This is a genomic window from Geodermatophilus africanus (genome assembly GCF_900107105.1).
GTDB lineage: Bacteria > Actinomycetota > Actinomycetes > Mycobacteriales > Geodermatophilaceae > Geodermatophilus > Geodermatophilus africanus.
On the sequence record NZ_FNOT01000001.1, the window covers coordinates 1 to 115,343 of the forward strand.

General features: G+C 73.8%; 95 protein-coding genes, 2 pseudogenes and 1 riboswitch (1 of these 98 running past the window's edge). Of the genes and pseudogenes, 43 read left to right on the forward strand and 54 right to left on the reverse strand.

Going from position 1 to position 115,343, the window contains the following annotated elements:
* From BLW63_RS00005 to BLW63_RS00040, 8 genes are all read left to right on the forward strand, one after another.
* Positions 1-325: transposase (locus BLW63_RS00005; RefSeq protein WP_139263434.1), on the forward strand; the 325-nt coding region annotated here is incomplete at its 5' end.
* Positions 326-475: 150 nt separating this feature from the next.
* Positions 476-706: a heavy-metal-associated domain-containing protein gene (locus BLW63_RS00010; protein WP_244522248.1), complete on the forward strand. Its 231-nt coding sequence runs from the start codon at positions 476-478 to the stop codon at positions 704-706.
* A 12-nt stretch (positions 707-718) separates the two neighbouring features.
* Positions 719-2,173, forward strand: a complete 1,455-nt coding sequence (locus BLW63_RS00015) for an MFS transporter (RefSeq protein WP_091150190.1) — start codon at positions 719-721, stop codon at positions 2,171-2,173.
* Positions 2,174-2,292: 119 nt separating this feature from the next.
* A complete protein-coding gene (locus tag BLW63_RS28405; RefSeq protein WP_091151104.1) occupies positions 2,293-2,643 on the forward strand; it encodes a WhiB family transcriptional regulator in 351 nt (116 codons plus the stop codon).
* Positions 2,644-2,991: 348 nt separating this feature from the next.
* Positions 2,992-3,783: a phosphotransferase gene (locus tag BLW63_RS00025; protein ID WP_091150193.1), complete on the forward strand. Its 792-nt coding sequence runs from the start codon at positions 2,992-2,994 to the stop codon at positions 3,781-3,783.
* Positions 3,784-4,067: 284 nt separating this feature from the next.
* Positions 4,068-4,718, forward strand: a complete 651-nt coding sequence (locus BLW63_RS00030; RefSeq protein ID WP_211516935.1) for a DedA family protein — start codon at positions 4,068-4,070, stop codon at positions 4,716-4,718.
* Positions 4,715-5,107 (forward strand): RidA family protein, encoded by a 393-nt coding sequence (locus BLW63_RS00035; protein ID WP_091150197.1) that lies wholly within the window; start codon positions 4,715-4,717, stop codon positions 5,105-5,107. Before BLW63_RS00030 ends, BLW63_RS00035 begins: the two co-directional genes overlap by 4 nt.
* A gap of 59 nt (positions 5,108-5,166) precedes the next feature.
* The gene (locus BLW63_RS00040) at positions 5,167-5,622 is read left to right on the forward strand and encodes a DUF1697 domain-containing protein (protein WP_091150200.1); all 456 of its coding nucleotides are present in this window, start codon (positions 5,167-5,169) and stop codon (positions 5,620-5,622) included.
* A gap of 202 nt (positions 5,623-5,824) precedes the next feature.
* Here BLW63_RS00040 and BLW63_RS26515 read toward each other — a convergent pair whose 3' ends face one another.
* Together BLW63_RS26515 and BLW63_RS00045 are read right to left on the reverse strand one after the other, a co-directional pair.
* On the reverse strand, positions 5,825-5,965 hold the full coding sequence (locus tag BLW63_RS26515) for a hypothetical protein (RefSeq protein ID WP_170856559.1): 141 nt from the start codon (positions 5,963-5,965) through the stop codon (positions 5,825-5,827).
* A 214-nt stretch (positions 5,966-6,179) separates the two neighbouring features.
* The gene (locus BLW63_RS00045) at positions 6,180-11,027 is read right to left on the reverse strand and encodes an NAD-glutamate dehydrogenase (RefSeq protein WP_091150202.1); all 4,848 of its coding nucleotides are present in this window, start codon (positions 11,025-11,027) and stop codon (positions 6,180-6,182) included.
* A 58-nt stretch (positions 11,028-11,085) separates the two neighbouring features.
* On the opposite strand from BLW63_RS00045, the gene BLW63_RS28410 reads away from it, so the two are divergent.
* Positions 11,086-11,271, forward strand: a complete 186-nt coding sequence (locus tag BLW63_RS28410; RefSeq protein ID WP_280140471.1) for a type II toxin-antitoxin system RelE family toxin — start codon at positions 11,086-11,088, stop codon at positions 11,269-11,271.
* Between the two features lie 305 nt (positions 11,272-11,576).
* On the opposite strand, the gene BLW63_RS00055 is transcribed toward BLW63_RS28410, so the two are convergent.
* A complete protein-coding gene (locus BLW63_RS00055) occupies positions 11,577-12,464 on the reverse strand; it encodes a helix-turn-helix transcriptional regulator (RefSeq protein ID WP_091150206.1) in 888 nt (295 codons plus the stop codon).
* A 220-nt stretch (positions 12,465-12,684) separates the two neighbouring features.
* Between BLW63_RS00055 and BLW63_RS00060 the strand changes: the two genes are divergently transcribed.
* Together BLW63_RS00060 and BLW63_RS27640 are read left to right on the forward strand one after the other, a co-directional pair.
* Positions 12,685-13,674 (forward strand): SDR family oxidoreductase, encoded by a 990-nt coding sequence (locus tag BLW63_RS00060; RefSeq protein ID WP_091150208.1) that lies wholly within the window; start codon positions 12,685-12,687, stop codon positions 13,672-13,674.
* A 324-nt stretch (positions 13,675-13,998) separates the two neighbouring features.
* Positions 13,999-14,100: pseudogene (locus BLW63_RS27640) on the forward strand (type II toxin-antitoxin system RelE family toxin); the annotation flags it as partial.
* Positions 14,101-14,293: 193 nt separating this feature from the next.
* Here BLW63_RS27640 and BLW63_RS00070 read toward each other — a convergent pair.
* Both BLW63_RS00070 and BLW63_RS00075 read right to left on the reverse strand, forming a co-directional pair.
* The gene (locus BLW63_RS00070; protein WP_211516936.1) at positions 14,294-14,932 is read right to left on the reverse strand and encodes a trimeric intracellular cation channel family protein; all 639 of its coding nucleotides are present in this window, start codon (positions 14,930-14,932) and stop codon (positions 14,294-14,296) included.
* 80 nt (positions 14,933-15,012) lie between these two features.
* Complete coding sequence (locus BLW63_RS00075) at positions 15,013-15,756, reverse strand: alpha/beta fold hydrolase (RefSeq protein ID WP_091150210.1); 744 nt, start codon at positions 15,754-15,756, stop codon at positions 15,013-15,015.
* Positions 15,757-15,937: 181 nt separating this feature from the next.
* Between BLW63_RS00075 and BLW63_RS00080 the strand changes: the two genes are divergently transcribed.
* Positions 15,938-16,588 carry a GntR family transcriptional regulator gene (locus BLW63_RS00080; RefSeq protein ID WP_091150212.1) on the forward strand — a complete coding sequence of 217 codons (651 nt, stop codon included), beginning with the start codon at positions 15,938-15,940 and terminating at the stop codon, positions 16,586-16,588.
* Between the two features lie 17 nt (positions 16,589-16,605).
* On the opposite strand, the gene BLW63_RS00085 is transcribed toward BLW63_RS00080, so the two are convergent.
* Complete coding sequence (locus BLW63_RS00085; protein ID WP_091150214.1) at positions 16,606-16,959, reverse strand: nuclear transport factor 2 family protein; 354 nt, start codon at positions 16,957-16,959, stop codon at positions 16,606-16,608.
* Between the two features lie 78 nt (positions 16,960-17,037).
* Between BLW63_RS00085 and BLW63_RS00090 the strand changes: the two genes are divergently transcribed.
* Positions 17,038-17,838, forward strand: a complete 801-nt coding sequence (locus BLW63_RS00090; RefSeq protein WP_091150216.1) for a MerR family transcriptional regulator — start codon at positions 17,038-17,040, stop codon at positions 17,836-17,838.
* A gap of 40 nt (positions 17,839-17,878) precedes the next feature.
* Here BLW63_RS00090 and BLW63_RS00095 read toward each other — a convergent pair whose 3' ends face one another.
* The 5 genes from BLW63_RS00095 to BLW63_RS00115 form a co-directional block, all read right to left on the reverse strand.
* Positions 17,879-18,412 carry a hypothetical protein gene (locus BLW63_RS00095; RefSeq protein WP_091150218.1) on the reverse strand — a complete coding sequence of 178 codons (534 nt, stop codon included), beginning with the start codon at positions 18,410-18,412 and terminating at the stop codon, positions 17,879-17,881.
* An 814-nt stretch (positions 18,413-19,226) separates the two neighbouring features.
* Positions 19,227-19,610: a DoxX family protein gene (locus tag BLW63_RS00100; RefSeq protein WP_091150220.1), complete on the reverse strand. Its 384-nt coding sequence runs from the start codon at positions 19,608-19,610 to the stop codon at positions 19,227-19,229.
* A 253-nt stretch (positions 19,611-19,863) separates the two neighbouring features.
* Entirely contained in the window at positions 19,864-21,000 is a 1,137-nt protein-coding gene (locus tag BLW63_RS00105) for a glycosyltransferase (RefSeq protein ID WP_091150222.1), read from the reverse strand.
* 54 nt (positions 21,001-21,054) lie between these two features.
* On the reverse strand, positions 21,055-22,026 hold the full coding sequence (locus BLW63_RS00110; protein ID WP_342028678.1) for an RNA polymerase sigma-70 factor: 972 nt from the start codon (positions 22,024-22,026) through the stop codon (positions 21,055-21,057).
* The gene (locus BLW63_RS00115; RefSeq protein ID WP_091150226.1) at positions 21,993-22,907 is read right to left on the reverse strand and encodes an NAD-dependent epimerase/dehydratase family protein; all 915 of its coding nucleotides are present in this window, start codon (positions 22,905-22,907) and stop codon (positions 21,993-21,995) included. Before BLW63_RS00115 ends, BLW63_RS00110 begins: the two co-directional genes overlap by 34 nt.
* A 785-nt stretch (positions 22,908-23,692) precedes the next feature.
* Here BLW63_RS00115 and BLW63_RS27190 point away from each other — a divergent pair.
* Both BLW63_RS27190 and BLW63_RS00125 read left to right on the forward strand, forming a co-directional pair.
* Positions 23,693-23,878, forward strand: a complete 186-nt coding sequence (locus tag BLW63_RS27190; protein ID WP_211516939.1) for a hypothetical protein — start codon at positions 23,693-23,695, stop codon at positions 23,876-23,878.
* 81 nt (positions 23,879-23,959) lie between these two features.
* A complete protein-coding gene (locus BLW63_RS00125) occupies positions 23,960-25,021 on the forward strand; it encodes an SAM-dependent methyltransferase (protein ID WP_211516940.1) in 1,062 nt (353 codons plus the stop codon).
* A 383-nt stretch (positions 25,022-25,404) separates the two neighbouring features.
* Here BLW63_RS00125 and BLW63_RS00130 read toward each other — a convergent pair whose 3' ends face one another.
* From BLW63_RS00130 to BLW63_RS00155, 6 genes are all read right to left on the reverse strand, one after another.
* Complete coding sequence (locus BLW63_RS00130; RefSeq protein WP_091150231.1) at positions 25,405-26,205, reverse strand: alpha/beta fold hydrolase; 801 nt, start codon at positions 26,203-26,205, stop codon at positions 25,405-25,407.
* A 787-nt stretch (positions 26,206-26,992) separates the two neighbouring features.
* A complete protein-coding gene (locus BLW63_RS00135; protein WP_091150233.1) occupies positions 26,993-27,232 on the reverse strand; it encodes a hypothetical protein in 240 nt (79 codons plus the stop codon).
* A gap of 71 nt (positions 27,233-27,303) precedes the next feature.
* On the reverse strand, positions 27,304-28,638 hold the full coding sequence (locus tag BLW63_RS00140) for a S8 family serine peptidase (RefSeq protein ID WP_091150235.1): 1,335 nt from the start codon (positions 28,636-28,638) through the stop codon (positions 27,304-27,306).
* A gap of 625 nt (positions 28,639-29,263) precedes the next feature.
* Positions 29,264-30,958 (reverse strand): alpha/beta hydrolase, encoded by a 1,695-nt coding sequence (locus BLW63_RS00145; RefSeq protein ID WP_170856560.1) that lies wholly within the window; start codon positions 30,956-30,958, stop codon positions 29,264-29,266.
* 700 nt (positions 30,959-31,658) lie between these two features.
* Complete coding sequence (locus BLW63_RS00150; RefSeq protein ID WP_091150238.1) at positions 31,659-32,306, reverse strand: response regulator transcription factor; 648 nt, start codon at positions 32,304-32,306, stop codon at positions 31,659-31,661.
* Entirely contained in the window at positions 32,294-34,033 is a 1,740-nt protein-coding gene (locus BLW63_RS00155) for a sensor histidine kinase (protein WP_244522251.1), read from the reverse strand. The genes BLW63_RS00150 and BLW63_RS00155 overlap by 13 nt, the downstream gene beginning before the upstream one ends.
* Before the next feature lie 160 nt (positions 34,034-34,193).
* Between BLW63_RS00155 and dacB the strand changes: the two genes are divergently transcribed.
* From dacB to BLW63_RS00170, 3 genes are all read left to right on the forward strand, one after another.
* The gene (dacB, locus tag BLW63_RS00160) at positions 34,194-35,798 is read left to right on the forward strand and encodes a D-alanyl-D-alanine carboxypeptidase/D-alanyl-D-alanine endopeptidase (RefSeq protein ID WP_244522252.1); all 1,605 of its coding nucleotides are present in this window, start codon (positions 34,194-34,196) and stop codon (positions 35,796-35,798) included.
* An 85-nt stretch (positions 35,799-35,883) separates the two neighbouring features.
* Positions 35,884-37,134, forward strand: coding sequence for a serine hydrolase domain-containing protein (locus BLW63_RS00165; protein ID WP_091150242.1), 1,251 nt, complete (start codon positions 35,884-35,886; stop codon positions 37,132-37,134).
* Between the two features lie 89 nt (positions 37,135-37,223).
* Complete coding sequence (locus BLW63_RS00170; RefSeq protein ID WP_091150243.1) at positions 37,224-38,405, forward strand: serine hydrolase domain-containing protein; 1,182 nt, start codon at positions 37,224-37,226, stop codon at positions 38,403-38,405.
* Positions 38,406-38,573: 168 nt separating this feature from the next.
* On the opposite strand, the gene BLW63_RS00175 is transcribed toward BLW63_RS00170, so the two are convergent.
* The 3 genes from BLW63_RS00175 to BLW63_RS00185 all read right to left on the reverse strand — a co-directional run bounded on the left by BLW63_RS00175 (position 38,574) and on the right by BLW63_RS00185 (position 43,068).
* Positions 38,574-39,221 carry a polysaccharide deacetylase family protein gene (locus BLW63_RS00175; RefSeq protein ID WP_091150244.1) on the reverse strand — a complete coding sequence of 216 codons (648 nt, stop codon included), beginning with the start codon at positions 39,219-39,221 and terminating at the stop codon, positions 38,574-38,576.
* Positions 39,222-39,494: 273 nt separating this feature from the next.
* Positions 39,495-39,989 (reverse strand): transglycosylase SLT domain-containing protein, encoded by a 495-nt coding sequence (locus tag BLW63_RS00180; protein WP_139263435.1) that lies wholly within the window; start codon positions 39,987-39,989, stop codon positions 39,495-39,497.
* A riboswitch (cyclic di-AMP (ydaO/yuaA leader) is annotated at positions 39,990-40,176 on the reverse strand.
* Between the two features lie 696 nt (positions 40,177-40,872).
* Positions 40,873-43,068 (reverse strand): FUSC family protein, encoded by a 2,196-nt coding sequence (locus tag BLW63_RS00185; RefSeq protein ID WP_139263436.1) that lies wholly within the window; start codon positions 43,066-43,068, stop codon positions 40,873-40,875.
* 645 nt (positions 43,069-43,713) lie between these two features.
* Here BLW63_RS00185 and BLW63_RS00190 point away from each other — a divergent pair.
* Both BLW63_RS00190 and BLW63_RS00200 read left to right on the forward strand, forming a co-directional pair.
* Entirely contained in the window at positions 43,714-44,337 is a 624-nt protein-coding gene (locus tag BLW63_RS00190; protein ID WP_091150250.1) for a hypothetical protein, read from the forward strand.
* Between the two features lie 745 nt (positions 44,338-45,082).
* The gene (locus BLW63_RS00200; RefSeq protein WP_139263437.1) at positions 45,083-45,415 is read left to right on the forward strand and encodes a hypothetical protein; all 333 of its coding nucleotides are present in this window, start codon (positions 45,083-45,085) and stop codon (positions 45,413-45,415) included.
* 186 nt (positions 45,416-45,601) lie between these two features.
* Here BLW63_RS00200 and BLW63_RS26520 read toward each other — a convergent pair whose 3' ends face one another.
* Both BLW63_RS26520 and BLW63_RS26525 read right to left on the reverse strand, forming a co-directional pair.
* Positions 45,602-46,195, reverse strand: coding sequence for a universal stress protein (locus tag BLW63_RS26520; protein ID WP_170856561.1), 594 nt, complete (start codon positions 46,193-46,195; stop codon positions 45,602-45,604).
* A gap of 121 nt (positions 46,196-46,316) precedes the next feature.
* Positions 46,317-46,706, reverse strand: coding sequence for a hypothetical protein (locus BLW63_RS26525; protein ID WP_170856562.1), 390 nt, complete (start codon positions 46,704-46,706; stop codon positions 46,317-46,319).
* Positions 46,707-46,828: 122 nt separating this feature from the next.
* Here BLW63_RS26525 and BLW63_RS00210 point away from each other — a divergent pair, with 122 nt between their 5' ends.
* Complete coding sequence (locus BLW63_RS00210; RefSeq protein ID WP_091150254.1) at positions 46,829-48,058, forward strand: PucR family transcriptional regulator; 1,230 nt, start codon at positions 46,829-46,831, stop codon at positions 48,056-48,058.
* Between the two features lie 311 nt (positions 48,059-48,369).
* On the opposite strand, the gene BLW63_RS00215 is transcribed toward BLW63_RS00210, so the two are convergent.
* From BLW63_RS00215 to BLW63_RS00230, 4 genes are all read right to left on the reverse strand, one after another.
* Positions 48,370-48,642, reverse strand: coding sequence for a DUF7455 domain-containing protein (locus BLW63_RS00215; protein WP_091150256.1), 273 nt, complete (start codon positions 48,640-48,642; stop codon positions 48,370-48,372).
* A gap of 320 nt (positions 48,643-48,962) precedes the next feature.
* Positions 48,963-49,667: an RraA family protein gene (locus tag BLW63_RS00220; RefSeq protein ID WP_091150258.1), complete on the reverse strand. Its 705-nt coding sequence runs from the start codon at positions 49,665-49,667 to the stop codon at positions 48,963-48,965.
* A 175-nt stretch (positions 49,668-49,842) separates the two neighbouring features.
* Positions 49,843-50,751 (reverse strand): beta-keto acid cleavage family enzyme, encoded by a 909-nt coding sequence (locus BLW63_RS00225; RefSeq protein WP_091150260.1) that lies wholly within the window; start codon positions 50,749-50,751, stop codon positions 49,843-49,845.
* Between the two features lie 7 nt (positions 50,752-50,758).
* The gene (locus BLW63_RS00230) at positions 50,759-51,925 is read right to left on the reverse strand and encodes a DUF3500 domain-containing protein (protein ID WP_211516941.1); all 1,167 of its coding nucleotides are present in this window, start codon (positions 51,923-51,925) and stop codon (positions 50,759-50,761) included.
* 139 nt (positions 51,926-52,064) lie between these two features.
* Between BLW63_RS00230 and BLW63_RS00235 the strand changes: the two genes are divergently transcribed.
* The 4 genes from BLW63_RS00235 to BLW63_RS26535 all read left to right on the forward strand — a co-directional run bounded on the left by BLW63_RS00235 (position 52,065) and on the right by BLW63_RS26535 (position 54,451).
* Positions 52,065-52,385: a putative quinol monooxygenase gene (locus BLW63_RS00235; RefSeq protein ID WP_091150262.1), complete on the forward strand. Its 321-nt coding sequence runs from the start codon at positions 52,065-52,067 to the stop codon at positions 52,383-52,385.
* A gap of 141 nt (positions 52,386-52,526) precedes the next feature.
* Positions 52,527-53,432 (forward strand): SCO6745 family protein, encoded by a 906-nt coding sequence (locus BLW63_RS00240; protein ID WP_139263438.1) that lies wholly within the window; start codon positions 52,527-52,529, stop codon positions 53,430-53,432.
* 542 nt (positions 53,433-53,974) lie between these two features.
* Positions 53,975-54,124 carry a hypothetical protein gene (locus tag BLW63_RS26530; protein ID WP_170856563.1) on the forward strand — a complete coding sequence of 50 codons (150 nt, stop codon included), beginning with the start codon at positions 53,975-53,977 and terminating at the stop codon, positions 54,122-54,124.
* 159 nt (positions 54,125-54,283) lie between these two features.
* Positions 54,284-54,451, forward strand: a complete 168-nt coding sequence (locus tag BLW63_RS26535; RefSeq protein ID WP_170856564.1) for a hypothetical protein — start codon at positions 54,284-54,286, stop codon at positions 54,449-54,451.
* Between the two features lie 718 nt (positions 54,452-55,169).
* Here the strand turns inward: BLW63_RS26535 and BLW63_RS27645 are convergent.
* Positions 55,170-55,859 carry a DUF5994 family protein gene (locus BLW63_RS27645; protein WP_244522253.1) on the reverse strand — a complete coding sequence of 230 codons (690 nt, stop codon included), beginning with the start codon at positions 55,857-55,859 and terminating at the stop codon, positions 55,170-55,172.
* 315 nt (positions 55,860-56,174) lie between these two features.
* On the opposite strand from BLW63_RS27645, the gene BLW63_RS00255 reads away from it, so the two are divergent.
* Both BLW63_RS00255 and BLW63_RS00260 read left to right on the forward strand, forming a co-directional pair.
* Positions 56,175-56,414 (forward strand): hypothetical protein, encoded by a 240-nt coding sequence (locus tag BLW63_RS00255; protein ID WP_139263439.1) that lies wholly within the window; start codon positions 56,175-56,177, stop codon positions 56,412-56,414.
* A 407-nt stretch (positions 56,415-56,821) separates the two neighbouring features.
* Entirely contained in the window at positions 56,822-57,682 is an 861-nt protein-coding gene (locus tag BLW63_RS00260; protein ID WP_244522254.1) for a YihY/virulence factor BrkB family protein, read from the forward strand.
* A 273-nt stretch (positions 57,683-57,955) separates the two neighbouring features.
* Here BLW63_RS00260 and BLW63_RS00265 read toward each other — a convergent pair whose 3' ends face one another.
* On the reverse strand, positions 57,956-59,014 hold the full coding sequence (locus tag BLW63_RS00265) for a site-specific integrase (protein ID WP_091150276.1): 1,059 nt from the start codon (positions 59,012-59,014) through the stop codon (positions 57,956-57,958).
* Between the two features lie 104 nt (positions 59,015-59,118).
* On the opposite strand from BLW63_RS00265, the gene BLW63_RS00270 reads away from it, so the two are divergent.
* From BLW63_RS00270 to BLW63_RS00280, 3 genes are all read left to right on the forward strand, one after another.
* Positions 59,119-60,303, forward strand: coding sequence for a hypothetical protein (locus tag BLW63_RS00270; RefSeq protein WP_091150278.1), 1,185 nt, complete (start codon positions 59,119-59,121; stop codon positions 60,301-60,303).
* A gap of 432 nt (positions 60,304-60,735) precedes the next feature.
* Positions 60,736-63,993 carry an ATP-binding protein gene (locus BLW63_RS00275; RefSeq protein ID WP_170856565.1) on the forward strand — a complete coding sequence of 1,086 codons (3,258 nt, stop codon included), beginning with the start codon at positions 60,736-60,738 and terminating at the stop codon, positions 63,991-63,993.
* Positions 63,994-64,340: 347 nt separating this feature from the next.
* Positions 64,341-67,595: an ATP-binding protein gene (locus BLW63_RS00280; protein ID WP_091150282.1), complete on the forward strand. Its 3,255-nt coding sequence runs from the start codon at positions 64,341-64,343 to the stop codon at positions 67,593-67,595.
* Positions 67,596-67,602: 7 nt separating this feature from the next.
* Here BLW63_RS00280 and BLW63_RS00285 read toward each other — a convergent pair whose 3' ends face one another.
* The 4 genes from BLW63_RS00285 to BLW63_RS00300 all read right to left on the reverse strand — a co-directional run bounded on the left by BLW63_RS00285 (position 67,603) and on the right by BLW63_RS00300 (position 73,903).
* Complete coding sequence (locus BLW63_RS00285) at positions 67,603-68,949, reverse strand: sensor histidine kinase (protein WP_091150284.1); 1,347 nt, start codon at positions 68,947-68,949, stop codon at positions 67,603-67,605.
* Positions 68,946-70,586, reverse strand: coding sequence for an FAD-dependent oxidoreductase (locus BLW63_RS00290; RefSeq protein WP_091150286.1), 1,641 nt, complete (start codon positions 70,584-70,586; stop codon positions 68,946-68,948). The genes BLW63_RS00285 and BLW63_RS00290 overlap by 4 nt, the downstream gene beginning before the upstream one ends.
* Positions 70,587-71,068: 482 nt before the next feature.
* A complete protein-coding gene (locus tag BLW63_RS00295) occupies positions 71,069-71,842 on the reverse strand; it encodes an enoyl-CoA hydratase/isomerase family protein (RefSeq protein WP_170856566.1) in 774 nt (257 codons plus the stop codon).
* A gap of 108 nt (positions 71,843-71,950) precedes the next feature.
* Positions 71,951-73,903, reverse strand: coding sequence for an acyl-CoA dehydrogenase family protein (locus BLW63_RS00300; RefSeq protein WP_211516942.1), 1,953 nt, complete (start codon positions 73,901-73,903; stop codon positions 71,951-71,953).
* Between the two features lie 357 nt (positions 73,904-74,260).
* Between BLW63_RS00300 and BLW63_RS00305 the strand changes: the two genes are divergently transcribed.
* The 6 genes and pseudogenes from BLW63_RS00305 (at position 74,261) to BLW63_RS00330 (ending at position 79,057) form a co-directional block, all read left to right on the forward strand.
* On the forward strand, positions 74,261-74,947 hold the full coding sequence (locus BLW63_RS00305) for an NRDE family protein (RefSeq protein WP_244522255.1): 687 nt from the start codon (positions 74,261-74,263) through the stop codon (positions 74,945-74,947).
* 163 nt (positions 74,948-75,110) lie between these two features.
* Positions 75,111-75,731, forward strand: coding sequence for an antibiotic biosynthesis monooxygenase (locus BLW63_RS00310; protein WP_091150292.1), 621 nt, complete (start codon positions 75,111-75,113; stop codon positions 75,729-75,731).
* Positions 75,732-76,087: 356 nt separating this feature from the next.
* Positions 76,088-76,396, forward strand: coding sequence for an antibiotic biosynthesis monooxygenase family protein (locus BLW63_RS00315; protein WP_211516943.1), 309 nt, complete (start codon positions 76,088-76,090; stop codon positions 76,394-76,396).
* A gap of 475 nt (positions 76,397-76,871) precedes the next feature.
* Positions 76,872-78,209 (forward strand): FAD-dependent oxidoreductase, encoded by a 1,338-nt coding sequence (locus BLW63_RS00320; RefSeq protein ID WP_091150295.1) that lies wholly within the window; start codon positions 76,872-76,874, stop codon positions 78,207-78,209.
* A gap of 102 nt (positions 78,210-78,311) precedes the next feature.
* Positions 78,312-78,509, forward strand: a pseudogene (locus tag BLW63_RS28815) (SDR family NAD(P)-dependent oxidoreductase); the annotation flags it as partial.
* Positions 78,510-78,520: 11 nt separating this feature from the next.
* Positions 78,521-79,057: a hypothetical protein gene (locus BLW63_RS00330; protein ID WP_091150298.1), complete on the forward strand. Its 537-nt coding sequence runs from the start codon at positions 78,521-78,523 to the stop codon at positions 79,055-79,057.
* A 41-nt stretch (positions 79,058-79,098) separates the two neighbouring features.
* Here the strand turns inward: BLW63_RS00330 and BLW63_RS00335 are convergent, their stop codons facing one another.
* The 4 genes from BLW63_RS00335 to recD2 form a co-directional block, all read right to left on the reverse strand.
* A complete protein-coding gene (locus tag BLW63_RS00335; protein ID WP_091150301.1) occupies positions 79,099-79,371 on the reverse strand; it encodes a hypothetical protein in 273 nt (90 codons plus the stop codon).
* Positions 79,372-79,454: 83 nt separating this feature from the next.
* A complete protein-coding gene (locus BLW63_RS00340) occupies positions 79,455-80,504 on the reverse strand; it encodes a PD-(D/E)XK nuclease family protein (protein ID WP_091150302.1) in 1,050 nt (349 codons plus the stop codon).
* Positions 80,501-81,949 (reverse strand): DEAD/DEAH box helicase family protein, encoded by a 1,449-nt coding sequence (locus tag BLW63_RS00345; protein ID WP_211516944.1) that lies wholly within the window; start codon positions 81,947-81,949, stop codon positions 80,501-80,503. The genes BLW63_RS00340 and BLW63_RS00345 overlap by 4 nt, the downstream gene beginning before the upstream one ends.
* 113 nt (positions 81,950-82,062) lie before the next feature.
* Positions 82,063-84,360 carry an SF1B family DNA helicase RecD2 gene (gene recD2 / locus BLW63_RS00350; RefSeq protein WP_091150304.1) on the reverse strand — a complete coding sequence of 766 codons (2,298 nt, stop codon included), beginning with the start codon at positions 84,358-84,360 and terminating at the stop codon, positions 82,063-82,065.
* A gap of 144 nt (positions 84,361-84,504) precedes the next feature.
* On the opposite strand from recD2, the gene BLW63_RS00355 reads away from it, so the two are divergent.
* The gene (locus BLW63_RS00355; RefSeq protein WP_091150307.1) at positions 84,505-85,008 is read left to right on the forward strand and encodes a single-stranded DNA-binding protein; all 504 of its coding nucleotides are present in this window, start codon (positions 84,505-84,507) and stop codon (positions 85,006-85,008) included.
* A gap of 500 nt (positions 85,009-85,508) precedes the next feature.
* On the opposite strand, the gene BLW63_RS00360 is transcribed toward BLW63_RS00355, so the two are convergent.
* Both BLW63_RS00360 and BLW63_RS00370 read right to left on the reverse strand, forming a co-directional pair.
* The gene (locus tag BLW63_RS00360; RefSeq protein ID WP_091150309.1) at positions 85,509-85,793 is read right to left on the reverse strand and encodes a hypothetical protein; all 285 of its coding nucleotides are present in this window, start codon (positions 85,791-85,793) and stop codon (positions 85,509-85,511) included.
* Positions 85,794-86,551: 758 nt separating this feature from the next.
* Positions 86,552-87,109 carry a hypothetical protein gene (locus tag BLW63_RS00370; protein ID WP_091150313.1) on the reverse strand — a complete coding sequence of 186 codons (558 nt, stop codon included), beginning with the start codon at positions 87,107-87,109 and terminating at the stop codon, positions 86,552-86,554.
* Between the two features lie 834 nt (positions 87,110-87,943).
* On the opposite strand from BLW63_RS00370, the gene BLW63_RS00375 reads away from it, so the two are divergent.
* Positions 87,944-88,363 (forward strand): hypothetical protein, encoded by a 420-nt coding sequence (locus BLW63_RS00375; RefSeq protein ID WP_091150315.1) that lies wholly within the window; start codon positions 87,944-87,946, stop codon positions 88,361-88,363.
* Positions 88,364-88,666: 303 nt separating this feature from the next.
* Here BLW63_RS00375 and BLW63_RS00380 read toward each other — a convergent pair whose 3' ends face one another.
* The 8 genes from BLW63_RS00380 to BLW63_RS00415 form a co-directional block, all read right to left on the reverse strand.
* Positions 88,667-90,364 (reverse strand): acetate--CoA ligase, encoded by a 1,698-nt coding sequence (locus tag BLW63_RS00380; protein ID WP_091150318.1) that lies wholly within the window; start codon positions 90,362-90,364, stop codon positions 88,667-88,669.
* Positions 90,361-93,570, reverse strand: a complete 3,210-nt coding sequence (locus BLW63_RS00385; protein WP_211516945.1) for an FAD/NAD(P)-binding protein — start codon at positions 93,568-93,570, stop codon at positions 90,361-90,363. The genes BLW63_RS00380 and BLW63_RS00385 overlap by 4 nt, the downstream gene beginning before the upstream one ends.
* Complete coding sequence (locus BLW63_RS00390) at positions 93,567-94,031, reverse strand: cobalamin B12-binding domain-containing protein (protein ID WP_170856567.1); 465 nt, start codon at positions 94,029-94,031, stop codon at positions 93,567-93,569. The genes BLW63_RS00385 and BLW63_RS00390 overlap by 4 nt, the downstream gene beginning before the upstream one ends.
* An 18-nt stretch (positions 94,032-94,049) precedes the next feature.
* A complete protein-coding gene (locus BLW63_RS00395; RefSeq protein ID WP_091150320.1) occupies positions 94,050-94,466 on the reverse strand; it encodes a cupin domain-containing protein in 417 nt (138 codons plus the stop codon).
* Positions 94,467-94,556: 90 nt separating this feature from the next.
* Positions 94,557-95,102, reverse strand: coding sequence for a hypothetical protein (locus BLW63_RS00400; protein WP_091150322.1), 546 nt, complete (start codon positions 95,100-95,102; stop codon positions 94,557-94,559).
* Positions 95,103-95,276: 174 nt separating this feature from the next.
* Positions 95,277-95,936 (reverse strand): spondin domain-containing protein, encoded by a 660-nt coding sequence (locus BLW63_RS00405; protein WP_091150324.1) that lies wholly within the window; start codon positions 95,934-95,936, stop codon positions 95,277-95,279.
* 84 nt (positions 95,937-96,020) lie between these two features.
* The gene (locus BLW63_RS00410; RefSeq protein ID WP_091150326.1) at positions 96,021-97,448 is read right to left on the reverse strand and encodes a vanadium-dependent haloperoxidase; all 1,428 of its coding nucleotides are present in this window, start codon (positions 97,446-97,448) and stop codon (positions 96,021-96,023) included.
* A 470-nt stretch (positions 97,449-97,918) separates the two neighbouring features.
* Positions 97,919-98,947, reverse strand: coding sequence for an ABC transporter permease (locus tag BLW63_RS00415; protein ID WP_139263440.1), 1,029 nt, complete (start codon positions 98,945-98,947; stop codon positions 97,919-97,921).
* Between the two features lie 790 nt (positions 98,948-99,737).
* On the opposite strand from BLW63_RS00415, the gene BLW63_RS00420 reads away from it, so the two are divergent.
* Positions 99,738-100,151 (forward strand): hypothetical protein, encoded by a 414-nt coding sequence (locus tag BLW63_RS00420; RefSeq protein WP_091150331.1) that lies wholly within the window; start codon positions 99,738-99,740, stop codon positions 100,149-100,151.
* Between the two features lie 369 nt (positions 100,152-100,520).
* Here the strand turns inward: BLW63_RS00420 and BLW63_RS00425 are convergent, their stop codons facing one another.
* Positions 100,521-102,668 carry a DEAD/DEAH box helicase gene (locus BLW63_RS00425; protein WP_091150333.1) on the reverse strand — a complete coding sequence of 716 codons (2,148 nt, stop codon included), beginning with the start codon at positions 102,666-102,668 and terminating at the stop codon, positions 100,521-100,523.
* Between the two features lie 442 nt (positions 102,669-103,110).
* Between BLW63_RS00425 and BLW63_RS00435 the strand changes: the two genes are divergently transcribed.
* Together BLW63_RS00435 and BLW63_RS00440 are read left to right on the forward strand one after the other, a co-directional pair.
* A complete protein-coding gene (locus tag BLW63_RS00435; protein WP_244522256.1) occupies positions 103,111-104,484 on the forward strand; it encodes a cytochrome P450 in 1,374 nt (457 codons plus the stop codon).
* Between the two features lie 152 nt (positions 104,485-104,636).
* Positions 104,637-104,840, forward strand: coding sequence for a hypothetical protein (locus BLW63_RS00440; protein WP_091150340.1), 204 nt, complete (start codon positions 104,637-104,639; stop codon positions 104,838-104,840).
* Positions 104,841-105,400: 560 nt separating this feature from the next.
* Here the strand turns inward: BLW63_RS00440 and BLW63_RS00445 are convergent.
* Positions 105,401-106,249 carry a cytochrome b5-like heme/steroid binding domain-containing protein gene (locus BLW63_RS00445; RefSeq protein ID WP_091150342.1) on the reverse strand — a complete coding sequence of 283 codons (849 nt, stop codon included), beginning with the start codon at positions 106,247-106,249 and terminating at the stop codon, positions 105,401-105,403.
* A gap of 272 nt (positions 106,250-106,521) precedes the next feature.
* Between BLW63_RS00445 and BLW63_RS00450 the strand changes: the two genes are divergently transcribed.
* Positions 106,522-108,501 carry a tetratricopeptide repeat-containing protein gene (locus tag BLW63_RS00450; RefSeq protein ID WP_091150344.1) on the forward strand — a complete coding sequence of 660 codons (1,980 nt, stop codon included), beginning with the start codon at positions 106,522-106,524 and terminating at the stop codon, positions 108,499-108,501.
* 33 nt (positions 108,502-108,534) lie between these two features.
* Here the strand turns inward: BLW63_RS00450 and BLW63_RS00455 are convergent, their stop codons facing one another.
* From BLW63_RS00455 to BLW63_RS00480, 6 genes are all read right to left on the reverse strand, one after another.
* Entirely contained in the window at positions 108,535-109,485 is a 951-nt protein-coding gene (locus BLW63_RS00455; RefSeq protein ID WP_091150346.1) for a DUF4231 domain-containing protein, read from the reverse strand.
* Between the two features lie 117 nt (positions 109,486-109,602).
* On the reverse strand, positions 109,603-110,607 hold the full coding sequence (locus BLW63_RS00460; protein WP_091150348.1) for a TIR domain-containing protein: 1,005 nt from the start codon (positions 110,605-110,607) through the stop codon (positions 109,603-109,605).
* A gap of 81 nt (positions 110,608-110,688) precedes the next feature.
* A complete protein-coding gene (locus BLW63_RS00465; RefSeq protein WP_091150350.1) occupies positions 110,689-111,207 on the reverse strand; it encodes a hypothetical protein in 519 nt (172 codons plus the stop codon).
* 139 nt (positions 111,208-111,346) lie between these two features.
* The gene (locus tag BLW63_RS00470) at positions 111,347-111,658 is read right to left on the reverse strand and encodes a hypothetical protein (protein ID WP_139263441.1); all 312 of its coding nucleotides are present in this window, start codon (positions 111,656-111,658) and stop codon (positions 111,347-111,349) included.
* A gap of 141 nt (positions 111,659-111,799) precedes the next feature.
* A complete protein-coding gene (locus BLW63_RS00475) occupies positions 111,800-112,573 on the reverse strand; it encodes an AfsR/SARP family transcriptional regulator (protein WP_091150353.1) in 774 nt (257 codons plus the stop codon).
* 93 nt (positions 112,574-112,666) lie between these two features.
* On the reverse strand, positions 112,667-113,413 hold the full coding sequence (locus BLW63_RS00480) for an AfsR/SARP family transcriptional regulator (protein WP_091150355.1): 747 nt from the start codon (positions 113,411-113,413) through the stop codon (positions 112,667-112,669).
* A 193-nt stretch (positions 113,414-113,606) separates the two neighbouring features.
* On the opposite strand from BLW63_RS00480, the gene BLW63_RS00485 reads away from it, so the two are divergent.
* Positions 113,607-115,343 carry the 5' portion of an ATP-binding protein gene (locus BLW63_RS00485; RefSeq protein ID WP_091150357.1) on the forward strand. It continues 1,041 nt past the right edge of the window, so 1,737 of the gene's 2,778 nt are visible here — the first part of the coding sequence; it begins with the start codon at positions 113,607-113,609; its stop codon lies off the right edge, out of view.

Sequence of the window (115,343 nt, forward strand, 5' to 3'; positions counted from 1 at the left end):
GCTGCTGGTCACCGCCGGAGACAACCCCGACCGGCTGCGCTCCGAGCCGGCGTTCGCCGCGCTCTGCGGGGTCTCACCGATCCCGGCCTCCTCCGGGCGCACCCACCGCCACCGGCTCAACCGTGGTGGCGACCGACAAGCCAACGCCGCCATCTACCGCGTCGTGCTCTGCCGGATGCGCTGGGATGCCCGCACCCGCGCCTACGTCCAGCGCCGCACCGAGGAAGGCCTGTCGAAGAAGGACATCATCCGCTGCCTGAAGCGACTCATCGCTCGAGAGCTCTACTACCTGCTCACCGCATCGCCACCGGCCCGAGCCTCTTGACGATCCATAGGAGCATCGGATCGACCTGGCCGACGCACGGCCAGGCACGCCGCCGGCAGGCCGGAACCGACAGTGGTCGGACAGCGATCGCTCAGCCGGCCGCCACACGCTCCTGCCAGATACACCGTCATCAGCAGGAGGAAAACCGGCGTGGCTCAGTTCTCCATCCAGGTTCCGGACATGACGTGCCGGCACTGCGTCCGCAGCGTCTCCCAAGCGGTCTCCGATGTCACGGGGGTGCGCGAGGTCGTGGTCGACCTCGCCACCAAGGCAGTGCACGTCCGAGGTGCCGTCGAGCCCGACGTGGTCTGCGCCGCCATCACCGCCGTCGGCTACGCCGCACACGTCATCGACTCCCAGACCACTCCCCCACAGACCTGAAGGAGACAGACGATGTCGACGAATGTCGTCTCTCCCGAGTCCCCTCCCCGCAGTCGTCGCGGGTGGGCGCTGGCACTCATCGCCGCCGCCCAGTTCATGGTGATCATGGACACCTCGATCATCGGGGTGGCCCTGCCCCGCATCCAGCAGGACATCGGCATCTCCCAGGAGAACCTGTCCTGGATCTTCAACGCGTACGTCGTCGCGTTCGGCGGCCTGCTCCTGCTCGGCGGTCGACTCGCGGACCTGTTCGGAGCGCGTCGGGTCTTCAGCGCGGGCTGGCTGGTCCTCCTGGTCGGATCCGGAGTGGCAGGAGCGGCGGGCACCCTCCCCGTCGAGCTGATCGGCAGAGCCCTCCAGGGCGTGGGCGCCGCGCTGATCGCGCCCTCGGCTCTGAGCCTGCTGATGATGCTCTTCGGGTCCGATCCCCGGCAGCTGACCCGGGCGCTCGCTCTCTACGGGGCCGCGGCCCGGGCCGGCGGCACCGCCGGGGTGTTCCTCGGCGGGGTGATCACCGAGTACGCCTCCTGGCCGTGGGTCTTCTTCCTGAACGTCCCGATCGCCGTGGTGGCGCTGCTGGCCGTGCCCGCCCTCATGCCCTCGAGTCCGACTGCTGCCCGGAGGTCCGTCGACCTTCTGGGTGCACTCACCGTCACGGCCGGGCTGACGGCCGGGGTCTTCGCCATCGTGCGCGCAGCGACGGTCGGCTGGGCCTCGACACAGGTATGGGGACCGCTCATCGGCGCGGTCCTCCTGCTGACCGCCTTCGTCGCCATCCAACGCTCGAGCCGGGAGCCGCTGGTCCGGCTGTCGATCTTCCGGACGCGGGACCTCGCTCCGGCCAACGTCGTCCAACTACTGCTGGGCGCCGCCTGGATCCCCATGTGGTTCTTCCTCAACCTCTACCTCCAGCAGGTCTTGGGCTACTCCGCATTTCCCAGCGGCCTCGCACTGCTCCCGATGACCCTGCTGATCATGATCGGGATGATCGCTCTGGCCCCGGCGGCGATCAACCGGTTCGGCGCCAAGGCGATGACCGTCGCCGGGCTGGTGCTCCTCACGGCCGGCATGGCGTTGCTGGCGGCGATCCGTCCCGACGGCACGTTCTGGATCGACGTCCTTCCCGGCTCCCTCGTCGCCGCGTTGGGCATGTCGCTGGCCTTCATCCCTTCGCTGGGCACAGCCATCTCCTCCGCCCCGCCGGAGCAGGGCGGTCTGGCGGCCGGCATCGTCAACACCAGCTACCAGGTCGGGTCCGCGCTCGGATTGGCCGTCACGACGGCCGTAGCGGCAGAACTCGGCGCCGATCGACCGGGCGATGTCTCCGCGCTGACCGAGGGCTTCTCCGCGGCGTTCATCGGTGCCGCCGTCGTCGCTGCTGCGGCCGCGGTAGCAGCTGCCGCGCTTGCCGGGCGGACACGGCGGGAGCCACCTTCGCCCGTCCCCGACGACCAGGGGCCGTCGTGACCACGACCCTCGCCCGGCGAGCGGAGCGGTCAGCAGCCCCTCGCGAGGGAGTCGGAACGGCTGCGGCAAGGTCAGCCGCCGGCACCTCGGTCCACGGCCTTCCCCCCGGGGGCGGCGCCGTGGACGAGAAGCTGCCCTGCCGCCGTGAGGCGCCGGATCTCTGGTTCTCCGACGCACCCGCGGAACTGGAACGCGCCCGGATCCTGTGCCGTCCCTGCCCGATCCTCCGGGCCTGCCTCGAGGGCGCGCTCCGCCGCGGAGAGCCCTGGGGGGTCTGGGGCGGGGAGATCCTCGAGCGCGGCGCCGTCATCGCTCGCAGGAGGCGGCGGGGTCGGCCCAGCAACGTCGACCGGCTGCGAGATGACCGATTGCGTGACGGTGCCGACGTGATTGCCGGCACGGGCCATCCGCCGGTCGATGTCCGCCGGTCCACCGTCCCATCGAACCGCCACGGCGAGAGACACCCATGACTACTGCGACCAGGACCACGACCACCGACAAGACCGTCGTCCAGACCTGCATCGAGGGTTCAGGACCGGTGACCACGAGCAGGTCCAGTCCTTCGTGACCGACGACGTCACCTGGGATCCGACGCCCGGAGTCTTCCTGCTGACCGGGAAGACGGCCCTCGGGGCGGGCGATCCACGACGACGCGTTCGAAGGACATCCCAGCTGACGGCCGATCGGCTCGTCGAGGGAGTCGACGTCGTCGTCGCAGCAGGGAGCACAGCTGGTGACGTGTCAGAGCGAGGAGCGGTGAGCGTGCCCCGGGCGACCTCGGCCGGGCCTGTCTTCGCACCCCCGGACGTTCCGCGGGCATGACGGACACAGCTGCCGAGCGCGCCGTGCGGGCTCGGCGGGCGCATGCCCCCGAACTCGTGGACCAGCCGCTCCACCGTCTCGGTCATGGGCTGGACAACGTCGCCTTCGGCTCCGCTGGCCTCGTTCTCCGCGTCGCGAACGGCCGCGACGTGCGGCGGGAGGCGGAGCTCCTGAAACTCCTGGCACCACGTCTGCCCATCCCGATTCCCGTACCCGTCTTCGCCGACGAGGCGGCCGGCGTGCTCGGCTACCGGCCGCTGCCGGGGCGACCACTCCTCGGTCGGGCCCCCGCCCCAGGCACCGCCGCGCTGCTCGGCCGCTTTCTACGAGACCTGCACGCCGTCGACCCGGCAGCGGTCGACGACTTCCTGGAACGCGACGACGCCGACCCCGCGGAATGGCTGGACGACCTGGAGGGGCCTGAGGCCTACCTGCGCGTCGTGCGATCGACGGTGCCGCCACGGTCGCCGCGGCGCGTCGTCGCGCACGCGGACCTCGGCGCCGAGCATCTGCTGGACGACGGCTCCGGCGTCACCGGGGTCATCGACTGGTCGGACGCTGCCGTCACGGACCCGGCCCTGGACTTCGCGCGGCTCTACCGTGACTTCGGGCCGTCGTTCCTCGACGAGACCCTGCTGGCCTACGGCGGGCTGTCCGACGCCGCACCGCGCATCGAGTTCTTCGCGCGCTGCGCCGCCCTCGAGGACCTCGCCTACGGACGACGAACCGGCCGCCGGGAGTACGCCGAGGCCGCGCAGCGCAGCTTCGCGTGGCTCTTCCCCCTCTGATGGACGTCGATCGTCCGCCGACAGTGGACGGACAGCGGTCGAACAGCCGCCTCGCCCACCCTCGGACGCATGACATCGCGCAAGCCCGCGAACAGCACGGGAAGCGGGCAAGCAGGACCCGGCCGGCCGCGCCGGGTTCCCGACTCGAGCTCCCGTCGATGACCGTTCGGACACCGCCGAGCGCGCCGACCGGTCTGGGTGGGGCGGCGCCCACGCCGGACCCGCCGACGACCAGATCCTGGCGTCGGTTCGTGCCCTGGCAGGGATCGGCCACCCGCACCGACATGGCACTGATGGGCGCGATCCTCGGCGTGGTGGCGATGGGCCTGGTGCTGCGGCCCCTCAAGCCGTTTCTCCTCGCCTCGCATCCGGTGACCCTGGAGTTCCTCACCGGGGACCTGACGGCGATCGGTGCGGCCGCCGCCTTCGCGAGGATCGGTGAGGCCCCGCTGTGGCTCGTGGTCCTGGCCGGTACCGCCGGCATGGTGAAACTGGACTGGCTCACGTGGTGGACCGGACGCCAGTGGGGTGCGGGCATCGTGCGGATGCTGACGACGAGCACGCGCGCGCAGCGGTTCGCCGGTCGGGCGACGCAGTTGCACCCCAACGTCCTCCGAGCCGCGGTGGTACTCGCGGTCCTGCCGGGCATCCCCAGCGCGGTGATCTACGCCATGGCCGGCTGGGCGAGGATGCGCCTGGCCACCTTCTTCCTCCTCGACATCGCCGGTGCCCTGCTGATGACGGGGCTGGTTGCCGGCCTCGGATACGGATCGGGACAACGGGCCGTCGAAGTGGTCCTGCTCGTCGACAGGTTCGCGTCCGTGGTCAGCCTGACCTTGATTGCGGCGGCGGTCGTGATCCCGTGGGCGAGGCGGTGGCTCCGACGGGCCTTCGTGCGGAGAACTGAGCAGTCGCAGGTCCGGACGCCGCAGTGAGGTACATCAACCCCCCAGAGCTGCACTCCAGCCCCGCCTTCAGTCAGGTCGTCCGCGTGCCGGCCGGTGCCGACAGGATCTACGTCGGCGGCCAGAACGGCGTCGGCAGGGACGGCAGGGTGGTGGGCTCCGGCATGGCCGAGCAGAGCCGGCAGGCCTTGGCGAACCTGCGCACGTGCCTCGAGGCGGCAGGCGCCGCCGTGACGGATGTCGTGAAGTGGACGATCTTCTATGTGGAGGGCGCCGAGGTCCTCGCGGGCCCTTCGGCATTCGGCGAGTTCTGGCCGCGCGACGCCGCCCCGCCTGTGATCACGGTGGTCAAGGTGTCGGACCTCGGACCGCCCGGCGCGCTGCTCGAGATCGAGGCGGTAGCCGCAGTCCGCAGGTGATTCCAGCGCCAGGCATTCCGGAGCCAGGCGGACCGGCGAAGCGGAAAGAGGCACGACGCATGCGGTACGTGGCGCTACTGCGAGGCATCAACGTAGGGGGCACGAACAAGGTGCCGATGGCGCGCCTGAAGGAAGTCTTCCAGGCTGTCGGCCACACCGACGTCCGCACCTACATCAACAGCGGCAACGTCATGTTCGAGTCGCCGCGTCGGCACGCGGGTCCCCTCTCTCAGGACCTCGAGGCGGCGTTCGAGACCGAGTTCGGGTTCCCCGCCCGGGTGCTGGTGCTCCCTGGATCGACGATCGAGCAGATCGCCGCCGCACTGCCCGGCGACTGGGCCCGTGACGAACGATCATCGTGCAACGTCCTGTACCTGTTGCCCGAGCGGGCGTCTCCGGCAGCGCTGGAGGAGTTCCGCTTCGATCCCGAGTACGAAGAGGCCTGCTATTGCGATGGGCGATTCTGTCGCGCGTTGATCGGGCCCACATCGGTCGCAGCGCGGTGCACAAGCTGATCGGCACCGACCTCTACTCGCACGTGACCATCCGAAACTGCAACACCGCCCGCAAGCTCGCCGCGATGGTCCACGCCGTCTGAATCGCGGCGCGGGGGGCGGGCGAGCCATGAGCCCACCACCCATCCGGCCCTGATGCTGCACGGCCTGAGCCGGCGGCGCCGTCTGCGGTGAAGCGGTCGGCGGACGCGAGCGCCGCCCGTCACTCGCCAACCCGGCGGGCCAGGCACAGGGCACCCTGTCCCGCCTGGTTGGCTCCGGCCACGTGCACCTCCCCGGCCAGCGCCGGGCCTCGTGGGCCGGCGGCGCCGTCGATGACTCCCCGCAGGAGCGTCCCTGTCATGCCCGGTCACCGGGCTGCCGCCGTACGCCTTGCGCGTCGACACCCGCGCCGCTCACACCGACCGACGTGTGCGTATGTAGCGTGTCGCCCTCGGACACCACGTCTCGCAGGCACGTCTGCGGTGATCACCTCCGCCAGCTTCCCCGACGTAGCTGCTCCAGCAGGGGTCCGTCGACCAGGTATGACGGTGCACCGTCTCGTCGGCGAGACCAGCTCAGCCCTCAACCACCCCGGACCGACGCGATACCAACCCGCGAACCTCGCGCAGCGCCACCGAGAGCGTCGCCAGGTCCGCGCGGTCGTCGGCAGCGACGTCACGGAGGACGGCGAGACACCGGTCGACTGCCGGCTGGTTGTGGTCGAAGCACCGCCGGACCAGCTCGGCGCTGTCCTGCCGTGCGGCACTCCCCCGCAGCACCTCGGCGGTCAGCGATGCACGGACGGCGTAGAGGTCGTCGCGGAGCGCGGCACGCGCCAGTGCTTGCCATCGGTCGTCCCGGGGCAGCCGCAGGATGCGCTCACGCAGCCAGTTCAGCTGCAGGTGCTGACCCAGAGCGAAGTAGACGGCGGCCACCTGCTCCCGTTCGCGACCGGTTGCGCGGGCCACGTCGATGACGTCCAGCGCGGAGAAGAGCGCCGGCAGCGCGGCCATCCGTCTGGCGAGGGCTTCCGGGACTCCGTCAGCGGTGAAGCGCTCGACCGCGGCCCCGAACTCCTCGTCGGCTTCCTCCGAGCCGGCGAGCAGCTGCGGTATCTCGTCGGCCAGCAGCGGGACGGCCGGCGCGAAGTGCTCCACGGTGCTGCCGATGTCCAGCGGCTGACGACGGTTCCGGAGCAGCCAGCGACTCGCGCGTTCGGCCAGCGTCCGAACCTCGAGCAGAAGCCGAATCCGGGTCTCCGTCGAGACGTCGGCCAGTGACTCGATTTCGGCCTGCAGCTCCGCCAACCCGAAGATCTTCCAGCTGGCGACGTGCGCGCGGGCGACGTGCGGGACGGGGAGGCCGACCTCCTCGGCCAGGCGGAACGCGAACGTGCTGCCGGCGCGGTTGACTATCGCGTTCGTCACGCAGGTCGCGATGATCTCGCGTCGAAGCGGGTGATCCGGCAGCCGGTCGGCGTACCGGTGCCGGACGGCGGTCGGGAAGTAGTTGGCCAGCTCGGCGGACAGGAATGCATCGTCCGGAAGGTCCGAGGCGAGCAGCTCGTCGTAGATCCAGATCTTCGAGTAGGCCATCAGGACGGCGAACTCGGGCATGACCAGACCACGCCCGGTAGCGGCGCGCTCGGCCAGCTCGTCGTCCGTCGGCAGGAACTCGAGCGTCCGGTTGAGCCGGCCCCACCGCTCGAGCGCCCCCAGGTATCGCACGTGCACCTCGAGCATGGCGCGCGCCTGCGCTCGCGCGTTGTACAGCGCGCGGGTCTGCGCGCGGTTGTCCCGGAGCACCAGCTCCGCCACCTCGTCGGTCATCTCCACCAGGAGGGCGTCCCGCTGCTTGCCCGTGAGGTCGCCGTCGGCGACCACACGGTCGAGCAGGATCTTGATGTTGACCTCGTGGTCGGAGCAGTCCACGCCACCGGAGTTGTCGATGGCGTCGGTGTTGATCCGCCCGCCATTGAGCGCGAACTCGACCCGACCGCGCTGCGTGAAGCCGAGGTTGCCGCCCTCGCCGACGACGCGGCAGCGCAGCTGGCCGGCGTCGATGCGCACCTGGTCGTTGCGCTTGTCCCCCACCTCGGCATGGGTCTCCGTCGAGGCCTTGACGTAGGTTCCGACACCGCCGTTCCACAACAGATCGACCGGCGCTCTGAGGATGACGCGGATCAGCTCGTCCGGGGTGAGGACCTCCTCCGCGACGTCCAGCCGAGACCGGACCTCCGGTGAGATCAGGACCGTTTTCGCCGTTCGTGCGAAGACACCGCCCCCGGCCGAGATCAGCGAGGCGTCGTAGTCGGCCCAGCTGGAACCGGCGAGGGCGAACAGCCGGGCGCGCTCCGCGAAGCTGGCCGCCGGGTCCGGATCGGGGTCGAGGAAGACATGCCGGTGGTCGAAGGCCGCTACCAGGCGGATGTGCCGGGACAGCAGCATCCCGTTGCCGAAGACGTCTCCAGACATGTCCCCGATCCCGGCGACCGTGACGTCGTCGTTCTGCACGTCGACGCCGAGGTCGCGGAAGTGGCGCTGGACGGAGATCCAGGCTCCGCGCGCCGTGATGCCCATCGCCTTGTGGTCGTAGCCGGAAGAGCCACCCGACGCGAAGGCGTCGCCCAGCCAGAATCCGTACTCCTGGGAGACGGCGTTGGCGATGTCGGAGAAGGTCGCGGTGCCCTTGTCCGCCGCCACGACGAGATACGCGTCGTCCTCGTCGTGGCGCACCACGAGCGGGGGCGGGACGACCTCGCCGGCCACCAGGTTGTCCGTCACGTCGAGCAGACCACGGATGAACGCCGAATAGCAGGCGACGACCTCGGCCTGCAGCGCGTCCCGGTCGGTGGGCGGCTCCTTGACCACGAAGCCACCCTTGGCGCCGACCGGCACGATGACGGCGTTCTTCACCGTCTGCGCCTTCATCAGTCCGAGCACCTCCGTCCGGAAGTCCTCCGGCCGGTCGGACCAGCGCAGGCCGCCGCGGGCGACCCGCCCGCCGCGCAGATGGACACCCTCGACACGGGGCGAGTAGACGAAGATCTCGAACAACGGCCGCGGGAGGGGCAGGTCGGGAATCTGCGCCGAAGAGAGCTTGATCGCGAGCCATGGCTTGGCCTCGCCGTCCGCCCCGACCTGGAAGTAGTTGGTCCGCAGCGTCGCCTCCACGATCCGCAGCAGGGTGCGCAGGACCCGGTCCTCGTTGAGGCTCGTGACGGCGTTGAGCCCGCCCTCGAAATCGTGGACGAGGTGCTTGGCGTCCAGATCCCGGTCCACGGCGTGATCGGGATCCAGCCGGACCTGGAAGAGCTCGAACAGCCGGCGGGCCAGCCCCGGATTGTTGGCGAGGGTCGCCACGGTGTAGTCCAGTGCGAAGGTGGCACGGACCTGCCTGAGGTACTTCGCGTAGGCCCGCACGACGGCCACCTCTCGCCCCCGCAGCCCGGCGCGGAGAACCAGCCGGTTGAGCCCGTCGTTCTCCAGATCGCCGCGCCAGACCATGGCGAAGGCCTCCTGGAAGCGCTCTCGCATCCCGTCGGTGTCGAGGCCTGTGAGCTGCTCTTGACGTAGCCCGAAGTCGTAGATCCAGAACGGTTCGGCGCCGGCCGGTCGCACCTCGTAGGGACGTTCGTCGACGACGTGGACACCCATGTTCTCGAGGAGCGGCAGGACGTCGGAGAGGGTGACGGACTGGCCGTGACGGAACAGCTTGAACCGCAGCGTGCCAGGCGCGGCCTCCAAGGGTCGGTACAAGTGCATCGCGAGGTCGTCGCCCCCGCCGAGCCCCTCCATCCGCCTGATGTCGACGACGGCCGCGGCAGCTGACGTGTCCTGCTGGTAGGCCGCGGGGAACGCATCGGTGTAGCGGTCGTGCAGCTCGACCCCGCGTTCTTCACCGAGCTGGTCGACCAACGCCTCGTACAGGTCGTCGGTCCACGAGCGCATCGCCGCGACGAGCCGGGCCTCGATCTCGGCCACGTCGTACTCCGGTGCCGCGCCGGTCTCGGTGTGGACGGTGATGTGCAGCCGGGCCAGGACCGATTCGCTCACCTGCGTGGCGTATTGGGTGCTCACGCCGTGGAAGGCGGTCTTCAGGATGCCCTCGATACGGGTGCGCAGGGCCGTGGTGAGCCGGTCGCGTGGCACGTACACCAGGCAGGACATGAACCGGCCGAACAGGTCGCGCCGCACGAGGAGGCGCAGCTGCTGACGGTCCTGGATGTCGATGATCGTCATGGCCGCCTCGTACAGCTGCTCGGCGTCGCTCTGGAACAACTCCTCGCGGGGGTAGCTCTCGAGGATGTCCCGAAGCAGCCGCCCGTCGTAGCTGTCGGGGCGGAAGCCGGCCCGATCGAACACCGCCTGCACCTTGTGGCGGAGGACCGGGATGTCCAGCGGCGACTGGCGGTAGGCCGCGCTCGCCATGAGGCCGAGGAACCGCCGTTCGCCCACTGCGTCACCCTCGGGGCTCAGCCGCTTGACGCCGACGTAGTCGAGATTGTTGGGCCGGTGGACCGTCGACCGCGAGTTCGCCTTCGTGAGGTTGAGCAATCCTGGCAGGCGCGCCCGCCGCCGCACCTCCGGCGGCATCTTCGCGAAGCTGTGCGAGACCGGGCGGCTCCGGCTGTCGCGCAGCAGCCCCAGCCCAGTCCCCGGGACGGCGGACAGCGTGTCCTCGCCGTCCTCCGTGCCCAGCTCGTACTCGCGGTAGCCGAGGAAGGTGAAGTGGTCGTCGGCGAGCCACCGCAGCAGGGCAGCCGCCTCGTTCCGGTCCTCCTCGTCGATGGTCGAGGCTTCGACGTCCAGGGTGTCGGCGATGGCAAGCGCTCGCTCCCGCATCGCCGACCAGTCCTCGACCGCGGCACGCACGTCCCCGAGGACGCGGAGGACGTCACGGCCCAGTTCGTCCAACACCGCGGCGTCGGTCTGCCGGTCGACCTCGAGGTGGACGAACGACTCGGCCAACGTCCCCGACGTCGGATCCTGCCGGTCGAGGATGTCGACGAGCCGCCCCATGTCGCGTCGCACCGCGACGACCGGGTGCACGGTGAGATGGAGTCCGAGACCGTGCCGGATGACCTCCATCGTGACCGAGTCGACGACGAACGGCATGTCGTCGGTCACGATGTCCACCACGGTGTGCGGCGAACCGAAGCCGTGTTCCTCGAAGTCCGGGGAGTACACCCTCACCGCGGGTGTACCTGGCTGTCGGTCGAGGGCGACGGTCAGGTGCGACATCGCGGCGCCGTACAGGTCGTGCACGCGCCGCTCCGCCAGGTCGCCCGGGGCGACGCGCCCGTAGTACTGCCGGACGAACGGCAGGAACAGCTGCTGCTGCTCCTGGGGCAGCCGGTCCTGGGCGTACCTCCGAATCTCATCGATGATCCCGGTCCGGTCGCGCGGCGAGATAGTGGGCATGGCAACCCCCTTCAACCACGCCACAGCGTGCTCTCCTCGGAGGCACGCGCCAAGGATCGTGGGCCCGTGCCCCCTGCTGGACAACCCACACCGCGTCGGCAAGCGGCTGCGCCCACCGCTCGGCGACCGGCACAGCGCCCCCCGCGGCACCTACCGGGTCATCTACCGCATCGACCACGACACCCGGACCGTCACCGTCCTCGACGTCACCCACCGCCGCGACGCCTACCGAACCGGCCGCTGACGACACCCCATCCCGCATGACCTCTCCGGGCGCAGGGGGGCCCGGTCCATGCCCGGCGCGGAAGCAACTTGCGGTGAACCTCCGCCGCCGCCCCCCTGCGGTGCCGACACCGAAGCTCCACAGACGATCCGACTGGCGCGCTACGTCCCGACCATGTCCATGAAGCCGCGCACACCGCACCCCTCCCCCACTGCGGAGGCCGCTGGTGGGACGGCTCCCACTTCCAAACGCCCAAGTCCCCCCTCGGACACGAGATCACTGATGTGACGGCCAGTGCCGAACGGACAGGGCGCCCCGCCGCCGGTTCACCACAGGTTTGGAGCGGGTCCGTGGCTGGTCTCGGGTAGGACGCGGGGCAGCTGCTGGGTGCCGATGACGGCGAGCACCTGCAGCTTGTCGTGGCTCTCGCTGCCGGGGACGGCGGTGTAGACCATGAGGTGGTGGGCCTGCTCGGGGTCGATGAGCGTCTGGCAGTTCAGCTCGAGTCGGCCCACTTCGGGGTGCTGGTAGCGCTTGACCTCCTGTGGGTGGATGCCGACTTCGTGGGCTGCCCACAGAAAGCGGAACTCCTTGCTGCGCTGCAGCAGCAGGTCGGTCAGCTGCGCCGCCCGTGAGCCCGGCCCGCGCTTCGTGAGGATGGCGCGCAGGCCTGCCACATACATCCGGGAGAGGAAGGCGTGGTCCTCGCGTGCGTGCAGCTCGCGGGTGGCCGGGTCGGTGAACCACCGGTAGCCCCTGCTGCGCGCCGGCCCGGTGAAGCGTGTCGTGTCGCCGGTCAGGGCGACGCCGAGAGGTGTCTGGCGCAGGGTCTCGCCGAGCTCGGTGACGATCTCGGCCGGCGTGTCAGCGAGGCGGTCGAGGATCCGCAGCAGGCCGGGGCTGACGTGGTCGCTGCCCGCCCCGCGCGGCGGCGGCTGGTGCCCGGCCAGCCGGTACAGGTGGTCGCGCTCGTCGAGGGACAGGTGCAGCCCCTGCGCGATCGAGGCGATCATCTGCTCCGACGGCTGCGGCCCGCGTTCGCGCTCGAGGCGCGAGTAGTAGTCGGTCGACATGAAGCACAGCGCGGCGACCTCTTCGCGTCGCAGGCCGGTGGCTTGGCGACGCGGCCCGCGGGGCAGGCCGACGTCCTCGGGCTGCAACGACTCTCGGCGGCCCCGCAGGAACTCCGCCAACCCGGCTCGATCGATCCCCACGTGTCCCCTCGAGGTGTCTGCTGCGCCGACTCGGGAGGAGCGGCGAAGTCGTGTCTACCGGCGGCCCGCCGGCGAAGCCACGGTCTGTCGATCCCCCCTTTCGGGCCCCGGAAAGGGGGATTCCCGAGCCCTGCCTCACAGCCGCGGGACGACGGACGGTGGTGCACGGCGCGAACAGCGCCGCACGACAGAAGCGCACCACGAGAACAGGAGCCCCACCATGGTTCGCACGACGACCGACATGACCGTTCCCGACCTGTCAGGGAAACGAGCAGTGCTCACCGGAGGCAGCGACGGCATCGGCCTCGCCCTCGCCCGCCGCCTGGCCGCAGCCGGGGCCGACCTGGTCCTGCCGATCCGCAACCCCGGCAAGGGCGAGGCCGCAGCCGCCGAGATCCGCGCGCGGGAGCCCCGGGCGAGCATCACCCTCCACCCGCTCGACCTGTCCTCGCTGGAGTCGGTCGCCGCCTTCGCCGGCGCCCTGCTCACCGAGGGCCGGCCGATCACCATGCTGGTCAACAACGCCGGCGTCATGACACCGCCGCAGCGGCAGACGACCGTCGACGGGCATGAGCTGCAGCTGGGCACCAACCACCTCGGGCACTTCGCTCTCGTGGCGCGACTGATGCCGCTGCTCCGCGCCGGCCGGGCACGCGTGACCTCGCAGGTCAGCGTGGCCGCGAACCGCAACGCGATCAACTGGGACGACCCGCAGTGGACGCGCTCCTACGACGCGTTCGGCGCCTACAGCCAGTCGAAGATCGCTGTCGGTCTGTTCGGCCTGGAGCTCCACCGGCGCAGCGTCGCGGGCGGCTGGAGGATCAGCAGCAACCTCTCCCATCCCGGCATCGCACCCACCAACCTGCTTGCACGCAGGCCCGAGATCGGCCGCCCCGACGAGTCGCGCGAGATCCGCCTGATCCGGCGCCTGTCTGCCCTGGGCATCGCGGGGACCCCGGAGACCGCCGCCCTCCCCGCGCTGCTCGCCGCGACGTCACCCGACGCCACCGGTGGCCGGTTCTACGGCCCCCGCCGGTTCCGGCACATGAGTGGGCCGCCGGCCGAGCAGGCGCCCTACCGGCGCCTGCGCAGCCGCGAGGACGCCGAGCGCATCTGGCGGCTGTCGGAGGAGCTGACCGGCGTGTCGTTCCCGCAGGACCCGGCGGACGGCGGAACACAGGACCTCGGCCCGCTGCGCCGACCGGCCTGACGGCCCGAGGACGGCAGGCAGCACCCGGTGGGGACCCGCCGTTCAGCCGATGTCCTGTGAGCATCGACCCACCGCCGTCCGCGAGGACGCCGTCCCCCTCGGCGGAGGACCGGCCGTCGGGTGGCCGGCTTCGTCCGTCGACCCCGCGACACGGCGGCAGAGGGGCCGCCGGCCCGGAACACCTCGCTCTCGCGCTGTCCCCATCGGCAACTTCTCGCTCGCTGAACCAGTGGCGGTTGCGGTCGTCGACTTCGGTACGGACCGCTCGCCGCGGACCCACACCGCGTCGGCGAGCCGTGGCGATGCGAGCTCGAGGACTGCCGGTCCGCACGACGAGGCCAGTACCGGGTCGCCTACTCCATCCACGGCGACGAGGTGCTCGTCCGAGTCGTGCGCGTCTCGCAGCGCGCCGACGCCTACGGCTGACGGATCGGTCCACCGGGGTGCAGGCGTGTGCGGACGTACCGTGTCGCCCCTCGGACACCGCAGCGAAGGCCCCGCGGACAGCATCCGCGGGGCCTTCGTCGTCACAGGTCCTGCCAGGCCGGCGACGCCACCGCCGACGACCGCCACGTCGTACCGCTCGTCCGCTGCCACGTCGTGCGTTCCTCCCGGTCGATCAGGGGGTCGAGACGCCGCGCGCTCGCGGACCGCGCCAGTGGCGCCGGAGGGCGAGGACGCGGACGGCGAAGACGGCGACGGCGACGCCGGCACCCAGCACCCAGCGCCCAGCGCCCAGCGCCGGACCGTCCGCGCCGACGGTCGAGGCGGTGCCGACGACGAGGGCCCCGACCAGGGCTGGCACCGCGTAGAGCTCGGAGTCCGGGCGCACCAGGGCCGGCACCTCGCGCGCGATGACGTCGTGGAGCACGCCGCCGCCACCCGCCGCGGTCGAGACCCCGAGGCAGGCGGCCGCCAGTGGCGCGAGCCCGAAGTCGAGGGCCTTCTCGGTGCCGGCCACGCGGAAGAGCCCGAGGCCGGCCGCGTCGAAGACCATCAGCGGCCGGGAGAGCCGCGCCAGACCGGGGTGGGCGACGGTCGTGATCGCGGCCGCCGCCAGGGCCACGACCAGGTACTCCCACCTGGTGAACGCCGGAGGGGGCGTGTCGCCGAGGACGAGGTCGCGGACGATCCCGCCGCCCAGCGCGGTGACCACCGCCAGGATCGCGATGCCCACCACGTCGAAGTCCCGGCGGATCGCCATCAGGGCCCCGGAGACCCCGAAGGTGAACGCACCGATCAGGTCCAGCACCTGCACCGGGCCTCCTCCGTCCGGGCCTGGCCGCTCCGCCGTCCCGTCCGGACGACGGAGCGGGTCCGGCACCGGTCGCGCTCGGGTCAGCCGGCCGTCGCGCGGGCGGCCTCGTCGATGAGCCGCGCGACGGCCTCCGGCTGCGACACGGTCACGGCGTGCGAGGCGTCCACCTCGACGGCGTGGGACGACGCGCGCCCGGCCATGAACCGCTGGGCCTCGGCCGGCACGGCTAGGTCCTCGAGCGTGACGAGGGTCCAGGACGGGACGGCCCTCCACGCCGCCTTCGTCGCCTTGTCCGCCAGGGCGTCCGCGATGATCGGCCGCTGCGTGACGGCCATCAGCTCGGCGGCGTCGGCCGGCACGTCCGCAGCGAAGATCGCGTGGAACTTCTCCTGCTCGATGTAGAGGTCGTCGACCGTCTGCCCGTCGGGACCGCGTACCGGTACCGGCCGCAGGGCTGATCCCAGCTCGTTGCCCGGGTACCTCCCGGCCAGCTCACCGGTGCTCTCGCCCTCGTCGAGCAGGAAGCTGGCGACGTACACCAGCGCCGTCACCCGCGGGTGCCCGTCGGCGGCCTCGCTCATCACGCTGCCGCCGTAGGAGTGCCCGGCGAGGACGATCGGCCCCTCCACGCCGTTCAGGACGTCGCGCAGGAACGCGGCGTCGCCGTGCAGCGAGCGGAGCGGGTTGGCCACCCCGATCACCGGATAGCCGTCCCGCCGGAGCCGGGCGATCACGCCGTTCCAGCTCGACGAGTCGGCGAAGGCCCCGTGCACCAGCACCACCGTGGGCTTGGCGGCGCGGGCGTCGAGCGTGCTGCTGGTCATGGGTCTCTCCCTCTCGGTCTGCAGGCGACCCCTCGTCGCCCGTCCGGTCGCACACCCCGTGCATCCCCCGCTGACGTCCCCGATATACGATATACTGGTTGCCAACACTGTGGCCCGGAAGTCTCTTGTTGGCGCTTCCTCGTTCCGCAGTGCGTGCACCCGGCCGCCAGGAGGACCACCCGTGCCGATTCCCCTGTCAGACCCCGGCATCGACCGCGGCCTGCTGCGCGAGGACGTCTACCGCCGCCTCCGCGACGCGATCGTCGACGGCACGTTCGCCCCCGGCGAGCAGCTCAAGGACCTCGAGCTCGCGGCCTGGCTGGGTGTCAGCCGGACCCCGGTCCGTGAAGCCCTGCTCCGGCTGGCGCACAGCGGGCTGGTCCTGGCCCAGCCGGGCCGGTCGACGGTCGTGAGCCCGCTCGACGTTCGCGAGGTCCGGGACGCCCGGGACGTCGTCGCGGCGATGCACGAGCTGGCGGTCCGCGAGGCCGTCCCCGTCCTCACCGAGGCCGACCTGGCCACCATGCGCGACGCCAACCGCCGGTTCGCTGCGGCCGTGCAGTCCGGTGACGTCGAGCAGGCCCTGCTCGCCGACGACGATCTGCACGGCGTCCTCGTGACCAGCGCCGGCAATCGCGCGCTGGACAGGGTGCTCGAGCAGTTCACGCCCACGCTGCGCCGTGCGGAGCGGTTGCGCTTCGGCTCTCTCCGGGGCCGGGCGTCGATCACCCAGCACGACGAGCTGATCCGGCTCTGCGCCGCCGGCGACGTGGAGCGGGCGGCCGCCGTCGCCTACGACACCTGGCACAGCCTGCCGAGCGCCGAGGCATGACCGCAGGGAGCCGGTCGTCAGGGGCTGATGACGAGCTCCGCGATGAGGTCGCCGTCCATCGCGAAGCGGTAGCGGAGGTCGACGACGCCGCCGGGGAAGTTCCCCTCCAGCCGGTTGGTGGCGACCCAGTGCCCGTCGTCGGTGCGTTCCGTCGCGACGAGCGTGGCGGTGTACGTGAACTCGGCGCCGGCCCTGGCCAGGAAGTCGCGGATCTCGTCGCGCCCGCGGTAGGTCGCGCCGTCGTCGACCACCACGGCAGTGGGCGTGAAGGCGCGGAGCGCGGAATCCGCGTCGCGGGCCACGTGCGCGGCGAGGAAGCCGCGGATCGAAGCCGGGAGCTGGTCGGGTCGGATGCTGGTCGGTGTCGTCATGCCCCGAGGCTGCGGCCTCCCGGCGTGGGAGAGTCAAGCGCTGGACCCTCCCCCGAGGGGAGGGTGCACCGTGGAACCGTGCTGGCGATCGGCGAGTTCTCCCGGCTGACCCACCTGAGCGTGCGAACGCTTCGCCGCTACCACGATGCCGGCCTGCTCGAGCCCGCGACGGTGGACCCCGCCAGCGGCTACCGGTACTACAGCGCCGACCAGATCCCGACCGCCCAGGTCATCCATCGCCTGCGCGAGCTCGACGTGCCGCTGTCCGACGTCCAGCGCATCCTGCGCTCCCCTGACCCCGGCACTCGTGCCGGACTCGTCGCCGACCACCTGGTGCGGCTCGAGTCGGAGCTGGACCGGACCCGCGCCGCGGTGGCGTCGCTGCGCCGGCTGCTCCGGCCGGAGGCGCCCCCGCTGGACGTCGAGCTGCGCGCGGTTCCGGCGGCCACGGTGGCCGCGATCGAGGACGACGTCGAGCACGACGACGTCCTCGCGTGGTACGCCGGGGCCATGGCCGAGCTGGACGCCGTCGTCGACAAGCCGACCGGCGTCCCGGGAGGGCTGTACGACAACGCGCTGTTCGAAACCGGCCGCGGGCACCTGCTCGTGTACCGGCCGACGGCCGAACCCCCGCGCAGCGGACGGGTGCGCCCGGTGACCCTGCCAGCCGTCGAGCTGGCCGTCACCACCCACGTCGGTGAGCACGACGACATCGACGTCACCTACGGCGAACTCGGCGCCTGGGTGGTGGCCAACGCGCTGGCCGTTGCCGGGCCGGTGCGCGAGCAGTACCTGGTGGGCCCGAGGGACACTGCCGAGCCGGGTGCCTGGCGCACCGAGATCGGCTGGCCCGTCTTCCGGGTGGCCTGCGCCGAGTAGGCGCCAACGGCCGGAGCCGTCACCACGTCCACGGGGCGGATCAGGACGCGGACGGCAGCCCCACGGCCCTGAGGATGGCCGGCAGGACGACGAGGACGGTGCCCAGCACGACCGGCGCGCCGCAGACCCCGATCAGCATCACGCGCGCGCCCAGCCCAGCCCGGCGGGCGTACGAGGTCGCGAGGATGGCGAACCCGGCGGCCGCCACCTGGAACGCGAGCACGTAGCCGACGGCTGTGGCGTCGACCTGCTCGGCATCGCCGACGACGCCGGTCAGCATCACCACCGCCTGGGTGATGCTGCCGACGACGTACACCGCAAGGGTGGCGAAGGCAACCCACAGCAACGTGCCGACGATCCTGGGTGCGAGGAATCGGGGCGTACGGCTGACCGCCAGGAGGGCCACCGCGGCTCCCACCACCTTGAGCACTGCGACGAACCAGTTCACCACCGAGATGGCCGTCGCGTCGTCGGCGTACCGACCGACCCCGAAGTGGTCCGTGAGTGCCAGCCAGACGCTGATCGCGGCGAACCCGGCGCACCACAGGGCGACGAGGAGCCCGACAGCGGCCACGAACGGGCCGGGCGGGGCAGGGGGCGTGGCTCGGCGGCCTGCCTGCTCTCAGTCGTGTCAGTGATCTCAGCGGTTCGCATGGTTACAGGGGCCTCAGTCATGGGGCGCTCCGTGTGCGTGGGTGCTGGAGGTGGTCCGATCGCTTCGGGTCGAGCAGGTCGACGTGGATGTCCACCGTCGCCTGGCGACGCCGAGGTGGGCGAGATGCCGCCGTAGCACCAGGAGGCCGTACATCGCGCTTCCGGGGACGGTCACGACTCCCATCAGCACGACTGCGCGTGGGGTGCCCACCGTTGGCGAGAAGAACCTGGGTCGGAGCCTGCGGCGCGGCCGTGGTGCAGCCGAGTCGGATGAGGAGCCACGTCAGGCGCGGCCGTCGGCTGGTGATCCCTCGCAGCGGCGGCGCCAGAAAGCCTCCGAGGGCCGGTAGGCCGGTGACGACGAGAGTCGTTCGTCGCACGACGGCGTCCATGGCCTGGGGCCCACTGGCTCCCGGACCGAACGAGCCCCACCAGAGCCCACGCAGGAACACGTCGTCCCCACGCAGAGGCAGTGTCAGGGCCAGCCCGGTGGCCGCCAACTCCAGGACGATCGTGAGGTCGGTGCCGACGACCATCCGGTGCTGTGCAGTTCTGTGAGAGCTGTTCGGTCCTCCCCACCGACGCCGGCTCCGTTCAGCCACGACAGCTCGAGCATGATGTACGGAACGACTGCGAGGACCACGAGTCCGAGAGCGACCGTCTCGATGCGCAGACGCACGATCCACTCCCTCCTCGATGGCAGTCGGAACCAGCCACACCGACCGAGGTACGCGTCAGGCGACGAAGGACTCAGGTCCGAACCGGCCGACCGCGATGAAGACGGCGAGCACCACGTAGACGGCGTTCACCACCACCAGCTTGTACTGGCCCAGACGCCCGTGGGTGATCATCGCCCCGATCATCAGGGCGACCCAGCACACCGCGGTGACCGGCACCATCACCGGCGCCACGTCCACGACGGCCGGGAGTATCAGGCCGACCGCCGCGAGCAGCTCCAGCACCCCGAGAGTCTTGACGAACGCGGGACTGGCATCGCGCGCCCATGCCGCTCCCTCATGGCGCTGCAGCTTCTCCTTGGGAATGAAGGTTTTGGTGAAGCCGCCGGTGAGGGCCACCAGCGCCAGGAGGCCGGCCGCGATCCACAGGGCGGTGTCCATGGTCTCTCCTCGAGTTCTGTTCGGCGCTGTCTGCGTGCTCACCGCGGCAGCGGGTCTCACGCTCGTGCTCTCAGACGGGCGAGGTGGGTCCCCTGTGACATCGATGCCTGAGCCGCCGGTCCGTCGATGCGCACGAACGCACCCGGACCGCCGACCGCAGCACGACACGAGGTGACGACGGATGAGGGCGGGATGCGGTGCACCCGGATGTCGACGTCAGCGTGTGGGCCGATGCCGGGAAGGGGCCGAGCCCTCACAGCCGTTCGGCCGCGTCGCCGGCCAGCAGCAGTTCCGCAGCCGTCCTCGCTCCGTCGGTCCCGATGGAATCGGCCACCGCGGCCGCCCGTGCGCGGGTTCCAGGGGTCAGAGCCGTCCCGAGCGGGCCGGCCAGGGACTGGACGGTCGGCGTCGGCCCGCGGTGGGCGGCGCCGATGCCGAGTTCGGCCACCCGACGCGCCCAGTAGACCTGGTCGCCTCCTTGGGGCACGACCACCTGCGGGGCGCCGGCCCGGGCTGCCGTGGTCGTCGTGCCCGCGCCGCCGTGATGCACGACGGCAGCCACCCGCCCGAACAGATCCTGCTGGTTGACCTCCCCGATGAGGAGGCAGGCATCCTGGTCGTCGATCAGGCCCAGCCCCGCCCAACCGCGGCCGATGAGCACCCGGCGGTCCGCGGCACGGATCGCCTCGATGGCCGCCCGCACGCCGCCCGCGTCCAGGGTGCGCATGCTGCCGAACCCCGCGTACACCGGCGGTTCGCCCGCGTCCAGGAACGTCAGCAACTCGGCCGGGAGTGGGCGCTCGTCGGGCAGGATCCACGCACCGGTCTGGCGGGCATCGAAGCCCATCGGCCCACGCCAGGGGCCCAGGGTCGGGTCGGCAGCCAGCAACGGCCGATCGGTGAACAGGAACGTGCCGACGTCACTCACCGGAGGCAGATCGATCGAGGCCCGGTGGGTGTTGATCGGCTTCCCGAACAACTCGTCGAGACCCTGGCCGTCCAGGCCGTCCAGCACGTCCGGGCAGAAGAGCACGCACCGGTACGCGAGGCCCAGCCTCTCGGCCACGGACGGCGCGACGAACTGCGACATGGCGGTCGCCACGATCACGTCGCAGCCTTCAGCCGCCTCGGTCACGGTGTCGTACTGCGCGGCGATGAGGTCGGCGACGCGCTGCGTGCGCTCCGCTGCGTCCGGCGGCCGCTCCCATGAGCGCCACGGCCTGTCGAACGGCACCTGCGGTACGCCTTCGCGGGCCAGCACCGCCCGGAGTTCCGCGTCCGGCGGTGCGCACATCCGCACGTCCGCGCCGAGTGCCTGCAGCTGCACCGCGAGAGCCACCATGGGCTCGACGTCCCCGCGTGACCCGTACGTCGACAGCAACACGCGCATCCCGCGACCCCCACGTGCGGTCGTTCAGGCCGAGGGCACGATCGCCGGCGGCACTCAGTCCCTGGGCACGTTGATGAACTCGCGCCGGAGGGCCCAGGCGTCGGCTACCGGGCCCAGGTGTCCGAGTTTGTCGGGGTTGCCGAGCGAGCGCACGGTCTGGATCCGACCGTCCACCATGTCCAGCGCCAACAGATACGCCACCTTGCCCTCACGGTCCCGGAGCATCGCACCGGGCTGACCGTTCACCTCGCACTGTTCGAGGGTCGCGTCGAGCCGGGCGAGCCTGGGGAAGGCCGTCGCGAGCAGGCGTGCGACCTTGTCCGCGCCCACCACGATGCGGGCCAGTGCAGGAGCCTTCCCTCCGGCGTCGCCCACCAGCTGCACGTCCGCGGCGAGCACGTCCCTGAGTCCCTCGACGTCGCCGTCGCGGAACGCGTCGAAGAACCGGGCCGCCAGCACCTCACGTGCCTGGCGGTCCACCTCGAACCGTGGTCTTCCGCTGTGGACGTGGTCCCGGGCCCTCACCAACAGCTGGCGACAGGCGCCCTCTGATCGACCTACCGCAGCGGCCACGTCAGCGAAGTCGAAAGCGAAGACCTCCCGCAGCACGAACACCGCGCGCTCGAGGGGCGACAGGCGTTCGAGCAGCAACAGTGCCGCCATGGACACGGAGTCCGCCAGCTCCGCCGACCGGGCCGGATCCTCGTACGGATCGGTGAGCAGGGGCTCGGGCAACCACTCCCCCACGTACTGCTCGCGCCGGACGCGCGCCGAGCGGAGCACGTCGATCGAGATCCTGGTGACCACCGCGGAGAGGAATGCCTTGGGCGACCGGGGCCGGGTTGGCGTCGTCTCGTAACGCAACCATGCCTCCTGCACCGCGTCCTCCGCCTCGGCGACGCTGCCCAACAGGCGGTAGGCGAGGGAGAACAGCAGGGGCCTGAGCTCCTGGAACTCCTCGGTGCGGCTCCCGACATGGACTCGGTGACACGTCACGTCAGTTCTTCCTCGAAGCCTTGACGCCACGACGGATAGCGCAACACCCAGTCCAGTTCGCGCTTTGCCTTGGCGTTGGAGAAACCCCGGCCCTCCGTCATCATGCCGACCGCCATGTCGCCCGCCAAGACTCGCGCGAGCCACGCCGGGATGCGCAGCGGAGGCTTGGCCCCCGCGTACTCGGCGAGGACGGGGAGCCATTCCGACACCGGCGCCGGCTCGTCGTCGACGATGTTGTAGACGCCCGTGCAGTCCTGCTCCACCGCCAGGACCGTCGCACTCGCCGCGTCGTCCACGTGGACCCACGAGGTGTACCCGGTGCCCCCTCCCACGATCGGGAGCAGGCGCTTGCGCACCAGGGCGATCTGTTCGTCGTTGGCGCCCGATCCGTAGAAGGCGCCGTAGCGCAGGGCGACCCCGCCGGCTTCGGTGACGACTCGTTCCAGGTGGGCGACCGCCTTGGTCCCCTCGGTCACCTCGAGAGGATCGTCCTCCGTCTTGACCCACCCGCCCTCACGCACCCCGTTGAAGCTGCCGTGGCTCTGGGTCACGACCCGCGGCACGCCGGTTGCCGTGGCGGCGGCCAGCAGGTGCTCGATCCCCTCGGCTCGGAGCCGGTTCGTGGCCGCGAAGAACCGGTCGGGCCTCCGCGGGTTGGCCTTGCCTGCGTGTCGTCCCGAGAGACCGGTCATCTGGTTGACGATGACGTCCGGCTTGGCTGCCGCCACCACCTCGCCCACGGACAGCGGGTCGAGTCCGTCCATGACGCGCCCCTCGGCGCCGAGCCGCTGCAACAGTCCCAGCTTGGCGATGTCCGTGGTCGTCGCGCTCACCTGGTGCCCGCGCGCGACCAGTACGGACACCACACCGCGACCGATGACCCCGCTTCCGCCTGCCACCAACACTCGCATCGTCAGCTCCTCTCATGTCCCGTCGTCGGTATCGAGACGAGACAGTGCGGCCTCCTGTGACGTGTTCCTGTCGCCGCAGCCGCCATCCCGCCGCGGACGCGAACACGGGCTTCCCGGAAGGGACCTTCGAGGAAGTGACCAGTGGACGTCTCCCGACGTCGCCTCCCGGCTCATGCGCGGTAAGCGGGCGACGGACCCGGCCTGGCCCGGGGTCATACGTGGCAGGCGGTCGGCCCACCCCCCCGAGAGCATGCGCGGTGACCGGGTCGAAATCGTCAGCGACTCGTGCGGCAGAAGGCGGCTGCACCGGCATCGCGTTGCAGCCGCACAGGACGATCACTCGCGGCGCTGCGGTCAGGTACCAGGCAGGCGTGTGCGTGTATCCCGAGTCCCCCCTCGGACACCACGGAGTGGGAACCTGCCCACCTCCGAGCCCCCAGCAGGCCCTCGCCGATCAACCCGATGCCATGGCTCCGGCCCCTCCGATGCGGCCACCATCCCGCCGGACGCGTCGGATCCCCCTCCCACGCCGACGGCCCACCGGGCCTCGAGCCGCTGGGTGGTGCGCCGCGGACTGGAGCGCGGCCGTCGGGAGCGGGGGCTGCAGCCCGGCCTCGCCCTCGGCCAGGTAGCGCTGGACCAGCTCGATCACCCAGCGGCGGGAGACGCAGTCGTCCCGGGCGATCTCGCTCCGGCCGTGGAGACGCGTGCGGACTTCCACCGACCTGCGGGGATCCCGGCCACCGGTGAGGACCGCAGTTCGGCGTGCTGTGCCAGGGTCGGGCATGGCCGCCTCCTCGCCGCGTCGGGCTGCCGGACTGGTGGACGAGCTGGGGCGGCTGCTGCTCGGGGCCCCCGTCCCGCTGTCCGTGCGGTGCTGGGACGGCTCGGCGTCCGTCGTCGACGGTGCACCGACCCTCGTCGTGCGCCACCGGCGGGCCCTGCGCCGGCTGGTCTATGCGCCCGGGTAGCTGGGCCTCGCCCGCGCCTACGTCAGTGGGGACCTCGACATCGAGGGGGACGTCTATGCCGCGCTGAGCTTTCCCGACCGGATGCCGGCCCGCCCGGAGCTGCGCCTGGACCGACGGGCTCTCGCCCGGTTGGCCGGCCCGCTGCTGTGCCTCGGGGTCTTCGGACCGCCCCCCGCGCCACCGCCGGAAGAGGCCCGACTGGGCGGGATCCGGCACTCGCTCGGGCGGGATCGGAGCGCCATCAGCCACCACTACGACGTCGGGAACGACTTCCACCGGGTACTGCTGGGACCCTCGCTCGTCTACAGCTGTGCCTATTTCCCCGAGCCGCCGGCGACCCTGGAGCAGGCGCAGGAGGCCAAGCTCGACCTCGTCTGCCGCAAGCTGGATCTGCGGCCCGGGATGCGGCTGGTCGACGTCGGCTGCGGCTGGGGCTCGCTCGCCCTGCACGCCGCCGCGCGGTACGGGTCATCGGTGACCGGGGTGACCATCTCCGCCGCCCAGGCCGAGCTGGCCACCCGGCGCGTCGCCGAGGCAGGCCTGTCCGAACTCGTCGAGATCCGCCTGCAGGACTACCGCGAGGTCGTCGACGGACCCTTCGACGCGATCGCCTCGATCGGGATGGCCGAGCACGTGGGCCTCGCTCAGTTGCCGCGCTACGCCGCCAGGCTGCACGTCCTGCTGCGCCCGAGCGATCGGCTGCTCCACCACGCCATCGCGCGCGGCCCCGCAGCCGGTCCGGACCGCCCCGACCCCGGCTCGTTCCGGACCCGCTACGTCTTCCCCGACGGCGAACTGCAGCCGCTGGCTACCCACGTCCGGATCCTCGAGGACGCGGGCTTCGAGGTCGCCGACGTCGAGGCTCTCCGCCGGCACTACGCGCTGACCTGCCGAGCCTGGGTGAGCAACGTGGAGCATCGATGGGACGAGGCCGTCCGTCTGTCCTCTCCCGGCCGGGCCCGGGTCTGGCGGCTGTACCTCGCGGGATCGGCGCTGGCCTTCGAAGGCCACCGGGTCGGCGTGAACCAGGTGCTGGCGATCCAGCCAGGATCCTCCGGACACGACCGCCTCCCACTGACCCGTCCGGACTGGAGCCGTCGTGCGGTGGAGGGCGCCCACGAGCCGAGCGACGGCGCCGCCTGAGGCCGTGGCCGGGGACCAGCAGCGACGGGCGGCGTCGTCGTCGGAGTACGAACACAGACGAGCCGTCACCCGACCGGCCCGCCGGACGGCGGCCGACGGGGGTCGCGTCGCCGCAGCCAGGCCGGGGGCCGCGCAGGCCCGCCCACCGCCGACTCGGCGGCGGGCTGGAGCCGGTCACGGCGAGGTGGCGCCGACGCCTTGCCGTTCCTCGGCGACCTCGGCCCGGCCCGGCCCGGTGCGACGATCGCGATCTGCGACGTCTCCGAGGACCTCCGGGACGCGGAGGTCATCCGGCACGTGCGCGTCCTCCGGACAGGGCGGCGGACTGGCCCGGACCGTACGCCGGTCATCCGTCATCCGAACCGGGCACGCTGTCGGACTGGTCACCGGTGCCGATCCAGCCATTCGAGGAGCACCCTCGACACGTGTTGGGGCTGGTCGGTCATCAGCACGTGGTTCGCATCCGGGATCATCACGAGCTCGGCGCCGGGGATCCGGCCGGCGATGATGCGGCCGTTCTCCGGCGGGACGAGCGCATCCAGCTCCCCGTGCACGACCAGCGTCGGCGCGGTGATGCCCTCCATGCGGCCGTGGCCGTCCCAGCGCGACGACCCGACGACCTGCGCCAGGTAACCCTCGTTCGAGGCGGCGAGCGGCAATCGCACCGCCCAGTCCTCCTCGATGCGCTCGCGAGGTGTCCCGGGCGCGTAGTTGTAGGGGATGGAGGCCTCGGCCGCCTCCTGGGGCGTCATCTGGCCGCGCCGCATCAGCATCGCCATCGCCTGGGGGTTCACGACGGCGTGCGCGCTGCCCGGGTGTGTGGCGATCAGGCACAGCGAGCGGACCCGTTCCGGAGCGGTGAGCACGAGTTCCTGGGCGATCAGGCCGCCCATCGAGAGGCCGACGACGTGGGCCGTGTTCACATCCGCGGCGTCCAACACGGCCAGGGAGTCCGCCGCCATGGTCTCGACCGTGTACGGCGCCCCAGGGACGTCACCGGTGCGGCCGGCACCCCGGTTGTCGATGCGGATGACCCGGTAGCTCTCGGCCAGAGCGGGCACCAGCCGGAACCACATCGCGGCCGGGTAGGCGAGCCCCATGAGCAGCAGGACGGCGGGAGCGTCCTCCGGCCCGTCGGACTCCCACGAGATGTGGGCCGTGTCAGGACGCTCGATGACCGGCACGGGTCGCTCCCTTCATCGTGAGGTCTCGCGGCTTGGATCGGAGGCGTGGTTCCTCACGTGCACCGCGCCTCGAGAGGTCAGGCCCTGGCCCGAGACGGGCAGCGACTGTCGGGAGACCGGGACTCGGTCCATTCTGTAGCAGGACCTCGGCGCCCTGTGCAGCCCGTGTGCGTGTGCAGCGCGTCCCCCCTCGAACACTCATGTGATGTCCTGAGACACCGTTCACAAGTGCCTCGGGACATCGTTCGTCTGGGGGTCGTGCCTGGTGGTCCCGGCTGGGGTCGAGGGTGAGGTCCCGCAGGAGTCGTCCGCGGTTGGCGATGACGCGGACGTGTAGGTCGTGCACGAGGACCAGGACGGGTGTGCCGGCGTGGCCCCGGCCGATGCCGATGTGGTGCAGCCGGCTGTCGTACCGCAGGGTGAGCTCGCCGTCGCTGTCGACGGGGTGTCGATCCGCGGGTGTCCGGTGGCGGTGGCCTCGGGCCGGGGTGCAGGTCCCGGCGGAGGTGCGCCGGCCCCGTGCCCGGGCGCTCCGCGCTCGCAAGGTGCACCGTGTCGTCCGCAGTGCCGGCCGGCGCACCGCACCGCCATCGGGGGTGGCGACCGTCCGGCCGGAGCGGCCTGCAGCCCGAGCGCCGCCGCTGTACCGACGCCGAGGAGCAGGGTGGAGGCGAAGCGCCGTGGGGGCGTCAGGACTCCCTCGGCCGACGGGCGGGCTCCGAGATGGCGGCCGAGAGCGCGGCCCGCGGGCGAGGCCGCCGGCTCCGCCGGCGTACACCGAGCCCGGCTACCACGTGGTCGGCGCGTCCGGCGGGCCGATGTCGATCTGCGTCTCGGGGGAGACGTCTGCGACGCCGGACACCTTGCGCAGCCGACCGAGCGCATCGTCCGGGGCGGTCCCGATGACGACGCCGATCTGATCGAGCAGCTGCTCGGTCGTGAAGCCGCGGACGGTCAGATCCGCGGCGACCTGCGCGAGATCGCGATGCCCATCGCTGGTGACGACCCACCGCTTGCTGCTTTCCACCGCGCCTGCTCCTCGTCCGGTGCCCATGTGCCGCGGACCGCCGGGACTGTCCCGGCGGTCCGCGGCCGCCGTCACGGAGCCTGCACCAACCCCGCTCCCACCCGCGAGGCCGGATGGGGCAGGTGCTTCGCCGTCTCCTGCAGCTTCCGCCACAGGTTCATGCCGCGGAGCGAGGATGAGGTCTGCGCCCACAGGGCCGCACACCCGGCGACGTGCGGGGTGGCCATGCTCGTCCCGTTCTTCGTCCCGTAGCGGGTGGGCCGTGGCACCGACGAGAGGACGTCGCGTCCCGGGCCGGCGATCTCGACCTTGCCGAAGTTGGAGAAGGACGACGGCGCCAGGGTCCGGTCGACGGACGCGACCGACATGACCGTCGGCGAGTTCGCCGGAGCACCGGTGACCGCCGATGCGTTACCGGCAGCGGCCACGATGAGCAGCCCGTTGGTCAGCGCGGCCCGGCCGGCCGCGGTGTAGGCGGCCTGCTCCGGCGACTGCGAGCCGAGGGACATGGAGATGACCTCGCACCGGTTCGCGATGGCCCAGTTCATCCCGGCCAGGACGCTCGCCGTGGTGCCCGACCCGGTGTTCGACAAGACCTTGCCGACGAAGATCGAGGAGCCGAAGGCGATCCCGTACCGAGGGGTGCTCCCGGGGGGAGCCTTGGGACCGCAGGCCGTGCCGATGCAGTGGGTGCCGTGGCTGTGCAGGTCCTGCACCGGTTGCCCGACGAAGGACGCGAACTGGAGTGCCCGGCCGGTGAAATCCGGGTGCTGCAGGTCCATCCCGGTGTCGAGCACGGCGACCTTGACACCGGCGCCCGTGCGCGTGCTCGGGGGGACCTCGCAGGCGGCCAGACCCCAGGTGGTGCCGAGTGCCCGTGCCTCCTCCTCTGCCGCCATCCGCTGCTCACGACCGTTGTAGAGGTCACGTGCGATCACCTCGGCCGCCTGCACGAAACCACGCAGGTACTCCGAGACGCCGTCAGCTCCCCTCGCCGGGGCCCGGGTCCCGAAGGCCTCCACCGTCCCCTGGTCCGCGAAGGCGAAGTACTCCGGCTCGATGGACCCGACCGGGCTGTTGGCCGTGAGGGTCGACTGCGCGGTCATGCCGTGCGCCTCGGCAGCGGGACCGGTCATCACCGCTGCACCGATCTCCGGGAACACGAGGACCTCCGCGTCGCCGGCGTCCTCGACGGCGAGGGCCTGGTCACTGAAGTCGCGCGCGTCGGCCACCTGCAACCCGCTCGAGACCAGGGACTGGATTCCGGCATCACCTGCGCCCTCGCGGAAGGTCATGATCACCCGGCCCGTCTCGTGGCTGTCACCTCCTCGTTCGAGGGCAGCGGTGAGCAACTCGTCGACCGAGGTCGAGAGGGTGGATCCGGCAGGAGGAACTGAACTGGTCATGGTGCGTCACCCACAGTCTGTGCGTGCGGCGATCAGGGCAGCCGCACCGTAGGGACGCCGCCATCACGCGGTCATCACCGGAGCGTCACCTCCTCCGGCGGTCGGCGTGCGCCGTCGTCGCCCCAGAGGGTCGCGGGTCCGATGGCGGCCCCGTGGCCTGGTGCCGCTCCTCCGGTCGGTGCTGCGGCGACGCGTGAGCACCTGTGGGACCGGAGCCGACATCGCGGCCCGTGAGCAGGGCGGGTACGGCGCCTCGGTCGGTCGAGCAACGGATGCCGGCAGCCACGTCACGCAGGGACCACTCCCCTGGGCGGCCGTGTCGCCACCAGCGGGTCACCGGTACGACCAGGCCCGGTGACCACACCCCCGCATCACCGGCGACGGAGCGATCAGTGCCGGGTGACCAGGAGCCCCTCACCGGAGGCGGGAGGAAGGCAACGGGCGGCAGTCCTCGGTGGAGCGAGCTGCACTGCTCGGCGCCCACCCCGCGACGGCTCGCTACCGCAGCAGTGGCCGTCCGAGCCCACGGACGCGGCACACGAGGTCCGGGCGCCCCGAGGTCTCGAGCACGCCGAGTCCGTCACCGACCTCCCCGAACGCGTGCTCGGGAGATCTCGCCACGGCATCACCGGGCCTGGAGCGCACGGCGTACGGCCTCCGGGACGGCCGCTGCGTTCACGGCGGTCCGGGCCCGGGTGTCCTCCGGGGTTGCCGCCTCTGTCGGTCCGAAGGGTGAGCCCTCCGGCTCGCACACGGTGCCGGCCGCGGGCACGTCGCCGGTCACCAGGTACCGGGTGACGTGGCTGTCCACGCAGAAGTTGCCGGCGCTGAAGTAGGCGGTGTGCCCCCATCCGGCGTAGGACAGCAGTCGGGAACCGGGCAGCAGCTGGGACGCCGCCACAGCGCCCTGATAGGGGGTGGCCGGGTCGAAGTGGTTACCGACGACCAGCACCGCCGCGGTCGTGGGCGCCGTCCACGGGCCCGGGTAACGGTCCTGCCCGGCGCTGCTCGGCCACGACCGGCAGGCACTCGCGGTCCAGTTCCAGAACCGGCCGAAACGGCCGAAGCGGGCCTCGGCGCTGTCAGCGGCCGACTGCCAGGTCGCGAAGGACCGGGGGTTGACGCTGTCGGAACAGGTGACGCCGGGGAAGGCCTCCACGACGTTCGGGTACGGCTCCTGCTCCGCAGCTTCCAGCCCGAGCTCGGAGCGGACCACGGCCAGACGCTGCCCCAGCGCAGCCGGCGAGAGCTGCTGCTCCAGGTCGACGAGGAGGGCGGCGAAGTCGGGCCAGATGAACGGGGCGTACAGCGCGCCCACCGTCACGGCGATCAGGTCGTTGTAGGTCACGCTGAACGTCGCGCCGGTGACCGGGTCGACGGTGGCGGCCGGGTGCGCGCGCAGCCGCTCGGCCAGCTCCGCGTACCGGCCGCTCGCGTTCCCGGCCAGGGCACAGTCCGGACCGGCTGCATCACACAGCCGGAAGAACTCGTCGAGGGTGCGCTCGGACCCGTCGGCGCTGCCGATGCGGGTGCCGACCGGAGTGCTCACCGCTTCCTCGCCGTGACCGGTGGTCCAGGCGACCGGGTCGAGGACACCGTCGATGACGAGGGCGCGGACGCGCGAGGGGAACAGGTTGGCGTAGGTCTGCCCGAGCACCGAGCCGTACGAGAAGCCGAGGTAGGTCAGCTGCTCGTCGCCGAGCGCCGCGCGCAGCAGGTCCATGTCGCGGGCCGTGTCGGCGGTGGACATGTGGTCGAGGATGGCGCCGCCGTGCTGGGCGCACGCGCCGGCGAGTGCGTCGTCGGACACCCGCTGGAGTTCCTCCTCCTCCGGGAGGTCGGGAAACGGGATAGGCGGCAGGGTCGCGATCGCCTGCTCCAGGGTGTCGAAGCAGCGCAGCGGCGTGCTGCGGTTGGTCCCACGGGGGTCGAACCCGACGATGTCGAAGCTGGCCCGCAACTCCAGCGGCAGGATCTTGGCGACCGCGCGGACGACGTCGACCCCGGATCCGCCGGGGCCACCCGGGTTGACCAGCAGGGAGCCGATGCGTCGGCTGGGCTCTCCTGCGGGCAGCCGGATCACCGAGATGCCGATCTGCTCGCCCTTCAGGTCGCCGTGGTCGAGCGGAGCCGGCACCACGGCACACTCGAAGCCGTCCCGGCATGCCGTCCACGTCACCTCGGGCGCGGCGACGACGGAGAGGCTCGTCGACGGCGCGGCGTGCGCGGACGGCGCGAGCAGAGCCACGCCCAGCGCTGCGATGACGCTGGTCACGAGGGCAGCACGGATGCGGCCGTGCGGCTGAGTGGTGCGGATCATGCCGACTCCCAGGGTCATCGGGTACGGGCGACTCACCGATCCAACTGATCTCCGTGCCGGGTGCCGGCGCTCGATTCGGTCAGTGAGCGATCGATTGCCCTGCGTCGACAGTGCTGCCAGAAGCTACTCGCCGTGGTCGAAGATCACCATGGGGTACCCGGCCTCATCGAGTCCCTCTGCTGCGTGGTCGCCCGGCAGCGCTCGCGTCACCGCGTGTCCGGGTGATCCACTCGGGGCGGTGCGGACGAAAAGGGGCCTCGTGTCGAACCGGTGCGGAGCGCCCCGGGCCGGGGTGAGACGCCATCCCACGTCGATCCCGTTCGATGGCCCCGTCCGGCGACCACCTCGTCCGGTGTCAGGTGCCGGGTCCCGGAACGGCTCTGCTCGGCGCGGACCCACATCACGTCGGCACGTCGCTGCGCTGCGACTGCAGGACACCTGGTCCGCACGCATGAGCCAGTGCCGCGTCATCCGTTGGCCCACGATGACAGGATCACCGACCCGGCGGGGCGATCACCGGGGGTGGCCCGGTGCCTGCCCGGACGGAATCCCGCCCGGGCAGGTGGAGAGGAGCTCCTCGGGATCGCGGCCCACGGCCAGGGTGGCCCGGCTCCTGGAGCGGGCGAGGCGAGGGTGCAGAGGGCTGGTGAGCGTCACGGGAGTGTCGACCGAGGCCGTGCAGGGGAGCTCGATGAGCCGCTCAGGACGAGAGGTAGCGGATCACCGCCAGTACTCGGCGATGGTCGTCCTCGCTGGGCGCGAGGTCGAGCTCGTCGTAGATGTGGGACGTGTGTTGCACGACCGCCCGCTCGGTGATCGACAGGGTCCGGGCGATCGACGCGTTGGTCCGGCCCTCCGACATCAGGGCCAGCACCTGCTGCTGGCGAGGGGTCAGCCGGTCGAGCGCATCGTGATGCCCCCGGGCGCGGGCGACCATGAGGCTCACGACCTCGGGGTCGAGGACGGTGCCGCCGGCAGCGATGCGGCGGAGATCGTCCGTGAACGTGTCGATGTCGGCGATCCGCTGCTTGAGGAGGTACCCGACGCCGGACGGGCGATCGCCCAGCAGCTCGACGGCGTAGGCGCGCTGGAGGTGCTGCGACAGCACGAGGACGGCGATCTCGGGGCGCTCCCGGCGGATCTCCACCGCCGCCCGCAGGCCCGCGTCCTCGTGATCGGGCGGCATCCGGATGTCGGTGACGACGATGTCGGGAACGTGTTCTCCCGCGCTGCGGACCAGCCCGTGTGCATCCCCGACCGCGGCGACGACGTCGAACCCGGCCGCCTGCATCACGTGCGTGAGCCCGGTTCGCAGCAGCGCCTCGTCCTCACCGATCACGACCCGCACGGCAGCTCCACCAGCAGACGGGTGCCTCCGCCGGCCGGGCTCTCGACGGTGAACCGGCCGCCGAGGGCGTCGACACGATCGGCGAGGCCGTGCAGCCCCGCGCCACCCTCCTGGGTCGCACCGCCGACGCCGTCGTCGGTCACGCCGATGACGAGCCGCGTCGGCGCGCGCTCGAGCGTCACGGTCACCTTCTCGGCCGCGGCGTGCTTGACCGCGTTGGTCAGCGCCTCTGCGACCACGAAGTAGGCCGTCCTCTCGACCGGCGCCGGCAGGCGCCCGTCGACCGCGGTCACCGCCAGCCGGGTGGGCAGCGGCATGCGATCGACCAGGTCTTCGATCGCCGCGGTCAGGCCCCGCTCGACGAGGGCGGCCGGCATCAGGGCGTGGACGACCCCCCGGAGCTGCCGGGCGGCACCGTCGATGCCGAGACGCAGGCGCGTCGCCGCGCCGGGGAGGTCGGCCGACCCGTCGACGCGAGCCAGTTGCTGTGCCTCCAGCGCCAGCAGGACGAGCTCCACCTGCAGACCGTCGTGCAGGTCCTGGGCGATGCGCTGCCGCGCCCGGTCGCCCGCCTCGACGAGGCGGGCGCGCGACTGCTGCAGGTCGGCATGGCTGGCCCGCAGCTCGGCCGTCAACCGGTCGTGGTCGATGGCGAGGGCGGCCACCTGACCCGCGCCCCGGACCAACTCGGCGTCGTCGACGACCGTCGCGTCGTAGACGATGGCGCCGATCCGTCTCGACCCGAGCTCGATGTCGACCAGGCCGCGGTGCTCTCCCAGCGCCGACGTGTCGAACGCGGCGCCGTCGCCGTCCACGAAGGCGCGCCCGTCCCGCGACGCGTAGACGACCTGCAGCGACGGGTCCCCGAGCGCACGCCCGAGGGCATCGGCGACCAGCTCCGGGGTGGCGGCGGACGACGCCAGCCAGGCACTGAGCTCCTGGATCTCGGCCGTCCTGGCGAACCCCCCGCGCAGCATCGCCGTCGCGAGGGCGACGGGCACCCCGGCCAGCAGGACGATCTGGAGCCCGACCACCTGCGCGACCGAGAGCCCGGCGGACGGACCCAGGAGCGGACCGAGCGGCGTTGCCAGGACGGCCAGGATCCCGTAGGCGTACAGCGGCAGCAGGACCCTGCGTTGGCCGGGCGTGGCTGAACGCAGCCGGTCGACGAGCACACCCGCGGTCACCAGCATGACGACCAGCCCGGCACCTCGCTGGAGCCAGGTACCGGCGGAGAGGAGATCCGCCCGGTGACCGACGGAGAGCATGCCGCCCGGGCTGGCACGGGGATCGAAGAGGTAGGTCGGGACCTGCAGGACGAACGACACCACGAAGCCCCCCACCACCGTCAGGCGGGAGGTGCGCGAGCGGAGGCGTCCGGACGGGAAGGCGTGCAGCAGCCACACCACCACGGCGAGCGGGGTGGTGGCGAGCACGACCCCGACCGCCACCAGGACGGGTGTCGCGGTGTTGGCGAGCGCGACCACGAACCACGACAGCGCCCCGATGACCATGATCGGCCCGGTCCGGTTGCTCGGCCGGCGCCGCCACGCCTCCAGACCTCCGGCCAGGTAGACGAGTCCCCCGGCGGGGAACAACGCGAGCAGCCACCACCGAGCGTCTCGCTGGTCGGCGAACAGGGCGATCTCGACGCCGGCGACGACGGCACCGAACGCGCCGATCAGCGCGAGGCTCACCACCAGCGCCCGCGCCAGCGGCGATCGCACACCTCCCCGATGCGGCATCGGGGCAGCATGGCACCGGCGACGCGCGCTCGGTGCAGCCTCGGACCGGCGACGACTCGCCCGGGACCCTGTACCCAGGTCCAGGTCGGCGGGCCACTCCGCTCCATTGCCCGGCGGTCACGGCGTCGCCAGGGTCGGCTACGTGAACCGCCGAGCGGCTGCCCTCCCGTTGCTCGTGTCGACCGTCGTGCTGACCGCGTTCACCTCGTCGACCGGGTCCTCCGCCTCGCCGGGCGAGGGACCCGGCCCCCAGCCGCAGGTCGGCGAGCTCCCCGCCGCCGCCGCCGCCATCATGTCCAAGCCGGAGTTCGAGACGGCCCGGTGGCTCTACTCCGTCGCCGAGGCGGAGACGGGCCGAGTCGTCCTGGCCGGCCGTGCCGGGGAGTCCGTCTTCACCGCGTCGACCGCGAAGAACTTCACCGTCGGCACCACGTACGCGACGCTGGGCACCGACGCCACGCTCACCACGCCGGTGTACGCGACGGCCGAGCCGGCCGGTGGCGTCCTCGCCGGCGACCTCGTGCTGGTGGCGTCGGGAGACCTCGCCATGGGCGGCCGCGGCGCCATGAGCGGCCGCGTCGACCACGCGTTCACCGCCGACACCATCGACCACGTCTACGGCGACGTCGCGCCGAACGCGGCGTTCGTCCCGGACGACCCGTTGGCCGGCCTGGACGACCTCGCCCGGCAGGTGGCCGCCTCAGGCGTCACCGAGATTGCCGGCGACGTGGTCGTCGACACCCGGCTGTGGGAGACGTTCGACGGCCAGGAGGGACCTGCACCGTCGATCTACGTCAACGACAACATCCTGGACATCACGGTGGCGGCGGGCGGTGTCGGGGAGCCCGCCGTCCTCGACCTCCGCCCGCAGACCCAGGCCGTGACCGTGACCTCTACGGTGACCACCACCGACGCGGGCACAGCGACGTCGCTCACCGTGACCCCCGATCCCGGCGATCCCACGTCGGTCACGGTCAGCGGCACCATCGCGGCCGGCACGTCCCAGCTCACCATCTACCGCGTCCCTGACGCCGCGTCATGGGCGCGCACCCTGTTCGTCGAGGCACTCGGTCGCGCCGGGGTCACGGTCACCTCCTCCGCCGTCGGACCCAATGACGAGGCGGGGTTGCCGCCCGCGGGTTCCTACCCGGCCGAGGACCGGGTGGCTGCCCTGACCTCCCCGACGATGCGGGCCTTCGGTCGCATGATCCTCGAGACCAGCTACAACACCGGCGCGAACGCCCTGATGTGCCTGCTCGCGGTACACGGCGGCTCGCCGGACTGCCTCGACGGGCTGGAGGCGGTGCACTCCCAGCTCGACCGGGCCGGCGTCGTCGCCGAGGACGTGGTGCTGTTCGACGGGCAGGGCGCCGACCCGGCCTCGACGACCCCGGACCAGATGGTCGCCTGGATGAGGTGGGCGCAGACGCAACCCTGGGGCGAGGAGTTCGCAGCCGACCAGCCCGTCCTCGGGGTGAGCGGGACGCTGGCGAGCACGGGTCAGGACGGTCCCGCCGCGGGCGAGGTCGCGGCCAAGACCGGGACGAGCGTCGACGTCGACCCCACCACGGGCCGCGTCTTGTACAAGGTGCAGAGCCTCGCCGGCTACCTCACCACCGAGCGGGGCGAGCGGTTGGTGTTCTCGCTGTCCATGAGTGGGGCGACGTACCCCGACGTGCCCACCGGTCTGCACGACGCCAACGAGGACGTGGCGGCCGTCGCCGCGGCCTTCCAGCAGGCGCTGTGACACCCGGCGGTGCACCGGGCCGGGAAGCGTACCTGGTGCGGACGGACGCACACCCCCTGACCGGCTACCCATCGGAAGGTCGACCATGACAGCTGCAGAGCGCTCGTGCGGGTCCCGTCGTTCCCGGCCACCCGGTGCGCTGGCCGCCTCGATCGCGACGACGGCGGTCGCGTTGCTGGTCGTGGCTCCCGCCCCGGCGAACGCGTCGCCCGCTAGCGCGGCGGCGCCGCCGGAGGACCCGGCGTACGCCGCGGCGGTCCAGCCCGAACTCGACCGGATCATGAGGGACCTGGCGATCACCGGCGCCGCCGTCCTGGTGCGGTCCCCCGAGCTCGGCGACTGGGCCACCACGATGGGCACGCGGACCTGGCACGGCACCGAGCCGGTCACGCTCGCCGACCACGTCCGGGTCGGCAGCAACACCAAGACCTGGACCGCCACCGTGATCCTGCAGCTGGTCGACGAGGGCAGGATCGCCCTGGACGACCCGGTGTCGCGGTACCGCCCGGACGTGCCCAACGGGGAAAACATCACCATCGCCCAGCTGCTGGACATGACCAGCGGGCTGGCCAACTACACCGAAGACCTGGAACTGAACGAGCAGATGGACAGCAACCCCGGCCGGGTGTGGGATCCAGAGGAACTGCTCGCGATCGGCCTCGCCGAGCCGCCCGCCTTCCCCCCGGGCGAGGGGTTCCTGTACTCCAACACCAACTACGTGCTGCTGGGCGTGATCATCGAACAGCTCACCGGGGTCCCGGTGGAGCAGGCCTTCCAGGACCGGATCTTCGACCCGCTGGAGCTGGGCGAGACCTCCTTCCCGGCGCTGACCGACGCCTCGATCCCGGAACCGCACCCGCAGATGTACACCTTCGGCACGAACGTGGAGACCATCGACAGCCTCGTGCTCCCACCGGAGGTCCAGGCCGCTGCCCGCGCCGGCACCCTGGAGCCGATGGACGTCACCGACACCAACCCCTCCTGGGGGTGGACCGCGGGCGCCGGGATCTCCACCGCGCCGGACCTCGCCGACTACGTGGAGGGACTGGTCGACGGGTGCCTGCTCAGCCCGCAGCTGCAGCAGGAGCGGATCGCCAGCGTCCAGCCGGTGGACCCGGACGACCCGGCCAGCCCCGGCTACGGGCTCGGCCTGGCCAGGTTCGGGCCCGTGTACGGGCACAGCGGTGAGCTGCCCGGGACCAACTCCTTCATGGGCCACGACCCGGTCCGGGACATCACCGTCGTCACCTGGGCCTCCACCGCCCCAGCGCCCAGCGGCGAGGGCCCGGCCGTCGAGCTCGCCAAGGCCGTGATCGCCGAGCTCTACGCCGACTGACCGGCACCCCCTGGCAGACCGGGTCGGTACGACGGGGCCCCGGCCACGCGGACACCACACCGTTCCCTCCACGGGAGGAGCTGTTCCTCATGCGCCGATGGATGCGCCCCGCCGCCCTCGCACTCGCCGTGCTCGCCGGGGCCGGGACGACCGGCTTCACGGCCACCCCCGCTCCCCCGGCCGAGTCGGCTCCTCCCCCGGCCGCGACCCTCGACCCGGACCTCGCCGCACAGGTCGACGCACTGGCCCGGGCCGCGCTGACCGCCGGCGCCACCGGCGCGGTGGTCGGCATCTCCGACCCGGTCCGGGGGAGCTACCTCCAGGCCTACGGGACCGCGGACACCGCAGGGACCCCGATGACCACCGACGTGCACTACCGCATCGCCAGCGTGACCAAGACCTTCACCGCCCAGGCGGTGCTGCGCCTCGCCGACCAGGGGAGGCTGTCCCTCGACGACCCTCTGGAGGAGTACGTCCCCGACATCCCCCACGGGGACGAGATCACCGTGCGCCACCTCCTGGGCATGCGCGGCGGCGTGTACAGCTTCGTCCGGGACGAGGAGTTCATGGCCCGGTACGTCGCCGACCCGCTCCTGCCGGGGTGGTCCCCCTACGACGTCCTCGAGATCATCCGCGCGCACGCCGACGAGGCCACTCCACCCGGCCAGGCGACCGTGTACTCCGACTCGGAGTACGTCCTGCTCGGGCTGGTCATCGAGCGGGTCACCGGCCGCTCGGCACAGCAGTACACCACCTCGGTGATCGAGGACCTCGGCCTCCAGGAGGCGTCGTATCCCACCACCGCGGCCCTGCCGGAGCCGTACACCCACGGCTACATGAACACCGACAGCGAGCTGACCCCGGCGGACCCTGCCGCGGAGGAGCCACGGGACGTCACGCTCAGCAACCCCGAGGTCCCGTCCACCGCCGGTGCGGTCATCTCCACCGTGCCGGACATGATCCGCTACGCCGAGCAGCTGGCGAGCGGGACGGGTCTCGCCCCGGAGACCGCCCGGCTGCGCCAGGAGTGGACGCCGCTTACCTCGACCGGCCTCCGGGTGCAGTACGGCCTCGGCGTCCTCCAGCTCGGGAACTGGGTCGGCCACAACGGCTCGATCTTCGGCTACAGCGACATGGTCGGCCACCTGCCGGAGGAGGAGACGAGCGTGGTGGTGATGGTCAATGCGGCCGACGCCGAGGCCGTCCCCGCGATGGCCCTCTGGAGCGGGATCGTGACGCTGCTGTACCCCGACAGCCTGCCGACCTGGTGACCGTCAGGGCACTGCGGGCCCCCGCTGGTCCTCGAGCACACCTGCGGGCACCGCCTGGTCCGGCTGTCGCAGCCGCCGATGGTGGCCGCGGCAGCCGTCGCATGTCGTCCCGCGGCATCGATGCGACGTGGCTCGCTCGACGATCCTGGCTCCGACTCGATCCTGACCTCACTGCGTGCAGTAGCCCGCCGCGGCCAGCCCGTCCAAGATCATGGGCAGCGCTGCGGGGGTGTTCTGCCCCGTGCCATCGTGCAGGAGCACGATGCTCCCCGGCCGCACGCCCTGTAACACCCGATCCCGGATCGTCGTCGCCGGCAGATCCGCCCAGTCGCGGGGGTCGACTGTCCACAGCACCATCGACTTCAGGCCGACGTCCTGGGCCGCCGCCTCCACAAGGCCGTTGGTGGCCCCGTACGGCGGGCGCCACTCGCTGGGAGTGTTCCCCGTAACCTGCTCGATGACCTCGTTGGTGCGCCGCAGCTGGGCTGTCATCTGCGCCCGGTCGAGCGTGGTGAGCTCCGGGTGGCTCCACGTGTGATTCCCGATCCTGTGTCCCTCCGCGCTGACGCGACGCACGACGTCGGGTAGGGCAGCGGTCATCTCACCGGTGACGAAGAATGTCGCCTCCACTCCCCGGTTCGCCAGCGTGTCCAGGATGTCCGGTGTGGCGGTTCTGTGCGGCCCATCGTCGAAGGTGAGCCGGACGTGGCCGGCTGCACACGGCTGCGGTGCTGCCACCGCCTGCGCGGGCGGGGCGATCAGCGCCAGCAGCAGTGCGCCGATGGCAGGCACGGTCCAGCGCTTTAATGCGGACATGGTGACGTGCCTCCGATGATCTCGTCATTTTGCACGCCCGCGAGCCAACGACCGGCTGGCTCAGCGAAACACGCCTTGGTACTGCAACGGCGCTTGCCTCCGGTACGACCTGATCGCATGATCCGGGATGCAACACGCCCCTGAAAACGAGATAACGGGCCGGGGGATGCGGGGCCAGCAGCGCCGTAACACGCTGGAAGCTGCGAGACCGCCAGCACTCACATGCGAAGAGCGGTTGCAGTACTGATTCGCTCGGGAGCCCCGTCCGTCAGATCAGCCGAGTCGGCCGACCGCGGCGCGAGCCTCGTCCAGGTAGTTCTCGTACCGGCCGTTGGTGTAGGCCACCCACGGTTTCCAGTTGGCGCCACCGGAGGAGATCCGATACGCGGCGTTGGCGTTGCACTGGGCGTCGTAGGCACAGCTCTTGGAGACCGAGGGGTGCCAGCAGCTGTTGATCTGCCACAGACCACGGTCGGTCGAGCCGTTCGGACAGCCCTTCGTCGGGCCGTTGGAGAGGTACGCGTCCGGACGGCAGGACGACTCGCCCATGCCCACCGCGACCGCGGTGACGAGCCGATCGCCGCTGAAGCCGGCCCGCGAAGCGACCTTCGCACACAGGTCTGCTGCTGCACTGGACGAGGCATCGGCGGCTGCCATCGCCGGGGCCGGTACCACGAGGGCGACGAGCGCCACGATCACCACGATGCCCAGACGGGTGGGCCGGAGCGCACGAACGAGACAACGCGTGCCGAAGATGCGCTGGTGCATGGGATCCCCCAAGCACGCCTGCGGGATGAGCTGTCGGGTTCGGGCGGGAGGACTGCCCTGCCGCGGCGGTCACGGCTTCACCCCGAGGGCCGTTTAATGCGGCCCGAAGGTCCTGCGATCTCCCGTTCCTGCCCTCGAATGAGTGAAGGTCGGCCCGGCCAGCGGCAGGATTCGGCGTGTGCTGCCAGACCGTCCCGCGAACGCGGGCGACCTGAACGTAGGCTGTGACCTACATCACAGCAAGTTGAGCCTTCGACCTCATCGGTAGGCATCTCTGCCGTCGCGCGATGTTGACGGAGGGTCCGAGGCCCTGGTTCCGGGCCGCCGACGAGTGGACGCCATTCACGCAGTACCGGGGGTGGTCCCGGTGTCGTGAGCCTTGAGACCGACCAATTCTTGGACGCGGTGACTATATCGTGGTGAGAGGCCGCTTCGTCGGCAGAAAGGCGAAGGTCGCACTCTCGACGCTCCATGCGCTCACGTCCAGCGCATGTCCGGCGGCTCAGCCACCCATGTCGCGAACTACGTCGATTGGAGCGTGTGATGCACGCTTCGAACGAGGGCAACTGACGCGAGGTGTGCGCCAAGCCCTGACGACCTCCTGCACGGTTAGGGCGCGCCTCCTCATGCCTACGACTCCGCGATACCCATGTCGTGGGCGATATCGGCGATCGACCTCTCTCGCCGGCGGGCCGGCCCTACCGCCCTACGGCGGAACTCCGGCGGCTTGGCTGCAGGCATCCAGGACTCCTCCCCGGGGCGATCCTCGCCTCAGAACAGATGTCCGCGAGACCGGGTCAGGCTCCACCTCCTCCTGCGCGTCGTTGATCCAGGTCGCCGGGTCGGACAGTTCATCCCACCCGAGTCGTGAGGGGCCGCACCGTCAGCGCGGCGAGCCGGCCGCCGGGGGCCGGCCGAGGATCCGGACGGCATGCGGCCGGCGTGGCGCCCGTGGCGGGTGCCTCCTGGCCGGCGGGGGCAGGCTGAGAGCCCGGCCGACACCGGCCAGGTCATCAGCCATCGTCAGCAACCAACCCCAGGTGTCGAGCATCCGCAGCGCGTCGTCCGGGGCTGCGGCGAGCGCGTCGCGGGGCACCGGGTCCACCCGTACCACCGGACGAGCGGTGGGCACCCGGCCGACCCCGACGGCGGCTGCGGCCTCGCGGTAGCCGGCGGCGACGTCCGCGGCCGCGGTCCGCAGCTGCGCGGCCAGGCGTGGCCAGGGCGGCGGCGCGGCGGCGGGGTAGCGGGACCGTAGGGTCCGGGAGTAGTCGTCGATGCGGTGCACCACACCCAGCACGGCCAGCCAGTCCACCCGCGGGCCCGGCCGGGTCGGTTCCGACCGGTACTGCGCGTAGGTCTGGTCGAGCAGTGCGGCCAGTCGGCCGAGCGGGGTCCGGTGCGCCGGTCCCGCCCCGGTCAGCTGGTCGACGACCGCCACCACCTCCGCCGCACCCGCCCGCAGGCTCTCCCCCGCCGCCCGGGTCAGCTCCCCGTTGCCGCCGCGCGGCCACACCGCGGCGCCGATGAGGATGCCGACGAGGCCGCCGACGAAGACGTCCTCGAGGCGGACCTCGGCGAGGCGCCAGTCCGTCGGACCGACCTGGGCGAACAGCAGGGCGACGACGACGGTGAACCCGGCCTGCCCCGCCGCCACCCCGAAGAGGGGTCCCGCCGCCAGGCCCACCACCATCAGCGCCGGCAACGCCCAGGCATAGATCACGACGTCCCCCCCGACGAGGAAGAGCACCGCCCCGCTGACGAGTGCGCCGACGGCGGTGCCGGCGACGGCCCGGACGAGCACCGAGCGACCGGCGACCGCGCTGGTCCGCATGAGGCTCAGCGTGGCCAGCAGCACCCAGAAGCCGTGGGAGAGGTCGAGGACCCCGACGACGCTGCGGGCCACGGCGAGGCCGAGCGCCAGCCGCACGGCGTTCTGCAGGTACACCGACCGCGGCGTCAGGTGCGTGCACAGCCGCTGCCACCACAGCCGGCCGGTGGAGGCAGTGAGGAACCAGAGCTCCTCCGGGACGTCCGCCGGGGCGGGTGCACCGACGGCGCCGCGGACGGTCAGCACCAGGCTGCGGGCGGCCTCCGCGACGGCGACGGCGCTGACGCCGGCCCGCAGGGTCGACGGCTCGGCGCCGTCCAGCAGCTGGTCCCTGCGTCGCTCGCGATGGGCGGCGAGCGCGGCCACGATCCGGTCGGTCGACGGCGGGGGCCCGGATCCGAGCAGGGCCTCCCGCGACTCGGCCAGGGCGCCTCCCACGGCGTCCAGCAGCTGCGCCGTCGCGGCGGACGTGTGCTGCCCACCGGCGGGCCCTGCGTCGGCGAGCGCGCCCAGGCGGCCCGTGATCACCCGGACCGCCGCCGCGGCCCGGATCAGGCACCGGTCCCGGACGCCGGGCCCGAGCGGCCGCTCGGCGATCGGCACCGTGCTCAACCGCAAGCTCTCCGCGGCGTCCGCGGCGGCGGCCCGCAGCGCAGCGGATCCCCCGTCCCCGCCGCCGCCCAGCTCGCGGCCCAGCACCTGCGCGTAGGCCGCCACCCGCCCGGCGGCGTCGGCCACGCGGACCGCCGGGTCCGCCGGCGCCGGGGCCGGCCACAGCACCCGGTCGGCGACGGCGAGGAGCGTGATGCCCAGTCCGACCCCGAGCAGCCGCTGGTCCAGGGTGTCGGGCGCGTACGGCGGGAAGCACGGCAGCACGTAGAACAGCTGCAACCCGTTCACGACGCCGGCCACGCGCGGCCCGCCGACGCCGGCGTAGGCGACCACCAGCCCCACGGCCAGCATGCCCAGGACCGCCGTCCAGGTGCTCATCGCGAGCAGCGTGCCGAGGGTCACCAGCACACCGGCGACCACGAGGCTCCCGGCGTAGGTCCGGGTCCGCTCGGCCGGCTGTCCCGTGACGTCGGAGAGGCCGCCCAGTGCGACTGCCGCGAACAAGGCGTAGACGGCGGTGATCGGATCGTCGACCAGGTACCGGCAGGTGTAGAACGCGACGCAGGCGGCCACGGTCACCCGGCCGGCCCGCCGGACGGCGGCCAGCGAAGGGTCGCGTCGCCGCAGCCAGGCCACGGCCCGCGCAGCTCCTCCCACCGCCGACTCGGCGGCGGGGCCGGAGCCGGTCACCGCGTTCACGGCGAGGCGCCGCCGGTGCCCTGCCGTTCCTCGGCGACCCCGGCCCGGCCCGGTGCGACCATCGCGATCTGCATGCCCGGCACCCCCGTCGAAGAAGGGACCCGACGCTCCGCGGCGACGACCGGCAGGTCCGCGAACGGGCGATGCCGTGCCGCCGGGCCCGGCGAGGTCCGGACCGTACGCGCGGCCCGCCCTCCCCGACAACGGGTCACCGACCGGCGGGCGCCGCCGACGGCGAGCCCTCGCCCGGTGGTGTCCGCCGGTAGCGGCTTCGCGGAGCGGACCGCGCCTGACGGTCTGGCGGCACGAGGCCTGGCGCCGGTGGCAGCAATCGCGCATCTGCTTCCCGTCCGGACCCGGCTCCGCTGGGATGTCCTGGTAGACGGGTGGACCGCGATCCCGGCGGAGTACCCGGCCGCGACCGCTGCCGGCCCCGCGAGCCGTGACCGCGAGTACCACGACTGGACGGAGGTGGGAGGCCATGGTCACCGTCCTGCCGACCGGGGGACGGACGGCGAGTCGCCCGGACTCCGGGCCTCGGTCCTCGCGCCCGCTCGCCGAAGTCGCTCGTGGTGTCGTCCGGTGAACGCTCGGAAGCAGACCTCGGGCACCTCCGGCGGTGCGGACCTCCCTCAGGTCCGCCGAGACGTGGACCGGGCGGCGCTCCTGGGCACGGCCCTGGCTGCGGTCGTAGCGCTCAGCTTCAGCGGCGAGGGCGCGTGGGACTGGCTGGGCGCAACGGCCGGGATCGCACTGCTCGCGGTGCTGGCGGCGTTCTTCCGCCTGCCTGCGGGCGGGGGCCTCGCACCGGGGCTCCGGGGCGAGCTCGCGGCTTTCTCGGCAGTAGCCGCGCTCGCGGCCACACTCGTCATCGCACCCCTCCTGCAGGCCGTCCTGGCCGCGACGACCGACGCCGGGCGTACGTGCCACGCCAGCGCGGCGGTAGCGGCCGGCGCGCTCCAGGGCGATGGATCCCTGCGGCGCGGCGCCGAGCTGGCCGTCTCCAGAGGAGATGCCGGTGTAACGACCGCGACGGACGCCCTGTCGCGCGCCGCTGCGAACGAGCGGCGCACGGTCATGGGTGACTGCATCGGTGCGGTGACCTCAGGCTGGCTGTGGGCGCCGGCCGCAGGCATGGCCGCGGTCGGCTACGCATCTGCGTGGTGGCTGGTGCGGCGACGGCATGCCCGCGCGCCTCACGACTGAGGTCGCCCCTGCAGGGATCCGCGGGTGTCCAGACAGGCCCGAGCCCGGGGATCGCGCCCCGGCTGTCGATGCCCGGGCAGGTGGGCCTCCGGTCAGGGCCGTTCCTCCCGGATCTCCTACCCAATCCCCCTGAAGTCCCCGGAGCTCGCCGCAGGAGAGGCTGGTGACGCCGCCGGCCTCAGCCCCGGTCTCGCCTGCCCACCGTGGGCGATGATCAAGGCCCCTCGGACACAGTCTGATGGACACCTCGGACCGCTCGCAATCACGAGCGCAGCGCGACCAGTCCGAACTCCTCGGCCGCCCAGAGGCCGCTCGTCGAAGGCGGGGACCGGGCGGTTGCATCCTGAGCGGCCAGCAGCACGCAGCAGTCGAGGAGTACCGGTCAGCCCGGCGGGGTCAGTACCGCGTCGTCCACTCCCTCCACGACGAGGAAGTGCTCGTCCGCGTCGTCCGTCCCTCGCACCGCGCCGACGTCTACCGCTGACCTCCCTCGCCGCCGAGGGACGGCTCGCGGAGTGAGCCGTCCCCCACACAGCGGGTCGCCCCCGGGACACCGAGGTGGACCCCACGGCTCACCGTGGGGTTCCGGCCGCTGCCCGCCGTTCGGCCGGGGCAGTTCCCTCGCTCGGGCACGGTCCAGCGGTAGCCGAGACCGTGGAGGCCACCCCCGGTCGGTCCGCCCCGCCCGGACGGAGAGGTGCGATATGAGCTGTGCGGGGACGGAGCGCGCTGCGAGGCTCTCGGCATGCCGCCCAGCACCGTGGGTCCACCGTTCGATCGGTTCCTGGCCACCGCCGAGGCAGTCGCCCAGGCACGTCCCGAGGTGGATCTCGAGATGGCTCGTGAGGTGTTCCTCGAGGTGGCCACCCTGCTCCACAACGGCCTCGCCCTGGACGGCCTGGACGACCACGACGCTGCAGCCGTCGTCGCCGGGCTGTGCGTCGATCTCGTCGCTGCGGATCCCGGCGCCGCGATACGCGCGCGTGCCCGGGCGACGTCGGGAAGTCCTGGAGACCTGCACGACCCGGACGGTGCGTCGGCGGCCTACCTGATGGCTGCTGCGATCCTCCAGCTCTGATCGTCGGACCTCGTGCGCTGCGGGAATGGCGGCACCGCCCGCTCGTGCCACAGACAGCACATGACGCTCCCGCGGCCGTCGCCGTCTTCCCGTTCCGCCGGCACCGTGCGGGCCGGTCACGCTGCGACTCGGGGGGCAAGCCGCGGCCGGAGCGGCACGGGGGGCGCGGCCCGATGAGGGTCCAGGTCAGCCCCCACACGGGAACGGGTGGACCGCCGCGATCCGCCGCCGTGATCGGCGGGGGCGACCGACGCGGCCGCGCCGACCCGTGTCAGGAGCGCGGGACTCGACGGTTCGCTCCCCGGCCCGGGCCGGCCGGACCACCGCCACGGGGCACGGGGCGTAGGTGGTGCAGCGCAGGCCGACCGACCCCAGGAGGAGGCTCGACCAGCCGGTGCGTCCGCGCGACCCGACCACGAGCAGGTCGGCCGCGTCGGCCACCTCGGTCAGGACGTCCCGGTCGACGCCCTCGACGGTCTCCGCCCGGACCTGGACGCCGGGGAGCCCGTCGCGCCACGCGTTCTGCACGCTCTCCCGGAGGGTGTCGTCGGCCTGTTCCCGCAGCGTGGTGGCCGACCGCGCCCACGGAGCACCGCCGTAGCCGGACACCGTGTCCAACCAGGCGTGCACCACGTGCAGCTCGCCGCCGCGCAGCCGGGCCTCCGCCGCGGCGAAGCGCAGGGCCGCGACCGAGCCGGCCGAGCCATCGACCCCGACCACCACCCGGCTGGCGGCGCCCTGCCACAGCACGGCGCCGTGCGTGGCGTCGTCGTCGCGCACGAAGACCACCGGCCCCCGGGCGTACTGGGCACACTGCTGGCTGACCGAACCTCCTCGAGAGCCCAGGCCAGGGCGGTGCGCGCGCCGGCCGAACCGTCCAGTCCGACCACGACCTCGTTGGTCACCGCCATCGGTCAGTCGGTGTTCCACGTGCCCCGAGGGGTCGGTTCCCGGGTTCGTCGGCACGCCGGCGCCCGGTCCGGTCCTCACCGCCGTACGGCGAGGTGTCCCGTGCACCTCCCCCACCCAGGTGCGGCCAGCTGCGTCCCAGCGCCCATCCGAACGCGGTAGCGAGGCCGACGGCCAGGCCGGGCACCAGCGCACCGAGGAGGAGCAGCACGACGGTGATCCGGACGCCGATGACCACCGCGACCTGCAGCACCGCCCGGTCGCGCGGCGCCCGTCCGGTGCAGCTCCGTGCGGGTGGCGCGACCCGCGACGGCTCCTCGACCTCCTCCGTCCAGAACCGCTGGACGTCGTCCCATACCCGCTGCTTCTGAGCGCTGAGCACTGCCCACCTCCCGCACTGTCCCCCGACCTTGCCGCGGGGCGGCGGCTCGGCACCAGAGGCTCCGTCGGCCGGATGAGGCAAGCTGTCCTTGCCGATCGTCGGCAACGACGTGAGGAGGGGACATGACCCGCGGTCAGCCCGGCCCGCGATCCGGCCGACCGGGGACACCGACGGCCTCGGACGACTGGCTGGCCTCGGTCGCGGCCTCGGCGGCGGCCGCCTGCCAGGCGCCGGCGGACCTGCTCGGCGGATACCTGCCGCTGCTGGCCGACGCCGCGATCAACGGCCGCCGCCCGGACGCGTGGGAACTCGACGCCGTCCGCGAGCTCGGACGGCACGCGGCCGCGCAGGGGGTCGGCGCCCGCCGCGCAGTGGACCTCTACCTGTCCGCCGCGTGGCGGTTGTGGCGGCAGCTGCCCGTGGTCGTCCGCTCGTCCGATCCGGAGAAGGTGCGCCGCGCCGCCGAGGCGGTGCTGCGGGTGCTCGACGACGCCATCGGCGTGCTGGTCGACGGCCACCAGACCGAACGGCGGGAGATGATCCGCCACGAGGAGGCGCAGCGGGCCGCGTTCGTCGACGACCTGCTGCGCGGTGACGCCGACGTCTCCCGACTGGTGGAGCGCGCCGAGCCGTTCGGCATCGACCTGGGCAAGGCCCACCACGTCGCGCTGGTCGCACCGCGCGACGGCGAGGGCGCGGCCGATCGTGCGGCGATCCCGCTGGAGCGTGCGGTGGTCGAGCGCTTCGGGGACCGGGAGGTGCTGGTGGCCTCGAAGGACGGCCGCGTGGTCGTCGTCGTCCCGGGTGGATCCGCCCCGGCCTTCGCCCTCCCGGACGGCGTCGACGTGGGCACGGTGGTCCAGCAGGAACTGCGCCGGCGGAAGCTCGCCGGCCGCTGGCTCGTGGCGGCCGGACGCGCCTTCCCGGGCGCCTACGGCGTCGCCCGCTCCTACGAGGAGGCCCTCGAGGCCCTGACCTTCGCCGACCGGCTCGGCCTCGACACCGACGTCGTCCACGCTCGCGACCTGCTCGTCTACCGGGTGCTGGGCCGCGACCAGGCGGCGATCGTCGACCTGGTCCGCGACGTGCTCACACCCCTGAGCCAGGTGCGCGGCGGCGCGGAGGTGCTGCTGGAGACCCTGCGGGACTACTTCGACGCCGGAGAGGTCGCGACCGAGGCCGCCCGCCGCCTGCACGTCTCGGTCCGCACGGTCACCTACCGCCTCGCCCGCGTCGCCCAACTGACCGGATACCGCGTCTCCCGGCCCGACCAGCGGTTCTCGCTGCACGCGGCCGTGCTGGGCGCACGGCTCCTCGACTGGCCCGCGACGCCGCTACCCCCCGAACCGTGACCGACGCCGGCGTCGGGGAGGGTCGATCGGAGCGGGCCACGCCGGCGAGGTGGTCGGCTGACCCCGCGCACCGCGTAGAGGTTGGTTGCCGGGTGTCGGCAGCCGTGTCCCGGGCGGGATGACCGGCCGAGACCATGGGCCGCGGCGCGAACCGGGGCCACGCCCGGGGCACGACCCGGCTTCCCCACCGTCCCGCCCCGGCCGGGTGGTGCGGTGGTCGGGCCCCGGAGCCGGTCGATCCGCCGGCCACCTCAAGCCAGGCGGTCGTCCCCTGGGTCGTGAACGCGTCAGCGTCGGCCGGGAACACCGGGCTAGGTGGTGATGGTGCCGCTCCCGTCGCGGACGGTCACACCGGCAGCGGCGAGGGCCGCCTCGTGCTCCCGGCCGTGGTGGGCGCAGAAGACCAGGTCGTTGCCGCTGGGCAGCGCGGCGCGGACGAAGCCCTGCCCGCCGCAGGCGCCACGGCCGGTCCTGCCGTTCGAGCCGCCGACGACGGCGGGTGCGTCGCAGCGGTCGGCGAGCGCCAAGGGGGCGACGGGGGACGCCGCGAAGGCGACGTCTCCGTCCACGATGGCGGTGGACACGTGACTCCTCCGGTCGGCTCCCGATCGGTTCGGGTCATCGGTGGCCGGTGACACCGGCTCACGGTGCTCGCGGGAGACCGGCGGGCGATCACTCGACGACGGTCGCGACCCGGAGTGCGGGATCCTCTGCATGGGCAGCGAGAACGGTTCGGCGTCGTCTCCGCGCTCACGCCCACTCCCGGCTGTCGCGCTGGGCAGCAGCGCCTTGCCGCCCGGCTCCGGCCCCGGCTCACTCCTCGAGCAGCGCCGCGATCGGTCCGCGGCCTCGCCTCAGACGGGGCGGACCGGTGGTCGACGGTGAGGGTGGTCGCGGTGCGTCCTCACGGGAGGTGCGTCGCAGCTGCGTTGCGCCGCTCGGCGATGACGGCGTCCGCCCCGGTCGCCGCCGCGATGCTCACGCCGTCCGCCACGGCCTGCCGCCATGCGACCTCCCGCTGCTCGACCGTGCGGGCCATGGCGATCACGGTGTCGAGGTGTTCCCGCGGGACGACCACGACGCCGCTGGCGTCCCCGCGGACCACGTCACCGGGGTGCACCACGACCCCACCGACCTGCACCGGCACGTTGATGGCCCCCGGCCCCTCGTTGGACCCGGTCGCGGGATGCGTACCGCGGGCGAACGTCGGGAGGCCGACCTCGTCGATCCCCTCGACGTCGCGCACCGCCCCGTCCACGACGACGCCGACGACGCCTCCCCTGACGAGGGCTCCCGAGATGATGTCGCCGAGGACGGCGGCGTCCGCCCTGCCACCACCGTCGACGGCGACGACGTCCCCGGGCCGGGTCACGTCGGGCATCTTGAGCACGAAGAGGATGTCCCCTGGCTTGGTCCAGACCGTGACCGCGGGCCCGCAGAACTCCGCTCCCCCGGCGATCCGGCCGATCCCGGGCCCGACCACGCCCACCGGCCCGCCGCAGTCGGCGATCTGGGTGGTGGCGAACCCCGCCAGGGCCGCGACCACCTCAGCCGGCGGGCGCTCGATCGCCTCGACCACCGTCCACTGCTGCGCGTGCCCCCTGCTCATGCCGCGGCCTCCGACTGCGCGGTGGCGATGGTCGTCATCCTCGGTGCGCCCCTCTCGTCAGGCCGCGCGGCGCCCCGGACGTCGCCGCGCTCACGGCTGACGGCCGGCAGTCGAACGACCGACCCCGGCCGCGGAGCGGGTCCCGGGCCCCGGGACGCCGCGCGGACCGCCCGGCTCACCGACGGGTCCGCGCCGGCGGCAGCAGATCGCTGCCGACCGTGGCTCGGCGGATCTGCGCGGCGGTGGCGAGCGGCCGGCCCGCCTGCTGCACGGCGCGGGCGGCCTCGGCGACCATCTCCGCGTTCGACGAGGCGCAGCCGAGAGGTGCATCCTCCAGCCCGACCCGCAGGTGGCCGCCGCGCGCCACGGCGACGTCCCAGAGCCCGTCGAGCTCAACGCCGAGACCGGCGACCATCCAGGCCGCCCCGGGGTCCGAGTCGTCGAGCAGGCGCAGGCAGCTGTCCAGCGCCCACCCGGTGGGCGGCAGGCCGAAGGCGAACGCCGTCGAGAACATGAACCGGTAGACCGGGCTCGGCGAGCCGGGGACGGCGGCACGCAGTGCTGCCCCAGTGCGCAGGAAGCCCGGCTCGTAGACGGCGTAGCTGGGCACCAGGCCGTGCTCGCCGCACAGCTCCAGTCCGGCCCGCACGTCCGAGGCCGAGTTGGCGTACAGGAAGCCGTCCTCGCCCTCGCGCAACTCGGCGAAGGTCGCCAGCGTGACCGACCCGGGGTCCACGACGCTCCACTCGATCAGGCCGGCCCGGCCCAGCCGCTCCACCACCTCGTAGCGCGCCCGGGCCTCGACCGGCCCCTGTGACGGGCGCGCGCCCATCGGCACGGTGGGGTAGCAGATGACGTCGCGGCGGCCGCGGATCGCCTCGAAGACCGGTGCGTAGAGGTCGTACGCCTCGCGCGGACGGCCGGAGCCCTCGTCGTAGGCGTGCAGGTGGACGATCGCCGCCCCGGCGTCCGCGCAGGCGACCGCCTGCTCGACGATCTCCGCCCGGGTCACCGGGATCCCGGGCTGCCGCTGCCGGGTCCACGGACCGTTCAGCGCCGCCTCCAGCCACACCCCCTCGGCCATGGCCGGGTCAGCCGTGGTGGGTGGCGCGGTGCCGGGCGAGCACGTCGAGACCGAAGTCGGAGCCGGGATCGCGCCACACGGAGTGCGCGTGGTTGGCGCCGCGCTGCGTGTTGTCCCACTCGACCAGCAGGCGCGGTCCCTGCACGCGGTAGTAGTGCGGCGCGCCGGGGGTCGTCGGACCGGCCCAGGCGACGTGGACGGCGTCGAGCGCGGCCTCGTCGTCGTAGCGACGCACCGGGGACACCTCGGGCGGCACGCGCTCGAGGTAGGTCCCCAGGAGTGCCCGCAGCATCCCGCGCTGCTCGGCGTCCAGCTCGGACGCCGGCACGCCCCGCGGCTCGGCGGTGTGCTCGAGGGCCGCGTGGTCGGCGTCCTCGTAGCCGGCTGCCTCGTCGATCGCATCGCTCAGCGCCTGCAGCTTGGCCTGCTCGTCGGCGTCCGGGAACCGCTCGTCCCGCCAGATGCCGGCGAGCGGGACGACCCTGTTCCCCGGGGACACGACGGTGCGGTTGGCGGTGACCAGGTCCGAGGGCGCCTTCGGCAGCAGCACGGCACGGGCCGCGAGCTCCGGTGGCAGCGAGCGGACCAGGTCCCGCGCGAGGTCCTCGACCCGGGCCAGCGGCCGGTTGACCGCACCGCCGAGCAACGGCGCCGTCGCGGGGTCGGCACCGAGGAAGCACGGCGTCGACGACACGAGCGCGCCGTCCACCACCAGGTTGTTCAGCGAGACGTGGTGCCCGCCGAACCGCCATCCCCACACCCCGCTGCCGCCCGGCTCGCCGAAGACGCGCAGGTAGTACAGGCCGGGGTCGCGGCCGCGTTCCCGGTCGAACCGGGTGACGAAGCCCTCGACCTGGTCGAGCACGTTCTCCAGGCCGATGATCGTCGCCACCGTGACGTAGCCGGGTGTGGACAGCCCCGTGGCGACGAGCCGCATCGCCGCCTGCTGCTGGGCCGGCTGCTGCGCATGGAAGGTCAGGCCGCCGTGGTCGGTGGGGGTGTAGAACCAGCGCCGGCGCTCGTCGTCCGACGGGTCGTCCCCCGGAGCCGCTCCGACGGCGATCCGTCGCTGCTCGCCGTCCAGGCCGTCCAACCAGGCGCCCGCTGCCTCGGCCATCCGGGAGGCCACGTCATGAGCGGGGACGCCGCCGGCTCCGCTCGCAGCAGCAGTCACGGCCGCAATGTAGCCCCGGGGTCCGCCCGCCCGCCCAGCAGCGGTGCTGCTCCGGCCGACCTGCGGCGTCGGCGTCCCGGCCCTAACGTCGACCGCCTCCCGTCCCACCGGCGGCAGCCGGCTCCCTCGGAGGTCACCCGTGCCCACTCCCACCGACGACCGGCGCGACCTGCTCACCGTCATCGCCTACATGCGTGCGGCCCCTGGCAAGCGGGACGAGCTGCACGCGGCACTGGAGGCGCTGATCGAGCCCACCAGCCAGGAGGAGGGGTACGTCAACTACGACCTGCACCAGAGCACCGAGGACCCCGACCGGTTCTTCTTCTACGAGAACTGGGAGTCCGGCACCCACCTGGACGCCCACCTCGACGCGCCGCACCTGCGCGACTTCGCCGCGCGGATCCCCGAGCTGCTCGATGACAGCGGCCTGTCGGTCCACCGCGTGCGCCGCGTCGCCTGAGGCCGGCGACGAGCCGCAGCCCGGCGCCGGCAGCGCCTGGTCGACGATCCGTGCGGCTGCGCTGGCCGCCAGGTCCTCCCCCGGGCGACGAGCGGCGCTGAGCGGATGGTCGCGCCCGGCCGGACGGGGCACCATCCCGGCGTGGACTTCGCCCAGGCGCAGCAGGTCTTCCTCGCTCCCCCCGACGCCGAACGCCCTGCTGCCGGGGTTCCGGACACCCCCGGCCGCAGGCTGCGCGACGCCGCGGAGCCGATCGCGACCATCAGCATCTGGGGCCGGCAGCTCAACGAGCGGCTGTCCGCCCTGGGGCTGGACTTCCTCACCGGCTACGTCTGGGCGCGAGCCGCGCCGATGGGCGAGCCCGCCGCTCCGGTGGTAGTCGCGGCCTTCGGTGTCTTCGAGCCCGGGCTCGTCACCGGGCTCTACGAGCAGGCGCGCAGCACGGCCACCCGCGCCGACGTGCTGGCCGCACGGGAACAGGGGGCGGTCGAGTCGCTGCGCGCACTCCTCCCGGACGCCGACGTGACGGACGCGGTCGCCGCGCTGCGCCGCGGCACCGACGTCGCCGTGCAGCACCTGGTCGGCCGCCCGCTCTTCGCCGGCCTCGTGTCGCTGCCCTGGCCGGACGACCCCCTCGGCCAGCTCTGGCACGCCGCGGTGATGCTGCGCGAGTACCGGGGCGACGTCCACCAGGCCGCCAACGTCGCCGCGGACCTCACCGGCGTGCAGATGAACCTGATGACCGAGTACTGGGTCGGCTGGGCGCACACCGAGTACGCGGGCACCCGCGGCTGGTCGGAGGAGGCGATGGCCGAGGCGGACGCCGACCTGGTGCGGCGCGGGCTGGTCGCCCACGGGGCGCTCACCGAACAGGGCCGGCGACTGCGCGACGGCATCGAGCAGCAGACCGAGGCCGCACTCGCGCCGGTCCTGGAGGCGATCGGCCCCGAGCTGCCCACGCTCACCCGGCAGCTCGACGAGTGGTCGGCGGCGATCGTCACCGGCGGCGCGGCCCCGCCCGACGTCTACAAGCGGATCAGCGGCTGATCCGCGCGACACCCCGCACCGCCAAGCAAGAGCACGTCCGCGTGGTCCCCGGGGCGGACGCCGCGCCGTTCCCCGCCGAGGTGGAGGCGCCCGCCGGCCGGCGGCCGGGACCGGGCTCGCGTTCTTGACGGAGACGAGGCTCGCCCGCCTCCTCGAACGGCTGCCGGCCGCCGCCGAGGCGTCCCTGGCGGCGGGCGATCTGGAGCCGGCCCGTGCCACGGCCGAGGAGGTGCGCGCCGTCCACCCCCACAACCGGCGCCCCGCATCTGTACACCGGGGACTTGCGGACCGCAGGTGGCAAACGGGCCTCGGAGCCCGGTGCTGCTGTCCCCGACCCCTCTCTACAGGCTCCCGGCCACCTCGGCGTTCCTTCCGCGGACCTCCTGGAGAGGGCTCCGAGCCATCGAGAACTTGCTTCCGCGTTCCTTCCCGCGAGAACACCGACGCTGAGCCCGCCGCGGCGCTCGACAGGCGCACGAGGCCCATGGGTGGCGTAGCGTCCGGGCACGGAGCCGCTCAGGGTCCCGATCAGGGAGCAGGCAATGGCCGACAAGTCTCCTCGACAGTCGATGTCGAAGAAGTCCGGCAAGTCGATCAAGGAAAAGCGTGTCGAGCGCAAAACCAAGGCCGGCACCACCTCCCAGGACGCCACATCTCAGATGAAGCGGCTGACACGGGACGGGAAGCACTGACGCCTGCCGGCTCCTGGGCCTGCGAACCGCCGCAGGCGTAGCCCGTCTGACGACCCGCCGTGCCTCTCCCTGCCGGTGCGGTCCGCGCACAGTGCCGCCCCGACGGGTCACCGCATCCCGGCGGCCGCGTCCACCAACCGACCCCGAGAGGCCCGCGACATGAGCACCCAGTCGCAGTATCCCGACTCCCGCACCGAGCCCCAGGCCGCGCGAGGGTGGATTGCTGACACCGTCGCCGAGGGGGACGCGGAAGAACGAGCCGACATCGAGGAGGACCGGCGTAGGCAGCGCGACCTCGACGACACGGAGCTGGGCGGAGAGGCCTGACCGTCGCATCCCGGTCGCCGGGCCCGAGATGCCGTCGAGCCCCCTGTCGTCCTGCCGGAGGACCTGCCGGGTCAATTCAGCAGGACATGGAGCAATGGGGTGACCGCGGCCCTCGGGCCCCGAATTCCCTGTCGGCTACAGTGCACCATGGCAGAGGTACGACATACATACTGTGACCAGTGTGGACACAAATCAGGCTTCACGAGGTTCTGTCCCCACTGTGGCACGACGGGGACGGACCGTCCATATACCCCGAGTGCGCTACGACCCGGTTACTGCCCCGGCTGCGGTGAACAATATTCGACTGTGACGTCGAAGTACTGCTCGGTGTGTGGCGTGCCGCGCTCGGCAAATCTCCCGGACAATGCAGAACCTCACTGCTGCAGTTGCGGAAGGCAGATAGCAACTGCCTCATCCGAGTACTGCTCCCACTGTGGGGGCAAGGTGCTCCATCGGTGACGGTCCCTCACTGCGTCCGTGGTCCAGCCCCCTGGCGGGGTCGGGAGTTCCCAGGGCTGCCGCGCACCGGGTAGCGGACGCAGCTGGTGCGTGCGACCGCTCGTGGCCGGCGTCGTGCCCGAGCCCTGCCTGACGACGGACCGGACCGGACCGGTGGTCCCTCGTCGAGGGACCTGTTGGCCGTCGCCAGTGCCGGAGGAGTGGTGGCAGAAGGCAAGGCGTCCCGGCGCCGTGGTCGGGTGGCGTCGTTGGGCCGGCGTCAGCGGTACAGGTGGCCGCTCCCGGAGTGCCCGGTCGCGGTGTCCTCGGTGTCGGGCTGGTCGGCGGAGACCCGTGACGGTGGCATCGGCGGACCGGCGGCGCTGAGCGTGTCGAGCAGCTCGGTGGGTGCCTGCCGGTTGGCCCGGTCGGTGGCCGCCGAGAAGGCGTGCCCTGCGGCGGCCGCCGTCGTGTCCGGGGGTACCACGAGGAGGTCCAGCCGGCCGCGGCTCGGGTCACCGGTCATGTTCAGCAGCTGCCGGTCGAGGTTGCGAAACCAGCCGAGGCGGATGGTCCGGCCGTCCGCGTGCAGCCGCCGCGGCCCGGGCTCCCAGGCGTCGGGGTTGAAAGCCACGCGCGTGATCCTGATCCCCCGACGATGCAGCTCCTCGACCAGCGCAGACAACTCCTGGGTCAGGTCCCGCGTTCGCGGCCACCACGCGCCGTCCAACCTGGTACGTGCGGCTGGTGGGTCGATGAGAGCGAGGCGGATCGAGCCCCCTCGGCGCCGTCGGCCGGAGCGAGTGCTGGCCGAGGCGCTGCGTTCTCGACGCCCGCCGAGGGGATCCGCGGTCGGCGGGTGACTCGAATGGTCGTCACGACCGGACCACTGCGAGTCGAGGAGACGTCCGTGTGCTGGTGAGTCCCATCGAAGGGGACCGCCGATCTCCCTCCGGCAGCGGAGGGGCATGACGCCGAACCGGCATCACTGGTCAACCTACGCTCATCGGGACCCCCGCGACCGGCCGAGCCGCCGTCCGTCCGCCCGCCGCGGGCGTGAGGACCCTCCCGGGGCGGACGGATGGTCCGCGGTGATGCGGCGCGTCGCGCTGCGGCGGATCGTCGAGGCCCGGCACGGTGCTCGCCACCGCCGCCGGACCAGCGAGCGGCTGCGGAGGCTCCGCGAACCGGGCGCAGCCGGATCGGGCGGCGCACGGTGCCGGCAGAGGGAGTGCTCCGCCGGTCGGGTGGCTCATCCGGATCCGCGAGTGATGTGCTGAGGGACATGGCACAGGTGCTGAGGATGGCCGGGACGGACCTCGTGTGGGAGCTGGACGACTCCGTCGACCTCGCGAGTCGCGCCGAGGAGATCGCGACCGCCCGCGCGAGCAATCAGTTCGTGACGCTCATGGCGCGGCTGCCGGGCCAGACCGGGTTCGCCTACCTGACCCTGGCACCCGGACAGCTCGCCTGGTGGTCACTCGGCGAGGAGAGCGACCCGAGCGCGATGGGGTGGGGCCCGTGAGTTCCTGAGGGTCCGGACGTCGGCTCGACGAGGACCCTGACGAGGCCGCCACAGCACGACGGGTCCGGGAGGTGGCGCACGACCTGACGCCGGGTCCCGAAAGCGCCCCGCGGGACGTGGCCGCGCATGCCGCCCGGCGCGGCCGGGGCACGCTGACCATCGCGGCACCCGGGTCTGCGCTGCCCCGCAGCCCGCCCGCCCTCGTGCCACTTCCTCCGCGACCGGACAGCGGAGTTTGCGGCCCGTCCCGGCCGCAGGTGAGATGGGCCATGACCTGGGCTCGGGACGACGGGCACCCTCCGCGGACAGCAGACCGAGGAGACGGTCCACAGGCGAGCGACGCGGACTCGCCCCGCAAGATCACCGCCTCGGGCTGGCGCCGCATCCTCCGGCGCGTCGCGGGACACGTGCTGAGCGACCGCCTCATGGTGCAGAGCGCGGGCGTGGCCTTCTTCGCCGTCTTGTCGATCGCCCCGGTGCTGGTGACGGCGATATCGGTCTACGGGGCCGTCAACACGCCGGAGCAGGCGCTCGAGCAGCTGTCGAGCGTGGCGGGGGTGCTCCCCGCCGACCTCCAGTCGGTGGTGGCCGACCAGCTCACGACGATCACGGCCGCCTCCACCCAGGTGCTCACGTGGCGCGGCCTCACCGGCCTCGTGGTGGCTCTGTGGACGGCGGCGACCGCCATGACCTACCTCATCGACGGGTTGACCCTCGCCTACCACGAGACCGAGACCCGAGGGTTCCTGCGTCGCAGTGGACTCGCGCTCGTGTTCGTGCTGGGCGGGGCCCTCCTCCTGGGCGCCGTGATCGCCGCGGCCGGCGCGGTCTCCCGGGCGCTGGCCGAGGTCTCCGGACCGATCCGCGTCGTCCTGCCCGTGTCGTCCTGGGCGGCACTCGCCGTCCTCGTGACCGCGGTGCTCGCCGTCCTGTACCGGTACGCGCCCGACCGGAAGGAGGCCCGCTGGCGGTGGATCACCGGAGGCTCGGCCATCGCGACGCTGCTCTGGTTGGCCACGACGGCGGGGCTCTTCGCCTACGTCGATCGCCTCGGCAGCTACCAGTCGACGTACGGGTCCCTCGCCGGGGTGGCGATCAGCATGTTCTGGTTGTGGACGACGGTCTTCCTGGTCATCGTGGGCGCGGCTGTCAATGCCGAGACGGAGCGTCAGACGGCCCGTGACTCGACGGTCGGGCCCGACCAGCCGCTGGGTGAGCGGGGGGCGGTCGTGGCGGACACCGCGCCACCCTTCCCGGGCGAGGGATGACGCACCGGCCACCGCAGACCCGGAGGCCCGAGCACCTGAGCCGTGTCCTCCAGACGGACACAGGTCGGCGATGCTGCCGGGAGGGCACTCGAGCACCACGGCCCGGTGACACCCGGGGCGACGGTGGCGGACCTCCCTGGCATGCGTGCGGAGCCCGTTCCCCCGTGGCGGGGCACTGCAGTGGTCCCCCACCACGGTCAGGGCGGTCAGCAGGCGAGGCATCGGCTCGAACGCAGCCGCCCTCAGTCCTGTGGCGGGCTCGACCGGGTCCGCTCACAGACCGAGCCGAGCGGATGCCGGATCCGCCCAGCGGCTGCTGGAGTCGTATCCCCGCATGGTGGTCATCGAGGCCCACCTGCCCGTCCGGGCCAGTTCACGCTCGCTGACGCCGGCCCGGTACCCCTCGGTCGCGAACGACCGACGCAGGCTGTGCGGGCTCAGACCCTCGAGCGGGACGCCGGCACGCTCGGCGGCACGACGCAGGACGAGCCGCACCGACGACCGGGCCATCCGCGTCCGGCCGATCCGGGGCCGAGCGCCCCGCCCGACGCTGCGGAACAGCGGCCCCGAGCCGCCGAGGTCTGCCGCATCGACCCACGCCCGCAGCGCGCGGACCGGGCACGTCCGCGCCCGCACCCCAGGCGCCAGGGCCAGCACCTCACCGGCGCCCTCCTGGTCGGTCTTCGACCACCGGATGGTGACGTCCAGGCCGCCGTGCCCCGACGGGCTCAGGTCGCTCACGTCCAACCCGCAGACCTCCGAGGCCCGGAGACCCAGGGCGAAGGAGGTGAGGATGAGGGCCCGATCACGCAGGCCGGCGACCCCGGCCGGGAGGTCCTCGACCAGCGCACGGATCGTCTGGGTGTCGAGCGCCCGAGCCTTCTTCGGACGCCGGCCGTCACGGGCCGCGGTCCGCCGGACACCCCGGAGGACCTCCCGCGTGCCGGGGTGCTCGGACGGACTCGGGTATCCGGCCTCGCGGTGCGCGTGCCCGATGCCGGACAGGCGGCGGGCGATCGTGCGAGGGCTCGCCCCCGCGTCCCCGAGCGCCGCCAGATAGGTCGCCACCGCGGCGTCGGCCGCGGGCAGCGGGGCGAAGCCGCGCTGCTGTGCCCAGGCGGACCATGCGCGGAAATCCGCGTCGTAGGCCTTCCGGGTCGACTCGGTCTTCGCCGCGGTGAGGTAGCGCCCCACCGCCTCCACGTCCCCGGGGAGCACCAGGCCACCCTCGGCGGCGCCGATGACGGGCGTCCCCGGTCCGGCCTGGGTGGGCGCGGCCCCCACGGCCACGAGCTCGTCGACCGGATCGCCACCGTCTCCATAGAACTCCATAACAGTTGATTATGGAGCGTTACGGGCCCGGCTGGCGATCGCAGCGCTCGTTCGTTCGTCTGTTGCCTTTGTCGTGACAGACGGACGGGCGCAGACTGGGCGCCATGACCGAGGGCACGACGACCTGCGCCTATCCGGACTGCGACCGGCCCGTGGCCCCGCCCCCGACGACCGGGGGGCGCTCGTCGTACTGCTCCCGCCCGGACCACAACCGGACGACCGCCTTCGCCGCCCGCCGGGCGGAGGCGGCCGGGCGCGTACCCGCCGCGCCGGAGACGCCCGTCGCCCGTCAGTCGGGAGCACCGACCGCTGAGACGCTGACCGAGGTCGCCGACCGGCTCCGCCAGACCCTGGCGGCCATCGAGGAGCAGGTGGGCCGAGCCCGCGAAGCACTGACCGGGGCCGCCGACGCGGAGCTGCTGGAGGTGGAGCGGGCGGCCGTGCGCACCGACGCACGTCGGGAGATCGCCGAGGCCGACCAGCGCGCGTCCCGGGCCGACCGGCTGCGCGCTGTCGCCGAGAAGGCGACGCGGGACGCGCTCGAGGTCGCGGCGAGGGCCGAGGCTGACGCAGCCGGCGCCCGGGACGAGGCCGCCACGGCCCGGGACCGGGCAGCCACCGCCCGGGAGGCCGCCGATGCTGCGCAGGCTGCCGCGGAGCAGGCGCGCGCCGACGCGGACGCTGCCGGAGCGGCCGCAGCCCAGGCGGAGGCGGGACGACGGGACGCCGACGGACGACGCGACGCGGCCGTGCACGACGCCGAGTCGGCCCGCAGCGAGACGGCACGGGCAGCGGAAGCACGGGACCGCGCGCTCGCGGACGCCGCGTCGGCACAGGAGCGGGCGACGTCCGCGGAGGCGGCGCGCGACCGGGCGCTGGAGGCCGAACGCGCGGCCCGTGCGGAGACCGAACGCGTACGAGCAGACGCGGCGCGGGCGGTCAGCCGCGCAGAGCAGGCGGAGGCGGCCGCCCGGCTGGAGGTCACGGCCGCGGAGGGCCGCGTCCAGGCGGCGGCGACCCGAGCCGATGCCGCGACGGAGCGGGCGAGAGTGCACGAGGCCCGCGCCGAGCGCGCCGAGCGCCGTGCCGAGGAGAGTCGACGGGACCGCCTGCGAGCGGAAGAGGCGCGGGACCGAGCAGTTGCCGACGCGGCAGCGGCCCGGGCTCGACCGGCGACAGCACCCCGCACGCCCGGAGCGGAGAGCGCAGGAGTCGAGGCAGCGGAGCCGCTCCCCCCGCAGGGACCGTCGACCGGAGCCCCGCCCCCAGCGTCGGGCACGGTCGACTGAGGCCCAGGAGCGTTCCTGGGCCGCGGCGTCGCAGCCCGTCGTCGGCGGGGCGGCCACCCCCCGGCGGACGACTCGAGCAGTGCCGAGGCCCGCCCCTCGACGTCGGTGACGGGTGCACGGCCGCGCCTCGGGACCTTGGCTTCTCCGTCCGACCGACCCACCATGGGACTGCTCGATGAGCAGTGCACATCCGTTCCAGCGGCTCGGGGGGCGCTCGAAACGGACCAGACCCCGGCGGATGGCATGGGAACAGGGAGCCGCCCGCGTCGGCGGACGGTGGCTCCCCTCGACCTGGCCGGGACATCATGGGGAGCTCCGTCGACGAGCCGATCGACGCGCAGGGCACGGGCGCGGGCGCCACGACCGGTGCCGGGACAGCGAGGCAGGGCTCCGCATGATTCCACCGGTCCCGACAGACCCGGGAGCGAGGCCGTGACCGGGCTCGCGCTCCCGGCCGAGACGAGGCTCGCCCGCCTCCTCGAACGACTGCTGACCGGCGCCGAGGCGTCCCTGGCAGCGGGCGACCTCGAGCCGGCCCGTGCCACGGCCGAGGAGGTGCGCGCCGTCGATCCCGACAACCGGCGCGCCGCCCGCATCCTGCAGCGGGTGGCCGGCCGCCAGGTCGGCCCGGCCGGCGAGCGGGCCCTCATGACCCTGCTGTTCTCCGACCTGGTCGGGTCCACGCTGCTGTCCGAGCGGGTGGAGCCCGAGCAGCTGCGGGACCTGTTCGCCGTCTACCGCGCGGCCGCCCACGAGGCGGTACACCGCTACGGCGGCACCCTCATGCACTACTCCGGCGACGGCATCCTCGCCGGGTTCGGGCACCCCGTCCCCCACGAGGACGACGCCCGGCGGGCGGTGCTCGCGGGCCTGGACCTGGTGGTGGCGCTGCACGACGCCCGGGCGCGGCTGACCGACCGGTTCGGCGTGGCCCTCGAGGTCCGGGTGGGGATTCACACCGGCCGGGTGGTGGTCACCGACCTGGTCGAGGACGGCGCGGTCGCCGAGCGGGACTCCGTCGTCGGCCTGATACCCACCCTCGCCGCGCGGGTCCAGCAGACCGCGGACCCGGGCACCGTGGTGATCAGCGACGTCACCCAGCAGCTGGTCGACGCCGACTTCTACCTGCAGTCGCTGGGTGAGCGTGGGCTCACGGGCATCAGCCGCCCCGTCGAGGTGTTCCGCGTCGACCGGCCCCGCTACGCCGCGGCCCGGTTCCAGTCCGAGCGGTACCGCAAGGCCGGGCTCGTCGGCCGGGACGAGCCTCGCGCCCGCCTGCTGGAGGCGTGGGACGCCGTGCGGCAGGAGAGCGGGAGCGGTGCCGGCGCCGCGTTCCTCGTCGTCGGCGAGCCGGGGATCGGCAAGTCCCGGCTGGTGGCGGAGGTCATCGACCGGGTGGAGGCCAGCGGCGGCCGGGTGCTCGGCGCCGCCTGCCTGCCCTACCACGCCAACGTCTCGCTCTGGCCGATCGCGCGGATGATCGAGCGCCTGGTGAGCCGGGCGGGCGAGGGCGGGGACCGGCTGCGCCCGCTGGTCGCGCACCTCGAGTCCCTGGGGTTGGACCCGGCGGTCGTCGTCCCGCTGATCGGCCCCCTGGCCGGGCTCGCGCCGACGCCCGAGTACCCGGCGCCCGAGCTGGACCCGGGCGCGGTCCTCGACGAGACCCTCGACCGGCTCGTCGACTGGATGGCCGCGGCCGCCGCCCGCCGCCCGCACCTGTTCGTGGCCGAGGACCTGCACTGGGCCGACCCCTCCACCGTCGACCTGCTGGGCCGCATCGCCGTGCGGCGGCCGGCGGGCCTGCTGACGGTCGCCACCAGCCGGGACGACGCCGCAGTCCCGTGGCGCGACGCCGTGGACGTGCTCCCGCTCGGCCGGCTCGACGACCGGGCCGCCGACCGGCTGGTCGGCAACCTGACGGCCGGCCGGGACCTCGACGCAGGAGTGCGGTCCGCGATCGTCGACCACGCCGAGGGCATCCCGCTGTTCATCGAGGAGCTGACCCGCTCCGGTCTCGACGCGAGACGGAGCGAGCCGATCCCGCTGCGGCTGCAGGAGCTGCTCACCTGGCGGCTCAAGGCGCCCGGGGTCGACCTGCGCGTCGTCCAGACCGCCGCCACGATCGGGCCCACCTTCGACCCGGCGACCGTCGCGGCGGCGGTCGGCGACGCGGACCTCGTGGCCGAGCAACTCCCGGTGCTGGCCGACGCCGGCATCGTCGAGCCGGCCGGCCTCGCAACGGGCACCTACCGCTTCCGCCACGCGCTGATGCGCGACGCCGCCTACGAGACCCAGGTGCTCGACGTGCGCCGCCGGACGCACGCCCGGGTGGCCGAGGCCCTGGCCGCGCGCGGCGCGGAGCCGGCGCTGGTCGCCCAGCACCTGGACCTGGCCGGCGCGGCCGACCGTGCCGCCGACCGCTACCGCGACGCCGCACAGGCCGAGCAGGCCCGCGGCGCCCACCCCGAGGCGACGAAGCTGCTCTCGCGGGCCCTGGAGCTGCTGCAGACCCTGCCCGAGTCCGACGACCGTGACCTGGAGGAGCTCACCGCCCGGATGCTGCGCGGCCTCTCCGTCAACTCGGTGCAGGGCTACGCCTCCCCCGACGTCGAGGCCGACCACCGGCGGGCTCAGGAGCTCGCCGCCCGGCTCGGGCGCCCCGAGGTGCTCCCCGCGCTGATCGCGCTCTGGTTGTACTGGTTCACCAGCGGCCGGCTGACCACGGCCCGCGGCGTGCTCGACCAGCTCACCGCGATGGTCCGCGAGCCCGCCTTCGCCTCGTTCGAGCCGGAGGTGGCGGTGCTGGCCGGCATCCACGACTTCCACCGAGGCCACCTCGTGTCGGCACAGGCGCACCTGGAGCGGGCAGAGGCCGGCTTCGCCGCCCGCCCCGCCGAGCAGCGGGTCTCACCGCTGTGGCCGCTGCCCGACGACCCGACAGCGGTGTCGGCGAGCGTGCTCGCCAGCGTGAGCGCCGCGCGCGGTGAGCTCGACGAGGCGGAGCGCTGGGAGCAGGAGGCCCTGCGACGGGCCGCGGCGGTCGGCTCACCGCGCGGTCCGGTCAGCCTCGCCTACGTCAACATCTACGTCGCCCTGATCCGGTACTTCCTCGGGGACGACGCCGCGGCCGCACGGGCGGGCGCAGCGGCCGTCGCCATCGGCGAGGAACACGGCCTCGCCTTCTGGTCGGCGATCGGCGCCACCTATGCCGCCACCGGCACGCCCGGCGGCGCACCGGACCGGCAGTTCCTCGAGCGTGCCCTGGCGGCCCTGGAGCTCATGGGTTGGCAGAGCTTCCTCGCCTTCCACCTGGCCCACCTGGCCCGGCTGGACGCGGCGGCCGGCGAGGTCGACCAGGCGGAGGAGCACCTGGCCGAGGCCTTCGCGGCGGTGTTTCGGACCGGCGAGGACCTGCACCTGCCCGAACTGCTCCGCCAGCGCGCCGCTCTCAGGCTGGCCCGAGGAGGGGATGCCGGCGTGGCCGTGGCCGACCTGACCGAGGCGGTACGGATCGCGACCGCCCAAGGCGCCCGGGTGTCCCGCCTCCGGGCCGCGCTCGACCTCGCCCGCCTCCCTGCACCTTCCCGGCCGGAACACTGGCGGATCCTCCTCGCGGAGGCGCGGGCGGACATGCCGCCCTCGTTCGTCACGGACGAGACGGCGCGCGCCGATCTCCTCCTGGACCGATGACGCCCTCATCGGGCCACGACACCCCGGCCTGAGGTGTCGGAGACCTCCGAGGCGTCTCGTCCGGTGGCGTCCCGCTGATGCTGCGGTCCAGGTCACGACCGCGTGGGTGACCACGTGGTGATCGGCCCTCCAGCGAGGAGCGATCCGCCGCCTCGCGGCCCGTGCCGGGGGCGCCGTCCGCGCCTCGGGACCTTCGCCTCTACGTACGGCCACCTCCCACGGGTAGTGCTCGACCAGATCTGCTCCACCGGCATGCACGAGACGCGCACGGCGTGGATCGCCGGTGACCCGACAGCGAGGCGGGCTCCCCCATGACCCCATCGGTCCCGAGACAACGGGCCTGAGCCGTGACCGGGCTCGCACTCTCGGCCGAGACGAGGCTCGCCCGCCTCCTCGAACGACTGCTGACCGGCGCCGAGGCGTCCCTGGCAGCAGGCGACCTCGAGCCGGCCCGTGCCACGGCCGAGGAGGTGCGCGCCGTCGACCCCGACAACCGACGTGCCGCCCTCGTCCTGAAGCAGGTCGCGGCCCGCCAGCTCCACCCCTCCGGGGAGCGGGCCCTCATGACGCTGCTGTTCAGCGACCTGGTCGGCCCCACGGTCCTGTCCGAGCAGGTCGAGCCCGAGCAGCTGCGCGACCTGTTCGCCGTCTACCGCGCGGCGGCCCGGGAGGCGGTACACCGCTACGGCGGCCACCTCATGCACTATTCCGGCGACGGCATCCTCGCCGGCTTCGGGCACCCCGAGCCGCACGAGGACGACGCCCGCCGCGCCGTGCTCGCCGGCCTGGACCTGGTGACGGCGATGCGTGACGCCCGCGCCGAGCTCGACCGCCGCTTCGGCGTCGCCCCCGAGGTCCGGGTCGGGTTGCACACCGGCCGGGTGGTGGTCACCGACCTGAGCGACGACGGCGCCGTCGCCGAGCGGGACTCGATCGTCGGCCTGGTGCCCAACCTCGCCGCACGGATCCAGCAGGCGGCCGACCCGGGCACGGTGGTGATCAGCGACGTCACCCAGCAGCTGGTGGACGCCGACTTCTTCCTGCACTCGCTCGGCGAGCGCCGGCTCAAGGGGATCAGCCGCCCGGTCGAGGTCTTCGCCGTGGACCGCCCCCGCTACGCCGCGGCCCGGTTCCAGGCCGAGCGGTACCGCAAGGCCGGGCTCGTCGGCCGGGACGAACAACGGACCCGGCTGCTCGCGGCGTGGGACGCCGTGCGACAGGGCACCGCGCCGACTGCCGCCACCTTCCTCGTCGCCGGCGAGGCGGGCATCGGCAAGTCCCGCCTGGTCGCGGAGGTCCTCGACCGGGTCGAGGCCAGCGGCGGCCGGGTGCTCGGTGCGGCGTGCCTGCCCTACTACGCCAACGTCTCGCTGTGGCCGATCGCCCGGCTGCTCGAGCGCCTGATGGGCAGGTCCGGTGAGGACACCGACCGGCTCGGCTGGCTCGTCAGCAACCTCGATGCCCTCGGCGTGGACCCGGCGCGGGCGGTTCCCTTCCTCGGCCCGCTGATCGGGGTCCCCGCGACGGCCGAGTACCCGGCGCCCGAGCTGGACCCGAGCGCCGTCCTCGACCAGACCCTCGACCTGCTCGTGGACTGGCTCGCCGCGGGCGCCGGACGCAGGCCACACCTGTTCGTCGTCGAGGACCTGCACTGGGCCGATTCCTCCACCCTCGGGCTGCTGGAGCGTGTAGCCGAGCGCCACCCCGCGGGCCTCCTCACGGTGGCCACCGTGCGGGACGCCTCCGTCGTCCCGTGGCGGGACGCCGTGGGCGTGGTAGAGCTCGGGCGGCTCGACGGGCCAGCCGCCCACCGGTTGGTCGACAACCTCGCGGCCGGGCAGCGCCTGGACGGCGGAGCACGGGCAGCCATCATCGAGCACGCCGAGGGGATCCCGCTCTTCATCGAGGAGCTGACCCGCTCCCGCATCGACGCCCGGCATCCCGACCCCATCCCGCTGCGGCTGCAGGAGCTGCTCACCTGGCGGCTCAAGGCGCCCGGGGTCGACCTGCGCGTCGTCCAGACCGCCGCCACGATCGGGCCCACCTTCGACCCGGCCACCGTCGCGGCGGTCGTCGGCGACGCGGACCTCGTGGCCGAGCAACTCCCGGTGCTGGCCGACGCCGGGATCGTCGAGCCGGTCGGCCTCGCAGCGGGCGCCTTCCGGTTCCGCCACGCGCTGATGCGCGACGCCGCCTACGAGACCCAGGTGCTCGACGTGCGCCGCCGGACGCACGCCCGGGTGGCCGAGGCCCTCGCCGCCCGCGGCGCTCAGCCCGCGCTCGTCGCCCAGCACCTGGACCTGGCCGGAGCAGCCGAACAGGCCGCTGCCCGCTACCTCGAGGCCGCCCGGGTGGAGCAGGGTCGCGGGGCGCACCCGGAGGCGACGAAGCTGATCTCGCGGGCCCTCGAGCTGCTGGAGACCCTGCCCGAGTCGGACGACCGTGCTATGGGCCAGCTCACCGCCCGGATGCTGCACGGCCTATCCGTCAGCTCGATGCAGGGCTACGCCTCCCCCGCGGTCGAGGCCGACCACCGGCGAGCGCAGGAGCTCGCCGCCCGGCTCGGGCGCCCCGAGGTGCTCCCCGCACTGATCGCGATCTGGGCCTACTGGCTCACCAGCGGCCGGCTGACCACCGCCCGCGGCGTGCTCGACCAGCTCACCGCGATCGTGCGCGAGCCCGCCTTCGCCTCGTTCGAGCCGGAGGTGGCGGTGCTGGCCGGCATCCACGACTTCCACCGAGGCCACCTCGTGTCGGCACAGGCGCACCTGGAGCGGGCAGAGGCCGGCTTCGCCGCCCGTCCCGCCGATCAGCGGGTCTCCCTCCTGTGGCCGCTGCCCGACGACCCGATCTCGGTGTCGGCGAGCGTGCTCGCCGGCGTGAGCGCCGCGCGCGGTGAGCTCGACGAGGCGGAGCGCTGGCAGGAGGAGGCCCTCCGTCGGGCCGAGGCGGACGGTTCCCCACGCGGCCCGGTCAGCCTCGTCTTCGTCGAGATCTACGTCGCCTTGATCCGGTACTTCCTCGGGGACGACGCCGGGGCCTCACGGGCGGGGACGGAGGCCGTCGCCATCGGCGAAGAGCACGGCCTCGCCTTCCGGTCGGCGTGGGGCGCCGCCTGGGCCGCCACCGGCACGCCCGGCGGCCCCCCGGACCGGGAGTATCTCGAGCGGGCCCTGGCGGCCCTGGAGCTCATGGGTTGGCTGACGTTCCTCGCCTCCCACCTGGCCCGTCTGGCCCGGCTGGACGCGGCGGCCGGCGACGTCGACCGAGCGGAGGCGCACCTGGCCGAGGCGTTCGCGGCGGCGCAGCGGAGTGGCGAGGACCTGCACCTGCCGGAGCTGCTCCGCCAGCGCGCTGCTCTGACGCTGGCCCGCGGAGGGGACGCCGCCCGGGCGGTGGCCGACCTGACCGAGGCGCTGCGGATCGCGACCGCCCAGGGCGCCCGGGTGTCCCGCCTCCGGGCCGCGCTCGACCTCGCCCGCCTCCCCGCTCCCTCCCGACCCGCGCACTGGCGGAGGCTGCTCGAGGAGGCGCGGGCGGACATGCCGCCCTCGTTCCGCGGGGACGAGGCTGCGGCCGCCGACGACCTGCTGCGCGATTGACGGTCGTTCAGCGGCGCCGGGGCAGGACGACCCGGGCGCGGGTGACGCCGTCCTCCGAGGTGAGCGTGAGCCGGCCGCGGTGCTTCTGGGCGACCACGGCCAGCGACGTCGCCAGCCCCAGGCCCGTGCCCTGCCCCACCGGCTTGGTGGTGAAGAAGGCGTCGAAGGCCCGGGCGAGCACCTCCGGCGGCACGGTCGGCCCCGTGTTGTCGACGTCGACCACCACGGCGTCGGCCTGCCCGCGGGTGCGCACCGTCACGGTCCCTCCCGGATCGACGGCGGCCAGGGCGTTGTCGAGGAGGTTGGTCCAGACGAGGGCCAGATCCGCCGGCCAGCCCTGGACGACCTGGGGCTCCGGGTCCAGGTCGCGGTGCACCGTCACGCCGGGCGGCACCTTGTGGCGCAGCAGGACCACGGCCTGCTCGAGGCTCTCGTGCACGTCGACGTCGGTGAGCGACTGGTCCGCGGAGTAGGCCAGCGGGCGCACCCCGGCGACGATCCGGGCGATCTGGTCGGCGCCGGCCGAGACCTCCTGCAGCAGGGACCGCACCTCGGCCGAGCGCGCGAGCCCGTGCACCGCCCGACCGCGACCGTCCACGGGCAGATCGGCCAGTGTCTCCGCCAGGGACGCCGGGTCGACGCCCAGCCCCACGAGTTGCGGAGCGGCCGCCCAGCCCCGGTCGACCCCTGCCGCGGCGAGCACGTCGGCGAGCGCCCGCTCAGCGTCGCCCCGCGTCAGCGGGTCCTCCGGCACGGGCACGGCGCCGACGAGCCGCCGGAGCGGGTCGTCGGCACCGCCGTCCCCCGACAGCAGGGCCCGCAGCCGGGCGACGCCGCGCTGGACGGCGCTCGCGGGGTTGTTCAGCTCGTGCAGCAGGCCCGCCGACAGCGCTCCCAGCGCGGCCATCCGCTCGTGCTGGCGCACCAGCCCCTCCTCGCGGTCGAGCCGCCGGGTGGCCGCCAGCAGCATGGCCCGGGCCGACTGGGGATGCGTGAACAGCCGGTCCAGCGCATCGGTCCCGATCCGCTGGACGCGGGTCGGGGTCCGGGCCCGCACGGTGGCCGAGCGGGGCCGGCCGTGTGCGATGCCGAGTTCCCCGACGAGGTCGCCCGCGCCGCACACGTTGAGCAGGACCTCGGAGCCACCGACGTCCCGGCTGACCTCGAGCTCGCCGCTGAGGACGACGTACATGGCCTCCGGCGGCGCGCCCTCGGCCATGAGCACCTCACCGGCGGCGAGCTCGACTGTGCGACTGGCCCCGGCCAGTTCCGCGAGGTCCGCCTCCGGCAGGTGCGCGAACAGGCGGGAGCTGCGCAGCGCCGCCGCCACGTCCCGGTCCGCGACGCCGGTCACCGGGTCGCCAGCCGCTGGTGCATGAACCGGACCGCCATCGCCCCCTCCCCCACGGCGGCGGCGATCCGGTTGCCCGCCCCGTGCCGGACGTCCCCTGCGGCGAACACCCCCGGCACGGAGGTCTCCAGGGGCAGGGGCGGGGTCGCCAGCGGCCACTCCGGCGCCCACGTGCCGACGTCCATGCCGGTGAGCACGAACCCCCGCTCGTCCCGGCGGACGACGCCGTCCAACCAGCCGGTGCGGGGTTCCTGGCCGATGAACACGAACAGGGCGTCCGCCTGCTCCTCGCGCTCACCGGTGTCCGACTGCAGGCGCAGCCCCTCCAGCCGGCGGGTGCCCCGCACGCCGGTCACCTGCGTGCGGTACTCCACGGAGACGTTCTCCCGCGACGCCAGCCGGTCGACCAGGTAGTGCGACATCGTGGCGGCGAGGTCGCCACCCCGCACCAGCAGCGTCACCGAGGCGGCGAACCGGGAGAGGAAGACCGCTGCCTGCCCGGCCGAGTTGCCGCCCCCGACCACGAAGACCCGGCCGTTCCGGTGGTCGGCACCCTCGGCCCGACCGGCGCCGTAGTAGACGCCGAGCCCGGCGAGCTCGGCGGCTCCGGGCACGTCCAGGGTGCGGTACTCGACCCCCGTGGCGATGATCAGCGTGGAGGCGCTGACCTCGCCCCCGTGCGCCGGCCGGACGACGGTGTAGGGCCCCTCCCGGCGTACGCCCACCACCTCGGCGGGCACCAGGATCTCCGCCCCGAAGCGGACCGCCTGCTCGCGGGCCCGCAGGGTCAGGTCGGCGCCGGACAGGCCGACCGGGAAGCCCAGGTAGTTCTCGATCCGGCTGGTGGTACCCGCCTGCCCGCCGGGGGCGTTGCACTCCAGGACCAGCGTCGACAGCCCCTCCGAGGCGCCGTACACGGCGGCGGCCAGGCCGGCCGGCCCGGCCCCCACGACGACGAGGTCGTAGGCCGCGCGCTGGGCCTGCGCGCGCAGCCCGATCCGCGCGCCGACCTCCTGCAGATCCGGCTGGACGAGGACGTCGCCGTCGTCCAGCACGAGGGCCGGCAGCGAGCCGGCATCGATCGCCGCCACGTCGAGCAGCTCCCGCGCCTCCCGGTCCGACTCGACGTCGAGCCAGCGGTAGGGCACCAGGTTGCGGGCGAGGAACTCGCGCAGCGCGTGGCCGGACCGCGACCAGCGGTCGCTGATCAGCCGGAGGTTCGCGAGAGGAGGCGGCGGGCGCCAGGTCTGGAGCAGGTCGTCCAGCACCGGGTAGAGGCGGTCCTCCGGCGGGTCCCAGGGCTTGAGCAGGTAGTGCTGGACGTCGGCGTCGTTGATCGCCTTGATGGCGGCGTCGGTGTCGGCATAGGCGGTCAGGAGCACGCGCCGGGCGTCGGGGTACACCTTCCGGCTCGCCGTCAGCAGCTCCACGCCGCTCATGCCCGGCATCCGCTGGTCGACCAGGAGGAGGGCCACCGGGTCCTCGCGCAGCCGCAGCCGGCGCATCAGGTCCAGCGCCTGCTCACCGGAGGAGGCCGCGTAGACCTGATAGTGCTCGCCGTACCGCTCCCTCAGGTCCCGCTCGATCGCGGACAGCACCGGACCGTCGTCGTCGACGGCCAGTAGCGCCGGCTTGCCCATCTGGCCTCCTCGGGGGAATCGGTCGGACCTGCCCCGGGTCGTCCCCTGGCCGGCCGCTCCAGCTGCTACCGCCGCGGCGGTCCGCCGGCGACACGGGACGGGGGTGCGGAGGTGCGGGGGGACGGCGTCCCGGACGGCTGCCGCTGCTCAGCGAGCCGTACCACGGTCGAGGGGGTGGGCACGGCCGGTCACCGATGCGCCGTCGGGACCGACCGCGGGTCGACGGCCGGGCCGGGTGGCCATCCGTCCACGGGCCCACCTCCCGAGGTGGTCGTTCGGGCACTCAGGCGCGGAGTCTAGGGGACCGTACGGAGCCGGACAGCCGCGGCGACGTGCCCACTCGGGGCCCGCTCCGACACATCGACAGGGGACGGCCGCCAGGCGGGGGCCTGTGGAGCGCAGCGCGTCAGCCGGCTGCCGACCGAGTTGGCGGGACCCGCGGACCACGGGGCCCTCGTCCCCTCGACGACCCGGGCCCCCGGTCATCCCGTCCAGATGGGTGGTCGCCTGCCGAGGAAGGCGTCCAGCCCCTCGCGGAAGTCCGCCGTCGCGCCGAGCGCCACCGCCTCTGCCCGCTCGATGGCCAGGCCCTCGTCGAAGGGCAGGTCGACGCCCTCGGTGACGCAGCGCCGGATCGCCGCCAGCGCCCGCGCCGGCTTCCGCGCCAGGCTCTCGGCGTAGCCCTGCACCTCCTCGCGGAGCCGCTCGTCGGCCACCACGACGTCGACGAGGCCGATGGCATAGGCCTCATCGGCGCTCAGCAGGGCGCCGTCGTAGAGGAAGCGCAGCGCCCGCGGCCGGCCCAGCAGACGGGCCAGCGCCTGCGTCGCGCCGACCGGCGGGATGAACCCGATGGCGATCTCCGGCTGGCCCAGCCGGGCGCTGCCCGCCGCGAAGCGGACGTCGCAGTGCAGCACCATCTCCAGACCGCCGCCGACCGCGGTGCCGTGGACGGCCGCCAGGAGGGGTTTCGGCGAGGCGCGCATCAAACGCACGAGGTCGTGACACACGTCGACCCAGCGGCGCATGCCCTCGTCGTCCATGTCGGCCAGGACCCGCAGGTCGGCGCCCACGCTGAAGTGGGCGTCCAGAGCGCTGCCGAACACCACCACCCGGACCGCGGGGTCTGCGAGGTGCTCCTCCAACGCCTCCGGGACCTCCCGGAGCATCTCCCAGTGGAAGGCGTTGACCGGCGGGCGGTCGTACTCGATCCACCCGACCCGGTCCTGCACCGTGACCCGCAGGAAGTCGGCCATCCGTCCCCCTCGCACCGGTGCCCGACCCCTCGAGGTCCGGCTCGCCATGACGGCTCCACCCGGCTCCTCCTCGGGGCACCCTGCGCGAGAGCGGAGCCGGGTGCTCCGTCAGCCTCCTACTGGGCGGCCGTGGCCTCCACCTCGGGGTGCCGCACCGTCCGGCGACTCCTCGAACCGCCTGAGGGCCGGCTCGGTGTGCGCCGGCATCATCGGACCGTCGCCCGCCGGGTCGAGCACGTCCTCCTCGAACCACTCGTAGCGGCCGGAGAGCACCTGCTGGGCGACCTCGTACTGGTGGTCGTCGTCGTTGGCCCACAGCTCCCTGAACAGCCGGTCGGCCCGACGGCGGGCCTGGCCGCAGAACAGGTCGGCCAGTTCGAAGGCCTCCTGCCGGCGCTCGGGCCGCTCGCGGGCGGTCGTGTCGGCGTGGACGCAGGCGCACGCGATGGCGTAGAGCTCGGCGCCGATGTCGACGATCCGCCCCAGCAGCCGGCCCTTGCGCTCGAGGCGCTCCCGGTAGCGGCCCATCGCGTAGAACGTCGATCGGGCGAGCTTGCGCGCGTGGCGCTCGACGTAGCGCAGGTGCTCGGCCAGCTCGCCGAACTCCGAGTAGGAACCGGGACGCTGACCGGCGCCCGTGGTCAGCGTCGGGAACCACCTGGCGTAGAAGACGCCTGCCTTCGCGGCTGCCCTGGCTCTGTCGGCCAGGCCGAGGTCGCCGGACACCACGTCGCCCGCGACCTCGAGGTGCCGGTCGACGGCCTCACGGGCGATCAGCAGGTGCATGATCTCCGTCGAGCCCTCGAAGATGCGGTTGATGCGCATGTCGCGCAGCATCTGCTCGGCCGGCACCGGCTTCTCGCCCCGGCGGGCGAGGGACTCGGCGGTCTCGTAGGCGCGGCCGCCGCGGATCTGGACCATCTCGTCGACGGCGATCCAGCCGAGCTCGGACGCGTAGAGCTTCGCGAGCGCGGCCTCGATGCGGATGTCGTTGCGCTTGTCGTCCGCCAGGCGACTGGACACGTCGAGCACCGCCTCGAGGCCGAACGCCGTGCCGGCCAGCCAGGCGAGCTTCTGCGCGATCGGGTCGTGCCGGCCGATGGGTCTCCCCCACTGCGTGCGCTCGCCCGCCCACTCGCGCCCGATCTTGAGGGAGTACTTGACCGACGACAGGCAGAACGCCGGCAGCGACAGGCGGCCGGTGTTGAGCGTGGTGAGCGCGATCCGCAGACCCCTGCCCTCGCCGCCGATGACGTCCGAGTTCGGGACGAAGACGTCGTCGAAGCGCGTCACCGAGTTCTCGATGCCCCTGAGCCCCATGAACTCGTTGCGGTGCTCGACCGTGATGCCGTCGCGGTCGTACGGGCAGATGAAGGCGGTGATGCCGCCCCGGTGGCCGTCGGACTGGGCGACGACGGCCATGACCACCACGACGTCCGCGATGGCGCCGTTGGTCGCCCAGAGCTTCGTGCCGTTGATCCGGTAGCCCGTGCCGTCCTCCGTCGGGATCGCCGTCGTGCTCATGCGCGCCGGGTCCGAGCCCACGTCCGGCTCGGTGAGCAGGAACGCCGAGATGTGGTCCGTGGCCAGCCTGGGCAGCCAGGTGCGCTTCTGCTCCTCGGAGCCGAACAGGCGCAGCGGCTCGGGCAGGCCGATCGACTGGTGAGCGGACAGCAGCGTCGAGAGGGAGGAGTGCCAGGTGCCGGCCATGGCCAGCGCCTTGTTGTAGTGGACCTGACTGAGCCCGAGCCCCCCGTACTCCTCGGGGATCTTCATGCCGAGGGCGCCCAGGTCCTTGAGGCCCTGGATCACGTCCGAGGGGATCTTGGCCTCGCGCTCGATCTGCTGCCGGTCGACGCGCTCGGCGAGGAACAGGCGGAGACGCTCGAGGAACGTCTCCCCCTTCTCGACCGCGGCCGGATCGAGCTCCGACTGCGGGTGGATCAGGTCGAGGCGGAAGTCGCCGAGGAAGAGCGCCTTGCCGAACGACGGCCTGGTCCACTCGGTCTCACGGCTGGCCTCGGCGACCTGCTTCGACTGCTCGTACGAGGGATTCGACACCATGGACCACCTTCGCCCGCGTCCCCTCGTCGGACAACGGACCTCGGCGCAGGGATGCCTCGATGGCCGGAGGAGCCGACCGTGATGGCGCCGATCGGTTCGATCCCCGGGACCGCTCCCGTCCAGGGCTGCGCCGGCGAGCCCGGGCCCGGTCGTCGTCGGCCCAGCGCGCCGGGTGCCTGCGTGGGCCCGTGCCGCACCAGCCGCAGCGTGCTGGGGGACGACGGGCCGGCGCCCCCCCGGTGGATGTGCCGACCATCGCGGGGTCACCGAGGTCGTGCTCCCCCGGCATCCGCTGGTGAGCCGGTCCGGGGGTTCGGGGCCATCGTCCGGCCTCGGGCTGGGATGATCGCCGGCGTGTGCACGGTGGTCGTCCGGTGGGCCGGGGGCGCGCCCACGCGCGTCCTCGCGCTGCGCGACGAGCTGACCGGCCGCGACTTCGACGCCCCCGGTGCCTGGTGGCCCGAGTTCCCGGACGTCGTCGGTGGCCGGGACCGCACCGCCGGGGGGACGTGGTGCGCCACCCGGGTTCCCACCGGGGTCACCGCACTGGTGCTCAACCGGCCGCAGAAGCCCGACGCCGAGCCGGGCGCGCCCAGCCGCGGGGTCCTGCCGCTGCTCGGCGCCGTGCACGGGGAAGCCTGGCCCGGCCATGTCCAGCTCAACGGCATGGCCAGCTTCCTGCTGGTGCTGGCCGCGCCGGACGGCCTGGTCACCTGGGACTTCGACGGGGCGCAGCTCACCACGACGCACCACCCCGCGGGCACGTGGATGGTCACCTCGGGCGGTCCGGAGGACCGCAAGGCCGACCGGTTCCTGCCGGCGTTCACCGCCGCCGACTTCCCCGACGGCTGGGAGCGGCTCGTGACGAACGAGCCGCCGCAGGACGACCCCGGCGCGCTGGTGGTGCGCCACGAGCAGGACGGGTTGGTCTACGCCACGGTCTTCGGTGAGCTCATCGAGGCCGCACCGGGCAGGCTGCACCTGGAGCACAGCCGGCGGCCGTGGACGGGCGAGCCCTGGGAGACCCTCGACGTGAGCTGACCGGTCGGATGGCCGCCGCACGGCGGCTGCGTGTCGGGCCGGAGCCCGGGGTGGCCCGGTGCACGGTCCCCGATGCCCGTTGCCCGGGCTCGGGGAGAAGAGCAGAGTGGGCCGCGCGGCGATGCCGCAGGGGCGTCGCCGTTCTCCGGAGAGGAGTGGTGGCATGTACGCCCGATCCACCACGATGCGAGTACGGCCGGAGGCCGTCGACGACCTCAACGCCTTCGTCCGCGACGACGTCATGCCGATGATCACGGAGCTCGACGGCTGCGTCGGCCTGTCGGTGCTGAGCGATCGCGACACCGGCCGGTGCATCGTCACCAGTGCCTGGGAGACCGCGGACGCGATGCACGCGAGCGCTGGGCGGGTGCGCGCGTCACGGGAACAGGCAGCCGAGAGGTTCGGCGCCGCACCCGAGGTCCAGGAGTGGGAGATCGCCGTCCTGCACCGGGCACACCGGGCCGGGGACGGCGCCTGTGCGCGGGTGACGTGGGCCCGGACCGACGCCGCGGGACTGGACCGGGTCACCGATGCCTACCGGGAGAGCCTGATGCCGTGGTGGGAAGAGACACCTGGGTTCTGCAGCAACAGCCTCATGGTCGACCGCCGGGACGGCCGGTGCGCCTCGGCAGTCGTGTTCGAGAGCCGCGAGGCGATGGCGCACACCCGCGACCAGTTCACGACCCTGCGCGAGGAGTTCGCGAGCCGGATGGGGATGGAGATCCTCGAGGTCGCGGAGTTCGACCTCACCCTGGCACACCTGCGGGTACCCGAGACCGTCTGACGAGCCGCCCCGGCCGGTCCTCCTGGAGGGTCGACGACGGATCCCGATGGCCGTCCTGCCGCGAGCGGTGTGCCCCCGCCGCGGCAGGAGCAGGGACATCGGCTCGGAGCTCCACAAGGCCTCCAGCCGGGCACCGCCGGCTCCGCGGCCGGCACCCGGCTGGAGGCCGTGCCCATCGCAGCGGCTCCTCCCACGGGATCGACGTCCACCCCGGGACCCGCACCGCCCCCCCGCGTGGCGGCGTCGCGTGGGGCCGCAGCGCGGGGACGACGTCCCACGGCCGAGCCACCGCTCACCCCACCCGTCCCGCGACCGCGCCCTCGCGCGATCCCCTCGGCAACCAGGAGGCACCGATGATGACCGTGGTGACCACGAGCACGCTGCGGCCCGGTGGAGAGGCGGAGTGGGACGCCGCGATGCAGGCTCGGTTCGACTCCGCCCGCGAGCGGCCGGGCTGGATCTCCGGTCAGCTTCTCACCTCGGAGGACGAGAGCTCGACCCGCGTGATCGTCGGGACCTGGCGAAGCCGCGAGGACTGGGAGGCGTGGCACTCCGACCCTGCGTACCTCGACCAGCGCGCCACCCTGCAACGCCTGGAGGCAGGACCCGGCCGCTCGGAGTGGTTCCGGGTGGTGGCCGACGCCCGCGCCGACGACCGGGCCTGACGCGGCCGCGGTGGCCGACCCCGCAGCGTCCGCCCCATGTCGCCGGAACACCCGGCCCCGGGTGCGACGGGCCGTCGAGCGGGTCGAGCCCCCGGAGTTCCAGATCCGTCCACCGCCGCCCGGGAGGCTGCCGTGAGCCACAGGCACCGCCTGCTCCGTTCCGCCGTCGCCGCGGCCGCCACCGCTGCGGCCGGCATCCTGATCGGGTCGATGGTGAGAGCCGTCCGTCCTCCCTCGGACGGCACCCGGTAGGCGTTCGCCCCGGTGCTCGGCGCGGACCCGACGATGCCGACGGGGTCATGGCCGCCAGGGCCGGGACCCGTTGGTGACGTCGCGGTGACGTCCCGCCCCCTAGCCTCCGTGATCCCGGCGGGCTGCCCCACCGGCCGCGGGCTCGTCGCAGCGCGGTGAGTGGACGAACGCCACTCCCTCACGCGGCACGACGGGACCATGACCAGGAGAGAGACGGGTCGTCATGCCAGAGATGTCCGACGTCGTCATCGTCGGCGGCAGCCTCAGCGGCTGCACAGCAGCGATCCTGCTCGCCCGGCAGGGTCTCCGGGTCACGGTGCTCGAGCAGCACCGCGACCCAGGCCACTACAAGCGCGCGTGCACCCACTACATGCAGCCGGGCGCCGCGGTGGTCTTCGACAGACTCGGACTCGTCCCGCGGCTGGAGGCGGCCGGGGCGGTTCCCAACAGCACCGACCTCTGGACCCGATACGGGTGGATCCGGCCCCCCGACGGGGGACCGCACGGCTACAACATCCGGCGCAGCGTCCTGGACCCCATCATCCGGGAGGCTGCCGCCGAGACGCCGGGCGTCGAGCTCCGGCTCGGCGTCAAGGCGACGGGGTTGATCCGGGAGGACGGCCGCGTCCAAGGGGTGTGCGGGACCGACCACACCGGCGAGGAGCAGCAGCTCAGCTGCCACGTCGTGGTGGGTGCGGATGGGCGGCACTCGCCGGTGGCCTCGTGGGCCGGGGTGCCCGTGAAGGAGAAGAAGCACGGGCGCTTCATGTACTTCGCCTCGTTCGAGGACCTCGTCCTCACCCGAGGGTCACGGTCACTGATCTGGCTCACGGACCCCGACGCCGCATACGTGTTCCCGAACGACAACGGGATCACCGTCCTCGCGGTCATGCTCACGGCGGACAAGCTGGCCGACTTCCGCCAGGACATCGACGGCAACGTCCGCCGCTTCTTCGCGCACCTCCCCGATGCACCCGACCTCGGCCGGGCCCGGCGAGTGTCCGACTACGTGGGGGTTCCGCACTACCCGGACCTGAGCAGGAGAGCGGGGACGCCGGGCCTGGCCCTGGTCGGTGACGCTGCCCTCACGACCGACTACCTGTGGGGGGTCGGCTGTGGGTGGGCGCTCGAGTCCGCTGCGTGGCTCGCCGACGAGATCGGTCCGGTCCTGACCCAGCCGACTCCCGAGACCACGGACGTCGACCGCGCTCTCCAGCGCTACGCCCGCAGGCACCACCACGCCTTGGCCGCGCACCACTTCTTCATCGCCGACCTCGCGGGCGGACGGGTGCTGAACCCCCTCGAGCGCCTGATGTTCGCCGCGGCCGTGCACGACGAACAGTTGGCGTCGAGCCTGGCCCGGTACGGAGGGAGGCTGATCACGCCTTGGCAGTTCCTCAGCCCGCCAAGGTCGCTCGCAGCCTGCGCGTCCAGGTGGGCGCCTCCAGAGCGGCACGAGCCGGCGTCGGTGCCACTCGGTAGGGACACGCGCTCACTGGGCATCCCCGCCTACGCGTCCGTCAGGATGCGGTCCACCTCGGGTCGGCGATCAGGCCGCTGATCACCCGGACCAGGTCGGCGGTCACCTGCCGAGGAAGGCGTCGAGCCTCCGGCGGAGGTCCGCTGTCGCGCCGACGCCACTGCCCCTGCAGTCGGGGTCTTCCTCGGCATGCACGCGACGATCCCGTCGCTCCGTCGTGCCGGCGGCGGGACGATCGTCGACATCCCCTCCGCGGCCGGGCTGATGGGACTCCCGATGCAGTCGGCGTACACGGCCAGCAAGTGGGGCCCGGCGCACCGACGACCGCCGTCTGCAGGTGCGGCCGCGCGGCGTCCCGGGGCTGTCGGCAGAGGGCTCTAACCTTCCGCGGTGTGACCGACTCGTGCGACGCGGAGGAGGCGCCCAGCGCCCTCGCGGAGCTGACGGGCTACGAGCTGTGGGACCGCACGCAGCGGGCCGGGCAGCAGGTGGCCGCCGCGTGCGAACGACTGGTCGGTGCGCCGTCGGCGCGGGCACGCGTCGCTCTGGCACCGGAATTCCTGCGGCAGGTGCGCCAGCTGCTCACCCTGCGGCTCGTGGCGGTCGCCCGGGCACGGCGGCGCGCGTTCCCGGTGCAGGTGCCGCCGGCCGGCAGCCACGGCGTCGCGGCGCTGTGGGCGGAGGTCTTCTGGGCGGCGCGGGCACGGTCCCCGGACGACGACTCGGGTGTGCTGCAGGCGACCGACGTGTCGATCCGGGGACTGCTGGCCCTGGAGCCGTCGGACCTGGCGGACCCGGACGCGGTGCGGGCCTGGTGGGAGCGCCTGGAGCTGGTCGAGGAGACCCTCGACGGGCTGGACATGGAGGCCCAGGCGACGGTGGAGGGGCGCGAGGCCGTCGCCGAGCACCAGCAGGTGCGCCGCAGCTGACCCTGTCGGCCTGTCGAGCCGGGCGGCGATCGGCGTGCGCGTCATGCCACGACGCGTGCGGCAGCCGGTGCGCCGGTCCCTGGCTCGGCCACGACCCAGCTGGTGCGGCCGTGCAGCGGCGGGGTCTTGGTGCCGTCGGTGAACCACACGACGACCCCGCCGGAGGTCCTGCAGCGGGCGCGCACGACCCGGATCCGGCTGCCGCGCCCGGTCTTGGTCGGCCGGACCAGGGGCAGGCCGAAGTCGGTGCCGATGACGTCGCCGGTCAGCACCGACTCCCCGGCGACCAGGTTGCTCGTCGAGACGGTGGTCATGTGTGCCTCCTGGGCGTGGGGCCGGTCGGACGACCGGCCCCGGGATCGGTCCCTGCGGGTGGAGCCGCCGCGGTCGAGGTCGCTCAGCCCGGCCGGGTGCCGTTGCGCGTGACCCGGATCGTCGGGGGGCTGGGGACCCTCCGGGTGGGCACGACCTCGCCGAGGTCGGCCAGCCGTTCCACCGCGGCGTCCTTGTCGACCTGCGTGCGCAGGCCGCCGCCGGACCACTCGCAGTACAGGTCGTCCGCCGGCCCGGACCGGCCGCGCAGCCGTTCCCGCGCGTACTCCTTGTGGCGCCTGGCCTCGTTCTCGGCCGCCCGCCAGGCGTCGTAGTCGTGCACGGCCCCGACGTAGTCCTGGTCGGTGACCGTCAGGCGGGACTGGCGTGAGACCTCGCCCTCCGTCTCCGGGTCCACGGGCGGGCCCCAGCACAGGTCCAGGAACGGGCACCAGTCGCACATGGTGTCCACGCCGGGCCCGAACCCGTCGCGGGGGACGGCGTCGACCCCCTCGTCCTCCACGGTGGCGTAGACGTCGGTGAGCCACAGGAGGGCCTCGGCGGTCAGCGCCGGGTCGTGGTCGGCCTCGAAGACGACGTCCTCACCCGAGTCGCGGGAGAGGTAGCGGATGCGGAGTCCGTCGACCTCGTGCCCGGTGCCGCCCGGGAGCCGCCGGTCGGAGGTCTGCCCCGTCCGCAGCAGCCAGGCGTAGACGGCGACCTGGAACCAGTGCTTGGCGGGCACGCCACGGGTGAGCACCCGCTCGAACCCGAACCGGGACGTGGTCTTGAGGTCCTCGACCACCGGGGCGTGGAACCAGTCGCAGCGGCCCTTGACCTGCTCGCCCTTCAGCCCGACCTCCGTCAGCCCGCCGTACTGACGGCGCAGGGCTCGCAGCACCCCACGGTGCAGTTCGGTGCCGAGGAACGCCTGCAGCCCGGTGCGGGTGTTGCTGGGCCGGCGCCGGGCGACCCGGTAGGCCGCCCGGCGCCGGCACTCGCCGAGCTCGGAGGCGCCGATCATCCGCTGGCGGGAGCGGGCCCGGCGGCGGTCCAGGTCACGGACCGCCGCCGCCAGGCTCGGAGCGGCCCGCCGCTCGGCGGCGCTGGGGCGGGCGGCCAGGACCGCCGTCACGCGGAGATCTCCTGCTGCCCGACCGCCAGGCCGGCCCGCTGGGTGGCGATCACCTCGCGGACGAGCGCGGTCAGCCGCCTCGTCGCCACGTGCTCGGCCGGCCGGCCGAACCGCTCGGCGATCTGCTCGTCGGTCACGCCCAGGGTCTCCAGGCTGGCGAGCACGCCCTTGCGCGCGGCGGTGAGCCGGCGCTCCCGCGGGTCGTCAGGGGTCGGCGAGGCCTCCAGCAGCGGGTTCGCCGGCGCGGCCGCACCCTCGGTGCGCGGCGCGGCGGCCGCCGCGGCGGCCCGGGCGGCCTCGACGACCGCGGCCGGCGTCGTCGGGGCGGGCGGGGCGGCCGGGGCCCGGCGGCGACCCGCGGGGTGGGCCTCCATCGCCGCCTCGAGGAACTCCTCGTGCCGGGCCTGGATCAGCTGCGCGACGGTGTACGAGCCGCCGGGGGTCGGCACGTCGACCTGGAGCAGAGCGGCGCGGTTGGCCTCACCCCACACATCGCGCAGGTCGTCGTCGTCCTCGGCGTCCTGGATCCGGGCGACCAGCTCGGCGGCGTCCGGCTCACGCGTCCGGCTCGACCGGCCGGCCCGCGCCTCCTCCGCCCGCTCGTGCTCGAGCAGCCCGCCACCGTGGAAGGCGACCAGGTCCCGGACGTGCGCGGTGCCCGGGTCGCACTTCAGCGCGTCGAAGACCAGCCACTCCAGCAGCCGCCCGTCGGCCGCCGGGGCGGTGACCTCCCTGGCCGGGTCGTCGTTCGGCTTGATGCCCACGTGCACGCTTCGGGCCCCGACGATCAGCGGCCGGCGCCCCCGGCGCAGCCGCACCCACACGCTGGCCGCGTAGGGGAACTCGCGGTGGGTCTGCACCGACCAGGTCTTCTGACCCTCGATCGGCCGGCCGTTGGCGTCGACCTCGGTGACCTCCTTGCCGCGGGCGGTCACCACGACGATGCCGGGGAAGGTCAGCAGCTCGGTCTGCAGCTTGCGCCAGCGGGCGCCGGCGTCGTTCCACAGGTTCTGGCTGATGACGATCTCGGCGTTGGGGTCGCGCTTGAGCAGCTCGCGGTTGCGGGCCGACTTCGCGGCGCGCGCGCTCGCCCAGTCCTTGAGCCCGTCCCAGATCGCCGAGCCGGTGTCGATGCCGAGGACCACCGGCGGCTCGCCGGCGTCGGCCGCGCGGCGCGCCTCGGCCTTGACCGCCTGGACGGCGGCGAGCACCTCGGCGTAGGAGCCGTCGTGCTCGACGAGCTGGTAGGTGGCGCCGGGGATGGCGCCGTACTCGTCGCCGGCGCCCTCGTTCAGGTCGATCCAGTACAGCGCGCCGATCCGGTCGCTGGTGCTGAGCTGGGCCAGCGCCCAGCTCTTCCCACTCTTCTCCTCACCCTCGAGGAGAATGCACGGCCACGGGACGCGACCGGTGGGCTTGCGGGTGATGAGGCCGGAGATGGCCATGGTGAGCTCCTTGCCGACACGGGGAAGATGTCGACCCGAAAGCTACGAGCAGGTACTGACACAACCGGGCGACGTCCGCAAGAGAATCGCTCCGTCCGCGGCGAAGCCGCAGGTCAGCCGAGCGACGCGGCGTGTCGCCGTTCGCGGTCGGCGAAATCGCCGGGCACCGTGGCCGGCGTCCGCGCGCACCCGGCGGGGAGCGGCCGGCCGCGGAGGCGGTGGGCGAGACCGGTGTGCCGGCGTCCGGAGCCGGTGGCGCGCACGGCCTGCGCAAGGGCCCTCGGCGAGCCGACGAGGACGACGAGCTGCTTGGCCCGGGTCACCGCGGTGTAGAGCAGGTTGCGCTGCAGCATCACCCAGGCGCTGGTGGTCAGCGGGACCACGACGCAGGGGTACTCGCTGCCCTGCGAGCGGTGGACGGTCACGGCGTAGGCGTGCACCAGCTCGTCGAGCTCGGCGAAGTCGTACCGGATGCTCTCGTCCTCGTCGGTGACGACGGTGAGGGTCTGCTCGACGGCGTCGACGGCGGTGACGACACCCTGGGTGCCGTTGAAGACCCCGTTCGCGCCCTTGTCGTAGTCGTTGCGGATCTGGCTGACCTTGTCCCCGACCCGGAACACCCGGCCGCCGAAGCGCTTCTCGCCGCGGTCGGGCCGGGCCGGGGTGAGCGCGTCCTGCAGCAGCTCGTTCAGCGCGGCCGCGCCGGCCGGCCCGCGGTGCACCGGGGCCAGCACCTGGACGTCGCGGCGCGGGTCGAGGCCGAACCGGGCCGGGATCCGGCGCACGACGACGTCCACGGTGAGCCGGGCGGCCTCTTCGGCGTCCTCGGTGGGGAACAGGAAGAAGTCCTCGAGACCGCGGACCTGGGGCGGGCTGCCGGCGTTGATCCGGTGCGCGTTGGTCACCACCCCCGACCGGCTGGCCTGGCGGAAGACCTGCGTCAGGCGCACGTGCGGGATGGGCGTCCCGGCGGCCAGCAGGTCACCCAGGACCTGTCCGGCGCCGACCGAGGGCAGCTGGTCGACGTCACCGACCAGCAGCAGGTGCGCGCCCGGCGGGACGGCCCGCACCAGCTTGTTGGCCAGCAGCAGGTCCAGCATCGAGGACTCGTCCACGACGACCAGGTCGGCCTGCAGCGGCCGCTCCCGGTCGAAGGCGGCGTCCCCGCCGGGGCGCAGCTCCAGCAGCCGATGCACGGTGACCGCCGCGACCCCGGTCAGCTCGGTCAGCCGCTTCGCCGCCCGGCCGGTGGGCGCCGCGAGCACGATCCGCGCGCCCTTGGCGGCCGCCAGGGTGACGACGGAGCGGACGGTGAAGCTCTTGCCGCAGCCGGGCCCACCGGTGAGGACGGCGACCCGCTCGGAGAGCGCCAGCCGCACCGCCTCCTGCTGGCCGGCCGCCAGCTCCACGCCGGTGCGCCGGTGCAGCCAGGCCAGTGCGGCGTCCCAGTCGACCTCGGCGAAGGCCGGCATCCGGTCGTCGTCGGCGGCCGCCAGCCTCCGCAGACCGGCGGCCAGGGAGACCTCCGCCCGGTGGAACGGGACGAGGTAGTACGCCACCGTGGGGAGCTCCCCGTCCGCGCCGGGGAACTCCTCGCGGACGAGGCCCTGCTCGGCGACCAGCAGGACCAGGCAGTGCCGCACCAGGTCGGCCGGGACCTGCAGGAGGTCGATCGCCCGGGCGAGCAGGTCGGCCTCGGGCAGGAAGCAGTGCCCCTGCCCCGTCGCCTCGGAGAGCACGAACTGCAGCCCCGCCTCGACCCGCTCCGTGCTGTCGTGCGGGATCCCCACCGCGGCGGCGATCGTGTCCGCGGTCCTGAACCCGATCCCCCACACGTCGGCGGCCAGGCGGTAGGGCCGGGTCCGGACGACGCCGAGGGAGGCGTCGCCGTACTGCCGGAAGATGCGGACGGCCAGCGAGGTGGACACACCCATGCCCTGCAGGGAGACCATCACCTCCTTGATGGCCTTCTGCTCCTCCCACGCCGCGGTGATCAGCCGGGTCCGCTTCGGTCCCAGGTTCGGCACCTCGGCCAGCCGGGCCGGCTCCTCCTCGATGACCCGCAGCGCGTCGGCGCCGAAGTGGTCGACGATCCGTTCGGCCAGCCGCGGACCGATCCCCTTGACCAGCCCCGAGCCCAGGTAGCGGCGGATGCCCTGCACCGTGGCCGGCAGCACGGTGGTGTAGTCCTCGACCTGGAACTGCCGGCCGTACTGCGGGTGGGCGCCCCACCGTCCGCGCAGCCGCAGCGTCTCCCCCGGCTGGGCACCGAGCAGCGACCCCACGACGGTGACCAGGTCACCGCCCCGCCCGGTGTCCACCCGGGCCACGGTGTAGCCGGTCTGGGAGTTGGCGTACGTGACCCGCTCCAGCGTCGCCTCCAGGACCGCGCCCGTCCGCCCCTGCTCCACCTGCCGTCCCCTCGCCACTCGACCGTCCGCTCCCGAGGGTCACACGCCCCGGGGACAACTCCGCCGGGACGGAACTGTCGGTGGGTCCACCTAACCTCCGGCTGCCCACCTGGGCGAGGCACCGACGACACGGAGGACCGGATCATGGCCGGAGACACTGTCATCACGATCATCGGCAACCTGACGAGCGACCCCGAGCTGCGCTGGACGCCCTCGGGCGCCGCGGTCGCCAACTTCACCATCGCCTCGACGCCGCGCACCCTGGACCGCGAGACCCAGGAGTGGAAGGACGGCGAGGCGCTGTTCCTGCGCTGCAGCGTGTGGCGGGAGGCGGCCGAGAACGTCGCCGAGTCGCTGATCCGCGGCTCCCGCGTGATGGCGCAGGGGCGGCTCCGGCAACGCTCGTACGAGACCAAGGAAGGCGAGAAGCGCACCGTCGTCGAGCTCGAGGTCGACGAGATCGGCCCGTCGCTGCGGTACGCGACGGCGACCGTCACGAAGGCCTCTCGCACCGGCGCCGGTGGCGGCCGGGGTCCCGGCGGCGGGTTCGCGTCCCACGAGGGTCCGGCGGCGACCGGGCAGGGCGGCTCGCCCGACCCGTGGGCGGCGACGCCGGTCGGCGTCGGTGCCGAGGAGCCGCCCTTCTGAGCCCCCGGGCCGCTTCGACCCGGTCGCCGGCGACGCCGCCGCCGGCGACCGGGGGTGGGCACCCGGGGACGTGCAGTGGACCGACCACCACGACCTGTGCGGCCGACGCACGGCGTGAGCACCGCCAGACACCGCCTCCCGCTCAGCGCACGCCCCCACCACCGGCGCCTCGTCCGGTGGTCGCCCAGCTCCCGACGACGAGGGCCGGGTGCCGGCGCGTGCGGACGCGCGGTGTCGCCTCCGGGACGCCGCCCTCCCGGTGTCCTTGCAGGTCACCGCCCCGAGGCGTCCTGCCGCGGGGACCGCCGAGCTCGTGGACCGTGTGGACTCACGAGCCCGGGATCAGCCCCCTGAGCACGGCCGCGAGTTGGTCGACCACGAGCCGGCCACCAGCCAGACGCCGGCGACCTGCGAGCAGGCAGCCGCCGACGCCGGAACTCGGTCGGGCCGCGAGCGGCTGTGGGGCCCCGCCCACCCCGATCGTCCGTCACGGGCCTGGCTCAGGCCGACAGCCGGTCGCCCGCCCCGGCGCTGATCACCAGTCCGGCGGTGGTGAAGGCGGCCAGCAGCCGGTCGGCCCGCTCCTGGACCAGCCGGGCGGTCACCGCATCGAGAGCGCCGGCCCCGTCGTCCAGGCACTGCGCGAGGAGCGCGAGGACCTCGGGCGGGGGTCCGGCAGGGGTCCGCTTGGGGGCGGGGATGCGGGTGACCATCCCGCAGGGGCAGGACCCGCCGGTCTTGGGGGCCAGGTGCTTGCCGCCGGAGCACGTACCAGGTTCGAACATCGTCGACCTCAACTCCTCACTGAGCCTGGCCCTCCGCCGTCCGCCATGGGCCACGACTCAAGAGTCCCGCCCGTCACTCCTGTAACACGGCGCGGCGCGCCAGTCCGTATCCGTCTCGTGACTTCGGCCACATCGGCTCCGAGTCGGATCCGGTGTGCTTCGTGACCCGCGAGGAGTTGGCCATCCGCCTCCCTCCACCGTCGCCCGACCGGAGGCCGAGCTCGCCATGACGGCTCCACGCGGCTCGCCCCATCGAGACGACCGGGCGGCAGCCAGCCCGCCACCGGCCACCAGCGAGGCGACACAGCCGTGTGCGCACCTACGGGGTCACCCCTGGCACACGGGCGCGGTGGACCGCGGTACGCAGGTGTCCCGGGCCACCGTGCATCGGTGCGCCGTGCGGCGACCGTCGGCTGGGGGCCCCGGCTCCACCCGGTTGAAGGTCGGGCACTCCCGCCCGCTCGGCCGCTCAGGGTGATCGGTGAGGGCGCCCGGTCATCGCCGGGACGTCCCCGTCGACTCGCGGGAATGCGAGGGAGCGTGCTGCGCCGTCACGCCCGCGACCACTGCCCACAAGGAGGTCAGCGCCTGCAGGACGACCAGGGCCCACCGACCCTCGGCGGCCGAGAACCAGGCATTGGCGAAGAAGATCGCCGCGGCGCTCCACCAGAAGGCGGGTCGGTCGACGGCCCGACCGAGAGGGCTCCGGACGGGCAGGTCCGCCGGTCCGGATCCGTCGGGACTCTCACGGACGCTCATCACACCTCGCTGCAGACGCCCGCGTACGTCCAGTCGTAGACACGACCGCCGCACGTCGCGCCGTAGTCCTCGTAGGCGGAGCCCACCGCAGAGACCTGGTAGAGGACATCGCAGCTGAGGGGGTAGCCCGCGGAGCACTCGTCGGCGAGCGTGTAGAGGAGGGTGTCGCAGGCGCTGTAGTCACCGTTCAGGCAGTCCTCGACCAGGGCGGTGACCTCGTCGTCCCCGGAGGCTCCGGGTACCCCGGCCTGCAGCTCGTCGGCGTCGACCTCGCCCTCCCCTTCCGGAACCGGGGCGGCCTCTACGGTGATGTAGGTGTCGCTCGGTCCCGGGTCGGACCCGTCGTCCTGGCTCAGATACAGGCCGACGCCGCCGGTCACTGCCGTGACGAGGCCCGCCACAGCTGTGAGGACCCCGGGCAGGCTGGTCATGAAGCCCAGGAAGCCCCCGCGCTGCGTCGTCCCGTCCTGGGGCGACGGCTCCTGAGGCCACGGGCCCTGGGGCGGCGGCGTTCCTTGCGGCTGCGGGTAGGCGTTGGGTGGGGCGTCGTATGCCATGACGTTCCTCCTGTCGGCCGACCACGAGCGCTTCCGTCACAGCGCCCGCGGGAACTCGGCTGGGCCCTCACCGGGCCTGTCGGGAAGAGACCGGCCGGCGTCCGGAGATACCTGCTGCCACACCGGTCGAGGCTGGAGCGATGCGATCGGAACGACGCCGCATCAGCCGACGCCCTCGGCGGTGACGCCCCCTTCGGTGGCGTAGCTCGCAGCCGCGAGGGATCCGTCGGGGTGAACCATGCCGCGACCTGTGCCGGCTGCCTGCCTCCTCGGCCGGGCCGCGGGCAGGGCTGAACAGGGCCACGAAGGCCTCGGACAGGTAGCGGCGATCGCTGACCTGCCAAACGTCATGCGCCTCGACCAGCACGGCTCCGGCCAGCGGAGTAGGGCGGTTGGGTTAAGGCGGTTCCACGCGAGCGGAACGTGCCCCGGCTACGACGTCGGTGCGGCGCTCATCTCCTTGACCAGCCTTTCCGGCGAATTGGTCGACCAGCTCGTCCAGTGGCTGACGGGAAGGCGACGGGGGCCGGCAGGTCCTCGGCGCCGTCACGATGCATGGCGTTGACCCGCGCGAACTGGCGCGACTCGGCGAAGGTCGTGCGGATGGCCGCGGCGACCAGCTCGGCGTTGCCATGGCACGCGGCGAGCACGTCGAGACGAGGACCGCTCCACGGTCGCTGGTGCATGTCGCCGACGACATTCGAGGATCCGGTTTCGGGTTCCTCTCGGTGAGCCAACCCCAGCCCACGGGTTCGTCTGCGCCTCCTCGTTTTCGATCGGGTGGCGTGCGCTCTTCAGGTCGACACAGCACTCCCCAGACCGCAGAGGCCCATCATGGACACCCGTCTGATGGAGCTCGTCCCTGATTCCCCAGCGTGCCGGCTCTTCGCTCTGCTGAGCACCGAGGCCGACGTCCGAGGCGCTCTCGCCGCACTCTCCTCACACGTCGACCCGGCCATGGTCTGGGTGCTGAGCGGCGAGGAGGGCGCGCGTGCGCTCGACGTCTCCGGGAGAGCGCGCGGCTTCTCGGGGCGATTCCTGCGGGCGGTGCAGAACGTCGCCTACGACCGAGGCAGCCTGTCCGAGCACGAGTTCCACCTGCGCCGGGGCGGACACCTGCTTCTCGTTCCGGCGCGTGAATGCGCGCAGTGCCAGGGACTGGTAGAGGTCCTGAGCCCATGGCGCCCACACGGACTTACCTGGTTCGCCCGCTACAGCGTGGTGGACCCCACGCCGCGCTACTGCTCCGCCTGAACGTCGCAGTCGACGGGCCACCTACTCGTGTGCGTCGACGACACGGCGGAGGATCGAGTGCCTCGTGCTGGATCATGGCGGGTCACCGGGGTGGCAGAGTGCGGTCTCGTTGGGCGACAGACGAGCCACCGCCGCCGCTACCGGGGACGTCACCCTCGACCGGCGCCGTCCTCGGCTCCACGTGCGGCGGCTGTTCCGTGCGCATCCGTGGAGGGGAGAGACACCCCGTCGTCTCGGGCGCCGCTCGTACCACCGCAGCGCCGATGCCGGTCCGCGACCGCTCCCCCACGACCGGCACAAGGGTCAGCACGGGTCGGAGACACCAAGCGAGCGGTGACCTGTCGCACCGCCCGCAGTCGCGCGGACCCACTCCCCCACCGCACTGCGCCGGATCTTGCCCGACGCGGTGCGGGGCAGCCGGTCGGCGACGTGGACCGCGTGCAGACGCAGCGACGGGGCGACCCGCTCGTCCACGTGCACCAGGAGCCTCGACGGCAGGTCTGCTTCCTGGGCGTTGGCGGACGGGACGACCACCGCATGCGGTACGGCCCCGCCGAGGGCGTGCGGGACGGCGACGACGGCCGCCTCCAGGACCTCGGGATGGGCCCGGAGCACCGCCTCCAGCTCGTACGGCGAGATGCGGTGGCCGAAGGACTTGAAGACGTCGTCCCGGCGGCCGACCAGGCGCACCCATCCCGACTCGTCCCGGACGCCGACGTCCCCCGTCCGGTAGCGGCCCGAGGTGAGCACCGCGCCGGTGCGCGACGGGTCGTCGAGGTAGCCGAGCATGACCCCCAACGGCTCCCTCGCGAGGTCGACGTGGACCTCCCCCTCGGCGGGGCCGTCCGCCCGCCCGTCGACCAGCACGTCGTAGCCGGGCAGGACCTTGCCGAGCCACCCGGGCCGCGGGGTCAGCCCGGGCGTCGTGCCGATCAACGCGGTCGTCTCGGTCTGCCCGTAGCCATCGCGAACCCGCAGCCCCCAGGCGTCGTACACCTCTCGAGCCAGGCAGGGGTCGAGCGGCTCACCGGCGGACGTGGCCTCGCGCAAAGCCGGCCGGGCCGCACGCAGGAACGGGCGGAGCGCATACCAGGTGCTCGGCGGCGCGCAGAAGCTGGTCACGCGGCGCTCGGCGAGCAGGCTCGTCAGCCGATCCGGGGAGCAGCCGTCGGCACAGGCGACGACGGTGGCCTCGGCGTTCCAGGGGACAAAGAACCCGCTCCATGAGTGCTTGGCCCACCCGGGTGCCGAGACGGTCAGGTGGCGGTCGCCGGGCAGCACGCCGTTCCAGTACATGCTGGACAGGTGCCCCACCGGATAGCTCGCGTGCGTGTGGCCCACCAGCTTGGGCAGTGACGTGGTGCCCGAGGTGAAGTAGCAGAAGGCGAGGTCCTGGGCCGGCGTCGGGCCGTCCGGGACGAACGGCCGGGCCGGTCGGAAGGCCTCGCCGTAGTCGGCCCAACCGGGCATCCCGGCACCGACGGCCACACGCACTCCACCGGGAGCGTCCCGGAACAGCGCGACCAGGTCCGACCGGCACACCACGTGCCGGACGCCGCCGCGCTGCGTCCTGTCGCGGGCCTCGGCCGGAGTCAGGTCGGTGTAGCTGGGGATGACCACCGCACCCAGCTTGAGGCAGGCGAGCAGGGACTCCCACAGCTCCTGCTGCGTCCCCAGGACGACGAGGACCCGATCCCCCCGCCGCACGCCCCGCCCGGCCAGCCACGAGGCCACGGCGGCGGACCGGTGTGCCATCTCCTGGTAGGAGATGGCCGAAACCGTGCCGTCCGGCGCCACCAGTTCCAGCGCGGTGCGCTCACTGCCCTCGGCGACGACGTCGAACCACTCCAGCGCCCAGTTGAACGACGAGAACCGGGGCCAGCGGAAGGCACGGCAGGCTCCGTCGTGGTCCAGCCGGGTGGAGAGCAGCAGGTCGCGTGCCGCGCGGAACTCCTCGGTCCGGCGAGTCGGCCTGCCGAAGGGGGACGACGCCGCGCTCACGCGACCACCTCCTGCGCCGGCGCCGGCGTCACCCGCTGGGCGAGGAACTCCATGAGGTGCTCGGCAACCGCATCGGCGTCCCCGGTGAAGTCCCCCCACCGGCCCGGACGGCCGCTGCCGACCTGGGTGAACCAGCGCGTGTGCTCGGTCGGGATGCCGAGCACGTACAGGTCCTGCTCGGGCGCTCCGTCGCTCCGCACGGGGTGGTAAGGCGCTCCCGTGACGTGCACTCCCCCGGTGCGGAGACGGCCTCCGGCCGAGGCGTTGGTGAAGCTCGACCACACCCCGGCGCGCAGCAGTGACCGGGTCAGCGGAGCGGGGTCCCGGCGGACGTCGGGCGTGGGGATGCGCGCGTCCACGAACGCGTCGAGCAGCACCGCCGCACCGCTGACCTGGGCGGCGTCCCCACGCCACCGACCCGTCCGGTCGTCACCCGTGAAGACGGAGCCCGGCCCGAGCAGCCGCAGCACACCTGCGTCCAGGAGCGCGAGCACCTGGTGCAGCCGGACCCGTGGCGGCCCGGCCGACAGCGCCGAGGCCACGGGGACGAAGGATGCGAGGAACTCGCGGTGGGACGCCGCGGTCAGCCCGCCGTGGTCGACGGCGACGCGGAGGACCGCCCGCACGTCGCGCAGCGTGTCGAGCGCTGCCTTCACGGGCCCGTCGACGTTGCCCTCCTCCGCCTCGGCCAGGTCGCGCCGGACGTGGTCGGCCACAACCCGGTGATAGGCCTCGGGAGAGCCGAATCGGCGCCCGGCGAAGGGGCGTGCCCGGGCCGGCAGGTCGAGGGCGGGCAGGGCCGGACCGCCGAGACGCCGGGCCTGCTCGACGACCGCCGCACGGGGGTCGGTCGGGTCGACGGTCTCGGTGACCCGCTCGTGGAAGAGCGTGACCGCCTGCTTCCCGTACAGCCTGCGCAGCGCGGTGCCGTGGTGGACGAGGTCCATCTCGGCGAGCAGCCAGGGCTCGACGTCGCGCCGGAAGTCCAGCGGGCCGCGCCGCCGCGCGGTACGCATCCGGGACCGGGTGAACAGCAGCGGGACGTACACATGGTCGGGCGGCTTCTGGTTGCGCCCACGGGCGGGGACGGGTACGCCGCTGCGGGACCCGGCCACCAGCAGCGGTTCCCGACCGCTCGGCTCGTACCGCAGTCCGTCACCGGCCGCCTCGAAGCGTCCGCCCCGGCCGACCGTCAGGGCCGCCATGACGTCGTAGAACGACAGACCGAGGCCGAGGACGCCCACCACGGACCCCGCCGGCAGGTCGTCGAGGGCCATGTCCGCCGCGGAGTCCGCCCGCACGTAGCGGGCGCCCGGACGGCGGGCGGCGAACGCGGCGAGGCGCGCGTGCTCGCCGTCCGGTTCCGGGGACGCGTGCCCGGTGGTGAGGACGACCCGGTCCACGTCGACCCCGCCGAGCTCGGGGCTCTCCAAGCGCCAGGCTCCCGCGGGGCTGCGGGTCAGCGACCGGACCCGGGTGCGCACGGGCCGCACCCGGACCGGGGCCGGCAGGCCCGCGAGCACGGTGTCGAACACCTGGCGCAGGTAGCGACCGTAGAGCGCCCGGGGCGCATATCCGTTGGGGTCCCCGTGGGCGGGGTCGACCGCCTGCCACCACTCGCCCAGGCTCGGCCCGGCGCCCGCGCGGGGCGGGCCGTCGTCCGGCGGGCCGGAGAACATCGTCACCTCACCGGCCGGCGTGTTCATCAGCAGGTACTCGGGTTGGTCGGTGCGCCAGATCCGGCCGCAGCCGACCTCGACCGCGTCCAGCGCGAGGATCTCGACCGGCCAGGCCGGCGGTCGCTCCGTGAGCCGGGCGGCCAGGCGCTCCAGCACCGCGACGCCCCTCGGCCCGGTTCCGACCAGGGCGATCCGGGCCAGCGGCCCCTCGTGCGCCGCCGCGACCGGCCCCGGCGGGACGGCGGGCACCGGGCCGCCCAGAGCGGGTCCGTCGAAACGCCGGGCCGCGTGCGACAGCATCGTGACCAGCCGCCGGGAGGTGATCCGTCCGGCTCGTGTCCGCGCTCCACCCGGCAGGGGTAGGCGGCCGGAGTCGGCCCAGTACAGCCGCCCGTCGGCGTCGATCGCCCCCTGGGTCGCGCCGGCGTTGTCCTGGTGCAGGCAGAAGGGGACGTCGAGCAGACCTGCCGCGAAGGCCCGGACCAGCGCCGTGCCCACGTCGTCGCTCAGCTCCAGGACCGCCTCGACCAGCGCCGTCGTCTCGGCGAGCACCTCGGAGGCGTCGACCTCGTCCCCGGACGGCCCCCGGACGCTCCGACGCGCCTGCCTGGCGCGGGCCGCGGCGGCCGTGAGCGCCTCGACGTTCTCGCCCACGGTGGGGATCCGGTGGGCCTCGGCCACGGTCTTGACGATCAACCGCTCGGCGCCGCCGCGCACCGCGACGTCGACGCTGCCGGCCAGCAGCCGCCGGGCGCCCTCGGCGGTCTGCGGGTAGACGCCCATGTAGGTGTAGAGCACCAGGTGCCGGTCCACCCGGGGCGGGAGCAGCCGGGCCGCGAGCCGGCGCAGAGCGGTGAGCGCCTCGACGTCCTGCCCCTCGGAGGTCTGCTGCGCGTAGCTGAGCGAGACGCTGTCCACCCCGTGCTGGACGAAGAACAGTCCCTCCAGCACGCTGACGGCGACGAGCAGGGACGGCGGGCACAGTTGCCCCAGCAGGCAGCCGCCGAAGGTCTCCAGGTGCGGCCGGACCCCCGCGCTCCGGCCGTCCTCTGCCAGCGTGCACGTGGCACGGGCCCAGGCCCGCACCGACTCGGCGAGCGGGACCCGGCCGTAGGGCAGGCAGTAGGAGACCGGCCCGCCCTCCGACGTCGCCAGCCCGGCCCGGACCATGGTGGCGAAGATGTCGCCGGGTGCCGCGGAGCCGTGCCGGACCTGCACCGGGATGGTGCCGGCGACGTCGCGGACCACCCGGGCGGTCACCTCGGCCCCGTGCGCGACGAGGGGGAACCCGTTCAGGGGAGCTCCGCGGCGCACCGCGGCCCGCGCCGCCGCGTGGTCGGAGACCCGGGTGTAGCTGTCCAGCGTGATCGTGCCGACGGTCGCCGCAGGCACGGCCGCGACGGCGCGCAGGCCCTCCGCCATCCGTCGCGGGTCGGACATGCCCATCCGCGGCTGGACGACCAGCTCGCCGCGGGTTGCCGCGGCGGCGACGTGTGCGGCGAGGTCCACCCCGGCGCCGGCGGTCACGCGGCCCTCGCCGGGGCGCCCGCGTCGACGGCACGCGGTGGTGGTGTGGCGGCCAGGAACTCCGCCAGGGCCGAGGCCGGCGTGCCCTCGGTGACGACGGCGTCGAAGCCGGCGTCCAACAGGGCCTGCACGTGCCGGTCGTCATCCTCACCGTCGATGCCGAGCTTCCCGCCGATGACGGCGGGTGTCGCGGCGAGGTCGGCGTCGTCCCGGAGAGTGCGGATCAGCCGTGCCCCGTCGAGGTGACCGTGTCCGTTGACGGAGCTGATGACGATCGCGTCCGGCCGGACGGCTCTGGCGACGGTGAGCAGGTGCTCGTCGGGCACGCAGGGACCGAGGTTCACGACGTGGTGGCCGTGTTCCTCGAGCAGCAGCTGGAGGTACACCAGGTTCCAGGTGTGCGCATCCGAGGACACCGTGGAGAGCAGCACCGTCCGGCCACGCGTCAGTACCGAGGTCATGGCGTCCACCCCCTCGGGTCAGTCGGCCGCTGCCGCGGAGCCGACCCCGACGACGACCTCGCCGTCGAGCGGCTGTCGCGGCTGCGCCGGTTTGGTGCGGATGGCGAGGACGGTGCAGCCCTCGGCGCTGGACATCTGGTGCCGCGATCCGGGCGCCTCGACGACGAGGTCACCCCGCCGGAAGGACCGGCCGTCGCTGTGGTCGAGCCGGCCGTCCAGCACCAGCATCAGCTCATGGCCCAGGTGCTCGTGGAAGTCGCCGTGCGCGCCCGGGGGGAAGCGCAGGAGCAGGGCCACGGACGGCTCGTCGGCGGCCGGCGCCCAGAGCACGCAGTGCTCGACACCGGCACGACCCGGCTCGACCCACGGCACCCAGGGCAGATCGGTCATCGCGAAGCCGTTGCGGAACACGTCAGGGAAGAACAGGTCGGACATGGGGACTCCTGGAGTGGGGCCCGTGCCGTCGGACCAGCACGGACTGGGGATGTGCAGCAGACTGCGACGAGCCGGGATGGCCGACGCGGCTCAGGCGACCGGGGTGTCGGCGCGGACGCCGGCAGTCGCGGTCGCCGCCGGAGCTTCCTGGGAGCGGCCGCGTCGACCGGCGTGCGGCAGGCTCCCGGTGATCGTGATCGCGGCGGCGATCAGGACGAGGTTCTTGATGATGTACTGGCCCTCTATGCCGGGCACCAGCGGCGCCGTCCACATGTCGTGCCAGAACAGGACCAGGGGCGTCAGCGTGCCCGCCATCTGGGCGAAGAGCGCCAGCAGGGTCAACCGCAGGAACCGCCCGGTCAGGAGGCCGAGCGCGATGGCGGTCTCCAGCACGGCCAGCAGCACGCGGGCGGTGTCACCGGTGACCAGGCCACCGGTGAGGACGGCGATGGTGTCCTGGGCGAGCTGGTCGGCGGGGCTGAGCCCCGGCACGAACTTCGGCAGCGCGAACCAGAGGAAGACGATGCCCAGGCTCGTCCGGAGGAGCAGGGTGCTGTGCTGTGCGGCCAGCCGCAGAGTCGCGGCCTCGAGCTTCCTGCCGATCGGCGGCAGCCCTCGTGGCGACAGGGGTTCCACGGTGTCTCCTCGACGTGTGTCGTCGATCGCCGGCCACGACGACCGGGATCGGGCGGTGCGGATGGCGGGACCTCGCCGGCTCCTGCCGCGCGTGGGTCCGAGGCTGCGGGCGAGGCTGCTGTCGCGGACCGACGAACGGCCCGCGACAGCAGCCGCGCTGCGGGATCTCCCGGCTCAGTCGAGCCGCGTGAACCGGATCTCGGCGACCGGGTCCGACCAGCCGTAGGTGGCGGAGTCGAGGTCACCACGCCCGGTGATCCCCTCGTGCGGGCGGATCACGTCGCCCTCCGGTTCCCGGACGAAGAAGTTCCCGCAACAGGGTCCCGGGATGGACGCCGTGCGCTCGTTGTTGACCTCGGAGCCGGCGTCGTAGGCGATCGCCTCCACCGTGGTCGGGGTCTCGTGGAGCTCGACGGAGTCCACCCCCGTGAAGGCGTCGTTGGTGTTCACCAGCATCGTGACGATGCTGACCCGTTGACCGGGCCGGACCCGGACCGAGTACTCCCCCGTCGACCCGGGCGGGATGGGTCCGCCCTCGACCGCGAAGGCCTCGCTGACGCCGGGCAGCTTGCTCAGCGCCGAGACGAGGATCGGGTTGTCGGCGTCCTCGGCCACCGCAACCAGGGCGTGGCTGGCGATCTGACCCTCCTGCCAGACGTGCACGTCCGGACGGTGGACGGCGATCACCGGCGGCGACAGCGGCTGAGAGCCCGGCGGCGTGAGGTTTCGGATCGCCACCTGCCAGGTGGCGGGGCAGAACCCGTGCTCCAGCCCGTACTCCGCGGCGTCTGCGGCCGCGGCGCGGACGGGTGCGTCCGTGCTGTTGACACTCATGCGGTTCTCCTTCGACACGGGTCGGTCACCGGCGTGGCCGACCGCTGGGGTGGGGGTGGGGGTGGGAGACGAGGGCCGCTCGGCTCACGGAGCCGCGGGCGGAGGCACCAGCCCGGCGTCCTTGACCTGCTGGGCGATCTGCAGCCCCAGCGGGACGCCGCCGATGTTGTCGTCGGCGCACCGCGGCAGGCCGTCGAACCGCCAGTGCACACCGAGGTACACCCGGCTCAGGCTGTTCTCCCGGATGGGGGTCACCAGGTCGGTGAACCGGCGGACGTGCCGGACCCGCACGACCCCGGACGAGTCGGTGGTCGTGCCGTTCAGCTCGTCGGACACGAGGTCGACGGGCTCGAACTCGGGCGGGGGCGGGTCCTCGGAGACGACGTCGGCGACCGTGATCGGGGCACCGCCGTAGAAGAGACGGACCATCTGGAACACGGCGGCGCCGAACGTGGCGTGCCCGGACGGGTACGCCGGGAAGGGCGGGGTGAAGTCGGGCGCCTCGCTCTGGTTGGAGTTCGGCGCGCCCAGCGGCACCCAGAACGGGTCGCACTCGGGATCGCTGTTGACGCCGGCCTGGCCGGACGGCCCGTTGCTCGAGGCCGCCTCGCGGACCCCGATCACCGGACGCCAGAGGTCGTGGTGGTACTTCCACCGCCAGGCCTCGATGGCCGCGTCGGCCATCGCGACGTTGGCGAGCGCGAACAGCTCGGCCTGATCCTTGGTGCTGGAGCCCTTGAGCTCGACGATCTTGCGCAGGAACTGGTTGTACAGGCGCGGCGGCGTACCGATCTCGGCCACACCGTCGTAGGCCCAGAAGACACCGATCAGCGTCTCCTCCGGCGTGCGGGTCCCGCCCGACCGGACGCCCAGCTCCCGAACCTCCCGGTGGTCGGCCAGGTAGTGGGCGTCGGCGAGGAAATCGGGTAGCTCGTATCCCGGTGGGGGGTCCAGGTGCACGTGTCCGGGCAGCACGAAGTGCGCCACGTTGCCCCACTGCGGGCCGACGAACGGCTGACCGGGGTTGACCGGGTCGACCCGGTGTCGCCCGTAGCCCGGGGACGTGGCGTAGTGCGGCTGGTCGCCCGCCCCGTCGCCCGCCCGCAGGTCGAGCAACCTCGTCGCTGCCTCCACGCCCAGCCGGTGGCCTTCGGCCCGCCCGGGCCCGTGCGGCATCGGGTCCTTGGTCGCGTGCTCGGTGAAGTAGTCCTCGTACTCCGGCCACAGGGCGGCCAGGGTGCACTGCGCCGCCGCGGCGATCGCGGCGTGCTGCGCGGTCCCGGTGAACGGGCCGGCGTACTGGACCCCTGTGTACGTCGGCGCGCTGGGCTGACAGGCGGCCCGCGCCGCGTCCCGCATCGCCAGGTGCACGATCGCGAACGCCCACGAACTGCCGGTGGGCCCCCTCGTCTCGACCGGCTTGGTGAAGTGCTCCGGCCGCTGCCCGGGTGTGTGATCCCGGGCGTTGGCCTCGAGCAATGCCTCGTTCCAGTACAGGACGGGCTGGTTCATCCTCGGATCTCCTCGTTGATCGCGGTCGTACCCGTCGGTCCGACGGGTCCGGCTGGCCCCCGTGCGCCGACGCCGCCGCCCGCCGCGCTGGGCGAGCGGGAGCCGGTCGTCGGTGGTCCGCCACCCCGGTCCGGTATGCGTGCCGGTCCACACCGGGCGCGTCGCAGTGGTGCAGGACCACGGCCGGGACGTGGCTCGCCCCGTGAGGGCGATCCGCCGCCGTCCCCGGTTAAGGGGTGGCGATGGACAGAGCCGCGGGTCGCCGCCGTGATACGCCGGTGCGCACCGCCGTCGTGTCGGTCGAGGGGGTGGTGAGTAACGGAGCGGCGTGCTCTCCCTGTGATGCGTCGGTGCGGGGTCCCGCCCGACCGCTCGCCAACGGGCCGGGGCGGTATCTACCGGTCACGCACGCGCTCATCCAGGTGTCGGGCGCCGCGCGACGCGGCGATGAGAGACGGGACGACGAACCGTCAGTACGGAGAGCGGTCGGCGGACGCGCCCCCGTCGCTCGGGCAGGAGGAGCCATGACCATCGTCCAGGACCACCTCGTCGACCAGATCGGTGTCGACTTCGCCGAGGCCTGCGCCGAGCTCACCCGGGCCCGCCTCCGCCGGCAGCAGAAGGACGACAATGCGAACCGCGCCGCTGTCGCCGAGTGCCACGCACGGATCGACGTCGTCCTCGACCTGTTCCTCGAGACGCGGTGCGTGGGCCGACCTGCCGACGCGGGCCCGCACCAGGAGCTGGCACCGGAAGCGGTCCCGTCGGCGCGCTGAGGATCCACCACGGGGGCCGGAGCTGACCTGAGCCCGTGAGGAGTCTCGGGACGACCGGACGGCAGCACTCCTCCCGTGGCCATCACCTCGACCCGTGGCCATCACCTCGACCACTTGCTGTGCGATGTCGCGGACCAGGTCGTGGACGACCGCCGAGGATCCACGTCTGCAGCTCGCCGCCAACGGCGGGCGCGCCGGCCTCGGATCGCTCCCAGGAGACGGGGACCTCGAACGTCCCTCGTTGACCTGCAGCGCCCCGGACTTCAGCAGCACAGCGGTGAAGAAGACGGGGGTGGCGATGAAGAAGAAGGACACAGCGGTGAAGAACCGATCGGTCAACGAGTGCTGCTTGACGGCGCTCACCACACCGACGAGCACGCCGATGACCGCGCCGATGAACCAACCGATCACCAGGAGGCGAAGGCTGATCAGCGCACGCGACCACAGTTCATCGTTGATGCTGCCGCCCGTGACCGTCCTGCCGAAGTCGCCCCGCAGGACGCCGCTCATCCACCGCGCATAGCGCTCGAGCAACGGGTCCTTGTCGTTCACCCCGTACTCGGACAGCTGCGCATCGACCACGGCCGGGGGTGGTGGCGGGTTGCGGCCCTCGTACCGTGATCGCGGATCCAGCGCCAGGGACGCCACGACATAGGCGAGCGTCGTGGACGCGAACACCAGGGCCAGGTGGTGGACCAGGCGCATCAGCAGGAACCGCCCCATGGGATCCCTCCACGGTCCGGAGCCGGGCCCCAGCCCGGGGAGCTCACTCGTCTCCTCGTCCAGCCGCGACTGGACGAGCAAGAGGCTCCTCTGGAGACGCCCCCCACGGTGGCCCAGCCGGGTGCCCGGGGAACCGTTGGCGTATCCGACCGGCAGCCTGTGACATGTTTCCCCGGTCTCCGGCGAGGAGAAGGGGGCCGGGTGGACGTAGAGGATCCAGTCGGCAGGATCGTAGGTGTTCACCGGTTCCTCCAGGTCCAGGTCCTTCGAGTGCTGTGGGCGCACGGTCGCGATCGGTCACGGAGCCGGCTGCCACGGCTGTGCAGCCCTACGTCCGAGCCCGCGGAGAGGCGGCCTCTCCATCAGGGGACGTCGGCTCGTGAACCCGCTGGACAGCTCCCCTCGTCAACCACCCTGATACCGCTCGCCCGTCATCGACCGGATCCCACGTCGGGCCGCACGGCTTGCCGATGCGCGACCCGGTGGAGATCGGGAAGGCAACCGCTTCGGGCGGCTCGCGGTCCGGATCCGGGGCCGGGGCCGGGGCGTCGTGCTGCCCGAGGCCGGCGAGGCGGGGAATCGGGAGGCCGAGCCGGCGTCGGCGCTCCAGCGATGCTCCCGAGTCGATCGCCCGCACCCACGGTCGAGCTGCCGTCGCCCGCCCGTGTCCCCTGCGGTCGAAGGGACACGGCCGCCCGGCCGTGGTCCGTCCCGCACCGGCCCGCATCAGCCGGACGTCCAGCGACCTCCTCCAGAGGTCCAGGAGCGCTACAGCACTGGGAGAGTCACCATGAACGGTGTCCAGTGGCCGGGCAACGCCTACAACCCGGCAGGGACCGACCTGAGCGGGCCGATCACGCAGCTGCTCAAGGACATGGAGCTGCTCGAGGAACGAGCCGGGCAGGACGACAAGGGGAACAAGCGCGAGATCAAGGCCACGCTCCTGGGCGGCACTCCGCCCCAGCTGCAGGTCGTCTCGGCCGGTTCGCTCGCGATCTCCAAGGCCATGGCGGCCCTCATCGCGGCGCTCGGCGGGGGCGGAGGGGCGTTCGCGGCCATCAAGGGTTTCTTCCTGGAGAGTGACAGCTCGCTCCAGTCCACCTATGTCTGGTCGGCAGCGATCTGCGTGGCGACCTCCGCCCTCGTCCTCGCCGTCATCGTCGGCGCAGACGTGGCGGCACGCTCGCGCAGCGTGGCCGCTTAATACGCGGCACGAGCCAACGTCGCCGCCGGACTGCTGAACAGCCTCCAGTTCGGTCGGCCGGCCCAGATACCGCCGACCTACTACGTCAAGAGGTGCAAGGCCGCGGGTCAGCCGCCGCCGAAGTGGCAGCCGGTCGAGGGGTTCGACCAGGACGACGAGACGCTGTTCGCAGTCGTCGGCGGCGAGAAGCTCACGGGCAGGGAGCTCGCCGAGTGGATCACCTACCGAGAACTGCTGCAGCGGCAGGCCGCGAGCGCCTGACCGTCTCCGAGCAGTCGGGCGCCTGACCCTCCGCCGTCCCGCTGAGGGATGCGGCGGGCATGCGACCACGCCCGGACCCCAGCACCGGACGGCGATGCGGCCTGCGCGTCAGGAAGCCGAGGCGGCCTCGTGTCCGGCCGCCGTCCGCAGCTCGTCCGTCAGCAACGCGACCAGCGCCTCGAGTTGCACGTCGGCGGACGAGGCGACCTCCTCGTCGGACCCGTCCAGCGCCCGGGCGGCGAGCCCGGCCTTGCTGCCGATCAGCTCGGCGATCCGGGCGTCGATGGTCTGGGCCGCGATGATGCGCCACGCCGTGACCGGCTCGGTCTGCCCGATGCGGTGGCTGCGGTCGATGGCCTGGGTCTGCTCGGCGTCGGTCCAGGACAGCTCGGCCAGCACGACGTTCGAGGCGACCTGCAGGTTCAGTCCGACGCCGGCCGCGGTCAGCGAGCACACCACGACGGCGACGTCCGGATCGCCCACGAAGGCGTCGACGTTCGCCTGCCGCGCCGCGGGGGTCTGGTCGCCGCGGATCGACGTGAAGCGCACCCCCTGCCGGGCGAAGGTCTCCTCGGCGGCGTCCATCGCGTCGACGTGCCTGGCGAAGAAGACGACCTTGCCGGCGCTGCGGGCCAGCTGCGCGGCGTAGTCCGCGGCCAGCCCGGCCTTCGCGACGCCGATGCGCCGCAGCATGCTGAACACGTTCTCGCCGGACTGCCCGGTCGTCGCGTCCTTGAGCTCGGACCGGGCCACCCGGCGGACGAGGTCGGTGTCGACACCGCTGCCGACGCCCTCGACGACGGCGGACCGGTTGGCGAGCGCGGTCTCGTACCGCGCCCTCATCCGGCGGGCGAGGTCCCGCTCGGCCGCCCGGATCGACCGGCCGACCGCTCCGTCCAGCTCGACGGGGAGGTCGGCGATGCGGCGGGCGGGGATGTCGGCGGCCACGTCGACCTTGCGGCGGCGCACGATGCCGAGGTCGATCACGCACTGCCGCGCCGCGGCGGAGAAGCCCCGGTCGGCGGGCGTCAGGCCGGTGTCCTCGAGTGCGTCCATCAGCTCGTCGAGGGGCTTGCTCTCGTCGATCCAGCCGAGGAACTGCCAGATCGTCAGGAAGTCCTCGATGTCGTTGATCAGCGGTGTGCCGGTCAGCGCCATCAGCAGCGGCCTCGGGGTGCGGGACCGGAGGCGGTCGGACAGCGCGAGGACGTGCTGCGAGCGCTGCGACGTCTTGTTCTTGATGAAGTGCGCCTCGTCCACGACCATCCCGCGGAACCCGAAGTCGCCGAGCCAGCCCACGTGGCGGTCGAGCACCTCGTAGTTGACGACGACGACGTCGGCGAAGCCGTCTACCGTCTCGCCGTCGCCCTGCACCACGGTGGCCGGACGGTGGGGCGTCCAACGCGCCGCCTCACGGGCCCAGTTGCGCTTGACGACGTTGGGCACGACGACGAGCAGCGGATAGGCGTCGGCCGCCTCCGCGGCGAGCAGTGCCTGGGCCGTCTTGCCCAGTCCCGGCTCGTCGGCGAGCAGGAAGGTCCGGTGGCCGGCCGCGGCCGCGGCGACCAGCTGGCCCTGGTGCGGCATCAGCTCCAGGCCCGCCGGGGTGAACCGTGCCGTCGGCGAAGGCAGCGCCGCGCACGCCGGGGCACCCCCACCGGCGCGCTCGAACGAGGCCAGCAGGGGGCCGAGCAGCTCCCAGCCGGCCAGGCGGCGCGGCCGGGGGGTGCGTTGGGGGGCCGCGGAGAAGTCGGGGGCGAGGAAGGGGTTGGCCAGCTGCCGGGAGACCACCGACTGCGGTACGACCCGCCGCTCGGTGCCGGGTGGAGCGGTCGCCGGCTCCGCCGGCACGACCTCGTCGGGCGCCGGCTCGATGCCGAGGTCCCGCAGCAGCTCGCGCCTGCGCGACCGGGCCGCGTCGGAGACGACGGCGTCCTCGGCGAGCAGCGCCAGCAGCCCGGCGTCCCGGACGGCGGTCGTCGCGAGGACGGTCGCGATGCCGTCCAGGCGCTTGAGCTGCTCGGCCCGGCGGGCGTCACTGCCGGCTGCCGCCAGGACGCGGGCGCGCTCCTCCCGCAGCAGCAGGGCGACGGCCTGGAACGTCGTCCGCACGGCGGGCGTCACGCGACCGCGTCGGGCGGCCGCCTCGACCTCACGGGCGGTCCGGGCGAGCACGGAGACGACGTCGCCCCGGTGGTGGACGCGCCGCTGGGCGGTGCGGCGAGCGCCCCGCTGGCGCTGGCCTGGTCGAGCCACGAACTCCTCCTCTGCGGTGCACGGCACGGGAGCCGCGGCAGCGTGCCCCACGGTCCCCGGACAGGACGAGCGACGTCCCGGGCGGACCTGGTGCTCCGGACGCCGAGCCGACCCGCCAGGATCGGCGTCGCGGCCCTCGGCGGCCCCTCGGGGGACCCGGAGCCGCCGGTGGTCGGCCGGTGACCACGGCACGGGCACGTCGTCGTGGGACGACCGGTCCGGTCCTCGTGGTCGTTGCGTCGACCAAGTCAACACCTACGGGCGCACATGATTCCCGCTCGTCGCCGGGACACGCCGCCGACCGGGTCCGCCACACCGGTGGTGGCGTGATCACCGCCCCGTCGTCCCTGGAACCGGCGGGCCGTGTCCCCGAGGATGGGAGCACGCCGGCGGCGGGCCGGCCCCGGTCGTGGAGGGGACGGCGAGGGCGATGGTCGAACTGGTGCACAGTGCGGTCCGCTGGACCACCACCCACGGCGCGTTGCGACTGGCGATCCGGGCCCGCGCCCGCGCGGGCAACCCGGACGCCCAGGTCATGACCGACCCCGCCCTCCGCGCGGACCCGTACCCGCACTACGAGCGGCTGCGGACGGCGGCCCCCTTCGCCGACGGGGCCCTGGCACGCGTGAGCGTCCACCACGACGTGTGCACCGACGTGCTGCGCAGCGAGGACTTCGGGCAGATCGGCGCCCACCTGACCGACCGGCTGCCGGCTGCGTTCCGGCTGGCGCTGCGGCTGGCCGGCGACCGGCCGGGGGTGAGCCCCATCGAGCCGCCGTCGATGGTCGCCGTCGACCCGCCCGAGCACACCCGCTACCGGCGGCTGGTCAGCCGGGCGTTCAGTGCCCGGGCCGTCGCCGGGCTGCGCGAGCGCACCCGGCAGATCGCCGACGAGCTCCTCGACGACCTCGAACGCGAGGCCGCGGCGCACGACGGGCAGGTGGACCTCGCCGCCCGCTACGCCAGCCTGCTGCCGGTCACGGTCATCTCCGAGATGCTGGGCGTCCCGGTGGCGATGCGCGAGCAGTTCCTCGCCTGGGGCGACCGCGCCGCGCCGGTCCTGGACCTGGGCCTGGACTGGGCCACCCACCGCGACGTCGAGCGCACCCTCGCCGAGCTCGACACCTGGTGGCGCGAGCACCTGCGGCGGCTGCGCCGGGACCCGGGCCCGGACCTGCTGTCGAGCCTGGCCACCACGGTCGACGACGACGGTGGCGGCCTCACCGAGACCGAGCTGCGGGCCACCGCCGCACTGGTCGTCGGCGCCGGGTTCGAGACCACCGTCAACCTCATCGGCAACGGCGCCGCCCTGCTGTTCGCCCACCCCGGCCAGCGCCGGCTGCTGGCCGAGGACCCGTCGCTGTGGCCGAACGCGGTCGACGAGGTCCTCCGCGTCGACCCACCCGTGCAGCGGACCGGACGCCGGGCCAGGCGGTCCACCACCGTCCACGGGGTCCCCGTCGCCGAGGGCGAGTGGCTGATCCTCCTGCTCGCCGCGGCCAACCGGGACCCGCGGGTGTTCTCCGACCCGCACGTCTTCGACGTCACGCGTCCCAACGCGCGCGACCACGTCGCCTTCGCCGGCGGCATCCACTTCTGCCTCGGCGCCGCGCTCGCGCGGATGGAGGGCGAGGTGGCGCTGCAGGCGCTGTTCGAGCGTTTCCCCGACCTCGGTCCCGCGGGTCCCGGGCGCCGCCGCGGCACCGTCATCCTGCGCGGTCACGAGTCCCTCCCCGTCGTCCTCGGGTCCGCGGCCCGGCGCACGCCCGGCGCGGGCGGGCACGACCAGGAGCCGGTCGGGACGAGCCCCGCCTGACCCGGTCGGGTCGCGGCCGGGGCGTATCTTCCGGCGCCGGTCGGTGCTCTGCTCGGGAGAGGGGCACGGGCAGCGCGCCCCGGCTGTGGAGGAGCGACCCCCATGACCACGACGGATCGCGGCCGCCGCCCCTCACTGACGAGGTCCTCCCGGTGAACACCTACGACCCCGCGGACCTGACCGTCTACGTCCACCTGGCCGGACCGGCGCACGCCCGCTCGTCCCCCGCGAGCGTCGGGACGACGTGCACCCCGCTGCCGGCCCAGTACGCCAACCAGTCCCCGCGGACCCGGCTGCCGCGCCGCCCGGCCCGCACCGGCAGCGGACAGGCCGCGGCGGCGCCGTCCGGCGCGTGAGGGTGGGCCGTCACCGGGGCGGACCCGGCGGCCGGCGGTGCCCGCGCGCCGCTCGGCCGGGTCGCTCCGGGATACGTCCGTTCCCGGCGTCGGACCTCCCACCTCCTGGGCGCGGCTCGCCCTCGGTGACCCTGGCACGCGAGAGGACGCTCGAGCAGCGCAGGTGTCGACGTACCCCAGCCCCTTCACGCAGCCCTCCCGCTCCTCGCGGTCGAGTTCGCGTCCGGTGATGTCACAGGCGGCCCGGATGGGCTCATCCCGTACTGCCCGGAGTGGTGAGAGGTCCCAGATGCCGACCGTGCCGCCGTCGCCGGCGGCAGCCAGGGCCGGACGGTCCGGGGCCGACGCGACCGCGTCGACCGAGACGGCTCGCACGTCCAGGGGCTCGCCGAGCTCCCGCGGGCGGTCCCGGCCGGTGAGGTCCCACAGCACGACGGCGCCCTCGGCGCCGGCGCTGGCGAGGTGCGGCCGGGGACACCGCCACGTCGTGCACGGCTCCACCGCCGGCGGTCGGGTGCCGACCCCGGCCTCCCGGTGGAACGGTCCCCGGAGGCCGGTCGTCAGCCCGCGCGCCGGGTGGTGTGCACTGACAGCGTCGCCGCGCCCGCGCACACGGGGACCGCCTGCGCGGCGAGCCGCCACAGGTCGCCCGTACCGAGGACGGCGTCGCCCCAGATGTCGAAGCACCGGACGCCCCGGGTCAGCAGCGCCTTGGTGGCGCCGATCCGGCGGTCGAGGAGATCCAGCCGGCGCCGCGGCGAACAGCCCGGGAGCAGCCCCCCGCCGGGGCCGCCGGCGACCGTCCGGATCCGCAGCGCCGTCGCGCGCTGCTCCCGCAGCACCCGCTCGGCCAGCGGGGCCAGGACCTCCGCGGCGAACCGCGGCAGGTGCTCGTCGCCGAAGCGGGCCGCGGTGCGCTCGGCCTGCCGCGCGGAGGGGAGGTCGCCGTCCGCCGGGCACGGGTCGGTGCACCCCGCGGAGATGCGGTCCAGCCGGAACGCGTTCTGCAGCGAGACCAGCCCGGAGAGCGCCCCGGCCCACGCGTCGTGCAGCCCCTGGGCACGGCCGAGGGCGGGGCGCACCAGCGGCCCGGCGTCGGTGGCCGCGAGCAGCTGCCGCAGCCCCGGCGTGTCGAGGAGAGCCCGGTCGGCGGCGGTCGTCGCGTCCAGGCCGGCGGAGGCCCGCAGCACCGTCTCGGCGGGGTGGCCCCGGACGAACGCGGTCACGTCGTGCACCCGGCCGTCGAGGGCGAGCCACCAGCCGTGCTCGTCGTCGTTGTGCTCGGCGAGCTCCGCCAGCCCGTGCCCCCGCTCGGCCCGGCCCCCGGGGAGGAGCGCGCCGACCGGGTGGCGGCCGGCCGCCGCGGGCGCGAGCCCCCGTGCCGCCGGCGGGGTGCGGAGCGGTCGCATCACGGCTCCTCATGGACGGTCGAGGCCGCGCGAGGGCGTGGGGTCCCGGCGGGCCGCTGGGCGGACGGGGTCGGTGCTCCTCCCCCAGAGGCGCCGGGTGCCGCCGCTGATACCGGCCGACCGCGGGGTACAGGCCGGGAGGCCGGCCGTCAGCTCCCGGTCGGCCGTCACGACGGCGGACGACGTCCCGCGGCCGGCGGTGACGCCGCGGTGACGGGGCGGTGATGCAGCGGCGTGTCTCATCGCGGTGCCGCCTCCGGAGGGAGCGCCCCGTGCTCGTCGTCCACGCCGGGAACCGCGTCGATGCCGACGGCGCCGGGACCCCCGGCCGGTTCCCCCCGGACCAGGTGGACGTCGTGCGCGCCCGGCTCGCCCGGCTGCTGGCGCACCTGCGCCCCGAGGTCGTGGTCTCCGCCGCCGCGGCGGGATCGGACCTGCTGGTGCTGCAGGAGGCGCTGCGCCTCGGCCTCGACGTCCACGTCGTGCTGCCCTCCACCCGGGACGTCTTCCGCGAGCGTTCGGTGGCCGACCGCGGCGCCGCCTGGACCACGGCCTACGACCGCGTGCTGGACGCCGTGACCGCCGGCGGGGACAGGTACGTCCTGGTCGAGCACGCCTTCCCCGGCACCCATGGCGGGTACTGCGAGGGCAACCAGGCGCTGCTCGACCACGCCCGCGGCCTCGGCGGCCATGGGGAGACCCTGGCGGTGGCGGTCCGGCCACGGGCCCGCCCGGACCGGCCCAGCGTCACGGACGACTTCGTCGACCGCGCCCGCACCCAGGGCCTGGCGTGCATCGACCTCGACCCCGGCGCGCGGCCGGCCGACCAGCCGACCGCCTTCGTCGTCATGCCGTTCGGCACCAAGCCGAGGGGCACCGGGTTCGTCGACTGCGACCAGGTCTTCGGCCGGCTGATCGTGCCCGCCCTCGAGGACGCGGACCTGCGGTGGCAGCGCGCGGACGAGGACCTGGACACCGGCCTGATCCACGTCGGGATGATCGAGCGGCTCGGCAACGCCGACGTGGTGGTCGTGGACACGGTCACGCAGAACCCCAACGTGTTCTACGAGCTCGGGGTGCGCCACGCGTTCGCGGACCGGACGACCGTGCTCCTCGGCCCGTTGGGCGACCCCCCGCCGTTCGACGTGCGCCCGATCCGGCACTTCTCCTACCGGCTCGACGGCGGCCTGCTCGACGAGGCCTCCGCGCTGGCCGCCGTCGGGGCGCTGCGCGAGGTGCTCGACCCCGACCGGCTGCGCGACGCCCGCCGGGACAGTCCGGTGTTCGAGTTCTTCGAGCTCTCCCGGCGGCGCCTCCGGGTCCGCGGCGGCCCGGCGGCCGGCCCGTCGCAGAGTCTGGACCTGCACCAGCGGGTCACCGCTGCGGTGCGCAGCCGGGACGTCGGGGCGCTGCGCGTCCTGCTGGCCGACGTCCGGGCCGCCGCCGTGGACGCCGACCAGCAGCGGCAGCTGCTGCTGCGGCTCGGTACCGCGCTGCGCGACCTGGGCCGGTACGACGACGCGATCGACGTGCTGCGGCCGCTGGCCCTCACCCCCTCCGACGGCTCCTACCTGCTGTGGGCCCAGCAGCTCGCCCTCTCGCTGCGCCGCCGCGGCGAGCGGCAGCTCGAGACCGGCCAGGACCCCGAGCCGTCGTGGCGGGCCGCGCAGGAGCTGCTCGACGAGATCGTCGAGCTGGGTGACGACCCGGAGAGCTGCGGCATCGCCGCGGGCCTGGCGAAGCGGCGTGGGCTGCGCGCCCTGGACGCCGGCGACCGGCTGCTCGCGGCCGAGCACCTGCAGCGGGCGGCGGACCTCTACGAGCGGGGGTTCGCGGCGGCGCCCACCGACTTCTACACCGGGCTGAACGCGGCCACGACCCTGCGCGTGCTCGCCCAGCACCTCGGGGGGCGCGCCGACCAGCTCGCGCGCTCCCTGGACCTGGCCCCGGTCGCGCAGTTCTTCGCCGAGCGGGCGGCGTCGTCGGGAGGCGGGGACTTCTGGGCGCTCGTCAGCGTCGCCGAGCTGGTCCTGACCCGGCACCTGCTCGGCGCCGGACCGTCGGCGCTGGACGTCGAGCGCGCCTACGTGCGGGCCGCCGTCGACGGCGGCCCGACGCCGGACCAGGCGCAGACGGTGCTCGACCAGCTGTCGCTCTACCGGCGGCTCGGGGACGGCGGGGACGTGATCGACCGCGTCGAGGCCCGGGTGCGTCCCCACGTCGCGGCGAGCGCCGTCCCGCCGTCCGGGTGAGGTCCCTGCCGGGTCGGGGTGGCCGGGACGAGGTCATCCCCCCGGAGGTGCGCTCCGCCCGCCTGCCGGCTCGGGGCTCAGCAGGTCGGTCCAGCCCTGGTTCTGGGCGGCGAGGACCCGCTCGACGTCGGCGACGAAGCGCGCCTGCCGGTCCGGTGTCGCCGCGCGCGGGTCGAAGCCGGCGACGAGCGTCTCGAGCTGGTCGGCGGTGGCCGCGCAGGCGGCCGCGACCGCCTGGTGCTGGGTGGCGGCCAGGTGCGCGCCGAACGCGGCGGCGATCGTCGTCGCCGCCGCCGTCCAGGTGGACAGCCGCAACGACGGGAGGAACCCGGTGACGGCCGCGAGGACCACGCCGACCGCGGTGGCGGCCAGCTGCCAGGCGCGCAGCCGGCCGGCGCGCCGGGCGTGCCGGCGGCTCCGGTCCCGGTGCCAGTCCGCCTGGCCCTGCGCGCGGGCGGTCACGTACTCCTGCACCGTGCGCACGGCCGGGAGCGGGCGGTCGTCGACCGGCACGTCCTGCTGGTCCACCAGGGGCGCGGCGGCCCGGGCGCGGACCACGTCCAGCTGTGCCTGCAGCACCTGGGCCCGGTCCGCTCCCGCGTACGGCGCGACGCGCAGCAGGTAGCGGTGGGTCTCCGCCTTGAGCGCCTCCGAGGCGGCCCGGGCACGGGTCCAGCGAGCGGTCTGCTCGGTGGTGAGGAGGTGCGCCTGGAGGAAGCCCGCGAGGCCCAGGGAGACGGCCGCGACCACCGCCGACCCGGTCACGGCGCGGGCGCCCAGCCAGGTCTGCGCCGCCAGCGCCCCCGCGAGCGCACCGAGGACCAGCAGCACCAGGTTCCACAACCGCCACCGGTCCAGCCGACGCCGCGCCGCGTCCGCCGCGACCGACCACTGCCGGTGCCGGCGCCAGACCAGGTCCAGGAGCCGGTCCGGCGCCGGACCGCCGGCCGTGGTCGCGGCGGGCCCCGCGGTCCCGGCGTCCATCGCTGCGCTCCCGTCCCCGGGCTGCGTGCGCCCGACGGTGGGATGCCAGCACGCGGCCGTCACCGCGACGTCACCGCCCGCCGGGCGTGTCCGCCGGCTCCGGGAGGGCGCCGCGACTCACCCGTACTCCCAGCCGGTGACGCTCGACCCGTCGACGCTGGTCACCCGGATGGTGTAGCCCCCGGCCGCGAGCCCGGGCGTGTCGCACCAGGTGGTCGCGCCCACCTCCGCCGTCAGGTCGTCGCAGGTGACGCTCGTCGGGTGCTGGCCCCGGTCCAGCAGGTCGTCGTGGACCTCCTGGGAGACGATCGACCCCGCCACGACCGCCTCCCGATTCGTCCCGACGACGCCCCAGACGCCCAGCCCGGCCAGCACGACGGTGGCCCCGCCGACCCACGCGAGGACGGCCGGGACCCGGGACCGCGGGACCGGCTGGGGCGGCGGCGTCGGGCCGGCCTGGTGGCCGGGCTCGTGGCCGAGAGCGCGCGCCAGCGCCTCGCGCGCCCGCTCCGCCGGGTCGCGCATGTTCTGCGGGTGCTCGAGGAAGCGCCGGACGAGCTCGATCGCGGTGGCCCGCTCCTCGGGGTCTGTTGACCGCAGGCCGCCGGTGAGCGCCGTGACGATCCGGTGCTGCAGGTCGAGGTCGGGGACCAGCGCGTCGAGCTGGTCGACGATCGCGTTCAGGTAGGACAGCGGCGGGGGCGGCGCCGGGGGCAGCGGGTCCGGCAGCGGGCCGGGCGGTGGCAGCTGCTGCACGGCCTGGTAGAGCCGGCCGGCTGCCGCGACGTCCCGCTGGGTGAAGTCGAAGAAGTGGATCGACGCGAACTCCGTCGGCAGGTCCTGCGTGTTCACCGGGGCCACCAGGACCGGCAGGAGCACCTTGCCCAGCGCCAGCGCGTAGCGGCGTTCGAGGGTGCAGGCGTGGGACGCCAGCGACGCCGGCGAGGTGACGGCGAGCAGCACGTCACAGGCCTGGATGCGGGCCACGATCTCGTCCCACCACCGCGCCCCGGAGTGCGCGCCGGCGTCGGTCCAGACGTCGTGTCCCCAGGCGCGCAGCGTCCCGGCGAGCTCCTGGACGATCGCCCGGTCCTCACGGGCGTAGGAGATGACGATCTCCACCGTGTCCCCCAGCTTCGTGGTCGGTCGGGGCAGGAGAGGGGGTCGGCGGCGATCCCCGGCGGAGGTGCGGTGGCGGCCCGGTCACCGGTTCCCCGTCCGGCGGGAGCCGGTGCCCTCCACGCGGGAGGCGGTCGGGCCCATCGCCTGGCCGGCGTGCGCTCCCGGTGCGCCCGGCACGCCTCCCCCACCGCCGTCGGCCGGCCGTCCCGTCGGCTCCGGCCGCCGGGGCGCGGGCGGCCGGACGGGCTCGGCCGGGCGCGCTCCCCCGCCGTGCTGCGGCCGACGGTCGCCGCCGGGGACCTCCTCGCCGGGACGGGGGCGGGGCAGGGCGGCGCCCGCGCCCGCCAGGGCCTCGCGGAAGCCCTGCGCGTACCAGAGCGGTGCGTTGAGCGGGAGCCCGGCGGGGACCGACCCCTCCCCGGCGTCCCAGACGAGGCGGGCGAGGTCCTCCGGGGCGAGCCCGTGGCACCACGGGCCGATGGGGGCCGGCTCCCCCGGCGGCTCGAAGCCGGCGGCGAGGCGCCCGTCGGCCCGGCCCAGCTCCCGCGCCACCCCGAGGGCGTGCAGGAACGGTGACTGCGGCTCGTCGTTCGCGGTCACGGCCGACCTCCAGGACTCTCGGGGCTTGCGCGGTCCCCATCTGCGGTCGCCGGCACGGCGGCCCGCAGGTGGTGTCAGGGAGAGCCCGCAGCGGGGTCCTGTGATACCGCTGGGACCGCGGTGCCGCTGACGGCGGGGTCTACCCGGTGCGCTCGAGCACGTCGGTCGGCACCCGGACCCCGGCGATGGTGATCGCGTCCGGCACCGGGGTCGTCCCCCGGGCGGCGAGGTCACCGGGGTCGGCGAGCTTCTCCTCGACGACGAACTGCACCGACAGCTCCGGCGTGCGGCGGCCGTCGGTCACCTTGGGGCCGATGCCGACGGAGGCGACGTTCGGGTCGTCCAGGTAGCGCTCGCCCTCGGTCCGCAGGAACCGGCGGAGGGCCCGGAGCAGCTCTGCGTACGGCACCTCGTCGGGCTCCTGGTCGGAGCCGGCTGGCTGACCGGGCATGCTGCGGTCCCTCCGGTTGCGGCGCGGACGGTCGACGCGGCCGCGGGGCCCGGCCATCCCCCCGATCGTGGCCGGACCCCGCCCCCGCACCCGACAGAGCACGCAGCCGGGTCGCCTGATACACCGGGCGGCGCACCGCGCTCAGGACGCGACCCGGCCCCCACCGCCCAGGTGCTGGACCAGCCGGGTGAACCGGTCGCTCGGGTCGAGGCCGAGCTCGTCGCGCAGCATCGTCCGGAAGTGCCGGTAGGTGCGGACGGCGGCGGCCACGTCGCCCTCGGCCAGGTGCACCCGGACCAGCAGGCGGTGGGCGCTCTCCCTCAGCGGCTCGCTCCGGACGGCGGCGAGCGCGGCCTCGACCGCCTCCGCCGGCCGGCCGGCCGCGGCCAGCCGCGCGCCGAGGGTCTCCAGTGCGTACAGCCGCAGCTGCCGCAGCCGCTCCCGCTCGATGAGCACCCAGTCGTCGTGCCAGCCGGGCAGCAGGTCGCCGTCCAGGTCCGGGCGCGGCAGGGTCAGGTCGTCGAGCGGGGTCCGCGGGTCCCGGACGGTCGCCGCCCAGTCAGCGAGCTCCCGGACGTCGGCGCGCACGCCGGGGGCCAGCGCCAGTGCGCCGCCCGCGGTGTCGAGCAGCCCCGGCGCCAGCCGGCCCAGCCGCCACAGCGCCGAGCGCAGGCTCGCCTGCGCCTGGTCCTCGGAGACGTCGCCCCAGAGCTGACCGGCGACCGCCGAGCGGCCCGGCCGCCCCGCGAAGCACACGCAGGCGACCAGCCGCTGCACGGCCGGGGGCACGACGTCCCGCCGGACGGTCCTGCCCGGGCACGCCGTCTCGATGCGGAAGCCGTCCAGGAGGCCGACCCGGGGCGCGGGCCGGTCCGCGACCGGCCACGCCGACGTCGTCCGCTCCCGACCGTCCATGGGGTTCCCCTCTCCACCGGTGGACGATCGGCAGAGGCGGGCGGCGGCGGGCCTGATACAGCCCGGGCGCGATGACGGGCGGCCGGACGCCGGTCAGCGCACGACCGGCTGCAGCGGGCGGATGCTCCGCACCAGCCGCGCCATGTGCTCGCTGGGACGGGCGCCGATCTCGTCGGCCAGGAGGGCCCGGAACTGCTCGTACACCCGCAGCGCCTCGGCCACGTTGCCCTCCGTCAGGTGGACCCGGACCACGGTCCTGTGGGCGCTCTCGCGCAGCGGCTCGGCGCGCACCGCCGCGTACGCGGCCTGGAGCGCGTCCCCGTAGCGCCCGGCGGCCGCCAGCCGGACCGCGACCTGTTCGAGGGCGTGCATCCGCACCTGCCGCACCCGCTCGCGCTCGAGCATCACCCAGTCGTCGTACCAGCCGGGGAGCAGCTCGCCGAGCAGGCCGGCATCGGGCAGCTCGACGTCCTCGAGGCCGGACCGCGGGTCCCGCACCCGCCGCACCCAGTCGTCCAGCTCGCGCACGTCCACCCGGACGCCGTCGGCCAGCGAGAGGCGACCCGCGGACACGGTCACGAGGCCCGGCGCCGCCTTCTGCAGCCGCCACAGCGCCGAGCGGAGGCTGCCGTGGGCGTGCTCCTCGGAGACCTCCGGCCACAGCTGGCCGGCGACGGTCGACCGGGGTGGCCGCCCGGACAGGCACAGGTGCGCGATGAGGCGCTGCACGCCGTGCGGGAGCTCCTCCAGCGCCGACGACGCCCCGCCCGCGCCGAGCTGGACCCCGAAGCCGTCGAGGAGCGTCACCCGGGCCCGCACACCGACCCCCACGTCGACCACCCCCTCCACGTCGACGGTGCCACTGATCGGAAGATAGGCACGGTCGCAACGGATGGTCAGGGTCCAACTACCCGCGCTCCGGGGACCCGGCCCGTCGCCCGGTCCCGGCCGAGTCGAATGGCGGATGTGGGTGCCCGCGGTCCCACCTAGCGTGGCGGACCCGGGATCCCCCGGCCAGCCCTCAGGAGTGGCGATGCCCAGTCCCCGGTCCGGACCGGTGCTGCGGGGCCGGCGCAGCGAGTGCGAGCGGCTGAGCTCGCTGGTGGCGGCCGCGGAGGCCGGCCGCAGCCAGGTGCTGGTGCTGCGGGGCGAGGAGGGGATCGGCAAGACCGCGCTGCTCGACTTCCTGGTCGGCCGCGCGACGGGGTGCCGGGTGGGCCGCGCGGCCGGCGTCGAGTCGGAGACGGAGCTCGCGTTCGCCGGCCTGCACCAGCTGTGCAGCCCCCACCTGGAGCGGCTCGGCGAGCTGCCCGACCCGCAGCAGGAGGCGCTCGGCACCGCGTTCGGCCTGCGGACGGGCAGCACACCGGACCGCTTCCTCGTGGGCCTGGCGGTGCTGACCCTGCTCTCCGGGGTGGCCGAGGAGCGCCCACTGGTCTGCGCCGTGGACGACGCCCAGTGGCTGGACCGGGCCTCCGCGCAGGCGCTGGAGTTCGTCGCCCGTCGGCTCGTGGACCAGCGCGTGGCGATGGTCTTCGCCGTGCGCGACCCGGACGAGGAGCCCCGGCTGTCCGGGCTCCCGGAACTGGTGGTGCGGGGCCTGGGCGCCGGCGACGCGGCGGCGCTGCTGGAGTCGGCGGTGCCCGGCGCGCTCGACCCGCGGGTGCGCGACCGCATCCTGGCCGAGAGCCACGGCAACCCGCTGGCCCTGCTCGAGCTGCCGCGGGCGCTGTCGGCGACGGACCTGGCCTTCGGGGGCGACGCCGGCCCGGGCGCCACGCCGCTCGTCCAGCGCCTGGAGCGGGGGGTCCTGCGCCAGGTGGGGTCGCTCCCGGAGCCGTCGTTCCGGCTGCTGCTGACCGCGGCCGCCGACCCGACCGGTGACCTGCCGCTGCTGTGGCGCGCCGCCGAGCGACTCGGCATCGAGCCCGGGGCCGCGGCCGCCGCCGAGGCCCCGGGCCTCGTCGAGCTCCGCGACCGGGTCCGGTTCCGGCACCCGCTGGTCCGCTCCGCGGTGTACCGCGCGGGCACACCGGCCGGACGGCGCGAGGTCCACCGGGTGCTCGCCGACGTCACCGACCCCGGCCTGGACCCCGACCGCCGGGCCTGGCACCGCGCCCGTGCCGCCGTGGGCCGGGACGAGGACACCGCCGCAGAGCTGCAGCGGTGCGCCGGCCGCGCCTTCTCGCACGGCGGGCTGCCGGCGGCGGCGGCGTTCCTGGCGCGGGCCGCCGCACTGACGCCCGATCCGGCGCGGCGGACCGGCCGCTGCCTCGACGCCGCCCAGGCCAAGGTGCACGCCGGGTCGTTCGACGACGCCGCCGAGCTCCTGGCGTCGGCCGGGGAGGGCCCGCTCGGCGACGCCGAGCGGGTCCGGCTCGACCTGCTGCGGGCGGAGGTGACCTTCGCCGCGGACCGGGGCAACGAGTCGCTGCCGCTGCTGCTGCCCGCGGCCCGCCGGCTGGAACCGCTCGACGCGCAGCTCGCCCGGGACACCTACCTCGACGCGCTCTGCGCCGCGCTGTCGGCCGGGCGCCTGGCCGCCGGGCCCGGCGTGCGGCAGGTCGCCGAGGCGGTGCGGGAGGCGCCGCCGCCGGCCACCCCGCGCAGGGGGGACGCGCTGCTGTCCGCGCTCGCCGTGCTGTTCACCGAGGGCCTCGCTGCGGCGGCGCCATCCCTGCACCGAGCGGTGCGCGCGTTCGTCACCGAGGACCTGACGCTGGACGAGGCGTTGCGTGCCGCCTGGCTCGCGGCGACGTCGGCGGCGGCC

What these genes read in the sequence shown, in the direction of transcription:
- BLW63_RS00015 (WP_091150190.1), top strand. Translation starts at nt 719, where the DNA reads ATGTCGACGAATGTCGTCTCTCCCGAGTCCCCTCCCCGCAGTCGTCGC.
- BLW63_RS00025 (WP_091150193.1), top strand. Translation starts at nt 2,992, where the DNA reads ATGACGGACACAGCTGCCGAGCGCGCCGTGCGGGCTCGGCGGGCGCAT.
- BLW63_RS00030 (WP_211516935.1), top strand. Translation starts at nt 4,068, where the DNA reads ATGGCACTGATGGGCGCGATCCTCGGCGTGGTGGCGATGGGCCTGGTG.
- BLW63_RS00040 (WP_091150200.1), top strand. Translation starts at nt 5,167, where the DNA reads ATGCGGTACGTGGCGCTACTGCGAGGCATCAACGTAGGGGGCACGAAC.
- BLW63_RS26515 (WP_170856559.1), bottom strand. Translation starts at nt 5,965, where the DNA reads ATGACAGGGACGCTCCTGCGGGGAGTCATCGACGGCGCCGCCGGCCCA.
- BLW63_RS00045 (WP_091150202.1), bottom strand. Translation starts at nt 11,027, where the DNA reads ATGCCCACTATCTCGCCGCGCGACCGGACCGGGATCATCGATGAGATT.
- BLW63_RS00060 (WP_091150208.1), top strand. Translation starts at nt 12,685, where the DNA reads ATGGTTCGCACGACGACCGACATGACCGTTCCCGACCTGTCAGGGAAA.
- BLW63_RS00075 (WP_091150210.1), bottom strand. Translation starts at nt 15,756, where the DNA reads ATGACCAGCAGCACGCTCGACGCCCGCGCCGCCAAGCCCACGGTGGTG.
- BLW63_RS00085 (WP_091150214.1), bottom strand. Translation starts at nt 16,959, where the DNA reads ATGACGACACCGACCAGCATCCGACCCGACCAGCTCCCGGCTTCGATC.
- BLW63_RS00100 (WP_091150220.1), bottom strand. Translation starts at nt 19,610, where the DNA reads ATGGACACCGCCCTGTGGATCGCGGCCGGCCTCCTGGCGCTGGTGGCC.
- BLW63_RS00105 (WP_091150222.1), bottom strand. Translation starts at nt 21,000, where the DNA reads ATGCGCGTGTTGCTGTCGACGTACGGGTCACGCGGGGACGTCGAGCCC.
- BLW63_RS00115 (WP_091150226.1), bottom strand. Translation starts at nt 22,907, where the DNA reads ATGCGAGTGTTGGTGGCAGGCGGAAGCGGGGTCATCGGTCGCGGTGTG.
- BLW63_RS27190 (WP_211516939.1), top strand. Translation starts at nt 23,693, where the DNA reads ATGGCCGCCTCCTCGCCGCGTCGGGCTGCCGGACTGGTGGACGAGCTG.
- BLW63_RS00125 (WP_211516940.1), top strand. Translation starts at nt 23,960, where the DNA reads ATGCCGGCCCGCCCGGAGCTGCGCCTGGACCGACGGGCTCTCGCCCGG.
- BLW63_RS00140 (WP_091150235.1), bottom strand. Translation starts at nt 28,638, where the DNA reads ATGACCAGTTCAGTTCCTCCTGCCGGATCCACCCTCTCGACCTCGGTC.
- BLW63_RS00145 (WP_170856560.1), bottom strand. Translation starts at nt 30,958, where the DNA reads ATGATCCGCACCACTCAGCCGCACGGCCGCATCCGTGCTGCCCTCGTG.
- BLW63_RS00165 (WP_091150242.1), top strand. Translation starts at nt 35,884, where the DNA reads ATGACAGCTGCAGAGCGCTCGTGCGGGTCCCGTCGTTCCCGGCCACCC.
- BLW63_RS00170 (WP_091150243.1), top strand. Translation starts at nt 37,224, where the DNA reads ATGCGCCGATGGATGCGCCCCGCCGCCCTCGCACTCGCCGTGCTCGCC.
- BLW63_RS00175 (WP_091150244.1), bottom strand. Translation starts at nt 39,221, where the DNA reads ATGTCCGCATTAAAGCGCTGGACCGTGCCTGCCATCGGCGCACTGCTG.
- BLW63_RS00180 (WP_139263435.1), bottom strand. Translation starts at nt 39,989, where the DNA reads ATGCACCAGCGCATCTTCGGCACGCGTTGTCTCGTTCGTGCGCTCCGG.
- BLW63_RS00200 (WP_139263437.1), top strand. Translation starts at nt 45,083, where the DNA reads ATGCCGCCCAGCACCGTGGGTCCACCGTTCGATCGGTTCCTGGCCACC.
- BLW63_RS00210 (WP_091150254.1), top strand. Translation starts at nt 46,829, where the DNA reads ATGACCCGCGGTCAGCCCGGCCCGCGATCCGGCCGACCGGGGACACCG.
- BLW63_RS00220 (WP_091150258.1), bottom strand. Translation starts at nt 49,667, where the DNA reads ATGAGCAGGGGGCACGCGCAGCAGTGGACGGTGGTCGAGGCGATCGAG.
- BLW63_RS00225 (WP_091150260.1), bottom strand. Translation starts at nt 50,751, where the DNA reads ATGGCCGAGGGGGTGTGGCTGGAGGCGGCGCTGAACGGTCCGTGGACC.
- BLW63_RS26530 (WP_170856563.1), top strand. Translation starts at nt 53,975, where the DNA reads ATGGCCGACAAGTCTCCTCGACAGTCGATGTCGAAGAAGTCCGGCAAG.
- BLW63_RS26535 (WP_170856564.1), top strand. Translation starts at nt 54,284, where the DNA reads ATGAGCACCCAGTCGCAGTATCCCGACTCCCGCACCGAGCCCCAGGCC.
- BLW63_RS27645 (WP_244522253.1), bottom strand. Translation starts at nt 55,859, where the DNA reads ATGCCCCTCCGCTGCCGGAGGGAGATCGGCGGTCCCCTTCGATGGGAC.
- BLW63_RS00255 (WP_139263439.1), top strand. Translation starts at nt 56,175, where the DNA reads ATGGCACAGGTGCTGAGGATGGCCGGGACGGACCTCGTGTGGGAGCTG.
- BLW63_RS00265 (WP_091150276.1), bottom strand. Translation starts at nt 59,014, where the DNA reads ATGGAGTTCTATGGAGACGGTGGCGATCCGGTCGACGAGCTCGTGGCC.
- BLW63_RS00270 (WP_091150278.1), top strand. Translation starts at nt 59,119, where the DNA reads ATGACCGAGGGCACGACGACCTGCGCCTATCCGGACTGCGACCGGCCC.
- BLW63_RS00290 (WP_091150286.1), bottom strand. Translation starts at nt 70,586, where the DNA reads ATGGGCAAGCCGGCGCTACTGGCCGTCGACGACGACGGTCCGGTGCTG.
- BLW63_RS00295 (WP_170856566.1), bottom strand. Translation starts at nt 71,842, where the DNA reads ATGGCCGACTTCCTGCGGGTCACGGTGCAGGACCGGGTCGGGTGGATC.
- BLW63_RS00310 (WP_091150292.1), top strand. Translation starts at nt 75,111, where the DNA reads ATGTACGCCCGATCCACCACGATGCGAGTACGGCCGGAGGCCGTCGAC.
- BLW63_RS00315 (WP_211516943.1), top strand. Translation starts at nt 76,088, where the DNA reads ATGACCGTGGTGACCACGAGCACGCTGCGGCCCGGTGGAGAGGCGGAG.
- BLW63_RS00320 (WP_091150295.1), top strand. Translation starts at nt 76,872, where the DNA reads ATGCCAGAGATGTCCGACGTCGTCATCGTCGGCGGCAGCCTCAGCGGC.
- BLW63_RS00335 (WP_091150301.1), bottom strand. Translation starts at nt 79,371, where the DNA reads ATGACCACCGTCTCGACGAGCAACCTGGTCGCCGGGGAGTCGGTGCTG.
- BLW63_RS00345 (WP_211516944.1), bottom strand. Translation starts at nt 81,949, where the DNA reads ATGGCCATCTCCGGCCTCATCACCCGCAAGCCCACCGGTCGCGTCCCG.
- BLW63_RS00355 (WP_091150307.1), top strand. Translation starts at nt 84,505, where the DNA reads ATGGCCGGAGACACTGTCATCACGATCATCGGCAACCTGACGAGCGAC.
- BLW63_RS00360 (WP_091150309.1), bottom strand. Translation starts at nt 85,793, where the DNA reads ATGTTCGAACCTGGTACGTGCTCCGGCGGCAAGCACCTGGCCCCCAAG.
- BLW63_RS00370 (WP_091150313.1), bottom strand. Translation starts at nt 87,109, where the DNA reads ATGGCATACGACGCCCCACCCAACGCCTACCCGCAGCCGCAAGGAACG.
- BLW63_RS00375 (WP_091150315.1), top strand. Translation starts at nt 87,944, where the DNA reads ATGGACACCCGTCTGATGGAGCTCGTCCCTGATTCCCCAGCGTGCCGG.
- BLW63_RS00390 (WP_170856567.1), bottom strand. Translation starts at nt 94,031, where the DNA reads ATGACCTCGGTACTGACGCGTGGCCGGACGGTGCTGCTCTCCACGGTG.
- BLW63_RS00395 (WP_091150320.1), bottom strand. Translation starts at nt 94,466, where the DNA reads ATGTCCGACCTGTTCTTCCCTGACGTGTTCCGCAACGGCTTCGCGATG.
- BLW63_RS00405 (WP_091150324.1), bottom strand. Translation starts at nt 95,936, where the DNA reads ATGAGTGTCAACAGCACGGACGCACCCGTCCGCGCCGCGGCCGCAGAC.
- BLW63_RS00410 (WP_091150326.1), bottom strand. Translation starts at nt 97,448, where the DNA reads ATGAACCAGCCCGTCCTGTACTGGAACGAGGCATTGCTCGAGGCCAAC.
- BLW63_RS00415 (WP_139263440.1), bottom strand. Translation starts at nt 98,947, where the DNA reads ATGGGGCGGTTCCTGCTGATGCGCCTGGTCCACCACCTGGCCCTGGTG.
- BLW63_RS00420 (WP_091150331.1), top strand. Translation starts at nt 99,738, where the DNA reads ATGAACGGTGTCCAGTGGCCGGGCAACGCCTACAACCCGGCAGGGACC.
- BLW63_RS00445 (WP_091150342.1), bottom strand. Translation starts at nt 106,249, where the DNA reads ATGCGACCGCTCCGCACCCCGCCGGCGGCACGGGGGCTCGCGCCCGCG.
- BLW63_RS00455 (WP_091150346.1), bottom strand. Translation starts at nt 109,485, where the DNA reads ATGGACGCCGGGACCGCGGGGCCCGCCGCGACCACGGCCGGCGGTCCG.
- BLW63_RS00470 (WP_139263441.1), bottom strand. Translation starts at nt 111,658, where the DNA reads ATGCCCGGTCAGCCAGCCGGCTCCGACCAGGAGCCCGACGAGGTGCCG.
- BLW63_RS00475 (WP_091150353.1), bottom strand. Translation starts at nt 112,573, where the DNA reads ATGGACGGTCGGGAGCGGACGACGTCGGCGTGGCCGGTCGCGGACCGG.